Annotated in this window: 106 protein-coding genes, 4 tRNA genes and 1 pseudogene (2 of these 111 cut by a window edge); 42 read left to right on the forward strand and 69 right to left on the reverse strand. The window is 37.7% G+C overall.

Going from position 1 to position 115,343, the window contains the following annotated elements; translation table 11 throughout:
- Both IQ31_RS10670 and IQ31_RS10675 read right to left on the reverse strand, forming a co-directional pair.
- Window positions 1-477, reverse strand: the 5' end (the start) of a protein-coding gene (locus IQ31_RS10670; RefSeq protein ID WP_145327958.1) for an LptF/LptG family permease. The gene continues 1,008 nt to the left of window position 1, outside the view; 477 of the gene's 1,485 nt are visible here — the first part of the coding sequence; the start codon lies at window positions 475-477; its stop codon lies beyond the left edge, outside the window.
- Between the two features lie 102 nt (window positions 478-579).
- On the reverse strand, window positions 580-957 hold the full coding sequence (locus IQ31_RS10675; RefSeq protein WP_046671984.1) for an START-like domain-containing protein: 378 nt from the start codon (window positions 955-957) through the stop codon (window positions 580-582).
- 65 nt (window positions 958-1,022) lie between these two features.
- On the opposite strand from IQ31_RS10675, the gene IQ31_RS10680 reads away from it, so the two are divergent.
- The 3 genes from IQ31_RS10680 to IQ31_RS10690 all read left to right on the forward strand — a co-directional run bounded on the left by IQ31_RS10680 (window position 1,023) and on the right by IQ31_RS10690 (window position 3,513).
- A tRNA-Met gene (locus IQ31_RS10680) sits at window positions 1,023-1,096 on the forward strand.
- Between the two features lie 293 nt (window positions 1,097-1,389).
- Window positions 1,390-1,466, forward strand: a tRNA-Met gene (locus tag IQ31_RS10685).
- A 130-nt stretch (window positions 1,467-1,596) separates the two neighbouring features.
- On the forward strand, window positions 1,597-3,513 hold the full coding sequence (locus IQ31_RS10690; protein ID WP_145327959.1) for a peptide-N-glycosidase F-related protein: 1,917 nt from the start codon (window positions 1,597-1,599) through the stop codon (window positions 3,511-3,513).
- Window positions 3,514-3,608: 95 nt separating this feature from the next.
- On the opposite strand, the gene IQ31_RS10695 is transcribed toward IQ31_RS10690, so the two are convergent.
- The 3 genes from IQ31_RS10695 to IQ31_RS10705 form a co-directional block, all read right to left on the reverse strand.
- On the reverse strand, window positions 3,609-5,288 hold the full coding sequence (locus IQ31_RS10695) for a hypothetical protein (RefSeq protein ID WP_145327960.1): 1,680 nt from the start codon (window positions 5,286-5,288) through the stop codon (window positions 3,609-3,611).
- Window position 5,289: 1 nt separating this feature from the next.
- Window positions 5,290-6,066 carry an ABC transporter ATP-binding protein gene (locus IQ31_RS10700; protein ID WP_088162924.1) on the reverse strand — a complete coding sequence of 259 codons (777 nt, stop codon included), beginning with the start codon at window positions 6,064-6,066 and terminating at the stop codon, window positions 5,290-5,292.
- A 157-nt stretch (window positions 6,067-6,223) separates the two neighbouring features.
- Complete coding sequence (locus IQ31_RS10705; RefSeq protein ID WP_232475617.1) at window positions 6,224-6,619, reverse strand: hypothetical protein; 396 nt, start codon at window positions 6,617-6,619, stop codon at window positions 6,224-6,226.
- Window positions 6,620-6,801: 182 nt separating this feature from the next.
- On the opposite strand from IQ31_RS10705, the gene IQ31_RS10710 reads away from it, so the two are divergent.
- Window positions 6,802-7,062 (forward strand): hypothetical protein, encoded by a 261-nt coding sequence (locus IQ31_RS10710; protein WP_075994153.1) that lies wholly within the window; start codon window positions 6,802-6,804, stop codon window positions 7,060-7,062.
- Here the strand turns inward: IQ31_RS10710 and IQ31_RS10715 are convergent.
- The 6 genes from IQ31_RS10715 to rplM all read right to left on the reverse strand — a co-directional run bounded on the left by IQ31_RS10715 (window position 7,059) and on the right by rplM (window position 11,763).
- Window positions 7,059-7,880, reverse strand: a complete 822-nt coding sequence (locus tag IQ31_RS10715) for a helix-turn-helix domain-containing protein (protein ID WP_145327961.1) — start codon at window positions 7,878-7,880, stop codon at window positions 7,059-7,061. The two genes, IQ31_RS10710 and IQ31_RS10715, sit on opposite strands and share 4 nt — an antisense overlap.
- Window positions 7,881-8,023: 143 nt before the next feature.
- A complete protein-coding gene (locus IQ31_RS10720) occupies window positions 8,024-8,887 on the reverse strand; it encodes an SDR family oxidoreductase (protein ID WP_145328036.1) in 864 nt (287 codons plus the stop codon).
- A gap of 186 nt (window positions 8,888-9,073) precedes the next feature.
- Window positions 9,074-9,910, reverse strand: coding sequence for a translation elongation factor Ts (gene tsf / locus IQ31_RS10725; RefSeq protein WP_075994150.1), 837 nt, complete (start codon window positions 9,908-9,910; stop codon window positions 9,074-9,076).
- A 195-nt stretch (window positions 9,911-10,105) separates the two neighbouring features.
- The gene (gene rpsB, locus IQ31_RS10730) at window positions 10,106-10,903 is read right to left on the reverse strand and encodes a 30S ribosomal protein S2 (RefSeq protein WP_075994149.1); all 798 of its coding nucleotides are present in this window, start codon (window positions 10,901-10,903) and stop codon (window positions 10,106-10,108) included.
- A gap of 18 nt (window positions 10,904-10,921) precedes the next feature.
- Entirely contained in the window at window positions 10,922-11,308 is a 387-nt protein-coding gene (gene rpsI, locus IQ31_RS10735; protein WP_070563091.1) for a 30S ribosomal protein S9, read from the reverse strand.
- An 11-nt stretch (window positions 11,309-11,319) separates the two neighbouring features.
- Window positions 11,320-11,763 carry a 50S ribosomal protein L13 gene (rplM, locus tag IQ31_RS10740; protein ID WP_046671993.1) on the reverse strand — a complete coding sequence of 148 codons (444 nt, stop codon included), beginning with the start codon at window positions 11,761-11,763 and terminating at the stop codon, window positions 11,320-11,322.
- A 235-nt stretch (window positions 11,764-11,998) separates the two neighbouring features.
- On the opposite strand from rplM, the gene IQ31_RS10745 reads away from it, so the two are divergent.
- The 5 genes from IQ31_RS10745 to IQ31_RS10765 all read left to right on the forward strand — a co-directional run bounded on the left by IQ31_RS10745 (window position 11,999) and on the right by IQ31_RS10765 (window position 17,877).
- Window positions 11,999-13,720 carry a tetratricopeptide repeat protein gene (locus IQ31_RS10745; protein WP_145327962.1) on the forward strand — a complete coding sequence of 574 codons (1,722 nt, stop codon included), beginning with the start codon at window positions 11,999-12,001 and terminating at the stop codon, window positions 13,718-13,720.
- Window positions 13,710-14,513: a lipoprotein insertase outer membrane protein LolB1 gene (gene lolB1 / locus IQ31_RS10750; RefSeq protein WP_088162919.1), complete on the forward strand. Its 804-nt coding sequence runs from the start codon at window positions 13,710-13,712 to the stop codon at window positions 14,511-14,513. The genes IQ31_RS10745 and lolB1 overlap by 11 nt, the downstream gene beginning before the upstream one ends.
- A 108-nt stretch (window positions 14,514-14,621) precedes the next feature.
- Window positions 14,622-15,935, forward strand: a complete 1,314-nt coding sequence (locus IQ31_RS10755; protein WP_088162918.1) for a murein hydrolase activator EnvC family protein — start codon at window positions 14,622-14,624, stop codon at window positions 15,933-15,935.
- Between the two features lie 93 nt (window positions 15,936-16,028).
- Window positions 16,029-16,226 carry a twin-arginine translocase TatA/TatE family subunit gene (gene tatA, locus IQ31_RS10760; RefSeq protein WP_088162917.1) on the forward strand — a complete coding sequence of 66 codons (198 nt, stop codon included), beginning with the start codon at window positions 16,029-16,031 and terminating at the stop codon, window positions 16,224-16,226.
- A 184-nt stretch (window positions 16,227-16,410) separates the two neighbouring features.
- The gene (locus IQ31_RS10765; RefSeq protein WP_088162916.1) at window positions 16,411-17,877 is read left to right on the forward strand and encodes a LysM peptidoglycan-binding domain-containing protein; all 1,467 of its coding nucleotides are present in this window, start codon (window positions 16,411-16,413) and stop codon (window positions 17,875-17,877) included.
- 9 nt (window positions 17,878-17,886) lie between these two features.
- On the opposite strand, the gene IQ31_RS10770 is transcribed toward IQ31_RS10765, so the two are convergent.
- Both IQ31_RS10770 and IQ31_RS10775 read right to left on the reverse strand, forming a co-directional pair.
- Window positions 17,887-18,399, reverse strand: coding sequence for a phosphoribosyltransferase family protein (locus IQ31_RS10770; protein WP_070563077.1), 513 nt, complete (start codon window positions 18,397-18,399; stop codon window positions 17,887-17,889).
- Window positions 18,400-18,504: 105 nt separating this feature from the next.
- Complete coding sequence (locus IQ31_RS10775) at window positions 18,505-19,086, reverse strand: C40 family peptidase (protein ID WP_046671999.1); 582 nt, start codon at window positions 19,084-19,086, stop codon at window positions 18,505-18,507.
- A 536-nt stretch (window positions 19,087-19,622) separates the two neighbouring features.
- Between IQ31_RS10775 and thrA the strand changes: the two genes are divergently transcribed.
- The 5 genes from thrA (at window position 19,623) to IQ31_RS10800 (ending at window position 27,171) form a co-directional block, all read left to right on the forward strand.
- Entirely contained in the window at window positions 19,623-22,070 is a 2,448-nt protein-coding gene (thrA, locus tag IQ31_RS10780) for a bifunctional aspartate kinase/homoserine dehydrogenase I (RefSeq protein WP_088162915.1), read from the forward strand.
- Window positions 22,071-22,157: 87 nt separating this feature from the next.
- Window positions 22,158-23,096: a homoserine kinase gene (locus tag IQ31_RS10785; protein ID WP_088163765.1), complete on the forward strand. Its 939-nt coding sequence runs from the start codon at window positions 22,158-22,160 to the stop codon at window positions 23,094-23,096.
- Window positions 23,097-23,251: 155 nt separating this feature from the next.
- Entirely contained in the window at window positions 23,252-24,559 is a 1,308-nt protein-coding gene (thrC, locus tag IQ31_RS10790; protein WP_088163763.1) for a threonine synthase, read from the forward strand.
- Window positions 24,560-24,721: 162 nt separating this feature from the next.
- Window positions 24,722-25,909, forward strand: a complete 1,188-nt coding sequence (locus IQ31_RS10795) for a class I SAM-dependent rRNA methyltransferase (protein ID WP_075994142.1) — start codon at window positions 24,722-24,724, stop codon at window positions 25,907-25,909.
- 65 nt (window positions 25,910-25,974) lie between these two features.
- Window positions 25,975-27,171 carry an MFS transporter gene (locus IQ31_RS10800; protein WP_088162914.1) on the forward strand — a complete coding sequence of 399 codons (1,197 nt, stop codon included), beginning with the start codon at window positions 25,975-25,977 and terminating at the stop codon, window positions 27,169-27,171.
- A 69-nt stretch (window positions 27,172-27,240) separates the two neighbouring features.
- Here the strand turns inward: IQ31_RS10800 and IQ31_RS10805 are convergent, their stop codons facing one another.
- The 7 genes from IQ31_RS10805 to IQ31_RS10835 form a co-directional block, all read right to left on the reverse strand.
- A complete protein-coding gene (locus IQ31_RS10805) occupies window positions 27,241-28,002 on the reverse strand; it encodes an SGNH/GDSL hydrolase family protein (RefSeq protein WP_075994140.1) in 762 nt (253 codons plus the stop codon).
- Window positions 28,003-28,036: 34 nt separating this feature from the next.
- On the reverse strand, window positions 28,037-29,224 hold the full coding sequence (locus IQ31_RS10810; protein ID WP_088162912.1) for an aspartate aminotransferase family protein: 1,188 nt from the start codon (window positions 29,222-29,224) through the stop codon (window positions 28,037-28,039).
- 61 nt (window positions 29,225-29,285) lie between these two features.
- A complete protein-coding gene (locus IQ31_RS10815) occupies window positions 29,286-29,705 on the reverse strand; it encodes a hypothetical protein (protein WP_232475616.1) in 420 nt (139 codons plus the stop codon).
- Complete coding sequence (locus IQ31_RS10820; RefSeq protein WP_145327963.1) at window positions 29,705-30,661, reverse strand: hypothetical protein; 957 nt, start codon at window positions 30,659-30,661, stop codon at window positions 29,705-29,707. Before IQ31_RS10820 ends, IQ31_RS10815 begins: the two co-directional genes overlap by 1 nt.
- A 33-nt stretch (window positions 30,662-30,694) precedes the next feature.
- A complete protein-coding gene (locus tag IQ31_RS10825; protein WP_145327964.1) occupies window positions 30,695-31,240 on the reverse strand; it encodes an RNA polymerase sigma factor in 546 nt (181 codons plus the stop codon).
- A 21-nt stretch (window positions 31,241-31,261) separates the two neighbouring features.
- Window positions 31,262-32,215: a transketolase family protein gene (locus IQ31_RS10830; RefSeq protein ID WP_075994135.1), complete on the reverse strand. Its 954-nt coding sequence runs from the start codon at window positions 32,213-32,215 to the stop codon at window positions 31,262-31,264.
- A gap of 1 nt (window position 32,216) precedes the next feature.
- The gene (locus IQ31_RS10835) at window positions 32,217-33,065 is read right to left on the reverse strand and encodes a transketolase (protein WP_075994134.1); all 849 of its coding nucleotides are present in this window, start codon (window positions 33,063-33,065) and stop codon (window positions 32,217-32,219) included.
- Between the two features lie 170 nt (window positions 33,066-33,235).
- Here IQ31_RS10835 and IQ31_RS10840 point away from each other — a divergent pair, with 170 nt between their 5' ends.
- Window positions 33,236-35,653 carry a glycoside hydrolase family 3 N-terminal domain-containing protein gene (locus IQ31_RS10840; protein WP_088162910.1) on the forward strand — a complete coding sequence of 806 codons (2,418 nt, stop codon included), beginning with the start codon at window positions 33,236-33,238 and terminating at the stop codon, window positions 35,651-35,653.
- Window positions 35,654-35,778: 125 nt separating this feature from the next.
- Here IQ31_RS10840 and IQ31_RS10845 read toward each other — a convergent pair whose 3' ends face one another.
- From IQ31_RS10845 to IQ31_RS10860, 4 genes are all read right to left on the reverse strand, one after another.
- Entirely contained in the window at window positions 35,779-36,333 is a 555-nt protein-coding gene (locus IQ31_RS10845) for a NifU family protein (protein WP_088162909.1), read from the reverse strand.
- A 72-nt stretch (window positions 36,334-36,405) separates the two neighbouring features.
- Window positions 36,406-37,755 (reverse strand): adenylosuccinate lyase, encoded by a 1,350-nt coding sequence (gene purB / locus IQ31_RS10850; RefSeq protein WP_145327965.1) that lies wholly within the window; start codon window positions 37,753-37,755, stop codon window positions 36,406-36,408.
- Window positions 37,756-37,881: 126 nt separating this feature from the next.
- Window positions 37,882-38,085, reverse strand: coding sequence for a PG1828 family lipoprotein (locus IQ31_RS10855; protein ID WP_088162907.1), 204 nt, complete (start codon window positions 38,083-38,085; stop codon window positions 37,882-37,884).
- Window positions 38,086-38,230: 145 nt separating this feature from the next.
- A complete protein-coding gene (locus IQ31_RS10860; protein ID WP_075994129.1) occupies window positions 38,231-38,452 on the reverse strand; it encodes a PG1828 family lipoprotein in 222 nt (73 codons plus the stop codon).
- 327 nt (window positions 38,453-38,779) lie between these two features.
- Here IQ31_RS10860 and IQ31_RS10865 point away from each other — a divergent pair, with 327 nt between their 5' ends.
- Window positions 38,780-40,129: an acyl-CoA dehydrogenase family protein gene (locus IQ31_RS10865; RefSeq protein WP_198385988.1), complete on the forward strand. Its 1,350-nt coding sequence runs from the start codon at window positions 38,780-38,782 to the stop codon at window positions 40,127-40,129.
- 115 nt (window positions 40,130-40,244) lie between these two features.
- Here the strand turns inward: IQ31_RS10865 and IQ31_RS10870 are convergent, their stop codons facing one another.
- The 5 genes from IQ31_RS10870 to rplS form a co-directional block, all read right to left on the reverse strand.
- Window positions 40,245-41,030: an META domain-containing protein gene (locus IQ31_RS10870; protein WP_145327966.1), complete on the reverse strand. Its 786-nt coding sequence runs from the start codon at window positions 41,028-41,030 to the stop codon at window positions 40,245-40,247.
- A 118-nt stretch (window positions 41,031-41,148) separates the two neighbouring features.
- Complete coding sequence (yidC, locus tag IQ31_RS10875; protein WP_120333254.1) at window positions 41,149-42,975, reverse strand: membrane protein insertase YidC; 1,827 nt, start codon at window positions 42,973-42,975, stop codon at window positions 41,149-41,151.
- A gap of 39 nt (window positions 42,976-43,014) precedes the next feature.
- Complete coding sequence (locus tag IQ31_RS10880; protein WP_088162903.1) at window positions 43,015-44,625, reverse strand: CTP synthase; 1,611 nt, start codon at window positions 44,623-44,625, stop codon at window positions 43,015-43,017.
- Between the two features lie 123 nt (window positions 44,626-44,748).
- Entirely contained in the window at window positions 44,749-45,834 is a 1,086-nt protein-coding gene (locus IQ31_RS10885) for a carbohydrate-binding family 9-like protein (RefSeq protein WP_088162902.1), read from the reverse strand.
- Between the two features lie 297 nt (window positions 45,835-46,131).
- The gene (gene rplS, locus IQ31_RS10890) at window positions 46,132-46,479 is read right to left on the reverse strand and encodes a 50S ribosomal protein L19 (protein WP_075994123.1); all 348 of its coding nucleotides are present in this window, start codon (window positions 46,477-46,479) and stop codon (window positions 46,132-46,134) included.
- Window positions 46,480-46,821: 342 nt separating this feature from the next.
- Here rplS and IQ31_RS10895 point away from each other — a divergent pair.
- Window positions 46,822-46,895, forward strand: a tRNA-Pro gene (locus IQ31_RS10895).
- Between the two features lie 46 nt (window positions 46,896-46,941).
- On the opposite strand, the gene IQ31_RS10900 is transcribed toward IQ31_RS10895, so the two are convergent.
- Window positions 46,942-49,317 carry an ABC transporter permease gene (locus IQ31_RS10900; RefSeq protein WP_145327967.1) on the reverse strand — a complete coding sequence of 792 codons (2,376 nt, stop codon included), beginning with the start codon at window positions 49,315-49,317 and terminating at the stop codon, window positions 46,942-46,944.
- Window positions 49,318-49,752: 435 nt separating this feature from the next.
- On the opposite strand from IQ31_RS10900, the gene IQ31_RS10905 reads away from it, so the two are divergent.
- Window positions 49,753-49,826 (forward strand) — tRNA-Pro (locus tag IQ31_RS10905).
- Window positions 49,827-50,352: 526 nt separating this feature from the next.
- Here the strand turns inward: IQ31_RS10905 and IQ31_RS27875 are convergent.
- The 3 genes and pseudogenes from IQ31_RS27875 to IQ31_RS27330 all read right to left on the reverse strand — a co-directional run.
- Window positions 50,353-51,342, reverse strand: a pseudogene (locus IQ31_RS27875) (recombinase family protein); the annotation flags it as partial.
- 303 nt (window positions 51,343-51,645) lie between these two features.
- The gene (locus IQ31_RS10915; protein ID WP_145327968.1) at window positions 51,646-53,124 is read right to left on the reverse strand and encodes a recombinase family protein; all 1,479 of its coding nucleotides are present in this window, start codon (window positions 53,122-53,124) and stop codon (window positions 51,646-51,648) included.
- Window positions 53,121-53,279 (reverse strand): hypothetical protein, encoded by a 159-nt coding sequence (locus IQ31_RS27330; RefSeq protein WP_158638857.1) that lies wholly within the window; start codon window positions 53,277-53,279, stop codon window positions 53,121-53,123. The genes IQ31_RS10915 and IQ31_RS27330 overlap by 4 nt, the downstream gene beginning before the upstream one ends.
- Before the next feature lie 249 nt (window positions 53,280-53,528).
- Here IQ31_RS27330 and IQ31_RS10920 point away from each other — a divergent pair, with 249 nt between their 5' ends.
- The 10 genes from IQ31_RS10920 (at window position 53,529) to IQ31_RS10970 (ending at window position 61,176) form a co-directional block, all read left to right on the forward strand.
- Window positions 53,529-54,629 (forward strand): hypothetical protein, encoded by a 1,101-nt coding sequence (locus IQ31_RS10920; protein ID WP_145327969.1) that lies wholly within the window; start codon window positions 53,529-53,531, stop codon window positions 54,627-54,629.
- A 624-nt stretch (window positions 54,630-55,253) separates the two neighbouring features.
- Window positions 55,254-55,640, forward strand: a complete 387-nt coding sequence (locus IQ31_RS10930; RefSeq protein WP_145327970.1) for a single-stranded DNA-binding protein — start codon at window positions 55,254-55,256, stop codon at window positions 55,638-55,640.
- 45 nt (window positions 55,641-55,685) lie between these two features.
- On the forward strand, window positions 55,686-56,759 hold the full coding sequence (locus IQ31_RS10935; protein ID WP_145327971.1) for a DUF932 domain-containing protein: 1,074 nt from the start codon (window positions 55,686-55,688) through the stop codon (window positions 56,757-56,759).
- 49 nt (window positions 56,760-56,808) lie between these two features.
- A complete protein-coding gene (locus IQ31_RS10940) occupies window positions 56,809-57,009 on the forward strand; it encodes a hypothetical protein (RefSeq protein ID WP_145327972.1) in 201 nt (66 codons plus the stop codon).
- Window positions 57,006-57,665: a hypothetical protein gene (locus IQ31_RS10945; protein ID WP_145327973.1), complete on the forward strand. Its 660-nt coding sequence runs from the start codon at window positions 57,006-57,008 to the stop codon at window positions 57,663-57,665. The genes IQ31_RS10940 and IQ31_RS10945 overlap by 4 nt, the downstream gene beginning before the upstream one ends.
- Window positions 57,666-57,706: 41 nt before the next feature.
- A complete protein-coding gene (locus IQ31_RS10950) occupies window positions 57,707-58,240 on the forward strand; it encodes a PRTRC system protein E (RefSeq protein WP_145327974.1) in 534 nt (177 codons plus the stop codon).
- An 18-nt stretch (window positions 58,241-58,258) separates the two neighbouring features.
- Window positions 58,259-58,477: a PRTRC system protein C gene (locus IQ31_RS10955; RefSeq protein WP_145327975.1), complete on the forward strand. Its 219-nt coding sequence runs from the start codon at window positions 58,259-58,261 to the stop codon at window positions 58,475-58,477.
- A 17-nt stretch (window positions 58,478-58,494) separates the two neighbouring features.
- The gene (locus IQ31_RS10960; RefSeq protein ID WP_145327976.1) at window positions 58,495-59,649 is read left to right on the forward strand and encodes a hypothetical protein; all 1,155 of its coding nucleotides are present in this window, start codon (window positions 58,495-58,497) and stop codon (window positions 59,647-59,649) included.
- A 7-nt stretch (window positions 59,650-59,656) separates the two neighbouring features.
- Complete coding sequence (locus IQ31_RS10965) at window positions 59,657-60,367, forward strand: PRTRC system protein B (RefSeq protein WP_145327977.1); 711 nt, start codon at window positions 59,657-59,659, stop codon at window positions 60,365-60,367.
- The gene (locus IQ31_RS10970) at window positions 60,367-61,176 is read left to right on the forward strand and encodes a PRTRC system ThiF family protein (RefSeq protein WP_145327978.1); all 810 of its coding nucleotides are present in this window, start codon (window positions 60,367-60,369) and stop codon (window positions 61,174-61,176) included. Before IQ31_RS10965 ends, IQ31_RS10970 begins: the two co-directional genes overlap by 1 nt.
- Before the next feature lie 284 nt (window positions 61,177-61,460).
- Here the strand turns inward: IQ31_RS10970 and IQ31_RS10975 are convergent, their stop codons facing one another.
- From IQ31_RS10975 to IQ31_RS11035, 12 genes are all read right to left on the reverse strand, one after another.
- Window positions 61,461-61,910 (reverse strand): response regulator, encoded by a 450-nt coding sequence (locus IQ31_RS10975; protein ID WP_145327979.1) that lies wholly within the window; start codon window positions 61,908-61,910, stop codon window positions 61,461-61,463.
- A 1,032-nt stretch (window positions 61,911-62,942) separates the two neighbouring features.
- Complete coding sequence (locus tag IQ31_RS10985; protein ID WP_145327981.1) at window positions 62,943-63,389, reverse strand: DUF3872 domain-containing protein; 447 nt, start codon at window positions 63,387-63,389, stop codon at window positions 62,943-62,945.
- Between the two features lie 11 nt (window positions 63,390-63,400).
- Window positions 63,401-63,961, reverse strand: a complete 561-nt coding sequence (locus tag IQ31_RS10990; protein ID WP_145327982.1) for a conjugal transfer protein TraO — start codon at window positions 63,959-63,961, stop codon at window positions 63,401-63,403.
- Window positions 63,962-63,979: 18 nt separating this feature from the next.
- Entirely contained in the window at window positions 63,980-64,879 is a 900-nt protein-coding gene (gene traN, locus IQ31_RS10995; RefSeq protein ID WP_145327983.1) for a conjugative transposon protein TraN, read from the reverse strand.
- Window positions 64,880-64,914: 35 nt separating this feature from the next.
- Window positions 64,915-66,270 carry a conjugative transposon protein TraM gene (traM, locus tag IQ31_RS11000; RefSeq protein ID WP_145327984.1) on the reverse strand — a complete coding sequence of 452 codons (1,356 nt, stop codon included), beginning with the start codon at window positions 66,268-66,270 and terminating at the stop codon, window positions 64,915-64,917.
- Entirely contained in the window at window positions 66,257-66,550 is a 294-nt protein-coding gene (locus IQ31_RS11005; RefSeq protein WP_145327985.1) for a nitrogen regulatory IIA protein, read from the reverse strand. The genes traM and IQ31_RS11005 overlap by 14 nt, the downstream gene beginning before the upstream one ends.
- Before the next feature lie 10 nt (window positions 66,551-66,560).
- Entirely contained in the window at window positions 66,561-67,184 is a 624-nt protein-coding gene (traK, locus tag IQ31_RS11010) for a conjugative transposon protein TraK (RefSeq protein WP_145327986.1), read from the reverse strand.
- Window positions 67,185-67,213: 29 nt separating this feature from the next.
- Window positions 67,214-68,209, reverse strand: a complete 996-nt coding sequence (gene traJ, locus IQ31_RS11015) for a conjugative transposon protein TraJ (protein WP_145327987.1) — start codon at window positions 68,207-68,209, stop codon at window positions 67,214-67,216.
- A 2-nt stretch (window positions 68,210-68,211) separates the two neighbouring features.
- Window positions 68,212-68,844: a DUF4141 domain-containing protein gene (locus IQ31_RS11020; protein ID WP_145327988.1), complete on the reverse strand. Its 633-nt coding sequence runs from the start codon at window positions 68,842-68,844 to the stop codon at window positions 68,212-68,214.
- Between the two features lie 22 nt (window positions 68,845-68,866).
- Window positions 68,867-71,374, reverse strand: coding sequence for a TraG family conjugative transposon ATPase (locus tag IQ31_RS11025; RefSeq protein WP_145327989.1), 2,508 nt, complete (start codon window positions 71,372-71,374; stop codon window positions 68,867-68,869).
- Window positions 71,371-71,703: a DUF4133 domain-containing protein gene (locus tag IQ31_RS11030; protein ID WP_145327990.1), complete on the reverse strand. Its 333-nt coding sequence runs from the start codon at window positions 71,701-71,703 to the stop codon at window positions 71,371-71,373. Before IQ31_RS11030 ends, IQ31_RS11025 begins: the two co-directional genes overlap by 4 nt.
- A gap of 11 nt (window positions 71,704-71,714) precedes the next feature.
- Entirely contained in the window at window positions 71,715-72,020 is a 306-nt protein-coding gene (locus tag IQ31_RS11035; protein WP_145327991.1) for a DUF4134 domain-containing protein, read from the reverse strand.
- A 233-nt stretch (window positions 72,021-72,253) separates the two neighbouring features.
- Between IQ31_RS11035 and IQ31_RS11040 the strand changes: the two genes are divergently transcribed.
- A complete protein-coding gene (locus IQ31_RS11040; protein ID WP_145327992.1) occupies window positions 72,254-73,057 on the forward strand; it encodes a phospholipase D-like domain-containing protein in 804 nt (267 codons plus the stop codon).
- Here the strand turns inward: IQ31_RS11040 and IQ31_RS11045 are convergent, their stop codons facing one another.
- The 5 genes from IQ31_RS11045 to IQ31_RS11065 form a co-directional block, all read right to left on the reverse strand.
- Window positions 73,058-73,882 carry a hypothetical protein gene (locus IQ31_RS11045; protein ID WP_145327993.1) on the reverse strand — a complete coding sequence of 275 codons (825 nt, stop codon included), beginning with the start codon at window positions 73,880-73,882 and terminating at the stop codon, window positions 73,058-73,060. It lies immediately after the preceding gene.
- Window positions 73,883-74,105: 223 nt separating this feature from the next.
- The gene (locus tag IQ31_RS11050; protein ID WP_145327994.1) at window positions 74,106-74,891 is read right to left on the reverse strand and encodes an AraC family transcriptional regulator; all 786 of its coding nucleotides are present in this window, start codon (window positions 74,889-74,891) and stop codon (window positions 74,106-74,108) included.
- A 170-nt stretch (window positions 74,892-75,061) separates the two neighbouring features.
- Window positions 75,062-76,549 carry a CoA transferase gene (locus IQ31_RS11055; protein WP_145327995.1) on the reverse strand — a complete coding sequence of 496 codons (1,488 nt, stop codon included), beginning with the start codon at window positions 76,547-76,549 and terminating at the stop codon, window positions 75,062-75,064.
- A gap of 13 nt (window positions 76,550-76,562) precedes the next feature.
- On the reverse strand, window positions 76,563-77,477 hold the full coding sequence (locus IQ31_RS11060) for a 3-hydroxyacyl-CoA dehydrogenase NAD-binding domain-containing protein (RefSeq protein ID WP_145327996.1): 915 nt from the start codon (window positions 77,475-77,477) through the stop codon (window positions 76,563-76,565).
- 12 nt (window positions 77,478-77,489) lie between these two features.
- On the reverse strand, window positions 77,490-77,948 hold the full coding sequence (locus IQ31_RS11065) for a lipocalin-like domain-containing protein (protein WP_145327997.1): 459 nt from the start codon (window positions 77,946-77,948) through the stop codon (window positions 77,490-77,492).
- A 420-nt stretch (window positions 77,949-78,368) separates the two neighbouring features.
- Here IQ31_RS11065 and IQ31_RS11070 point away from each other — a divergent pair, with 420 nt between their 5' ends.
- Together IQ31_RS11070 and IQ31_RS11075 are read left to right on the forward strand one after the other, a co-directional pair.
- Window positions 78,369-79,280 carry a Hachiman antiphage defense system protein HamA gene (locus IQ31_RS11070; protein ID WP_145327998.1) on the forward strand — a complete coding sequence of 304 codons (912 nt, stop codon included), beginning with the start codon at window positions 78,369-78,371 and terminating at the stop codon, window positions 79,278-79,280.
- Window positions 79,247-81,592 (forward strand): helicase, encoded by a 2,346-nt coding sequence (locus IQ31_RS11075; protein ID WP_145327999.1) that lies wholly within the window; start codon window positions 79,247-79,249, stop codon window positions 81,590-81,592. The genes IQ31_RS11070 and IQ31_RS11075 overlap by 34 nt, the downstream gene beginning before the upstream one ends.
- A 24-nt stretch (window positions 81,593-81,616) precedes the next feature.
- Here IQ31_RS11075 and IQ31_RS11080 read toward each other — a convergent pair whose 3' ends face one another.
- The 4 genes from IQ31_RS11080 to IQ31_RS11095 are packed head-to-tail and all read right to left on the reverse strand — an operon-like array spanning window position 81,617 to window position 83,725.
- Window positions 81,617-82,249 (reverse strand): conjugal transfer protein TraD, encoded by a 633-nt coding sequence (locus IQ31_RS11080; protein WP_145328000.1) that lies wholly within the window; start codon window positions 82,247-82,249, stop codon window positions 81,617-81,619.
- A gap of 2 nt (window positions 82,250-82,251) precedes the next feature.
- Window positions 82,252-82,521, reverse strand: a complete 270-nt coding sequence (locus tag IQ31_RS11085; protein WP_145328001.1) for a DUF3408 domain-containing protein — start codon at window positions 82,519-82,521, stop codon at window positions 82,252-82,254.
- 20 nt (window positions 82,522-82,541) lie between these two features.
- Window positions 82,542-82,946, reverse strand: a complete 405-nt coding sequence (locus IQ31_RS11090; RefSeq protein ID WP_145328002.1) for a DUF3408 domain-containing protein — start codon at window positions 82,944-82,946, stop codon at window positions 82,542-82,544.
- An 11-nt stretch (window positions 82,947-82,957) separates the two neighbouring features.
- Entirely contained in the window at window positions 82,958-83,725 is a 768-nt protein-coding gene (locus tag IQ31_RS11095; protein WP_145328003.1) for a ParA family protein, read from the reverse strand.
- 717 nt (window positions 83,726-84,442) lie between these two features.
- Between IQ31_RS11095 and mobA the strand changes: the two genes are divergently transcribed.
- Together mobA and mobB are read left to right on the forward strand one after the other, a co-directional pair.
- The gene (mobA, locus tag IQ31_RS11100) at window positions 84,443-84,871 is read left to right on the forward strand and encodes a conjugal transfer protein MobA (RefSeq protein WP_145328004.1); all 429 of its coding nucleotides are present in this window, start codon (window positions 84,443-84,445) and stop codon (window positions 84,869-84,871) included.
- Window positions 84,872-84,881: 10 nt separating this feature from the next.
- Window positions 84,882-86,177 carry a conjugal transfer protein MobB gene (gene mobB / locus IQ31_RS11105; RefSeq protein WP_145328005.1) on the forward strand — a complete coding sequence of 432 codons (1,296 nt, stop codon included), beginning with the start codon at window positions 84,882-84,884 and terminating at the stop codon, window positions 86,175-86,177.
- 40 nt (window positions 86,178-86,217) lie between these two features.
- Here the strand turns inward: mobB and IQ31_RS11110 are convergent, their stop codons facing one another.
- A complete protein-coding gene (locus tag IQ31_RS11110) occupies window positions 86,218-86,817 on the reverse strand; it encodes a TetR/AcrR family transcriptional regulator (RefSeq protein WP_145328006.1) in 600 nt (199 codons plus the stop codon).
- Window positions 86,818-86,911: 94 nt separating this feature from the next.
- On the reverse strand, window positions 86,912-87,490 hold the full coding sequence (locus tag IQ31_RS11115; RefSeq protein WP_145328007.1) for a TetR/AcrR family transcriptional regulator: 579 nt from the start codon (window positions 87,488-87,490) through the stop codon (window positions 86,912-86,914).
- Between the two features lie 192 nt (window positions 87,491-87,682).
- Here IQ31_RS11115 and mobC point away from each other — a divergent pair, with 192 nt between their 5' ends.
- Both mobC and IQ31_RS11125 read left to right on the forward strand, forming a co-directional pair.
- Window positions 87,683-89,683, forward strand: a complete 2,001-nt coding sequence (gene mobC, locus IQ31_RS11120; protein ID WP_145328008.1) for a conjugal transfer protein MobC — start codon at window positions 87,683-87,685, stop codon at window positions 89,681-89,683.
- Between the two features lie 143 nt (window positions 89,684-89,826).
- Entirely contained in the window at window positions 89,827-91,131 is a 1,305-nt protein-coding gene (locus IQ31_RS11125) for a restriction endonuclease (protein WP_145328009.1), read from the forward strand.
- Window positions 91,132-91,237: 106 nt separating this feature from the next.
- Here IQ31_RS11125 and IQ31_RS11130 read toward each other — a convergent pair whose 3' ends face one another.
- The 5 genes from IQ31_RS11130 to IQ31_RS11150 all read right to left on the reverse strand — a co-directional run bounded on the left by IQ31_RS11130 (window position 91,238) and on the right by IQ31_RS11150 (window position 94,279).
- Window positions 91,238-92,524, reverse strand: a complete 1,287-nt coding sequence (locus IQ31_RS11130; protein WP_145328010.1) for a type II toxin-antitoxin system HipA family toxin — start codon at window positions 92,522-92,524, stop codon at window positions 91,238-91,240.
- On the reverse strand, window positions 92,518-92,862 hold the full coding sequence (locus IQ31_RS11135; RefSeq protein ID WP_145328011.1) for a helix-turn-helix domain-containing protein: 345 nt from the start codon (window positions 92,860-92,862) through the stop codon (window positions 92,518-92,520). Before IQ31_RS11135 ends, IQ31_RS11130 begins: the two co-directional genes overlap by 7 nt.
- Before the next feature lie 232 nt (window positions 92,863-93,094).
- Entirely contained in the window at window positions 93,095-93,457 is a 363-nt protein-coding gene (locus IQ31_RS11140) for a helix-turn-helix domain-containing protein (RefSeq protein WP_145328012.1), read from the reverse strand.
- 16 nt (window positions 93,458-93,473) lie between these two features.
- Window positions 93,474-93,881, reverse strand: a complete 408-nt coding sequence (locus tag IQ31_RS11145; RefSeq protein ID WP_145328013.1) for a helix-turn-helix domain-containing protein — start codon at window positions 93,879-93,881, stop codon at window positions 93,474-93,476.
- Window positions 93,882-93,895: 14 nt separating this feature from the next.
- Window positions 93,896-94,279: a helix-turn-helix domain-containing protein gene (locus tag IQ31_RS11150; RefSeq protein WP_145328014.1), complete on the reverse strand. Its 384-nt coding sequence runs from the start codon at window positions 94,277-94,279 to the stop codon at window positions 93,896-93,898.
- 276 nt (window positions 94,280-94,555) lie between these two features.
- On the opposite strand from IQ31_RS11150, the gene IQ31_RS11155 reads away from it, so the two are divergent.
- Genes IQ31_RS11155 through IQ31_RS11165 form a run of 3 tightly spaced genes read left to right on the forward strand, consistent with a single transcriptional unit; the run spans window position 94,556 to window position 100,582 of the window.
- Window positions 94,556-95,962 carry a TlpA family protein disulfide reductase gene (locus tag IQ31_RS11155; protein WP_145328015.1) on the forward strand — a complete coding sequence of 469 codons (1,407 nt, stop codon included), beginning with the start codon at window positions 94,556-94,558 and terminating at the stop codon, window positions 95,960-95,962.
- A gap of 37 nt (window positions 95,963-95,999) precedes the next feature.
- Window positions 96,000-99,200 carry a SusC/RagA family TonB-linked outer membrane protein gene (locus tag IQ31_RS11160; RefSeq protein WP_145328016.1) on the forward strand — a complete coding sequence of 1,067 codons (3,201 nt, stop codon included), beginning with the start codon at window positions 96,000-96,002 and terminating at the stop codon, window positions 99,198-99,200.
- 11 nt (window positions 99,201-99,211) lie between these two features.
- Window positions 99,212-100,582: a RagB/SusD family nutrient uptake outer membrane protein gene (locus tag IQ31_RS11165; protein WP_145328017.1), complete on the forward strand. Its 1,371-nt coding sequence runs from the start codon at window positions 99,212-99,214 to the stop codon at window positions 100,580-100,582.
- Window positions 100,583-100,646: 64 nt separating this feature from the next.
- Here IQ31_RS11165 and IQ31_RS11170 read toward each other — a convergent pair whose 3' ends face one another.
- On the reverse strand, window positions 100,647-100,928 hold the full coding sequence (locus IQ31_RS11170) for a hypothetical protein (protein ID WP_145328018.1): 282 nt from the start codon (window positions 100,926-100,928) through the stop codon (window positions 100,647-100,649).
- Between the two features lie 19 nt (window positions 100,929-100,947).
- A complete protein-coding gene (locus IQ31_RS11175; protein WP_145328019.1) occupies window positions 100,948-101,478 on the reverse strand; it encodes a MauE/DoxX family redox-associated membrane protein in 531 nt (176 codons plus the stop codon).
- A 717-nt stretch (window positions 101,479-102,195) separates the two neighbouring features.
- On the opposite strand from IQ31_RS11175, the gene IQ31_RS11180 reads away from it, so the two are divergent.
- Window positions 102,196-102,489 carry a hypothetical protein gene (locus tag IQ31_RS11180; RefSeq protein WP_145328020.1) on the forward strand — a complete coding sequence of 98 codons (294 nt, stop codon included), beginning with the start codon at window positions 102,196-102,198 and terminating at the stop codon, window positions 102,487-102,489.
- 167 nt (window positions 102,490-102,656) lie between these two features.
- Here the strand turns inward: IQ31_RS11180 and IQ31_RS11185 are convergent, their stop codons facing one another.
- The 4 genes from IQ31_RS11185 to IQ31_RS11200 form a co-directional block, all read right to left on the reverse strand.
- A complete protein-coding gene (locus IQ31_RS11185) occupies window positions 102,657-103,601 on the reverse strand; it encodes a helix-turn-helix transcriptional regulator (RefSeq protein WP_145328021.1) in 945 nt (314 codons plus the stop codon).
- A gap of 772 nt (window positions 103,602-104,373) precedes the next feature.
- Complete coding sequence (locus tag IQ31_RS11190) at window positions 104,374-104,976, reverse strand: TetR/AcrR family transcriptional regulator (RefSeq protein ID WP_208734222.1); 603 nt, start codon at window positions 104,974-104,976, stop codon at window positions 104,374-104,376.
- Window positions 104,977-105,370: 394 nt separating this feature from the next.
- Window positions 105,371-110,791 carry an N-6 DNA methylase gene (locus IQ31_RS11195; protein WP_145328022.1) on the reverse strand — a complete coding sequence of 1,807 codons (5,421 nt, stop codon included), beginning with the start codon at window positions 110,789-110,791 and terminating at the stop codon, window positions 105,371-105,373.
- The gene (locus tag IQ31_RS11200; protein ID WP_145328023.1) at window positions 110,778-111,215 is read right to left on the reverse strand and encodes a DUF1896 domain-containing protein; all 438 of its coding nucleotides are present in this window, start codon (window positions 111,213-111,215) and stop codon (window positions 110,778-110,780) included. Before IQ31_RS11200 ends, IQ31_RS11195 begins: the two co-directional genes overlap by 14 nt.
- A gap of 220 nt (window positions 111,216-111,435) precedes the next feature.
- Between IQ31_RS11200 and IQ31_RS11205 the strand changes: the two genes are divergently transcribed.
- The 3 genes from IQ31_RS11205 (at window position 111,436) to IQ31_RS11215 (ending at window position 112,693) form a co-directional block, all read left to right on the forward strand.
- A complete protein-coding gene (locus IQ31_RS11205; RefSeq protein ID WP_145328024.1) occupies window positions 111,436-111,630 on the forward strand; it encodes a hypothetical protein in 195 nt (64 codons plus the stop codon).
- Window positions 111,630-112,451 carry a hypothetical protein gene (locus tag IQ31_RS11210; RefSeq protein WP_145328025.1) on the forward strand — a complete coding sequence of 274 codons (822 nt, stop codon included), beginning with the start codon at window positions 111,630-111,632 and terminating at the stop codon, window positions 112,449-112,451. Before IQ31_RS11205 ends, IQ31_RS11210 begins: the two co-directional genes overlap by 1 nt.
- Before the next feature lie 65 nt (window positions 112,452-112,516).
- A complete protein-coding gene (locus IQ31_RS11215; protein WP_145328026.1) occupies window positions 112,517-112,693 on the forward strand; it encodes a histone H1 in 177 nt (58 codons plus the stop codon).
- A 47-nt stretch (window positions 112,694-112,740) separates the two neighbouring features.
- On the opposite strand, the gene IQ31_RS11220 is transcribed toward IQ31_RS11215, so the two are convergent.
- Window positions 112,741-114,840, reverse strand: coding sequence for a type IA DNA topoisomerase (locus tag IQ31_RS11220; RefSeq protein WP_145328027.1), 2,100 nt, complete (start codon window positions 114,838-114,840; stop codon window positions 112,741-112,743).
- 18 nt (window positions 114,841-114,858) lie between these two features.
- On the reverse strand, window positions 114,859-115,343 hold the end of the coding sequence (locus IQ31_RS11225; protein ID WP_145328028.1) for a DUF3945 domain-containing protein. Its footprint extends 988 nt past the window's final position; the window shows 485 of its 1,473 coding nt (coding positions 989-1,473); its start codon lies off the right edge, out of view — the gene reads right to left on this strand; the stop codon is at window positions 114,859-114,861.

Consider the following 115,343-nt stretch of genomic DNA (forward strand, 5'->3'; position numbering starts at 1 on the left):
GATCGAGTAACCTGGGATGGTGTTGTTAAAGATTCCGGGTTTGATGAGGAAATCTGCCTTTTTATTACGTACATCAGTAAGTAGCGTACCCATTTTTAGATTCACTACGGGGAGAATATAGTCGGAGAACAGAAAAGAACTTGTTGCGAAAATTGCAACGAGTATAAATAGTGGGGTCATCGCTTTACGTAAAGATACGCCCGCAGCTTTGATCGCAACTAATTCATAGCTTTCACCCAGATTTCCGAAAGTCATAATGGAGGAAAGGAGCATGGATAAAGGCATTGCCATTTGGATTTGAACAACGCATTGATATCCAATTAGCTCCATGATCGTATACCATTCAAATCCTTTTCCAATCAAATCATCAATGTACTTGAATAGGAAAAGCATCAATAAGACAAACATCACAATAAAGAATGTGACAATAAATGGTTTTATGAAAGCTTGAAGAATAAGTAAATGAACCTTTTTCATCCGTGACGCAAAGCAAATTGATGCCTTTACATTAAGGCATCTTCCAACTAAGGAGCTCCAGCTGGAGCTCTTAGTGGAAATATATTGCAAAGATAGGCTTTTTTATGCACCTATAACACTTTGAAGATAGACTATTGAATTTTTCCAAATTAACTTTCTATTTTCAAGGTCTTCTTCTTTAGCGTAATCTGTTATTTTAAGAGCAACATCATTTGTTAGCTCGTCTTGATCGATCTCCAGATCGAAATAATAGGGATCATCATCGAGCCATTTAAAGCGTACAGATTTATTTTCTCTCGATGCTACAATTTTTGCTCGGTGAGGTTCATCATCCCAAATGAAAGTATAAACGGTGTCTTTATAGTTTACATCATCTGCAAACCATTGTGCCAATTCGTTTGGTTCTTGCAAATACGGAAATAAAATTCTAGGTGAAGAGTTGATGATATATTCTAGTTGGAATTTTATTTTATCTGCCATAAAAATGTTTTTTTAAATTTTAGTTTGTTTAAATCAAAAATAAGCTATATTTGCATTCCCAAAATGGCGGGGTAGCTCAGATGGTTAGAGCGTTGGATTCATAACCCAAAGGTCGGCAGTTCGATTCTGCTCCCCGCTACAAATCTCTTCCAAAATTGCTTTTTACTGCATCAACTTATTATTTGTAATAATACATATTTATTTTGTTATTGCAAGTTTTTTTGTAAAAAGTTGCCCCTGTTTTTTGATAAACATGTTGTTTTTAGGACTATCAATTTTTTCAACTACTGTTTCTATTTTTTAATGATAAATTTATTGAGTTAAAAATGAGTTTGTTGCGTTTAATGCGAGTTTTAAATAGGTCAGAATTGGTAAAAAAATAAAAAAATCTTTTGAATTGACATACGAAGTGGTATATTTGCATACCGAAACGGCGGGGTAGCTCAGATGGTTAGAGCGTTGGATTCATAACCCAAAGGTCGGCAGTTCGATTCTGCTCCCCGCTACCAAAAGCATCAGTCTGTTAAGATTGATGCTTTTTTTATGATTGTATGTATTTCCTTTTTATCGCATTACCTTTTTTTACCGCCGACAAGAGTACATCTATCTTTGTATTGTTTCATGGATAATATTTAAATAATGAATATAAGACCTATACTAACCCTATTCTACTTTTTTATCTGCTATCACGTTTTTGCACAAGAAGGCACAATAGGCCATGTCGTTACACATCAACGGAAAACCATTCTATGTGATGCACAGAAAGGCGAGAATTCCTATCCAGCTTGGGGGGTATTTCCGAAAGAAAACGATCCTGTAAGAAAGGTTACTATGTTTGTTACCCTTGGGAGCCCAGATAGTTTGCGCACAGCGCATTGGGATTATTTGGATCACATCGTATTACGTCGTAAAGGAGGAAAAAATGGAGCTGTGCTAAATTATGAATTAGGAAGAATGCTTACGCCATATGGTAGTATCTATAATAAAGGATGGAGTTGGAAATGGCAGGTCGATGTAACTGATTTTGCTCCTTTCTTAAGGGATAGCGTGGAAATTGTCTATACTCATTCTGGTTTTGAGGACAAGACTGTAGGGTGGGCACTTACTGTAGATTTTGAAATTTTATCAGGTCCACCAGTCGTTACCCCATTGGGAATAACAGTGCTGTGGAATAAAGCATATAAATATGGGGATGTCAACGAAAAGATAGCAGAAAATCTACGACCAATAACATATACCTCGAGTCCGGGATCTGCATTGAGCCGAATACGTATTCAGCATACAGGGCATGGTATGGATAAACCGCGTGGCTGTAGTGAATTCTGTAGCCGATGGCGCGAACTCACCTTCGATGGAAAGACTGTAGACAGACGTGATATGTGGAAGAAATGTGGAGGTAATCCACTTTATCCACAAGGCGGTACCTGGGTACATGACCGCGCATATTGGTGTCCTGGAGATTTACAGCAGCCTGATTTTATTGATGTATTTACCAAAGTTGGCACTCATCAAGTTGCCTTACAGATGGAACCCTATACAGCGACAGACAATGTACAGGCTGTCGAAAATATATCGGCTTACTTGTTTCAATATTCAGTCCCTAAACAAAAGGTAGATGTTGCAGTCGAGTCAATAATGGTTCCAAGTGATGAACAGCGTTTCTCTAGATTAAATCCGGCGAGTGCTGGCCCAAGGATCTCTTTCAGAAATTTAGGTGCTGACCCGATTCGATCCCTAGAAATTGTTTATGGCACGAAAGGATTTCCTGTCAAAACTTTCCATTGGAAAGGTAATCTTTCTTTTAATCAAGTTGCAGAAGTTATACTACCCGGAGAAATACAGGAAAAAGATCGGGAGAATGTATTCACGGTGTCACTTCTTAAGCCTAATGGAAAGCCGGATGCATGGCCCACAGACAATGAGGCGGAAAGCGTCTTTACAGCTCTGCAGAAATTTCCAACTGATTTTATTTTGGAGTTTACGACCAATAATAAACCAGCGGATAATCGTATATTTCTAATGAATGCAAGGCAGGATACGGTCTTTTGTAAGACAGGCTCTCAACTGGCTGCGGCAACGATGTATAGAGATACTTTACATCTTAATGAGGGAAATCACTCACTCTCTTTGGTTGATACAGCAGGTAACGGACTGCAGTTTTGGGCACAACCTGAAAATGGTGATGGTCATTTACGGATTTTCGATCTGAAAGGAAACCTTATTCATGCTTTTGAAAGCGATTGTGGAAATGGCGAAATGTTTAGTTTCAATGCCAAACGTGGATTTGAGATGAACACAATTTCAACGCAATATGCCTTCTCACTTTATCCAAGGTCGGTTGTGGATAAGACGCAACTGAGCGTATTGTCCAATAAACAGAGTGAGATGACAGTGCTTTTTATGGTTGATGGCGTTTTGTGGCAAAAACATGAATACAAATCCATTCAACAAGCTGTCCTGAGCTATGATCTGAGCCATCTACCTCCAGGAAGAATAATCGTTGAAGTTCTGATGGATGGTATGAGCCGATTTAAAGGACGGATAAATAAAAGATAACCGAATAAAAGAAAAGCACAAAGATATTTTGTGCTTAGATTTTGACGAATTAGATAAAAAAAGCTCCTTTAATGAAGCTTTTTTTATCTGTTTAATCAATTGTCGTCGTAAGCTAAGCCTTTCCAGTCTTCTCTCTGTAGGTACTTCAGCATAAAAAAGAATACGACCCATGCAAGTCCGGCTAAGATCCAAATTAGAGTTTCATAGTGGAAAATTGTTTTATGTAAGTATCCCAAAATTCCCAATAGACCTAATATCAGTAGATTAGTTATAGCTTTTGAATTGGATTGACTAGCCTTAGAAAACGGATAGTTTTTGACAATAAAAAGCATAATCAGAATACTTTCGATACCGCCGACTGCGGAAGATAATAGCAGATCATTAATAGAACTGAGACCAAATAGCGGTACACAGATAGAAAGAAACAGTATGTTGAACGGTAAAACATATTTAATAAGACATGCTTTGAGAACTCCAGTCATCAGTTGTCCCGGTTTTTGTATCGGCGTCACATGGTAGACCCAGGCCGCTTTATATTTATTACTTTGCGTGATAAGCTGGAAAACGGTTAATATGGTCAATAACGAAAGATAAAACATAATGATATACAAGCCTGAATCCCGAAGTTTCGCGATTTTGCCAGCTATTGGGAGATCATCTCCTGTACGTAGAAATAAAAAGACAAAATAAATAGGTAGATAAGCCAACGAAGGGTATAGCTGTTGCTTAAATTCTCTCGTTTTAGAACTTATCAGCCATACAATGCCAAATCCAGCCTCTTCAACAGGGGATGAGCAAACGCTCGAAGAGATCCTTTTATATAGCGGTAATTTGGAGGGATTATCTCGGGTTAATTGTGAAGTTTCACTAGGGAGGTTGTCGGCACTTGCTAGTGCCGCTATTTTTGCATTAAATCCACGTGAAAACAGCTTAGTACAAGCGTAGATACCAGCAAAGGGAGTTAGTATTCCCAGTGTTGATAAGATGACTAAATGTACATTGTGGTTACCAAAGAGTAATGGTTGGAATGATGCAATCCAGGTACTTGGGAATATCCAAAGAAATCTGAGCTGTTCCATCGTTAAATGAGATTCCACAATAGATTGGATCAAATTTGGGCCAACATAATAGGATAGAAAAAGAACCAGTGAGAGACCGATCTGTATATAAGTAATTACATCTTTAAACTTTTGGATGGGGAGATATTTGATGCTAATCAGATAAAATCCATTGACAAATATCAGCGCGATTAAAGTGCTTAGTATAAGCTGCAGGCATAAAAGAAAGACGGAGACGATATCCCAATTGAATAATACATAAATAAGCACAGGTAAGGTCAACGCAATTACTTGATTAAAAAGCTTGATTGCAATAAAAGTTATTCGGGAAATAGCTAAAGTCTTGTCATTAACTGGTCTAGGCATAATGATATACTGATCCCGGGTATCTAATAATATGGGTGAAAAATCGGATATTAACGTAATGCTTAACATGCTAATGAAACTGAGTAGCATAATCGAAACGGCTAAGTACCTATCTGGAATCGAAAAAATAATTACCATGAATATCAGGCCAAAGATGAGATACAATAAGAATTGTAAAATCGATGACGAAGAAGAGGATTTCCCTGAGCTACGTTTCCTAAAGCTAATCGGCTTTCTGTTCTCTAAGATTACTTTGGTTTCTAAGATGATCTTAAACTGTTCATAATTGATGCCCAAGCCTTTCCAAACCCCACGAAAAAGAAGGATAAATTTTAAGATAAATTTTTCCATGTTATTGAATTGCTGTAATGATATTGGAAGCGTCTAATGCACTGTTGCCTGTATTGGTTAATTTAGCAAATATATGCTCCAATGATTCGTTAGGATCTGTTTTTAGTTCCTCAATCGTACCATCCGCAATGATGCTGCCCTGATTTATCAGTAAAATCCGATCAGATACTTTTTCAACAACGTCCATCATATGTGAACAATAGAAAATTGTTTTCCCTTCTTTTGCAAGTAATGAGATAAGTTCTTTGACAAAGATAACAGCATTGGCATCGAGTCCAGACAATGGTTCATCCAGTACGATGATTTGTGGGTTATGAATAATTCCTGAAATTAAAAGTACTTTTTGACGCATTCCTTTGGAGAAGGTATCCATCCTATTATTTGCATTAGATTCAAGACCGAAGGCTGTTAGCAGTTTTAAGGAACGTTCTAAAATCAAATTATCTTCCATTCCATAGAGTTTACCTATAAAATCCAAGTATTCCATGGGAGTCAGGACGTCATATAATTCTGCGTTCTCAGGAACATATCCCAATAGTGCTTTTACTGCAAGTGGATCTTCTTGAATATTGATGCCATTAACTTCTACAGTGCCTGTGAAATCTTCGATTAGTCCTGTTAATATTTTAACGGTAGTGGATTTGCCAGCACCATTTGGGCCAATATACCCGATAACTTGACCTGGGAATATGTCAAGGTTGATTCCTTTCAATATTTCTTTTACTCCGTATGATTTTTTTAGGTCAACAATACGGATGAGAGGTAATATACTTTCCATATGATTATAATCTTCAAAGTAAACTTACATAAAAAATTGGAGTTATAGTTTCCAATTGAAAAGTATATATTTAATACTCTTGAGAAGAATATCTCTATTTTAATCAATAGAAAAGGGACCTTTTGGTCCCTTCAAAACTATGTTATTTTCGGAAAAACTACCTGTTGTTTTTGGGATATCCCTCTTCATCAAGATCATCTCTCAGATCTTCTTCGTTCTCGGCTAATTTCTTGTCCAAAGGGGATAGCCGTTCATGTTTAAAAGTCTCAATTCGCATGTTAGCTTTATCTAGATCTTCTTCTTCGAGCTCATCTTGTGTTGCATATTCATCTCCGACAAATGGATTAGAATCATCGTATGTTGAATCATCATCAATTGAGCCCTCAGCTACTGTATCATAGTCGGCGGGGTGGTCATAATCTGGGTCATTATCATCGACATCCATTTCATAACTGTCAAGCTCTTCATTGAAAGCAAGATCCTGATCCATATCGGAATAGTCTTCTTCGACTTTCCCATTTTTATGCTCTTTTTTTGACATAATCCTACTCATGTTATTCATTTGTAAAACAGTTCTCAAAAAAAAAAGTTTTGAATTTATTCGGCAAAACTATTATTCCAAAAGTATTAAGAGATTCTGGGTTCGAATATCCTTCTAAAAGATAAAAACACAAAAAATGATTAAAGCATTAAAACAATGTAATTATATGTTTGTTCTATCTTAAAATAGGGACTATGATCTTCAAGCGTTTAAATTATCAGACTTTACAGAGTTTACGCCTACAAGGCTACAATATTTTATTGACCATTGGTCGAGCTGAAGACGAGAACCCAATTTATTTCCCGATGAAATTGGATTCTTTTAATTCCAGTACCTCAAATTTTGAAAGTGATGATGCAGCTACCTTTCAAGGAAAAAAGATTCTTATTTTGGATGAGGCCATTCAACGCTCCTTAAATCATGATCTTAATGGTATAATCCAGCTTGACAATTAAGCACTATTTTTAGCTCTTTTATAAGAGCTAGGTGTAATGTTTCTTTTCTTCTTATAGAAATTGGTCAGGTGACTTTCATCATTAAATCCTAATTCTTCTACAATTTGTTTCATTGTGTATCTGTTGGATGCTAATCTCTCTTCAACTAGTTTAATACGAATATCATCTATATATACTTTGTAGCTTTTTGAATATCTTTTTTTAAAAAATGCCCCAAAGTAATTTGCTGAAATTTGGAACTGATCTGCGATAGACCTGATTTGTAATTTATCGGGGAAATAAATATTTTGCTGTATGTATTGCTCGATCTCTTGAGACATTTCATATGACTCGTTAATAGGTAGCTCCAGATCCTTCAAAATATTTTCGACTAAAGCGAAGAGGGACATTGTCTGATGGAATATAAAAATTGATTCCGCTGTATCTTCACGCTCATATTGTTGAATCAGAGATATTACCCGCTCGATTAGTTTTTTATTTTCCTTTTTAAGCGATAGGCTTTTATTGAATAAAGTCTTCGAGTTGAAGATATCAACCGGATTGTGAGAAAGTCTGAAATTTTGTTGTATAAGGTGCAGGTCTTTAAAATAGGAGTTTGAGAAATAGAGTACAAATGCGATTGTATCCTTTTTTGTCTCAAGTGTTTCGAAATCTTTATTCAAAAAAAGTAAATTCTCTTTTGAAAATTTTAAGTTATTTCCTTTCGATACGAGTGTGCCTTCGGATATATAAACTAACGCAAAATCAAAACCTGTTTTGTTTAGTTCTAATTTTTGTTTGTGTTTGATTTTTTGAGATTCGAAAGATAAATTCATCATATGTACAGACCCTATTGGAAAATAATCGCTACAAACCTAAGAAAAATGAATTAAAGACTTTACTTTTTCCTCGCTTAAATCTACATGGATTACAGTTATGTATTCACAATAAAATATAAATCATTCGTTGTTTTAAACGGTTATCAAGTGCTTTTTGCATTTCTGGTCATTTTTTCAATAGTATCCCATTGATCTTCAGGAATAATATCTAATCCATTGAACTCTCCAGCCCCCTTAAGCCATTCGCCACCATCTATCGTGATAACATCTCCGTTGATATAACTCGCATAATCGGATACTAGATAGGCCGCGAGGTTAGCTAATTCCTCCAGTTTGCCCAAGCGGCCTAAGGGGATACGTTTGGTAGGTGAGAGGAGTTCGCCTAACTCGCCCGGGAGTAACCGTTCCATGGCACCCGAAGTTTGGAATGGACCAGGAGCTATAGCGTTGAGTCTTATTCCTTTTTTTCCCCATTCTACAGCTAGAGATCTGGTTAGCGCAAGAACTCCGGCTTTAGCAGTTGCAGAAGGAACAACATATCCCGAACCCGTCCAAGCATAAGTTGTTACGATACTGAGTATAGCTTTATTCTGTTCATTTGCCTCAATCCATCGTTTGCCCAGCGCTAGGGTATAGTTTATACTCCCTTGGAGCACGATACCAATAACAGATTCGAAAGCTCGGTGGCTTAAACGTTCGGTAGGCGAGATAAAATTTCCAGCAGCATTGTTTATGAGGATATCTATCCCCCCAAAATGTTCATATCCATAGGAAACGACGCGTTCGACATTTTCATAATTTCGCACGTCTCCAGCTACTGCAAGACATTTTGCCTGATGTTTTTCCGATAATTCGTTTGCTGTATGTTGTATAACATCATCTTTACGGCTTGTGATCAGGCAAGAGGCGCCAAGCTCGAGAAAGTAATCTGTCATGGCTTTCCCTAGACCTGTACCACCACCCGTAATCAAAATTCGTTTTCCTTTTAACGCGTTTTCCTTTAACATGCCCATATACTGTCCAGTTTTTATGTATCCTTAAGTTACACAAATTTGGGATAAAATAAAAGCCACGGTGGAGCGGATAAAAATAGTTCAGGAATAAATGGAGGTAGAGATATAAACAAAAGCAGGAGCTATTCATCGAATAGCTCCTGCTTTAAAATTTCCATTCTGAATGGAATGGAAGTATGCTTATGCGCCTAATTGTACGCGTTTGAAAGCAGTTACAGTCAATCCTTTAGAAACAGAATCTAAGAATTGAGCGATGTTTTTAGAAGAATCTTTTACGAATTCTTGATTTAACAAAGTTGTATCTTTGAAGAATTTGTTCAATTTACCTTGCGCAATTTTCTCAGCCATTTCAGCTGGTTTTCCTTCAGCGATGATTTGTTCTTTAGCAATGGCAATTTCACGCTCGATTGTGTTTTGATCAACACCATCTTTGTCAATTGCAATTGGGTTCATTGCAGCAATTTGCATTGCTACATCTTTACCAGCTTCTTCAGCGCCAGCTGCATCAGCAGAAAGACCTACTAATACACCTAGACGGTAGTTCCCGTGGATATAAGCAATAACTTTTTCAGCAGTGATAGTTTCGTATTTAGAAACGTCAATTTTCTCACCAATTACACCAGTTTGCTCGATTAAAGAATCAGCGATGTTTTTGCCATCAAGTTCCAAACCTTTTAATTCTTCCAAAGAAGCAGGTTTATTGTTTAATGCAAGATCTGCAATTTTTTCAGCGAAAGCTACGAAGTCTGCGTTTTTAGCTACGAAGTCAGTTTCACAGTTAACTTCAACTACGATACCTGATTTACCATCAGCAGTCGCTTTAGCGATGATAACACCTTCGTTAGAGTCGCGATCTTGACGGCTAGCAGCTACTTTAGCGCCTTTTTTACGCAAGTAATCTACAGCAGCTTCAAAGTCACCATTAGACTCAACCAAAGCTTTTTTACAATCCATCATACCAGCGCCAGTTTGTTGACGCAATTTGTTTACATCTGATGCAGAAATTTGTACTGACATGTTTATTTCTTTTTATTATTATTTACGACTGAAATTTGTACAATATTAACTTAAAACATGTTAAGCTAATATGAAGTTTAACATTCCTTGATAAACAAGTGTTGTTAAACCAAAAAACCGGACAGAGAGGCTAGTTCAAGAAAAGTAAACTTTTCCAGAAACTAACGCTACGCCATCCGGTTTGGAATAAAAATATTATTCTCCGTCTTTCGCTTTGCGAGGACGTTTAGCTTCTGAAGCTTCACCATTATCAGCTTTTGCTTTAGCAGCAGCAGCATCTTTTTCAGCTTCTTCTTCTTTGTCGCGTTTGCGCTCGTCCAAACCTTCTTGGATTGCTTGACCAATGATACCGGCGATTAAGCTAATAGATTTACTAGCGTCATCATTTGCTGGGATTGGGAAATCAATATTTGAAGGATCAGAGTTTGTATCTACCATTGCAAAAGTAGGGATGTTCAATTTCATTGCTTCAGAAACAGCGATGTGTTCTTTTTTCACATCGATGATGAATAAAGCAGCTGGTAAACGGTTCAAATCAGCGATACCTCCTAAAAGGTTTTCTAATTTGATACGCTCACGTTGAATCATCAACTTCTCTTTTTTAGACAATACATCGTATGTACCATCTTTTTGCATTTTGTCAATGTTAGACATTTTTTTGATAGACTTACGAACTGTAGCGAAGTTTGTAAGCATACCACCTAACCAACGCTCAGTTACAAAAGGCATATTAACCTCTTTTGCTTGTTGTGCGATGATCTCTTTTGCTTGTTTTTTCGTTGCAACGAATAAAACTTTGCGACCTGATTTTACGATTTGTTTGATAGCTGAAGCAGCTTCTTCTAATTTCGTAAGAGTTTTGTTCAAGTCAATGATGTGGATACCGTTACGTTCCATGAAAATGTACTTAGCCATTTTCGGATCCCATTTACGTGTAAGGTGACCAAAGTGCACACCTGCATCCAATAAATCTTGATAAGTAGTTCTTGCCATTTTTTGATCCTCCTTTGATTAACGTTTACTGAATTGGAATCTTCTACGAGCTTTACGACGTCCTGGTTTCTTACGTTCAACCATACGGTCATCACGTGTTACTAAACCTTTAGCGCGTAATGCAGGTTTAACTTCTGGGTTAAGTTCAACCAAAGCTTTTGCGATCGCTAAGCGAACAGCTTCTGCTTGACCTTTAACACCACCTCCGTTAACGTTTACTTTTACATCAAAGTTTGCTAATTCACCAGCTACGTTCAATGACTGTGTAGCGATGTATTGCAAAGGTAATGTTGGGAAATACTCTTTGTAGTCTTTACCGTTTATGATAATGTTTCCGCTACCAGCAGTTAAGTAAATGCGGGCAACAGCAGTTTTTCTTCTTCCTGAAGTGTTAGTTGTTGACATGACGATTCTCCTTAAAATTTAACTGGTTTTGGATTTTGTGCTTCATGCTTGTGCTCAGTACCAGCATAAACGTAAAGGTTTTTAAACAATTGACGACCTAAACGGTTTTTAGGAAGCATACCACGAACAGCTTTTTCAATGATGCGTTCAGGGAATTTAGCCATTAACTCTTTTGGAGAAACAAAGCGTTGACCACCTGGGTATCCAGTGTAGCGAACGTAAACTTTGTCGCCTAATTTGTTTCCTGTCAATTTGATTTTGTCCGCATTGATAACGATCACGTTATCTCCGCAGTCTACGTGAGGGGTGAATGTAGGCTTATGCTTACCACGAATTACTTTCGCGATGTTGCTCGCCAAGCGCCCCAAAATCTCTCCTTCAGCGTCAACAACGATCCACTCTTTGTTAACGGTGTTCTTGTTGGCAGAGACAGTTTTGTAACTTAACGTATTCACTTGCTTTTGTTTAAATAATTTATTAAAATATTTTTCCTTCCCTTATCTCAAGGGTCTGCAAAGGTACATCTATTATTCTATATTTTAAAATCTATTTTGCTTATTTTGTTGAAAACGAGTTGAATTTCAAACGAGCCCCACTAATCTCAATATTTTTACAACTTCCTCGAATGAATATTGTTACATTAGTTAGTATATTGCAGGAAGAATTTTTAAATTATTATAGCGGAAGTAGATGAGATTGAATTTTTTAGATAAACGATTTTTTTTAAGTTTTATTGGTGTATTTCTAATAGCACTGGGTTCATTAAAGGCACAATCTTCGGATAAAAAACCTAAACCTTACGATGCACGATTCAAAAACGTACAGGAAATATTGAAGCAAGGGAAAATTGGTCCAGGGATGGATTCTTTGGACGCCATACTCGCGGATTACCCACAAGCAGATGATATCTATTTTACAAAGGCAATCCTTCTTGCACAGATGAGAAATCAAGATGGAGCAATCGAAGCCATAAAAGAAGCGTTGAATATTCAGTCTAAGCCTGAATATCTAAGTTTTGCCGTAGATGCGTTTAAAAGTAAAAACGAGGCGGATAGTGCTTTAATCTATCTCGATAAGTTGATAGATCAAGATGACAATAATACAGCCTCACTAAAACGGGAGCGTATCATGCTCCTTTTCAATGGCGGATACAAGGATGTGGCTTTGGAGTATTTCTATAAAACCAAAGAGATTGCAGTCGCTTCTGATACATTGGACATGGTTGGTAGTGTCTTGTTAAATGATGCTGGTAATTATAAAGCGGTCATTGATCTTTTGAAACCCTGGGCAGACAAAGGAACTTCGCTGGCTCAAGTATATGGTCAATTAGCACAAGCTTATAATCTTTCCAAAAACTCGAAGCTTGCATTGGACTATATTAATAAAGGAATTCAGACAACAAAAGAGGATTTTCTTTATTTCGATTTGGCTGATCTCTATCGATTTGATAAAAAGATGAAATTATCTTTCGATGCACTTAAACAAGGATTTCAATCTAAGAAAGTTGACTTTGCAGATAAGAATCGGATTATAATGACCTTGTTGAATCCGAAGGGCCCCTATTCAAAAGACCAACTTTTGGAACTGGTCAATATCTTGGTTGAAGTTCATCCACGTATTGCCGAAAGCCATATGGCAAAGGGACAAGTGTTATGGTTGAGAGACGATAAGTCAGCCGCTCAAAGTTCGCTAGCAGTTGCAGTGAGTATGAACCCTTATCAAATTGATGCTTGGCGGATGCTGATGAGTTTGGATATGGACAAAGGCGAATTTGATCAAGCCATTGCACATGGTGGGGAAGCGCTACACTATGTGACCAATAATGCAACCATACTCTATTTTACAAGCATGGCCTATTTGATGAAGAAAGACATGGAGAATAGCCGGAAGTTTATGGAAGCCGCACTTAATAATGCACAGGATGAATCACCTTTTCTACAGGCAAATATTTATGGCGGATTAGGTGATATTTATAATTCACTTAAGATGTATAAAGCCTCTGATGCGGCTTATATCGAAGCTATTCGATTGGATAGTACAAATGTGACGGCCATGAACAATTTAGCATACTATTTGTCGTTAAGAAAAGAACGACTTGATGATGCTACAAAGTATGCAGCAATGGCGACGAAATTGCAGCCCAATAATGGAACTTTTGAAGATACCTATGCTTGGGTACTTTTCGCAAACGGAAAATATGATGATGCGCTGGTGTGGATTCAAAAAGCGTTAAAAAATACAAATCCGCAAACGTCTGTATTGCTGGAGCATTACGGCGACATTCTTAGTAAGTTAGGGAAAACAACAGATGCCGTTAAGCAGTGGAACCTGGCTTTAGAAAAGGGGACTGATACGGAGGAGAGTAAGCTGAAATTGAAAAAGAAGATTGAGACTAAAAGCTATGTGGAATAAAATTGTTTGGGTTAGTGCTGTTGTGTTGCTGCTTTCTTCTTGTAGTTCTAAGAAGAAGCTACTAAAAGGTGCTGATCTGAAAGCTGAAAATGAGTTGACGATAAAAGATAATACAAGGGAAGCAAAGAAAAATAGCTTACGTAATCTTTTTTTGACTAATTTGAATTATTCTACTTTTTCTGGAAAAGCAAAAATGCGTCTCGATCTTGGGAAGGATAATTATGATGTCACTTCCACTATTAGAATAGAGAAAGATAAAAGGATTTGGATTTCCATTTCTGCCACACTGGGTATAGAAGTTGCCCGGGTATTGATAACTCCAGACAGTGTACAAATCTTAAATAAATTTCAGAGCGAATATATGGTTAAGCCATTTGACTATCTATATCGTTTTGCCAGCCCGGATTTAACTTTCGGGAACCTACAAGATTTGTTGCTTGCAAATCTTTCGGTGAATCTATTGTCCGATATTGATCAGGTTAATTTTAAGCAGGATTCGATGTCTGTCCAGTTAGATGGCAAACTGAATGAACTAGATTTTTTATATAAATTAAATAATAACAATAGGCCTTATCAATTTAGATTAGCGCAACTTTCAAAGAAACAGTTGTTGGAAGCCAATTACGGCGAATATGCCATGGCTTCTGGGCAGGAATTTCCGATGCTTTTAAAAATGATCATTTCTGATGGTCGTCAAGAGATAAAAACAGAGATAAATTTTAACAAAGTGACTTTTAATGAACCGGTCGAAATGCCTTTTTCAGTATCGTCACGTTATAAAGTAATCCGATGAGAAGCTGTCTATTTCCTTTAGATTTATTACTTTCGCAATTAGTTTGCTAAAGTATAGGGTGAATTGATAGGATAGAAAGATGGCAAACACAAAAAAATAGTACTGTAAATGAACTTTAAAAAGACAATACTTGGTATAGCTGCTTTCCTATTCATGATTGGGATTTCATCGGCGCAGACTAGGGCTGAACTTGAAAAACAGCGTGAGAAACTCAACCGCGAAATTGCTGAATTACAAAATACGGTCAAAGAGATTGCAAAGGAAAAATCACTGACCCAACAACAAGTGACAGCATTGAGTAAGCAGATTAATTTGCGCGAGCAGAAGATAAATACCATTACTTCGGAAGTCGCTGTAATCAACAAACATATCAATGCCAATACCGCTGCCGTAAATAAGTTGAAAGCTGAATTGGAGAAGATGAAACGTGACTATGAAAAGATGGTGATGTTTGCGTTCAGAAACCGAAATGCCTATAATAAATTGATGTTTATTTTTGCATCAAAGGATTTTAATCAGGGGTTCCGACGGGTTAAGTACTTACAACAGTTTAATGATTCTAGAAAGCTGAAAGCTGCTGATATCGAAAATACCAAGAAACAGATTGAACAAAAAATAGCTCAATTGCAGGCGGACCGAAACAAACAGGTTGCCTTGATGAAAGAGCAGGAAAATGAGAAAAGAACAATATCTCAACAGCGATCTGTTTATTCTGGACAATTGAGTGAATTGATTGTTACAGAGCGCGGTGTCAAGAAAGATATTACCCAAAAGCAAAAAGAGGAGCGTCGTATTAATGCGGCCATTAAGGAGATCATTAGAAGAGAAATTGAGGCTGAACGTCGACGGGCTGAGGCGGCACGTCGTGCGGCAGAAGCGGCTGCTGAGCGTAACCGCAAAGCGAATGAGTCTACATCAACTACAAAAGGTAAGAACAATACAAGTTCGAAAGGCAGTAATACTACTCGAAAATCAGATTCTGAAGTCTTACGTAGCACACCGGAAGCAGTCAAACTTTCAAATGACTTCAGATCTAATCGCGGTAGTTTACCTTGGCCTGTTTCTAATGCGAAGATTATGCAAGAGTTTGGTTCGGAAAGTGTCGGTAGAAATGTCAATTGGGATCACGAAACTGTTAAAATACAAACATCAAGCGGTTCGGCTGTGAAAGCAGTATTTAATGGAGAAGTTTTGAGTATAGTATCGATGATGGGGCAGCGTATTGTCATGATTAAACACGGTGAATACTTTACTGTGTATATGAATTTGGCTGGTGTAAGTGTTTCAAAAGGGCAAAAAGTAAGCACGGGCCAAACTATAGGAACGGCTGATGTGGACTCGGATACGGGAGTTCCGATGGTAGAATTTTCTGTGCTACAAGGAACAACACCGCTGAATCCGATGTCATGGTTGGCGAGATAAGAAATAATTACTATATTTAATAATTATCATTACATTTGTAAAGAGAGAGAAAAGTTTTAGTTTAAAAGAATTGAAAAACAAGAAATTATAGTTATGTCAACATCATTATTAATCATGGGAATCGGGGGGCAAGAGTTAATTGTCATTGTAGTAATATTGTTACTATTATTTGGTGGCAAGAAGATTCCTGAATTGATGCGCGGATTGGGTAAAGGAGTTAAGGAATTTAAAGAAGGCCAAAAAGATGAGTCTTCACCTGAAAAAAAATCTGAAATAGAAGATAACAAATAAGGGAGGTTTTGATCCCATATAGCATGGATACGATTTTGTGAGGAACAAAATCGTATTTTGTTTTATACTCGACCTACAGCTAAATAGGGCGAAAACCATTTTTATACTAAAATCCATTTCTAAACGTTTAGATTATTGTTGATTTTTCAGCAGATGAATCAAACTCGGATTTAACAGTAAATTTATGATCGGAAAACAGACGTTAATTTCAATACTAGGAGGGGTATGCTATGTACTACCACTCATGGCCCAAGAAAGCGCTGTAGAAGGCATGAAAGAAGCCGCCCATACCTTCTTTCAAAAAAGTATCGAAAAAGAAAAACAAGAGATTTACCAATACCTTGACAGTATAAAATCTTCCGGAAATAACGGGAAGCATGATGCTGAAATTACAGATGAAGATATACAGCTCGTGCGGAAACTGAAAGCAATAGAACGTGAGGTTCCATTGGACTACTCACCGCGAGTGAAAGATCTGGTTGCTAAATATACGTCGGATAATTATAACCCTTATATGTGTAGGATGATGGGACTAGGGCAATACTATTTCCCATTGTTTGATAAAATCATGGATGAAGTTGGAGTGCCACGGGAACTCAAATATCTAAGTGTAGTCGAATCATCATTAAATCCACGCGATATCTCCAGTGCCGGAGCAACAGGCTTATGGCAATTGATGTATTATGAAGCCAAAACTTATCATCTTACAGTGGACAGTTATACCGACCAACGTATGGATCCGATTGCTTCTAGTTATGCCATCGCAAAAATCTTAAAAGAAGCTTACGATGAATATGGCGATTGGCTATTAGCGATAGCATCCTATAATGGTGGTAAAGGAGCGGTTAGCCGTGCGATCCAACGTTCCGGAAAAGAGAATGCTACTTTTTGGGATATCGCACCATATCTAACACAACAGACCCAAAACTATATCCCTAAGTTCATCGCAATGACATATGCGATGAAATACGCGGACGAAAATGATATCAATGCTGCGGATACTGAACTTTCACTAAGAACTCAAGCATTAGATATCAATAAACGGATTTCATTGAACCAAATAGCGGATGCTTTACATGTCTCAAAAGAGACATTACGTGCATTGAATCCTAGTTTTAAAAGAAATGTATTAAATGGTACCGAAGAGTCTCCATTGCGATTGGTGTTACCTGTTTTGGATAAAAAGATTGCCTCAGAAGAATTGTATGCAGCTCTCAACACACCAATATCTTCCGCAACTCTTAGTCAGACGGAAAATTTGAGTGAACCTTTACAAAATGGCAAATATAAAGTGAAAGTTGGTGAGACATTCGCTTCCATTGCTGACAAGTTTGAAGTAACAGTACAGGATATAAAATCGTGGAATAACCTGCGCGGCAATCAAATTGTCCCTGGACAAAACTTACTGATAAAAAAGGAGGATGATTTCGTAAACGCGAAATTAGCTCGTAATACAGAAAGATCTTCAAAGAAGAATCAACAGCATGCCGCTAGCGCTACACGTACAGCTTACTATGTCGTGAAGAAAGGCGATACTTTATCTGATATCGCAGATAAAAATGGTACATCAGTCGGTCGACTTAAAAGTGAAAATGATTTAAACGGAAGCCGGATAAAACCGGGGATGAAATTGAAAGTCTCAAAGAAATAACAGCATGGTTTAAATTAACCATGCTGCATCTTCTTCTTTATCAAATTCTTCAAGAGTAACGGTAACATGTTCTCTTAATATCGTTGAAAGCTTCGTGCCATAGTAGTCACTAAATATAGGGAACTTATGGTGGCTTCTATCAATTAATACAGCCGTTCTCATTTTCTTCAGTGGAACGTTCAAAAATACACCCAGTCCATAAGCTAAGGCTCTACCACTATTCAACACATCATCAACCAAGATGATGGTCTTGTCTTTTGCAATATCAACAGGTATGTCTGTGCTTGCACTCAGTGATCTACTCGTTTTCTTCATGGTAACTTTAATCAGCAGAATTTCTTTCGTTGAAATCTCCTGTAAAATTGCTTGAAGGCGTTGCGCAAATACATAACCCCGGTCGGCAATTCCTACTAATACAAGTGTTTCATCTTCAAAATTGTCTTCCAAAATTTGATAGGCAATCCGAATAGATTTTTGTTTTATTTGTTCTTTATTTAAGATGAGCGTTTTCTTTGAAGACATAATAGTATTCCAATGATTATAGGGTAAAAATAGGATATTATATTGTATAAAAAAAGTCCAAAACGAGTTAAACGCTTTGGACTTTCCTAGATCGAACCGATCTTATTAATTCAATTTATTATCTTTTTCTGCTTTTAATATTTCTGCAGTAAGCGATCTATTATCTTCTGGTAAGCGACCGCCATTGTAATAATAACGTCTCCAGTATGGTTCATCTAAATTGCTGATCATAACTCCTTTGCTAGATGAGGCATGTGCAAATTTATTGTCGCCAATATAAACACCAACATGGGTGATACTTTTACTTCTAATTTTAAAGAATACCAAATCACCTGCTTTTAGCTCATTTTTTTCGACAGTTTTGACTTGAGAATATTGATTTCTGCTATTATATCCTAACGAAGTATTAAATACTTTGTCGTATAATTCATAAGAAAATTTAGAACAATCAATGCCTCTTTTTGAATCTCCTCCTAGACGGTATGGAGTACCCAACCATTCGTAAACAAATTGATAAAGTTTGGTATTTGTTGTTGCTGAGACTGCAACTCCCATAATTTGTGAAAAGTATTCTTTCGCTAGGTTATCAGGATCTGATTCTGGTTTGGAGTTTCTGTTGGTTTGTGCCTGCGACACTAGACATAAGCCGATAAATAGCATTGACGCTATAAATTTCTTTGTTTTCATTAAATCGCTTTTTTGTACAACATTTAACTTTTAAAAATTCAACACTGTCATCTATTTTGGACAGCACTGTTGCGAATATAATACAATATCAGTTTAAGGTCAAATTTATTTTAAGGTATTTAACGAAATTTTAACAATTTTAACATCTTTATCGGACCCACCTAGACTTATTGAAAATTAATGGTTCTGTCAATCGTCGGCTACATAAAGTAGATTGTTTGCTACACTTAAAAAAAATGTCTATCTGATAGAATGCCACTCTATTTGGGCTCTCATTGTGAATCTAAAAAAAAATATTAATTTTCTTTGGTAAAGTGATAATATTTGTTCTATATTTACAAAACATAAGCAATAGCAATGAACACAAATACAATTATTACATCGATTATTATTACCACCGGTATAAAACTCAGGAGGAAGTAGTTTCGTTGTATATAATTGTAGACACAATATTTAGAAGCGCTTTCCTCGACAAAGGAAAGCGCTTCTTTTTTTAGCACAAAAATCATCAATCTAAACAAACAGTATAAAACAGTATGAAAGTTTTAAAATTTGGAGGCACATCGGTCGGTACGGTAGAAAGTCTAAAGGCGGTCTTAAGTATTGTAAAAAAATCTTATGATGCAAAGGAAAAGCCATTGGTTGTGTTATCAGCTATGTCTGGTGTAACGAACTTGCTTACCCAGTTGGCTGAGGACGCTGCAGAAGGAAAGTCCTTTTCAGATGGCCTAAAGTCCCTGGAAGATAAGCATTTTACGGTTGTTAAAGAGCTTCTGGCTGTGAAATATCAAAATCCTGTATTTACAAAGCTAAAGTTGTTTTTTAATGAGATAGAAGATCTCCTCCAAGGAATTTTTGCGCTAAAGGAGCTGAGCAATCAAAGTAAAGATTTGATCCTTAGTTACGGTGAGCGTTGCTCAAATTATATGGTATCTAAGGTGATGGAACAATATATTCCTGAATCTCTATTTGTAGATGCATCCCATTATGTGAAAACAGATTCAAATTTCGGTAATGCTCATTTAAATGAAATGCTAACCGAGCAATTGGTCAAATCCTTGTACATAACGCATCGTGATAAGCTGCTGTTTGTTACAGGTTTTATCGGAAGTAATGAAAATGGGCGTATTACCACCTTGGGAAGAGGTGGATCAGATTATACTGCAGCGATCTTCGGCTCAATACTGGACGCAACAGCCATTGAAATTTGGACAGATGTGAATGGGATGTTAACCGCCGACCCACGTATTGTGAAGAAAGCTTTTTCCCTGCCTGTATTATCATATACAGAGGCAATGGAATTATCTTACTTCGGTGCTAAGGTGATTTATCCTCCTACGATGATTCCGGCTTTTTTAAAGAAAATACCGATTGTTATTCGAAATACTTTTGAACCTGATTTCTCAGGGACTGTGATTCAGTTTGATAGTGGAAAAACCGCTCTGCCAATCAAGGGAATTTCTTCGATCTCCGATATTTCTGTCATCAATCTGAGTGGATCAGGGATGATCGGTAAGTCGGGCTTTAGCGGACGGCTTTTTACGCTATTGGCTAGAGAGCAGATCAATGTTGTGCTAATCACTCAGTCTTCTTCCGAACATAGCATTACATTTGCTGTCAATCCATCAGATGCCAAACGTGCTATACAATTGATCGAAGTGGAGTTTGAGCTTGAAATCCAGGCGAATAAACTGGTCGTTCCTGCGATTGAAGAAAACCTGTCTGTATTAGCCATCGTTGGTGAAAATATGAAAAAAACTCCCGGTATGTCCGGTCGGTTATTTGCAGCGCTAGGACGGAACGGTATTAACGTCCGGGCTATTGCGCAGGGCTCATCTGAATACAATATATCTGTAATTATTGGTAAGGAAGATTTAGCAAAGGCACTTAATGCGGTACATGACGCGTTTTTCGCAGAGCTGAAGAAAACTTTGCATGTATTTAATATCGGTACCGGTAACATTGGTGCAACTTTATTTAAACAATTGGAAAATCAGCATGAATTCCTTTTGGATAAAAATGATATTGAAATTAAGGTTGTTGGAATCTCCAATAGCCGTAAAATGCTTTTTAATACCGAAGGTGTTGATTTAAATAATTGGTCCGATGAACTTGCTAAAAATGGAACTGAATCAGACCTGGCATTGTTTATTGATCGAATGAAGGCACTGAATTTACCGAACTGTGTATTTATCGATAATACTGCAAGCAAATTACCGGCGACCTACTACGAAGATATCTTTAAATCCAATATTTCGATCGTCACTTGCAATAAAATTGCGAATTCAGGTAAATACGAGCAATATAAAACACTCCGTGATACTGCTCATCGACACGGTGTAGATTTCTTTTATGAAACAAATGTAGGTGCTGGATTGCCTATCGTCAGGGTGCTTAAAGACTTGATGTTGAGTGGTGACCGTATCGTGAAGATAGAGGCTATTCTTTCAGGGACAATCTCCTATATTTTTAACAATTTTAAAGCAGATGCTTCTTTCTATGATGTCGTCAAACAGGCTCAGGAGCTTGGATATACCGAGCCAGATCCAAGAGATGATTTAGGTGGTATAGATTTTATGCGTAAAATGCTCATCTTGGCAAGAGATGCCGGGTATGCTGTTGAGGCCGAAGACGTAGACCTCGGCGCAATATTACCTCCAGCATGTTTGAAAGCAGATACTGTAGATTCTTTTTATACAGAATTGCAGCAAGAAAACGAATATTTCGAAGCAATGAAGAAGAAAGCTGCTAATGAAAATAAAGTAATCCGTTATATCGGGAAATTGGAAAATGGAAAAGTATCCATTGCGATTCAGTTTGTTGATGAAAACCATCCTTTTTATGCTTTATCAGGCAGCGATAACATTATATCGTTTACAACAGAGCGCTATAAAGAACGTCCCCTCGTAGTAAAAGGTCCTGGTGCGGGGGCTGAGGTGACAGCTGCCGGTGTATTTGCAGATTTGGTAAATGTTGGAGCATAAAAACTAGTCAAGGAAAATAAAAATTACGTGATGGCCAATAATTTAAATGTGGAGTATCTCAAGGATAAGGTGATAAATTTAGACAGCATGCTGTCCGAAGTTCGTGTTTTTGCGCCTGCAACTGTCGCAAATATGATCTGTGGTTTTGATATATTGGGGTTTGCTGTCGAGGAACCCGGTGATGAGGTGGTTATGCGGCGCACGCAACAACCTGGAGTAACGATTCGGGAAATAACTGGCGACGATGGAAGACTACCACTCGATCCCGGTAAGAATACGGTATCTGCCTGTGTTCAATATCTATTACAAGCCTTGAATATCTCTTCAAAGGTAGGTGTCGAAATTGAATTGCATAAACATATGCCAATTGGATCGGGACTTGGCTCCAGTGCAGCAAGTACCGTGGCTGGGCTTTTTGCCATCAATACCATGCTTGGAAACCCTTTGACAAAAGAAGAATTACTGCCATTTTGTGTTGAAGGTGAGCGTTTGGCTTGCGGTACAGGCCATGCCGATAATGTTGCCCCGGCGCTTTATGGAGGCATAACATTAATTCGGGGAAATGAACCTTTGGATGTTATTTCCATTCCTTCACCAAAAGAACTCGTAGCAGCGGTCGTTTTTCCACAGGTCGATGTTCCCACACGTGACGCAAGACAACTTATAAAAGATAAAGTGCTGTTAAAAGACGCCGTCACACAATGGGGAAATATCGCGGGATTGGTTGCCGCGTTGTTCAAGGAAGATTATGATCTCATTGCGCGAAGCATGAAAGATATTCTTATTGAACCAACCCGTGCAATTTTAATTCCTCAGTTTTATGAAATGAAAGAGATTGCCTTGAAAAATGGCGCCTTGAGTTTTGGTATTTCTGGCTCAGGACCTTCCGTCGTTGCAATAACACGGGATGAAAAAATAGCAAAGGATATTGCCGACAAAATACAAACTCATCTCAAAGAAAATGAAATTGATAGTTTTGGCTATGTTTCCCGTGTCAATGTGGAAGGACCCAGAATATTAGATTAAAAATTATTTAAGGACAGAAACGAGGTTTATAAAATCTTAGGTTAATTGATCATTGCCTCAGAAAAGATAATAAAATGAAATATCCACATTCTAAAGTCAACACGAATGAAAATAACAGGATGTTTTATCGGCCTCTACAAAAAGATTATTTACATATGAAATTTTATAGTACAAATAATAAAACATTAGAAGTCTCCTTCAAAGATGCGGTCTTCAATTCTCTCCCTGCAGACAAAGGATTGTATATGCCTGAAGAGATACCACAATTGGATCCGCTGTTTATTAAGAATATTCAACAGTATTCCTTGCAGGAGATTGCTTTTGAAGTAGCTTCTACACTATTGGGAAATGATATTCCCAAAGACGATTTAAAACAGATTGTGAACGATGCCATCAATTTTGATGCTCCTGTAAAATTCTTGACCGACAGCACCGCTGTGCTTGAACTATTTCATGGGCCATCTTATGCCTTTAAGGATTTTGGGGCTCGCTTTATGAGTAGGGTCATGGGCTATTTTTCAAAGACTGACGATAAATTACTGGACGTACTTGTCGCGACATCAGGCGATACCGGTGGAGCTGTTGCCTTGGGCTTTTTGGGAGTAGAAGGAACACGTGTGACGATACTATATCCTAAAGGTAAAGTCTCGGAGGTTCAGGAATTACAACTGACCACTAATGGACAAAATATTCGTGCTATTGAGGTAGAAGGAACCTTTGACGATTGTCAGGCATTGGTAAAACAAGCCTTTAGTGATGCCGAACTTAATGCTATATTGCGTTTGACTTCCGCTAATTCAATCAATATAGCACGGTTGATCCCACAGACATTTTATTATTTTTATGCGTATGCACAATTGAAGTCACAAGGAGTCAATGAGGTCGTATTTACAGTGCCGAGTGGTAATTTTGGTAATATTGGAGCTGGTTTATTGGCTTATAAAATGGGACTTCCAGTGAAACATTTTGTAGCAGCAACAAACGTCAATGATACCGTTCCTAGATTCCTTTCTTCAGGTAAATATGAGCCACTGCCTTCTGTTCAAACCCTAAGCAATGCCATGGATGTGGGAAATCCAAGCAACTGGGTACGTATACAGGATCTCTTTGGCGGAAATGTGGCTGAATTAAAAAATATGCTTTCTTCTTATACATTTACAGATGAAGAAACAAAAGAAGGAATGCAGAAATTACTTGAAGAATCGGATTATATCGCCTGTCCGCATACAGCAATTGCCTGGCTTGGCGCTCGTGCTTATGCAAATGAGTACCCCGGTCCGTATGCTTCAGTTTTCTTATCGACAGCACATCCCTGCAAATTCCCGGATGCAATAGCCGCAGATGTATTCGAAAAAATAGTTTTGCCTGTCGGCGCAGAAACATTGCAAGGAAAAGAGAAATTAGCAGAATCTTTGAAAGTTGATTTTGAAGCCTTCAAAAAATATTTAATCAACCATAACTAAACGTTGAGGGCTCCTTAGGAGCCCTTTTATTTTTATTCAGAAATAGTTGAGTTTTTTGGATTAAAAGGATTTTTGGGAAATATATAATGTATTGAGGATGTTAGATTGTTTTATCCGGAAAGTTTCATCAGGATGTCGAATTAATAAGTTAATTTTGCAACAATGAAATCAGTTTATTTGAATAAGGGTAAGGATAAAGCTGCCTGGCAATTGCATCCTTGGGTATTTTCTGGAGCAATTAAATCATTGTCCGATAAAATTGAAGATGGCGAAGTTGTTGGCGTTTACAATGCTGAACGTGAATTTATTGCCTATGGTCTATTTCACAATAGCTCGCGTGTAGCCATTCGTTTATTGGAGTGGAACCCTCAAGCACAGATTGATGCAGATTGGTGGCGTGCCCGAGTTCAGAAGGCTGTTGCAGCAAGACAGCATCTGTTGCAAGAAGGCGTTACCAATACAGTTCGTTTAATCTTTGCTGAAGCAGATTTTCTTCCTGGACTTATTGCAGATAAATACGCAGATTTTATATCCATTCAGATTCATTCAGTTGGGGTGGAAAAAGTCAAATCCATTATTATAGATGAATTGAATGCTTTGCTGCAACCCAAAGGAATTTATGAGCGCAGTGATCTGAAATCCCGCGAACATGAAGGATTACCCGATACCAATGGACTTTTGTTTGGAGAACTTCCATCTGAATTTGTCGACGTTATCGAAAATGGCATTCATTATAAGGTTAACATTATTGATGGGCAAAAATCGGGATTTTATTGCGACCAACGTGAAAATCGCCAGCTAACGGCCAACTACGTTTTGAATAAACGAGTCCTAGATTGTTTCTGCTATTCCGGTGGTTTTACGTTAAATAGTTTGAAAAGTGGCGCTGCAGAAGTCATATCTGTAGATAGTTCTGCACTGGCTATTGAAACCCTGGAAAAGAATATTGTTGAAAATGGTTTTGAACCTAGTCGACATAAAGCAATATTGTCTGATGTAAACAAGCAATTGCGTAAATTCATTGATGAAGGGGAAAAATTTGATCTGATTGTCCTGGATCCACCGAAATATGCACCCTCTCGATCTGCATTGGAAAGAGCATCAAGGGCGTATAAAGACCTGAATCGCCGCGGATTGATGTTGTTAAATAGCGGTGGTTTATTAGCGACATTTTCTTGTTCAGGTGCGATGGATATGGATACGTTCAAACAAGTGCTCGCTTGGGCTGCACTGGATGCCGGTAAGGAAATTCAGTTTATCAGACAATTTCATCAACCTGAAGACCATCCTGTCCGGGCCTCGTTCCCCGAAGGTGAATATCTGAAAGGATTGTTGGTACGCGTATTGTAATTATTATATGAAGGTAGTTTAGGTTGGTTTGTTAAAATCAACCTTTTTAATTTTTGAAAGACGTCATGATACAAGAGAAGGCGGGTAGACCTATTTTTTCTATTTTGTTTGCCGTGAGTATGGTGCATCTTCTGAACGATATGATTCAGGGAGTGATACCGGCAACCTATCCCTTGCTCAAAGAAGAGCATCATCTAAGCTTTTCTCAGGTTGGGATGATTACAATGGTTTATCAGATAGCAGCTTCAATATTCCAGCCTGTTGTAGGCTCATTTACGGATAAACATCCTGTACCGTACTCCCAGATTATAGGGATGTCTTTTTCACTTCTCGGTATGTTTTTGTTTTCGAAAGCACATAGTTATGAATGGATCTTATTTTCTGTTTTTCTGGTCGGGATTGGATCTTCAATCTTTCACCCTGAATCTTCTCGTGTAGCTTATATGGCGTCGGGAGGAAGAAGAAGTATGGCACAATCTATTTTTCAGATCGGAGGCAATGCAGGGACCGCAATGGCTCCAATCATTGTCGCTTTTTTGGTTTTACCGAGAGGGCAACAGGCGATCGCTTGGATGTGCTTATTTACCATTCTCGGCCAATTTATATCTTATTATATCGGTAGTTGGTATAAAAAGAGGCTTCAAAGCTCCGCTAAATCAACGAAGAGAACAATACGCGTACCTGATCTACCCAATAGCAGAATCGTCGTGACGGTTATTATACTCCTATTACTGATTGTTTCAAAATACTTCTATATAGCAAGTATCACAAACTACTTCCAGTTTTATACAATCAAGAAATTCGGAATCAATGAAGTGGAAGCACAAGTCTATCTATTTTATTTTCTGATAGCCGTTGCGGTGGGAACCCTACTTGGAGGAGCATTCGGCGATCGATTTGGTCGCAAATATGTCATCTGGTTCTCCGTCTTGGGCGTTGCGCCATTTGCATTGGCATTACCCTATGTTGGACTTACGATGACGGGGATATTAATCGTGATTATTGGGTTGATTTTATCATCAGCTTTTCCAGCAATTATTGTTTATGCACAAGAACTATTGCCTAAAAAGTTGGGTATGGTTTCAGGTTTATTTTACGGCTTTGCATTTGGAATGGGGGGGATTGGATCCGCTGTACTTGGCTGGCAGGCAGATCATACTTCCATCGAGTTTATTTATCACTTATGTTCCTATCTGCCATTGATCGGTATTGTGGCTTATTTTCTTCCCAATCTACAAAAAACACCTTATAAAGAAATTTAGATTTAACATATAGGCATATGTTAAAAAAGAAAGAGCGGATTTCAATAAAGTATCCGCTCTTTTCTTTTATTACTTGATGCAGTCCATCCAGGCTGAGGCCATCATTTGTGCCCCAGCAAGCGTGGGATGTACGCCGTCCGCAGCCCAATAGGCACCAGGGGCATTCTTTTGAGCATTGTCGAATATTTTTTGATAGGGGATAAGAATTGCTCCAAATTCTTTGGCGATCTCACGAGCGGATTCTTGATAAGCCAAAAATTTTGGATACCAAGCTTCAGTAATGTGACCTACACCCTTTACTGCAAAAGGCTCTCCAATGATCAATTTGACATTTGGAAGCTTTTGTAATGTCTCCTGCAATAGCTGTTTGTACTGGGATTTATACTCTTCAACCGTAGTCTGTGCTCCTCGATCGATTGTCCGCCAGAAATCGTTCACACCAATCAAAATACTCAATACAGTAGGGTTAATTGCCAGAGTATCCTCCTGCCAGCGCTTTTGAAGATCGGGTACACGATTTCCGCTAATACCTGTATTATATACCTTTAGTCTCTTTGCTGGATATTTATTTAAGAGTTGGCTGGCAGCCAATAAAGCATAACCATGCCCCAGCGCTGCGGTGTCATTGGCATTTTTGTTATTTCTATCTCGGCCCACATCCGTAATGGAATCGCCCTGAAATAAAATGATGTCGTCGTTATTTAAAGTGATTTTTGAGGAACCGACTGTTGATTCGTGTGCGAATACATCGTTTCTCAGTAAATCGGCGCCAGTCAATAGACCGGTGCCAATAATGCTTTTTTTGATAAATGATCTGCGGTTTGTGTTCATTATTAGGTTTTTGTTATGTTTAAAGTTACATACTTTAGGCATACTTTTCCAAACCTTTTATAATGATGTTACAAGCTTTTTCAATTTCTAGATTTGTAATAGTCAATGGTGGGGCGACACGGAGTGCCGTTTCACAATGCAGATACCAATCGATCATAACCCCTTTTTCAGCACAATACTTACTCACATTGTAAACTTGATCAAAAGAAGCCAGTTGCAGACACATCATAAGGCCTAGTCCTCGAATTTCTTTAATTGCAGGATGCCTGAGTTTTTCTTTAAATAAAAGCGATTTTCGCTCAACCTGTTCGACTAATTTTTCTTCCTTGATAACAGCTAGTGAAGCCCGCGCTGCGGCACAACTCACAGGATGCCCCCCGAAAGTTGTGATGTGCCCAAGCATGGGATTATCCTTAATAACGTCCATCACTTCTTTGGCTGCAACAAATGCACCCAAGGGCATACCGCCTCCGATGCCTTTGGCAAGCATCAGGATATCTGGAACAATAGCAAAATGTTCGAAGGCGAAAAGACGGCCTGTTCGACCGAAACCTGTTTGAATTTCATCAAAGATCAGTAAAGTACCTGTTTCATTACAGCGTTTTCTAACAGCTTGCATGTAAGCGATATCCGGGACTCGGACACCAGCTTCTCCCTGAATAGCTTCGAGGATGACAGCAGCAGTTTGTTCCGTAATCTTTGTGAGATCTTCCATGTCATTAAACCCGATAAAATCTATTTCGGGAAGGAGGGGGGCATACGCTTTGCGATACTCATCGTTTCCGATCAGACTGAGCGCGCCTTGTGTGCTGCCGTGGTACGCTTTTTTTGCAGCGATAATCTGCCTGCGACCAGTATATTTCTTTGCTATTTTCATAGATCCCTCTACGGCTTCCGTTCCACTGTTGGTGAGGTAGACTGATTGAAAATTAGCGGGAAGTTCTGCTAGTAATTCTGTAGCAAATTGCACCTGTGGCGCCTGCACAAATTCACCATAAACGGTGACATGTAAGTACTGCTCCAATTGTGATTTTATAGCCTCTAAAACCTTCGGATGACGATGGCCTATATTGCTGACATTGAAGCCGGAGACCAAATCCATATATTCTTCTCCATTGGGGCCATAAAGGTAGACACCTTCAGCCTTAACTACTTCAACCAATCTAGGTGAGCTAGATGTTTGAGCAGTATTCATTAAAAATAATTCTCTGTTGCTTAACATGATCTTACAAATGTCCGAAAATAAAAAAGAAGTCTTCAAGACTTCTTTTTTATTTTCGAGATTATTTTCTTCTATTCTGCAGGGATTTGTATAGATGTTCTCTGAATTCCTGTTCTACTTCAAAAAATTGCGATGCCCGCGCATTGCCAATAACTTTGGCAAATTTGACCCGGTATTCTTTTTTGATCTCCACTTCTTTAACATCATACTGTAAGACATCTCTGGAACCACCTCTAAAACTATTTTTGGGAGCACCATTCAATTTTTCTTTTCTGATATCCCAAAGTGTTTGGCTATACTCATTATAGAGCGGAAAGAATTGCTGAGCCTCTCTTGGCGTTAAATCTAGTTCTTTAGTAATGTAAGCTATTTTTTCATTTTCTATAGCTTGAAATCGATTTTTGTCTTGTGCAAAGCCCAAGGCAATAGAAAATATACTAAAGAACAATGTTATCCATATGTATTTTTTATCGAACATCATTATAAGGTATAGTTTAGATAATCTTCTATTTCTTGTTTAGATATATTACTCCCAAATCCCTTGGTAGGGAGATTCGCTTCATCGGTATACTGGGACATATAGATCATATCATCACCAGAAGCTGAAGCCGCAAGGTAATTAATAATTTCCTGCTTAGGAATTTCTGACAAATGTTGGCTCAACTGCTCTTCTGCAACTGTTTCTACGGGAGCTGCATTTTGTTGTTGATACTGATACCCCCAATATCCTCCTATGCTCAACATGGCGGCAAAAGATGCTGCAACAGCATAGCGTGCATACCATTTTTTCGGTCTTCCTATTTGATGGATAGGTGTATGATCTTTTTCAGGCTCCTGCACAGCATTAATAATACTGTCGGAAAGAGTCTCAAAATAATGTTGTGGTACATCAAAGCCTGCAGTCACAACCGTTTCTTTGAGTTTTTCTTCAGCGATACGAGCAAAAATAGTCGATTCAACTGTTTCTTCATAGCCAGCCGGAACAGAGAAACCATCTGTAGGAACTGTTTTCTTCAATTCCTGCTCAGCTAAACGGGCGAAGATGGAATCTTCAAGCGTTTGATTATAAGCAGAAGGCATTGTAAAGCCATCAGATACAATCGTTTCTTTTAATTTGTCTTCTAAAATTCGGTTGAGGATAGTTGAAGATAGTTCGGAAGCATAATTTTCAGGAATTTCAAAGCCGTCAGTAGCAACTTGATTTTTTAAATTGTCTTCTGCTACTTTACACATAATGGCCTCAGATAGGCTATCAAAATATCCTTCTGGAACCTCAAAGATGGATTCTTCCTTGCATTCAATCAATTTGACTTGCGTAATTATTTTTGATTCTAAATCACTGAAATAATTTTCAGGTAAGCCAAATGGATTTTCACGCAACGATGCTGGAAGATTTGTAGGCTCCAGCCCATCATGATATGTGCCATTTTCCTTCATAGTATTTGTTAGAACCTAATTTCGCTAAAAGGTTTAATCGTTGTTGTTAAAAAATGCCTCTATTTTTTTGACGGCCAAATGATAAGAGGCTTTAAGCGCTCCAACACTTGTTCCGAGAACTTCTGAAATCTCTTCATATTTCATGTCTTCAAAATATTTCATATTGAAGACCAATTTTTGCTTCTCTGGCAAGGTCAACAAAGCCTGTTGTAATTTCATTTGAGCTCTATCACCATTGAAATAATTGCCATCAGCAAGCGTTTCTGCCAGATAAGCAGTCGTGTCGTCATCCAACGACACGTTCTGCTTTTGCTTTTTCTTATTTAAGAAGGTAATACATTCATTTGTTGCAATACGATAAAGCCACGTGTATAACTGTGAGTCTTCCTGGAAGTTCCCAAGGTTCTTCCATACTTTCACAAAAATATCTTGTACAACATCGTCCGCATCGTCATGATCGATGACCATTCTTCGCACATGCCAATAAATCTTCTGTTGATATTTCTTCAACAATAAACGGAAAGCTTCTTCTCGCGTACTCTCTTCGGCGAATTTTGCTATAATTAAAGCGTCATCCATATATTGACTTGCGTAGTTTTGTTATTTTCTTTTGATTACTTTTTGAGCCGCTGCAACAATAGCCGCTGCATTCAGACCGTATTTTTCCATCAATTGAGCAGGAGTACCTGATTCTCCAAAACTATCATTTACAGCAACGTATTCTTGTGGAGTAGGCAACTCTCTTGTTAATACCTGAGCAACGCTATCACCTAAACCGCCAAGACGATTATGCTCTTCCGCCGTTACGACACATTTGGTTTTAGCAACAGATTTTAAAATAGCTTCTTCATCCAAAGGTTTGATTGTATGGATATTGATAATCTCAGCGTTGATGCCCAACTCAGCTAATTGCTCACCAGCTTGGATAGCTTCCCATACCAGATGACCTGTAGCAATGATCGTAACATCCGTTCCTTCATTTAATAATACCGCCTTACCAATCACAAATTCCTGATCAGCAGGAGTGAAGTTAGGAACTACAGGACGGCCAAAACGCAAATAAACCGGTCCATCATATTTGGCTGCAGCAATCGTAGCGGCTTTTGTTTGATTGAAATCACAAGGATTGATCACTGTCATTCCAGGCAACATTTTCATCAAACCGATATCTTCTAAGATTTGGTGAGTTGCACCATCTTCACCTAAGGTTAGACCAGCATGTGACGCCGCAATTTTTACATTTTTGTCCGAGTATGCGATCGATTGGCGAATCTGATCATAAACACGGCCTGTTGAGAAATTTGCGAATGTACCTGTGAATGGTATTTTACCACCGATCGTAAGTCCGGCAGCAATACCCATCATGTTTGCTTCCGCAATACCGATTTGGAAAAAGCGCTCAGGAAATTCTTTGATAAAATCGTTCATTTTTAACGAACCGATTAAATCAGCACATAATGCAACTACATTCTCATCTTGCTTTCCTGCTTCTAGTAAGCCCGCACCAAATCCTGAGCGTGTATCTTTTGACTCTGTATAAGTATATTTTTTCATGCTAGTAATCTCCTAAAGTTTCTGTAAGCTGATTCAACGCCGACGCCAATTGTTCGTCATTTGGAGCAACACCATGCCATTTATGAGAACCCATCATAAAATCAACACCGCTACCCATTTCAGTATGCATCAGAATAATAACCGGTTTACCTTTTCCTGTGCGTGATTTAGCTTCTGCTAAACCTGCAACAACAGCATTCATGTCATTGCCTTTAGCAATTTCCATCACATCCCAGCCAAATGCTTCCCATTTTGCACGAAGATCACCAAGAGATAATACTTGATCTGTAGATCCGTCAATTTGTGCTTTGTTATAGTCAACAGTAGCAATTAAATTGTCGATTTTGTTGTGTGGTGCGTACATTGCAGCTTCCCAAACTTGGCCCTCCTGCAATTCGCCATCACCCATTAAAACATAAACTAGATTATTGTCTTTATTCAATTTTTTTGCCTGTGCGGCTCCAATTGCAACAGATAATCCTTGGCCCAATGATCCCGAAGCAATACGAATACCCGGAAGGCCTTCGTGTGTTGTTGGGTGACCTTGAAGTCTGGAATTGATTTTTCTGAACGTTGCTAATTCGCTCACTTCAAAATATCCCGCATGCGCCAATGTACTGTAAAATACAGGAGAGATGTGTCCATTTGACAGGAAGAATAAATCTTCTCCTTTTCCATCCATGTCAAAGGAAGGATTGCGTTTCATTGCATTGAAATAAAGCGCCACAAAGTAATCTGTACAACCTAACGAACCACCTGGGTGTCCTGATTGACAAGCGTGTACCATACGTACGATATCACGTCTTACCTGTGATGCAATTTGTTCTAGTTTGTTAATATCTGCACTCATTTTTTTTGTTGGTTTCACAATTGGTCGTAAAGTTAACTATTTTTAAGCTAGATGCTTGTTAAAAAATGAATTTATATTGACTTATCCCAGATCGACGATGTGTTTGATCTGCGGATTTTTATTTTTTTTGTACCTTGCTTCACTTTATAAAACCAACAATTTTCAGCATAATGCCTAATCAACTCAAAAGCAGCCTTATTATTTCAGCGCTCTCAGCCCTTTATTTGCATTCTTCTGCCCAGCACATCAACATTTACCATAAGGATTGGATCGATTTTAACAAAAATGGGAAAAAGGATATTTATGAAGACCCCAAACAGAAAATAGCCAGTCGCGTGGAGGATCTGTTGCGTCAAATGACTGTTCAAGAAAAGGCCAATCAGACGGTTACACTCTACGGTTATGGGCGGGTTTTGAAAGATGAGCAGCCCACTGCCGCTTGGGACAAAGAGATTTGGAAACACGGCTTGGCCAATATCGACGAAATGTTGAATAGCTTGGCTTATAATAAGTCGGCAAAAAGTTCATTTTCGTATCCCTTCAGCCGCCATGCTCAAGCCTTAAATAATGTTCAAAAATGGTTTGTGGAAAACACACGACTTGGTATTCCCGTTGATTTTACCAATGAGGGGATTCATGGACTCAACCATGATCGCGCTACTTCCCTGCCGGCACCAATCAATATTGGAAGTACATGGAATACTTCACTGGTACGTAAAGCTGGCGATATAATTGGTAGGGAAGCCAAATATCTGGGCTATACCAATGTCTATACGCCTATTCTTGATGTTTCTAGAGATCCGCGCTGGGGAAGAGTGGTTGAAACCTATGGCGAAGATCCGTTTCATATTGCTGAAATGGGGAAACAAGTTGTTTTAGGGATTCAACAAAATGGAGTCGCATCCACATTGAAACATTATGCGGTCTATTCTGTGCCCAAAGGGGGAAGAGATGGCAATGCACGTACGGATCCTCATGTTGGCTTTCGTGAGATGCATTCGCTTCACCTCTATCCATTTAAAAGGGTCATAAAGGAAGCCAAACCCTTGGGAGTCATGAGTAGTTATAATGATTATGATGGCGTGCCTGTATCTGCCAGCAGCTATTTTTTACAGGACTTACTCCGAAAAGAGTATGGTTTTGAAGGGTATGTGGTGTCCGACAGTGAGGCTCTAGAGTTTATTTACAACAAACACCATGTTGCTGCAAACTATAAAGATGCTATTAAACAGGCATTAGAGGCGGGTTTGAATGTGCGGACAAATTTTGATCCACCGAGTACATATCTAACGCCACTAATGGAACTAATAGAAGAAGGAGGGCTGGATATCAAAATATTGGATCAGCGGGTTCGCGAAGTCCTGACCGTGAAATTTAAACTGGGTTTATTTGATCATCCATTGAGAGAAGATATAGCGATAGCCGATAAAAAGGTGCATACCCCCGCAGATGAAGAAGTATCACTTCAAATGAATAAGGAGTCTATTGTTCTGTTGAAAAATGAACAGAATCTTCTCCCAATAGACGTGAATAAATACAAACGAATTTTGGTTACGGGACCAATGGCAGAAGCAACAAATTATACGACAAGTCGCTATGGACCTTCCAATAATCCGATCACCACCATCAAAGATGGGATTATAAACTATGGAAAAACAAAGGCACTTCGGGTTGATTATGCAAAAGGGGTAGATGTCGTGGATAAAAACTGGCCTGAGAGTGAGATTATTCCAACAGACTTGTCCGGCGAGGAGCTGGAAAAGATGGCCGAAGGTGTTCGTCTCGGTAAAGAATCTGACCTAATCATAGCGGTAATGGGCGAGTCGGAACGGGAAGTCGGTGAAAGTCGATCGCGATCAGATCTAAATTTGCCAGGCAAGCAACGCGACTATTTAATGAAATTGAAGGAAACAGGTAAACCTATTGTGCTGGTACTTGTCAATGGTCGTCCACTTACTGTCAATTGGGAAAACAAGTATCTACCTGCAATTGTGGAGAGTTGGTTTCTTAGCAATCAGTCGGGAAATGTTCTTGCCGAAATGCTGTTTGGAGGGTATAGCCCTAGTGGAAAATTGCCTATTTCATTTCCGAAGTCCGTCGGACAGGTTGAAATGAATTTTCCGACCAAGCCCGCTGCACAGGCGGGGCAACCTGGGGTCGGACCCAATGGGTGGGGCAATAGTCGGGTTGTTGGATTCTTATACCCTTTTGGATATGGATTAAGCTACACAGATTTTAGTTTTTCAAATTTACAACTCGCGAAGAAACAGATCAGACCAACGGATTCCCTTACAGTTACGGTTGATATTGAAAACATAGGGAAGAGGAAAGGCGCCGAAGTTGTTCAGCTTTATATCAAAGACGTGCTGTCTTCGGTAACGACATATGAGATGGATTTGCGTGGATTCGAAAAAGTTGAGCTTAATCCAGGGGAAAAGAAGACGTTACAGTTTACGATCTTACCTGCCCACCTGGAACTTTTGGATCAGCATAATAACTGGACAGTTGAACCCGGCAAATTTGAACTATTTATCGGTAATTCTTCTGTTAATCTTCCGCTTAAAGATTCATTTGAAGTAGTCAATTAGGTTAAAAAATGCTATACCAAGCAGATGGTGGATAGCGATTATTTCTTCTTAAGACTAGTGAATAAAAAAAGGATTCAGCAAAATTAATTACTGAATCCTTTTTTTATTGTATCGAATAGCTGTGATTACATGGCCTCAGCGACAACTTCAGTCACTTCTGGAACCATGCGTTTCAACAATCCCTCAATTCCTGCTTTTAATGTGATTGTCGAAGATGGACAACCACTGCAAGAACCTTTTAGTTCAACTGTCACAATACCTTCGTTGAAGGATTTATAATGGATTGCTCCACCATCTTGTTCAACAGCAGGTCTTACATAATCATGTAATACTTGTTGTATCTTCACTTCAGTTTCAGTACCTTCAAAATTAACCTCTGTATCGTGGTGTACCGTTTTTACAGCAAGTTCAGACTCTACAGCACCTTTTACAAAGTCTTTTAGCAAGGCTTCAATGTCTTCCCATTCCGCATCTTCAGTTTTGGTAATGGTCACGAAGTTACTTGCAAAAAATACCCCATTTACAAAGTTAAATTTGAATAATTCAAGTGCAAACGGTGAATCTTGTGCTGCTTCTTTATTTGGAAAATCCACACTACCGTTGATCAACAATTTATTGACCAAGAACTTCATTGTAGAAGGGTTGGGTGTAGACTCTGTATATACGTTAATCGTAGCCATGTAGTATCTATTTTTATTCCAAGCAAATATAGGTCAAATGAAGCTTTGTTAAGGTCATCTATAAGTAAAAGCTTATAAAGTGACACCTGTGTAGTTAGAAGGACTGATCGCTTTCAGTTCCTCTTTAACTTCCGCTGATACATTTAGATTATCAACAAATGTTGCTATCGTTTCTTTTGTAACATGTGTGTTGGTACGTGTTAGGTCTTTTAAAGCTTCATACGGCTTTGGATAGCCTTCCCTTCTCAATATAGTTTGTAGTGCCTCCGCAACAACAGCCCAATTATTTTCAAGATCATTGGCCAACGCCTGTTCGTTTAAAATCAATTTGCGTAACCCTCTCAAAGTCGATTTAATAGCAATTAGGGTATGTGCAAACGGAACACCAATATTACGTAATACCGTAGAATCTGTTAAATCTCGTTGAAGGCGGGAAACTGGTAACTTAGCCGCAAGGTGCTCAAAAATGGCATTTGCAATACCTAAATTTCCTTCTGCATTTTCAAAGTCAATCGGGTTGACTTTATGTGGCATAGCCGAAGAACCGATTTGACCAGCAGTAATTTTTTGTTTAAAATATTCCATCGAAATATATGTCCAAATGTCACGGCATAAATCGATGACAATATTGTTTATCCGTTTTAAGGCATCACAGCTTGCAGCAAAGTTATCGTAATGCTCAATCTGTGTGGTCGTTTGTGAACGGTCTAACCCCAAGATATTGTTTACAAAATTATTCCCAAAATTGATCCAATTTGTCGCTGGATATGCAACGTGATGCGCATTAAAATTACCAGTTGCGCCACCAAATTTAGCGGAATACGGTACTTGATGTAATAGTTGCAATTGACGTTCTATGCGTTCGATAAAAACATACAACTCTTTACCCAAACGAGTTGGAGATGCCGGTTGTCCATGGGTACGTGCCAACATCGGGATGTCTGACCATGACGTTGCTAATGATTTTAACTCATGAAGCAACTCTTCTATTGCCGGTGTATAACTTTCTTTAATGGCTTCTTTCCAGGAAAGTGGAATCGCTGTGTTATTGATATCTTGTGAAGTCAAACCAAAATGGATGAATTCAAGGTAGTCCTGTAATCCTAATTTTTCAAATTGATCTTTTAGAAAATATTCAACTGCTTTAACATCATGGTTCGTAACTTTTTCTGTGTTTTTGATCCAAATGGCATCTTCTTCAGAAAAATTCCTGTAGATATCCCGCAATTTTTCATTGAGTGTTTTGTCAAACTGTTGTAATTGAGCAATACCGGATTCACTTAATGCAATAAAATATTCGACCTCTACGCGTACACGATATTTTATTAAAGCAAATTCGGAAAAAAATGCTGAAAGTTCATTAGTATTATTGTAATAGCGTCCGTCAATAGGCGTAACTGCTGTTAAAGATGATAAAGCCATAGATTGAATGATTTTTGGCAAAGGTAAAAAAATGCTTGGAGCTTAGCAATTTAATTGGTGTAGATATAAAAAAAGCCTCCTTGTTGAAGGAAGCTTTTTATACGGTGTAAATTCTTTTTCAGAGAATTAGTGAGCAGCTTTAGTTGAATCAACTTTAGCAGCAGCTGAATCTACAGCAGTTTTTGCTGAATCCAATTGCGTGTTAGCTGAATCTAAAGCAACGTTAGCTGAATCAGTAGCAGCATCAGTTTTTTTAGCTGTTTCACCACATGATGCGAAAGCCAATGTTAAAGCTAAACCTAAGAAACCGAATTTGAATGCGTTTTTCATTTTATTAAAATTAAAATATTTTTAAATCTTGTTATTTAGGAGTTAATACCATTAAACCAAAAAGGTAACCCCTGTATTTATTTTTTTTAAAAAAAGAAAGGCCTTTCGTAAAAAAGGCCTTCCAAAAGCTTTATTCAGTCCTGAATTATTTAGTAGCAGCTGAATCAACTTTAGCAGCAGCTGAATCAACTTTAGCAGCAGCTGAATCAACTTTAGTAGCAGCTGAATCTAATGTGTTAGCAGCTGAATCAACTAAAGCAGAAGCTGAATCTGCAGCACCTTCAGCTTTTTTCTCTGAATTGTTACAAGATGCGAAAGCTACAGTTAAAGCTAAACCTAAGAAACCGAATTTTAATGCGTTTTTCATTTTCTAATTTTCTAATTTAAATTGAAATAATTTTCTTTTTCATCTCTTAATACACGTAACCAAAAAAGGTAACCCAAAAAATGATTTTTTTTTAAAAATATTTTTAACACATTGTTTTTCATTTATTTATAATTCTATGTTTTATTCAAAACATTCCTGATTCCACTATTTTATTGATAGGGGATTGGGCGATATAAGGTAAGATATTGTCCATTCGTTTGTTTACCGGATAATTCGATCTTGTCAATTTGTATCATGTCATTTCCAAACAATTTTGGATTATTTTTCTTATTTTAAGAAGTAAACACTTAAAAAGAAATTGCAGTTATGTTTGATAAAGTAAAGAATATAATGGATTTGGCAAAATCAATAGACTTTGGCAAATTGGAAGAAATATCGAAGAAAGTGGATTTGGGAGCAGTCATGGATGCCGTATCAAAAATGGATGATAAGCAGCTTCATGGTTTAATGAAAATGCTAAGTGCAGGAAAAGAAAAAAAGGAATTACCGCCTATTAATGGTGATTTCTATGCTATGGATAGCAAATTAAACGATTCAGATCGTGCATTACAATTGAAGGTAAGGGAGTTTATGGAGACCGAAGTTAAGCCAATCGTCAATAAATATTGGTTAAGAGATGAGTTCCCTTTTGAAATAGTACCGAAACTAGCAGCTTTAAATATTTGTGGCTATACCTACGATGGGTATGGTTGTATGGGGGGAAGTTCATTAATGGAAGGGATCATAGCGGCGGAGATAGCACGGGTAGATGCTTCTGTAGCGACTTTCTTTGGCGTACAGAGTGGTTTAGCCATGGGATCAATTTATATTTGCGGATCCGAAGAGCAAAAACAAGAGTGGCTGCCCAAAATGCAGCAGATGCAAGTGATTGGTGCTTTTGGTTTAACAGAGCCCGAAGTAGGGTCGGGAGCAGCAGGCGGATTGACAACGACCTGTAGGAAGACAGCTGAAGGTTGGGTCTTAAATGGTCAAAAAAAATGGATCGGGAATTCCACCTTTTCCGATATCACAATCGTATGGGCAAGGGATCTTGATGATGGCGAAGTTAAGGGGTTTATTGTACGAAAGGATAATCCAGGTTTTTCAGTTGAAAAAATTAAAGATAAGATGGCTTTGCGCATTGTGCAGAATGGCCTTATTACTTTAGCGAATTGTATCGTTCCAGAAAGTGATCGCCTGCAAAATGCGAATTCCTTTAAAGATACAGGAAAGGTTCTTCAGATGACGCGAGCAGGTGTCGCTTGGATGGCCGTAGGATGTGCGCGGGGTGCTTATGAAAATGCCTTGGATTATACGCGTAAAAGGAAGCAATTTGGTAAACCAATCGCTTCTTTTCAACTTATTCAAAATCACCTGGTTGAAATGTTGTCCAATTTGACAGCTATGCAAACGCTTGTCTTCAGATTATCTGAATTACAGGATAAAGGTGAACTAAAAGATGAACATGCCTCGCTGGCTAAAGTCTTCTGTTCTTTACGTACGAGAGATATTGTTTCCAAGGCTCGAGAGGTCATGGGTGGAAACGGTATTCTGTTGGAGTATAATGTCGCACGGTTTTTGGCCGATGCCGAAGCAATTTATTCCTATGAGGGGACAAAAGAAATCAATTCACTCATAGTTGGTAGAAGTATAACTGGATTTAGTGCCTTTGTTTAGGCGAGATCCGGCTGGTTTTTGACTTCCTGTTGCCAAATATCGCTTAATACATAAAAAGGGCGTTGTTTTTTAAACAATGCCCTTTTTACTTCAGTTGGAGCAAAAAAGCAATTTTCTATTTCCGTTTAAATCGCATAATAGCAATATCTCCCATGATAAATGTCAAGGTATTCTCGCTTACACTATAGGTGTTTACCTTTTCCAATGTCGAAAAGAAAGTTGCTTCACCATTACCTTCGCAGGCCATTTTCGTTGACATAATCGGGCCAAAATTAATGGTATTTCCATTGGTTTTAAAAGTCGTATTGTAGTTATTACAGCTACTATTCCCGTTTACTTTACCACTGGCAGCATCAAATGTCATTGTTGGTTTACGATTGGGATATAGGCCATCAAAAGCGATCCGTGGGCCGGATATATAATCAAGTTCCCAAGTTCCACTAAGTTCTTGTTTATTGTTCTGAATTAACTTAAATTTTGCCAGGGGAGCCATCTTAGCTTTGTTCAGGCTAAGAATGCCATCCTTAACCGTATAATTATCTGCAGCAATCAGGTTTTTGGATAAAGCTTGTTCAATAGACATATCCGGACAGGCCATCATCGTAGACATGCCCTGAGCAAATTTAACCTTTCCATTTTTTGATAATGTCAATTCTCCACCGATGCCATTACATCCGCCACTTGCACTGTAACTTTTTTCGTCCAGCTGGAGGTAAGGCATTTTGCCGTTGATCTGATCCGCTACAGGCTGTCCATTGATTTCAATCAATTGCCATTTTTTTTCAATTACTGACGACATGCTACTGTCTGTGTTCTGCTCATTCGCGTTCTTCTTGATCACAGAGCAACTTCCAAGACTAACGATTAAGATGGCCAATATGGCGATGTTTTTAAAGTTCATATTCTAAATTTTAACCTATTAACACCCTTTTTAACGTTTGGTTTGACGAAATGCTACAAAAGTTCACAAACAAAGAAGGCTTCCAATTTGGAAGCCTTCTTTATCAGTATGATAAATCTTACGATTTGTTTTTATTTTGTTGTGCTTGTTGTTGTGCACGCATCATCTCTTCCATTTTCGTTTGGAAGCTCGATTTTTTATCTGCTTTTGGATTCTTTTTATTTTCCTCCAATTTAGCTAAGATTTTCTCATCATTCACCATGGTGCGAATAACCAACTGAGTCAAGAACGTAAATAATGCACTTAAGAAATAGTAGTAGTTCAAACCTGCTGGGAAGCTATTCAAAACAAAGAAGAAAATCAAAGGCATGATATAGCCCATGTATTTCATTTGTCCTGTAGCACCAGATGTAGCGTTGTTATACCAAGTCGTCAACAATGTTGTCAATGTCATCAAGATACACATCAAAGAGATGTGGTTGAATGATCCAAAAATAGGTGCAAATGTAAACAGTGTATCATAGGTTGACATATCCTTCATAAACAAGAAGCTTTGTCCTCTCAATTCAAATAAATTTGGAAAGAAGTAGAAGAACGCAATTGTAAATGGCATTTGTAGGACAAGCGGAAGACATCCACCAAGTGGATTTACACCAACCTGTTTGTACAATTTCATTTGCTCCTGCTGCATCAACATTTGATTATCTTCACCCACTTTTGCTTTGATCTCATCCAGCTGCGGTTTTAATACACGCATTTTTGCCATAGAGACATAAGACTTGTAGGTCATTGGTGAAAGAATCAGCTTCAACATCAATGTCAATAAAAGGATAACGATACCGTAGCTCATATGGAAACCATCCAGGAAGTTAAATACAGGTACTGTAATCCATTGGTTGATCCAACGCATAGGGCCCCAACCCATATTGATGATCGATTGGTAGTCATTACCCTCGGCCTTCAATACATTGTATTGATTTGGTCCAAAGAAGAAGTTTAAGGAATAGTTATTGTCCTTATGATTATCAAATGCCAATTCTGCGTTTGTATTATAGAATTTGACGATGTCGGTTTCTGAAGCATGTTTTACATCCACTTTTGCATTGACAAAGCCATCTTTAGTGCTGAGGATATTAGAAAAGTAATGCTGCTTGAATGCAATCCATTGTACTTTTTTCTCCAATGCTTCATCCGCATCTTTTGATTCTGAAAGATGATCTACTTTATTATCTTCTTTATAATAAAGTGTAGATTTCTGTCTTTCAGATTCTATGTTTTGCTCTTTTTGTCTCAACGCGGTGTTCCAGTTAAGGGTCAACGTTTTTTGACTCTGCGGAATTAAATTCTGTATCCCTTTTGTGTTAATATCCAGTCCAACATTATAGCCTTTACCAGCAATCGAGTACACATATTCAATATACTGTTCGGCACTGTAATTTAGTCGGAATTTTACAGATTGTTTACCTTCACCAGAAACTTGGATATCCGAAGATTCTGTATTGAAGTATAAATCATTTGTTGATACGTTTTGACCAGCTGCGTTAAATTGAAAACCAAACTTATTGTCCTCACCATCAAAAAGCATCAAAGGTTTTCCATTGAAATTCTTTTCGCCTTTTAGTTCTACGGATTTAACCTTACCACCTTTTGTACTGATTTTGGCAATGATTTTCTCGTTTTCAATCGTAATGACTTTCTCCGTTCCAAATTTTGTCGCACCAAAAGGCTTTTTCAATTCCGCCGAATCAGCAATCACTGCTGTTTGTGCTGCTTTGGCTTTAGCGGTAGAGTCACTTTCGGCAGGCAGTCCTTTTTCTGTGCGCGCTTTAGCCTCTTGTCTCGCTTGTTCTTGTTTGATTTCCGATTCTGAAGGCTTCATCAGGTAAAATGAACCAGTGATGATAGCAAACATCAGGACCAAACCAATTAGGGTATTTCTATCCATTTTTAATAATTAAACTTAATTAATTGTATCCTTCTATTACTACTTTGATTTTTTGTTGGCCAAAGCAGCGGCTACAAAGCTAACAAAAAGTGGGTGAGGATTTGCAACAGTTGACTTTAATTCTGGATGAAATTGTCCGGCAACGAAAAATGGATGGTTTTTCAATTCGACAATTTCAACTAATCCAGTCTCCGGATTGAATCCTGAAGCAATCATTCCAGCTGCTTCATATTGTTTTAAATAGTCATTGTTAAACTCATAACGGTGACGGTGTCTTTCAGAAATTTTTGTTTTACCATAGATGGCAAAGGCCTTAGTTCCTTTTTTAATTTCACAGTCGTAAGCACCTAAACGCATTGTACCGCCCATATTGGTAATATTTTTTTGCTCTTCCATCAAATTGATGACCGGATTGCTGGTGTTGGCATCCATTTCAAAACTGTTGGCATCTTTTAATCCCAATACGTTTCTTCCGAATTCGATAACCGAACATTGCATACCTAAGCAGATACCAAAGAACGGAATATTATTTTCACGAACATACTGAATAGCATTTAGCTTACCATCCAAGCCGCGTTCACCGAAACCCGGAGCAACCAAAACTCCATCCATACCTTTCAGCTTTTCAGCAACATTTTCTTTTGTAACACTTTCAGCAGCAATATAGCTCACTTTTACTTTACATTCGTTTGTTGCGCCCGCATGAATAAATCCTTCGATAATGGACTTGTAAGCATCTGGAAGCTCAACATATTTTCCGACCAAAGCAATATTAACTTCACTTGTCGGGTTTTTGAGCTTACCTAAAAAGTTTTTCCAGTTTTCTAGATCAGGCTCATTTTTGTTGGAAAGTTTTAGTTTTGTTAATGCTGTTTTATCAAGATTCTCCTTCAACATCAATAATGGGACATCATAAATCGTCGACGCATCGATAGATTCTACGACGGCGTTGATGTTGACATTACAGAATTGCGCTAATTTTTTACGGATTTCTTGCGATAATTTATGTTCAGTACGACATACTAGAATATCAGGTTGTACACCATATTCCAATAATGTTTTTACGGAATGCTGGGTAGGTTTTGTTTTAAGCTCACCAGCAGCAGCCAAATAAGGGACTAAAGTCAAATGGATAACCAGCGAATTATTGGCTCCTAATTCCCAACGAAGCTGTCTTACGGCCTCCACAAACGGTAAGGACTCAATATCGCCTACAGTTCCGCCCAATTCAGTGATGATAATGTCATATTTGCCGGACTCACCCAACAGTTGCATTCTGCGTTTTATCTCATCGGTGATATGGGGAATCACTTGAACGGTTTTTCCTAAATATGCACCTTCACGTTCTTGTTGGATAACGTGTTGATAGATGCGGCCTGTCGTGACGTTATTTGCTTGTGAGGTAGGGACATTCAGGAAGCGCTCGTAATGACCTAAGTCAAGGTCTGTTTCAGCGCCATCTTCTGTAACATAACATTCTCCATGTTCATATGGATTTAATGTTCCTGGATCGATGTTAATGTAAGGGTCGAATTTTTGAATGGTAACTTTATAGCCACGCGCTTGGAGAAGTTTAGCAAGGGAGGCAGCAATAATACCTTTCCCCAACGACGAAGTAACGCCGCCCGTAACAAAAATATATTTAGTCATAACAATTAAAGGATTTTCAATTTTATGTGGTCAAAATGACCAATAATAGTTGCTCTATGTACGGGATACAAAGATAGCAATTTTTATTCAAAATCAGAATTGAAGATGGCTCGATTAATTAAATTAAAAATAGATATTACCTTGGCTATCTATTGTTGTCTTTAATGTAGGCTGTGCTTTTGACTTGATTTCAATGCGATAGAAATTATTACTGTTTGAAAATACAATCTCATAATTTTTGTGCTCATTTATAATTTCAGGATATAATTTGCTTAGCTCCTGAATTGACGTTGCATAGCGTTTTTTATCCTTTCTATAGATCTGTTGCAGGTAAAAGATATTCCAGGTAACTTTTTCGAGTGCGAGGAATTGCTCATCGATAGGTTGATGGTCTGTGTCGTTAACAAATTTTATATGTCCCCATCGCTCAGGGTAATGCATATTAACGAGGCCGATTGGAGACCATACCCAGTTCTCTTCAGCGAGCGTCTTACCCGTGTTGTCTTTTCTCTTGCTGTAGGTTGTTTCGGTGTTGTCATAATGCCACTGAACACGTGAGAAGTTTATCTTCCAGGTTTCATTTGCTTTAATCTGATTTCCTTCGCCAAAGTATTTTAGACTTTTTACAGGTATTTTCATTTCCACAGTCCAAAATTCATCCTTGTCTTGAGGATCGTTGATGGACCCAGCATGATAGACTGCACTTTCCATATCTTTTGTGTCCCAATTTAGATTAGCTCTGCCGCCAAAGCGATAAGGTTTAGTCATCAAAAGATCCATTACGGTATTTAATGCGTTTATTTCAATCTCTATATATTCTGGAGATAATAGATTTGGCTTGAGAAAGATCTCAAAATCATTGTCATGATAGATGATTGTATCTTTTTGTCTTAAATATCCTTTGATATGAGGTTCTTGAAGCTTAGCAAAAATGTAAAGATTTTCTTTGTCCCAAAGCATCTTGACTTGTGTCTTAAAAGTAGGGGCAGGTTTATTTGATCCCTCAATATCCTTAAAAGAATCTGTCCATATCGCTTTTGACCAGGAAGCTTCACTGTCCTTTCCGTCAATCGTGATCGCATCTGTTACTGGAAGTACATAATACGTTTGAGGGCGCGACTGTAGCTGAAGAAATTCATTCAGATTTCGTTGTGCAAAAATAAAGGTCGGATAGATGATAAAAGTAAGGATAAAAGCTATAGTTCTCATCAAGATACAGTTTGATTTTTAGCGGTAGCCAAGTTGGGATGAAACAATACCAGTTTGTTTTCCGCTATTGTAATCATCTACGATTCTACCTTTCAGATACGGTGCTAAAAGTAAGTAAAATGTTTTAGCGCGGCAAAAAGAGGGTTGGAATTTTGAAGGACATTATCTAATTGTCCTAAATTTATTACAGAAGGAAGTTGGTTGTGCTGTCTGCGTTTGAGAAGCCAGGGCAATATAGTCAATAAAAAAAGGCTTTGAATATATTCAAAGCCTTTTTTTATGCTGTAATAGTCGTAATTAGATTCTTTTCGATTTAATACGAGCAGCTTTACCAGTAAGGCCGCGTAAATAGAATAATTTCGCGCGACGAACTTTACCGTAGCTGTTTACTTCAATTTTTTCAATGTTTGGTGAGTTTACAGGGAAAATACGTTCAACACCTACACCGTTTGAGATTTTACGAACGGTAAAAGTAGCGTTAGCACCTTCGCTGTTTAATTGAATTACTACACCTTGGTACACCTGTACACGCTCTTTATTTCCTTCGCGAATTTTATAATGAACGCTGACGGTATCTCCAGCTTTGAAAGCGGGAATTTCATTCTTTACTACCGCTTGTTCTTCTACAAATTTTACTAAATCCATGATTTCGAGTAATTATTAACGATTTATATCCTGTAAAAATCGGAATGCAATATTACGACTTATTTTCTGAATATAAAAATACTTTTTTAAAAAACTATTGACTGATATTCAAATCGGATGCAAAGATATGAAAATGAAATGGATAATCTAAAGATATTTTGAATATTCCTTTGTAGGCTATATGGAGAGGGTTTTTAATTACTAAATTCAATAGAATATGTGCTTTGTGTAAAAATATTGTGCAATCAATCAGCTATTTAGTGATTAATTTTCTGCAGGGTGTTGACAAAGTCAAAAAATGATTCGATATTTGTGCCACACAAAACAAAGGTGATACCTTTTCGGGGTGTAGCGTAGCCCGGTATCGCGCCACATTTGGGATGTGGAGGTCGTAGGTTCGAATCCTGCCACCCCGACTTAAAAGCTCTAACGAACGTTAGAGCTTTTTTTGTTTCCTTCCTTTTATTCGTCCCGCAAGCTGTTTACAGGATTAGCTACGGCTGCTCGAATGGCCTGCCAGCTTACCGTAATCAATGCGATACCTATTGTTACCAGTCCTGCGAGCACAAACATCCACCATTGGATTTGGATGCGGTAGGCAAAGTCTTCCAACCATTTGTTCATCACTAGCCAGGCAATCGGCGAGGCAATTATCAAGGCAACTAATACGGGTTTTATAAAATCTCTGGACAATAAAGTAGTAACGCCCGATACCGAAGCGCCCAGCACTTTTCGGATTCCAATCTCTTTGTTTCGTTTGGCGGCCGTAAAAGAGGCTAAACCATATAGGCCCAGGCAAGCGATAAATATAGCTAATCCGGAAAAAAGACTGAGTATACGTTGTTGCCTAAGATCGGTTTTGTATAGCGTGTCGAATTTCTGGTCCAAAAAGCTGTATTCAAAAGGGTATAAAGGAGCTACTTTCCCAAATGCAGTTTTAATAGTTTTTAGCGCTACAGGGAAATCTTTTGTGTTTAAGCGAATGAGGGCTACCCTTAGATCATCAGAAGGGGCAATAACTAATGCATCCATGTTTTCTTTTAGAGATAGGAAGTTAAAATCATCTATTACACCAATGATTTTTCTGGGGGATTGATCGCGGATCGTATTTTTTATCCATTTTCCAATGGCCTGTTCGGGGGTAAATCCGAGCATCGATGTTGCAGTACGGTTAACTAATACAGCGCTAGTGGAGTCGGTGGGGTATTGCGCTGAAAAGTTTCGGCCTGCAATTATTTTGAGGTTTAGCGTGCTTACATAGTCGAAATCGGTGAATTCCGTCCTTGATCTCCACTTCTCCCCATTTTTACTCTCCACTTCAAACGTATGGCTATCGAAGAAGCCTCCTGGTTCACCCGACATAAAGGAGACCGATGCAATATCACTGCTCACAGATAATTCGTTTTTGAATGTACGAAGGTTGTTGTACAGTTCTTCATTGTCTATTGGAATAACCACAGTCTGTTGGTTGTCGTAGCCGAGTCCTAGTTCTTTCACATATTTCATCTGCTTGGAGATAATCAGTGTACCGATGATAAGTAAAATGGATATGCTGAATTGGAACACAACCAGCGTATGTCGGAACAGTGTGCCGCCCTTGCCCAAGCGCAATTTACCTTTTAATGCCTGTATAGGGGAGAAGGTTGAAAGGTATAAGGCAGGGTAACTTCCGGCTAACAGCCCTACTATGACAATAATTGCAATCAAAAAAATATAGATTGGCCATGAATTCCATGGGACCGTTAGGGTGTATCCCAATAGTTGATTATATACAGGCATGAGTAGTTGCAGTAGACATATGGCGAGTATGCAGGATATGGTGGTTAATAAAATGGATTCTCCGATAAACTGCCCCATTAATTGAAGACGTTGTGCTCCAAGTACCTTTCTTAAACCAACTTCTTTTGATCGGTCAACTGCACGTATTGTCGAGAGATTCATGAAATTGATGCAGGCGATAATCAATATAAGGATGGCGATGGAGAGAAAAATGTAAATAACTTTCTTGTCACCATGTTTTGCGCTGTCAAATGCGCTGTGGGATTCAAGATAGACATCTTTTAGCGGTGTAAGGGCAAGATCAAAATGGATACCCATATTGGTAGAAACTGCTTTCATATGCCTATTCATGAAATCGGGAAATTGCTTTTCCAGTTGCCTAACATCTTTATGTTCGTCAAGTAGGATGTAAGTGAATAAATTGTTGTTTTGCCAAGCTTTGAACGGTTCGGTATTGATATAATTGGATAATGGAATGATAAGATCAAATTCCAGATGCGAATTGACCGGAAGATCTTTTGCAATCCCGGTAACGGTTAATTGTTTCGTTTTATCAAGCTGTAGTATTTTACCGATGGGATTCTCATCTCCAAAATATTTTTTCGCAGTTTTTTCCGTTAATACAACACTTGTTGGATTTTTTAAAACAGTCATTGGATTTCCCTTGATGAGCGGAAAACTAAATAGTTCAAAGAAATCGTCATCTGCAATAAAGAGTTTCTTTTCATTGAATGCGATATTGCCAAAAGAGAATAACCCATTGGCAGGCATTACCCGTACAGCTTTTTTGATATCATCCGGATAATCGGTTATTAAGGCGGTGGCATAGGGTGCAGATAAATAAGGAGCGCGGTCTTTGGTGTTGTCAAAGCCACGCATGACCCGATAGATCCGGTCACCTTGGCTGTGAAACTTGTCAAAGCTAAACTGATTGGCGATAAACAGGAATATCATTGCGCAGACGGTGATGCCTATTGTTAAGCCAAGGATATTGATAAAGGAAAAAACCTTGTTCTTAATAAGGTTTCTCCAGGCGATTTGGAAATAGGTCTTTATCATACTTTTTGTTATAAGTGTTCATTCTGAACTTATGGTAATCAATCCCGTTGAAGGATAGGTTGATTTCTATTTTTGAAAAAATGTGCAATGAGTCAATTTCAAAAAAGCGGCCAAAGGGATAAAGTGTTTTTAGTCAATAGATTGTATTCTTTCTTTTTGTGGTTAAAGTGTTTGGATTCGAACACTTCATGTTCATATTCGAACAGGCTACAGTTGAGAGGTCAAAAAGATTATGATTGACAGGTAGGCGTTTTATCGAAGTAACAGCTATTCGAAATAGCATTGGATTTGATGTATAAAGGAGAGCTATGTATCGTCAGGGCAAAGAGTATGTCGCAATGTAACAACTTGTTAGTTTTATTTTATGTTTTTCATTTGCAAATAATTTGTAAGAAGCGTATATTTGTGCCACACAAAACAAAGGTGATACCTTTTCGGGGTGTAGCGTAGCCCGGTATCGCGCCACATTTGGGATGTGGAGGTCGTAGGTTCGAATCCTGCCACCCCGACTTCACGGGACAAAGTAGAAAATTCTACTTTTGTCCCGTTTTTTTTTAGCCGTAACTTTCTGTTAATCAAGTTTATGTGCTCTATAAATTCATTGCGTCTTGTGGTTCGAACTTCGCTTTCACAAAAAACGATATTTTCGGGATAAATTGAACCAAAATCTTTTCTTATATCCCCTAAACATTCATCTCTTATCGCAGAATTGATCTCTGTTATTCTGTCAATAGCCTGTTTTATAAGGTTTTGTACATCATCAACGTCATGGTTAACCCTAGTTAATTGTGCCTCAAGATTGGAAATTTTGTTTGTATACTGCGATTTCATTTCTCTATAATCATCAGCATCAATTTGTCGTGTTGCCAAAAGATCTCTTGAATGGGAAAGACGCTCTTCATAATCCTTAATGTCTACTAAAATTTGCTTTTTCTCAGATTGAACCTCACCAGACTGTTCTAAATAATTTTGAGAAATAATCTCGTTATAATATACTGGGTCTCCAATTTGAGGTATAAAATTCTTCAAATCCTCTAAAATTACATTGTTGACTTTTTCTGCATTTACACGATGTGAGCAGCCTCCTACACAATGATAGTACGCATAGTATTTATTTCTCCCTTTAGATTTACTTCCAGTCAATAATTTTTCACATTCAGGGCATACCAAAAAACCTCTCATAGGAAATTCATCGTGTGTTTTTATCTTCGGCCTATAGTTTCTACTACGTCCATCCAAGATATTTTGTACCTCATAATAAAGCGATTCAGTGATTATCGCTTTATGCTGGCCTGGTACAAACTTGCTCTCTTCGTCTTTAAATTGTGGAACAAATATTTTACCGCAATAAAGAGGATTTCTAATCACTTGCCAAAACGCATTTTTACTGCATGTCAGGCCTTTTACTTTTGCCATTTTCCAGATTTGTTCAGTGTTAAACACCGACTTAGAAATCTCCTGAAATGCCCATTTTAAAATTGAAGCTTCAGGTTCTTTTGGAGAAATGTATTTTTTCCCATTCTCTTCTGTCTTATTTTCATAAGCTACTGGAGCCAGTCCCATATATCGGCCCTCTTTCTTTGCCCTCCTCATGCCATAAAAGACATTCAACGCTCTTCTATCGTTTTCTACCTCTGGCGCAGCAAGGTAGAAAGCCAGCATCATCTTATTTTCCGGTATAGAAAGATCTAATGGCTGTTCAATAGCCTGGGGCTCCACTCCAAGCTTACGTAAGACGTTGATCATTTGATAAGCGTCTCCAGCATTACGACTAAAGCGATCCCACTTAGTAAACAAGATCAAATTGACTGTGTTCTTTTTCTTTTTTAAGCTTTGGATAAGACTTTTCCATTCTGGCCTATTGAATGACTTCGCAGAATGATCTTCGTAAATTACATTTCGGACTGTTATAGACTGATTGTTGCAATATTTACGTAACATCTCTTCCTGATGTCTTTGCGAATATCCTTTATCTGCCTGTTCATCGGTACTTACCCGAATATATAAGTCTGCTATATATCCCATTTTTCAAAAATTATATCTTAAAAATTATCGTTTAATTTGCTCCACTTGCCTTCCTGCGTAACCACTTTGTATAAGCCGAAAGAATATTGTCTTCTTATGGCTTCAGTTGGCTTTATGTGGCACTAAATTTACAGCTTTTTACGGATATAATCACTTACTATTCAGTGTTTTTGGATATTTTGTTATAAAATAATGCAAAAAAAAACACCTAGCTTGTAGGTGTTTAATCTCTTACAATCCTGTCAGAGATTTGCGAATTTTATTACTCGAAAACAGGCTGTTTTTTTGATGGTTAATCAAACATTAAAGACTTATATTATATTGGTAACTTAACTTTAGTAGATCATTTGGCTTTGTCAAAGCAAAACCATTATCCCCAAAGGTTAACTTCTCTGGAAACAGCAAGTTTATTATGGCACGTGAATCTTTGCTATCGGCGTTCGCCAAGACCCTGTCGATGAGTAATAAACTTTTTATGTCTTGCTGCATCAATCCATCCATTTCTGGCACTTTATTACTTAACAACACCAGCTTGTCATTCAGTTGTTCTATAGCCCCCACATATTGGCCTTTAATTTCATGGTAGTCTGATGCCTCTATCTTTTCTGTCGCCAATAAATTCCTAATATGCGACATTCTATTTTCATAGTCCTGCAGTTGAGAAAGAGTCTGCTTTTTTGCGAGCTGTATATCCTTTGTCAATTCAAGATAAGTATCCTCCAATATTTTTCTATAAATTTCAACAGTTTCTTTTTTTGGAACATACCGCTGTAGCTCAGCTTGAAAGAAACCAAATAACTTATCAGTATTGATGCGATAAGAGCACCCTTTAAAACAATGGTAATAGGTATAGTATCTGTTACGCCCTTTAGATTTACTACCCGTTAATAGCCTACCGCATTTAGGGCATATAACAAATCCTCTCAGAGGAAATTCATCACGTGTTTCCATTTTAGTTCGGTACTTTCTTCCACGGCCATCTAAAATATCCTGAACCCTGTAAAACAGATCGTCACTTATAATACCTTCATGCTGTCCTTCTACAAAATAGCTTTCCTCATCTTTAAAGGCAGGAATAAAAATTTTACCACAATAAACCGGGTTTCTAATCACTTGCCAGAATGTATTTTTACAGCATTTAAGACCTTTTTCTTTTGATTTTTTCCAAATCTGCTCCGTATTGTAAACACCTTCTGAAAGTTGCTGAAAAGCCCACTGTAAAATGGATGTGTCCGGTTCTTTAGGTGTGATATATTTATTTCCACCATCATCTATCTTATTTTTATAACCTAGAGGTGCCAGCCCCATATATCTTCCTTCCTTTTTTGCCCTTCTCATTCCGTAGAACACATTCAGTGCCCTACGATCATTTTCTACTTCGGGAGCTGCCAGATAAAAGGCCAACATCATCTTATTTTCAGGAATCGACAGATCTAGCGGTTGCTCGATCGCTTGCGGTTCAACATTTAAATCACGCAACTGATTTATCATCTGGTAGGCATCTCCCGCATTTCTACTAAATCTATCCCATTTTGTAAATAGAATAAGGTCCACACTCTTTCTATGTTTCTTTAGATTTTGAAGTAATTTTTTCCATTCCGGTCTATTAAAAGATTTTGCCGAATGGTCCTCATATATGATATTTCGAACCTCAATAGAATGATTCATACAATATTTTTGCAACATCTCCTCCTGGTTACGTTGCGAGTATCCCTTATCTGCCTGCTCATCCGTACTCACACGCACATACAGATCTGCTATAGCATCTGCTCTCATATTCATTTCTCTAAATATTTATTCACCACTATTCTTGCCAGTCGTTTAAGAAATAGCAAAACCTCATAGCTTTCTTTGTCATTAATGCCTTTTATCTTATCTTTTACCAGTTTTTGAAACTTCTCTGAAACTATTCCAATAGGTTTTGGTTTCTCTTCCATACACATCAATAGTTTGTTTAGAAATCTAAACTATGAAGCTCCCGTATTAATCCTGATGCTAGGGTGTATTTTGTCTTTGAGAGGCACAATTTGGCTATCAAATGGTCTATTTATTACAATCGCATTTTGTTGCTTTCTTACTCCTAAATTATCGTCCAATAGGTATTAATTTATTATTTTTACTTAGGTGAATCACAATAATTACCTTATTGAGTGCCATCGAGAATAAATTAAATTATTAACTAAAATATGGCTAAAAGAAATCCTGAATTAACAGCAAGAAATAGAATTATTAACCAGCTTACCGAAGAAATGAACACTCTTTTGCCGGCAGTACTAAAGAAAACAGGTTTTACCAATGTACATTCTCTGCACGGTAAAATTGGTGGTAAATTTGATGAGTATATTGACATACAAAACGACGTTATAACTTCGTCCGAACATTTTATCAGTTTGTGGTTACAGGGTTATAAACAGACCTTACTAGACCGTCACATCACTGCTGAGGGCGGTTCAATGATTTACGAAACCTACAGTCTATTACAGACACATAAAGTATTCAAAGAATATCTCATGTTGTTCCTACGCCGGACATATCTTAGAAATTATGAAGCTCTTTCAAAGAAAAGGCCCTCGATTGAGGATGCTGAGATCTATATTGGACAGAACAATGCAAATTATGGCATCTTAATTACTCCAAGATTCGTAAATGGATTCTGGGAAAATGATAAAAGTGAAATTCGCCATTTCAAGAAACCATATTGGTCAATTGGACATATTATGGAAACTGGCTTTGTAATCCCTGGGAAAAATGACAAGATTACCTTTAGGGATATTCCGGAGTATCTCAATTTTTTTGTCAATGTAATTGTACGAAATTCTGGTTCTACTTATGAAATGCAACTAGGAGAACTTTACAGAGATTACGTGCTTAATCATGCAAGACCTGAAAACATACCGTTGCTCATTCCTGAGTTTAGATATGAAGGTATAGATGTTGCCCATAAATACAGATTGGACTTTACCATAATTGAACCTAATGACCTGAACAAAATTGGTTTTGAACTTTCTCCATGGTCTACTCACGGGCAGCTAACAGGAACCAAAGGAATGACCCAGAAGGCTATTAACGAAAAAGCTCAGGCTAATTTTGAAAAAGAAATGGCTAAGCACAAAAACTACTTCAAAAAACACGGGATATTTTCTATGATTTATACTGATGAGGATCTCAAAGATATTCCAGCAATTTTCGAGGATATGAAAAAATATCTTGAACCTAAAACGTCAAGCCAACAATTGCAGTTACATATCCTTGATGATTTTTTTACTGTTGATGTTACCAAAAAATGATACAACTACAATAACAGATAAATACACAGCGGGGATTCCCCGCTTTTTTTATGCCTTGAATTTTTGGCTTTTCTTCTTAACTGCTTATTGGTACCGACCAATTTTATAGGTTTTCTCTGACGGACTCTGCTACAACATTCCCTTTCAAGTTTCTATTGCCTTTCAGGCAATAGAACTTAACTGTATTGGTACTGTGATTGGCATCAGTTTTTTACACGCTGTTACCATTTCCTCAATGCCTTTTCCATTGGCTTCCACATTATTTTTTATTCAAGAACCGGTATGCTGGTTTTGTCCCATTTCAAGAGCAAAGGTATGATCGTGTCCTTAACGCAACAGCAAGGTCAAGCCCTCCGGGTTTGCAAAATAATCTCCACCCAGGGGTAGTATTTTTTTGACAAAACCTTGCTGCTGCTAAACACTAACCTTTTATGCTCGTGAAACGAAACAAAGCATACTCCGGCTCTTTAGACGAATAAAAAAAATGTCAGAAATGAAAAAATATAGCATTGGAAATGGAAACAGAGTGAAACGAAAACAGCACCTCCTCTCATTGCCGAATAAATCAAAAAAAATAAAAATCAAATAAGAACAATAATTCAATAACGCAAAAAAGTAGAAATTATGAACATCACAGGAAGACTGACAAGGGATGCGGAAGTACGCACAACGTCACAGGAAAAACAAGTAGTAAACTTTTCAATCGCTACAAATGACAGCTATCGCAACAAGCAGGGAGAACGCATAGAGCAGACAACCTATTTCGACTGCTCATACTGGATAGGCTCAAACGTAGCAAAGATACTCACAAAGGGTACACTGGTGGAGCTCACAGGCAGGGTAAGCGCAAGAGCGTGGACAGGTAATGACGGAGAAGCACACGCAGGACTGAATTTCCATACCTCAAATATCAAACTGCACGGAGGTGGCAAGAGAAGCGAAGAACAAACCCCAAAATCTATAAAAAGCAAGATAGTCGCACAGGAAGCCGAAGACGACCTACCATTTTAACAACGAGTATTCAATCATTTTTTAAACTTTTTAAATATCAAAATCATGGCACATAATCTAAATTTCAACGATAGAACAGGACGTTATTCATTCTTTAGCGTAAAAGAAAAAGCATGGCACGGTTTAGGGCAAATCGTGGAGCAGTACCCAACAAGCGAAGAAGCTATCAAACACGCAGGATTAGATTACGAAGTCGTAAAATCCCCACTGTTTACCAAAGGTTCGGGCATTATCGAAACGGCAAACGGTATTGAAATCGGTAATAGTGAACTGCACGTTCCGAACTATTTCGCCAACATACGCACGGACAATAATGCGGTTATGGGTGTTGTGGGCAAAGATTACCATATTGTACAGAATCGTGATGCATTCAACTTTTTCGATGCTATTGTAGGTGGTGGTGATGGTATCTTGTACGAGACCGCAGGGGCATTGGGACAAGGGGAACGTATATTTATCACCGCTAAACTACCGGATTATATCCGTGTGGGCAATGGTGACGATGTAACGGAAAAGTATATCTTTCTGACAACCTCACACGATGGTAGCGGTAGTATCACAGCCGCTTTTACACCTATCCGTATCGTTTGCCAAAATACCCTTAATGCCTCCCTCCGCAACATGAGCAATGTGGTGCGTATCAAACATACTTCAGGAGCAAAACAAAGGTTGGAAAGCGCTCATAAAGTAATGGGGTTAGCAAATACACTTAGCAATCAGTTAGAGGATATTTTCAATAACTGGGTAAAGGTAAAAGTATCAGACAACGAAGTAAAAAAACTTATTCAGCTTGCTCTTTGCCCTAACAAAGAAACCTTTGACTTGCTTAAAAAAGGTGCAGACGATGAAGTTTCTACTGTTTTCAAAAACACGGTGGAAGATGCTTTTGCCTATGCAATGTTGAGTGACACTCAACAGATGGAGACAACAAAAGGAACTTTGTTTGGCGCATACAATGCCGTAACGGGTTACTATCAGAATGTAAGAAATTATAAGGATGGAGAAGCCAAACTGCAATCTATTGTAATGGGCGGTACTGCACAGTTGAAAACACAAAAAGCATTTGAATTATGTACCTCATTTCAAAAAATTGGTGCAGATGTATTTGAATTGAATTAATAATCATAGGGCAATCGATCCCTAATCGGTTGCCCTAACTTTTCCAACAATGAAAATAACAGACTTAAACGGTTGCCCTATTCAGATTGACAATCTTAACCAAGCAATACAAATCACAAGGCAGTACAAGGAGTACAAACACGTAGATAGTAGTTTTTCTGATTTTGATACAAGACAGAGAGCGTATTGGAAAGATATGTACGAAAAACTTACAGCGGTAAAGGAACAGCAAAAAAAAGAAAAAAGATGAAAAATATTAACATCACACTATACAAGTTCACCGAAATCAAAACAGAAGCACGTCAAAAAGCACTGGAACAATTCAGAGGGATTAATACCGACCATAACTGGTGGGAAAACGAGTATGATTTTTTTGTAGGTATCTGCTCAACAATGGGCATCCGTACAAGCCCGCAGGAGATTTTCTTTAGAGGATTTTATTCACAAGGTGACGGAAGTTGCTTTTCATCACGTATTAATGTGGTTGCCATGCTAAAAGCAGTAGAACGGCAGGAATGGAAAAACCACATACCCAATTTGGAACTGGATTTAATACCATGCGATATTGACCGCCGTGTGCTTGCCCTTATAGAAAATGCAACAATCGAAGTGCCGACCTGTACAAAAACTTCACATAGATATTACTGCATTCAGCTTGATTTAGAGTGGCGTTATTACGGAAATGACAACAGGAATTTTTCACGTATTGATAGCGAACTGCTAAAACTGGAAACATGGGTAATGATTACACTTAAAAAGCTCAACGGGTATCTATACGAAAGCTTACGGGACACATACGAACACCTGACAGGAGATACAGCCGTACAGGAAGCTATTGAAGCCAATGAATACCATTTTACCACAGAGGGTATATATGCTGACTGGATTTTCGATAAGGCTCAATAGTACAACAGAACAATATTAAGAACATTTAAAAAGGAAGACCAATGAACGCCAATTTTTTTAATCAGATAGCACAAATGGATATTACAGGCGATTTACACCTGACCATAGCAAAGGGAGCAGAAAACAGTCTGATTGTTTCCCTAATACTTCAAAATGAAGCGTGTGGAGACAACGCAAAGAACCTGATTCCTCCGCTTAATCTCAGAGGGACAGCAGAGGAACTCGATGAGGGATTTTTTTTAAAGATTACAGAACCTATTCAAGCCGTTTCGGGACTTATGGTGGATATGGAAGCTTTTATGAAGCAAATGGAGGAAGTCAAAAAGCAATCAGCTATGGAAAAGGAAAATGCGGACAGAGAGAAGAAAGAGAAAGAAAGCAAGGATAAAAAATTCCGTGAAGCCATGCAAAAAGCTGATGAATTGGATAAAGAGGGCAAATTCCGTGAAGCATGGATGAAAGTGCCAAACCCTACAGATTTTCCCGAACATTCCGAAACTATCCGAAAACGCAAAACCGAACTTTCAGACAAGTTTTCTACACCGAGCCTTTTTGGCACAGAACAAAGTGTTTAACCACAAAAATCAAGAACGATGTTATTAGCAACTCAATTAGAAAGGATATTTATATTAAATGATAAGGGGCAGGAAATCAAACTTACTGACCCCGAACCAAAATGGAGCGTACAGGCGGTATTGAACTTCTATTCAACAACCTACCCAATATTGACCACCGCAAAAATTTCCGCCCCAGTAATCAGGGACGATATGGTACAGTACCGTTTTGATAGTGTAATGGGAACTAAAGGTTAAACTAAAATTTTAATAACATGACTTATGCAACAACATATCGTATCGGGTATAATCAAATTACCCCAAGAGCCCAAACAAAAGCAATTGCACCGCCAGTTAAACGACTTCGCCAACTGGATGCAGAGAACCAAAGATGCAAGCGAAGTCAAAAAAGACAAGCAACAGAGCGTACCGACAGCAATGTTGCCAATGGTTTTCTGAAAACACTGTTCCTGCCTAAACTCAAAGAAACAGAAACTGTACAGGCCTGTAATGAAACGGGAGAAATAGAAAAAGATTTTTATCAGTCTCTTTATAGGCTTGCAGAACATTATGGATTAAATCCAATGCAGACTAAAAGTTTTGAGTTCCCTTATAATATGGCTCTTTCACTTTGGGACACTGAGGAACAGCTTAAAAACAGGGTGAAAGAATGGGAAGCAATAGAATTAATACAGGATAGAAAGAGAACTTATTTCACAAGCGAAGAGCGATACAGCACAGGGGCAACGCTTTATTATATACCTGTTTTACCCCTATACCGATTGCTTAGAAACCCCAACCGCAAGCAGGCTTCGCTTTTACTCTTATCGGTTTGCAGTTATCTATATCATATCGCTGACATCCCTTATTACAGACAGGAAAGCAGCTATCTATACTGGATGTATGATATGGTTGCTGACTGGGTGCTATCTGATGATGAAAATGAAGATACCGCCCAATTTATGAACGAATACAAGCAATCTGAATGGGTTGGAGAATTTATGGAAAAAAAGATTTTCAACCACCATAATCTAAGTTTATTTTCCCAACGTCTCCAACACTTTGAAAGTAGAGATAAGTTTGACCAAGATTGTTATTGTCTGGCTAAAGAAGCTTTTGAACTGTCTTCAAAATTTCCAAACCAAAGTGTATTTGGAAATGCCAAACCAAACGGAGAAGCCGAGGAAGATGATATGGAAAACATTATTGGTATGGAAAAATATGTCTCTTTCTGTGCCAATACCAAAGGGTATTTATTTGACACCCTGTTTGATTCTGTAAATAACGAATTGCAGGAATACGGACAGATGGAAGAACCAATAATTATAAAGCGTTTTGACGGAAGCAATGTAACGGATAAAACGCTTGAATTTGAGAAGCGGTTATTTGCCCTTATAGAGGAACTTACCTACCTATTGAACAATTATTAAAAATGCTATGAACAACATAAAAGAGAATTTAGGAAAATTGTACCACCCCCAATCAGCATTAGTATTCTATCAGACAAAAGGGAGCGCTAAAGATACGTATGTAGAATATTTTGATATGGACAGAAATGGTGCGCCCATTAATGCACATCCTTTGACTGTCAGAGAAGCCAGCCAATTGGCTAAAGCATTGAAAATGGCTAAGCAAGAAAAAGAACCAACGTTAAAACCCACTGGAATAATTTCTAACAATATGCTTCACCTTGATGCAATAAAAGGAAAAGCAATTTGGTTTACAAAAGGGATGAAAAGGGAAATGTTTTTTTCGCAGAGCCTTGAAATACCTAAGGGAATAGCAAATGTACCACCCTTGCTATGGGTTGCCAACAGACAAAGCCTTTATGTTTTTGCTCTCAAGACTGATAGAAGACCCACAGAAAAAACCAAACTGTATAACGCGCCCTTTTTTAATGTTTACGAAAATGGAAATGTATGTATGGGCAACGTTGACATTAGGATAAAAAAGACAGCATCATTGGAAGAATTTACAAAGGCTTGGGAAGACTATTTCTTCAATAGCTATTTCAGCCACTTGATGAACAGTTATAACCCTATAAAGGGAAATTGTGTGATGCTATGGGAAGAATTGATAAATAATAGAGGTGCATTCCCGAAAGAAGTTTTAAAAAAGAACAAAGTAACCTTAACAGAATTGATGTGATGAACATAGAAAAAGCAACGGTACATTTTACCGACAATTATCTGATAAACCCGACTAATCCAATTTCGGTAAACCTCATCGGTGCAGGCGGAACAGGCTCAAAGGTTTTGACTGCTTTAATGGAAATGCATCATAGCTTGGTAGCCTTAGGTCATACGGGTCTGCATTTACGTTTATGGGACGATGATATTATTACCGATGCCAATATCGGAAGACAACGTTTTGCACCATGTGAAACGGGGCTTTATAAATCCGTTGCATTGATAAACCGTGTAAACCGTTTTATGGGAACAAACTGGAAAGCAGAAACCCGAAAATTTGAAAGGGACTGCTTAGGAAAACAGCCTGAAAACGCAGGAGCCAGTATTTTTATTACCTGCGTGGATAGTGTAAATGCTCGCTTTGAAATAGCCGATATGCTAAAAGGACTGAACGGTAATAATGCACATATCAATCGGGGGCGTTATTGGTTGGATTTTGGTAATAGTCAGTACACTGGTCAGGTGTTACTCTCTACCATTGGAACAATAAGACAGCCAAATTCCCAAAAATATGCAACGGTCGAGAATCTCCCTTTTGTTACAGAAGAATTTGGTGAATTATTAAAACAGTCCGAAGCACAAGATAACACACCGAGTTGTTCATTGGCTGAAGCTTTGGAAAAACAGGATCTGTTTATCAATTCCACATTGGCTCAAATGGGATGTTCCCTGCTGTGGAATCTTTTCCGTAATGGATTTACCGAAAATAGGGGTTTTTTTCTAAATCTGAAAGATTTTAGGTCACAGCCAATACCAGTCGCCCAATAGTAAAAATTGGGCGGCAAAAAGACACTCCCTCCGTTGTCGGGGCAGTCTTTTTGCATTAAAAAAGGTGCAACACTTTGCTAAAATGCAATCAGCGCACAACGGCCAGCTATTACATTTTACCAATATAGTTGCGGTCTGAATTTAGAGGGATATTTGTTATCCCTTTTTGATCTGGCTGACTTCTTTTCTTTTCACATAGCGACCAAAGAAAAGAAGCAAAAGAACGTCGCGGCATTACCGATGGTTTGAATACTACTGTTCCCTGAAGCTAATTTATTATCTTATCAGCCTTTTTTATGTTGTTTTCTAAATTTCTCTACTATAGCTTTAATAGCTACACTATAATATTCTCCGCCTGCATAAATAACATGCACGGCTCGTTCCAGTTCTTCAGGATCGGCACCTTTGAGGATATATCCGTCCACGCCTCTTTTTAGCATTTCTAATACATCTTTTTCAGCATCGTTTACACTGAATGCCAAAATTTTCACCCCTGGATAAAGCTGTTTTAATTTCTCAGCCGTTTCAAAGCCGTTCATTACAGGCATATTTACATCCACGACGCATATATCAGGGAGAATTTTGCATGTTTTCATTTTATCAAGGGCTTCTTTTCCATTCGCTGCTTCGAATGTGTACTGAAAACCAAAATCTCCTAAAAAGCCGAAAATACCCTTTCTTAGCAGGTCGCGATCATCTATTAGTGCTATCCTAATTGTGTTATTCTTGTTCATTTTTCCATTTATTTATATGATTTGACAATCGTTTTTTAGATGGTAAGACGATGGGAATAACTGTCTTTTGATCACTTTCTGTAAACGACTAGAAAGAAAAGATAAAGGCAACAATTCTCCATTTTTAATTATGTTATTTAATATGCAAGTGCAAAAAATAATCGCTGACAATCCAAGCGTTATATAATTGAGAGAGTTGTAGATGTTTCCTGCAGTAACCATATCTTCAGTTCTTTAATCTATGATAGTCTGCACAAAAAAAAGCGCAGGCCACCACACTTACCGATACTGAGGCACTGGTATACCCGACAACGAATAAGCGAGCGCCCACGCCAATAACGTGAGCGTTCCTACCTATTTGTCCTGTTGTCTTAAAAATTACCAGTTTTCAGTACCAAGACTTAAAGTAAAAACACTTTAAGAGTTTCTATATTTTATGCTGCAAATATAGTAAAAGCCCAGCTGACTGCTAAGATTTTCTCTACTATAATGGCATTTGAATAATTGTTAGAGCCCATTTATAGAATAAATGTCCGCTTGTTCTACGGGTATCTGCTGAGTATGTTTGAGATACAGAAATAATACCGATGACCAAAGCTTAGGGCATCAAAAAAAAGGGTGATATTGATTTGGATATTATAAAAAAAGAAGGATTCAATATTTGGGTTGCCAAGTTCTCTCAGTACCTAGTAGGTTACTGTGTTTGAGATTTACTGATTCGTTCTTTCGATTTATTTTGCCTGTAATTGCTGTAAAAGAACAATAACCCGAAAATTATCAATAGATATGCTATCCACTTTCCTGTACGTTCCAAAAAAGTGATGATAACAGATTTTTCATAGCTTGAAAAAGCCTCCGATCCCATAGGACTTCTTCGGTAGAATTTTCTTCTATTAATCCAATATCGAAGGGCGATACCGGATACTGTAGTTATTATACCTAATATTAAAGCAGGAGTCATAAATCAAGTGAATAATTATGGGTTTAATTTACGAAAAAAAATAGTCCCACAGTAATGTGGGACCTATTTTTTTAATCACTGGTATTAAATTTGAAACTTACCTGTTTCTCGTTTCCAAAGTTATCCGATATCCATACATCAAAGGATTGCGATACCGAAGATGTGGATGTATAATAGAGGCGAAACTGCGTTTGCGGTATCGTGTAGTAATCATTGGGGAGGTAGGGTGAGTTATTGTAATAACGCAGTGTACCTGTTCCATCAAACTGAAAATACCTTAGGTAATATGCCGCATCTTGGTAGTTTCCTGAACGCTGGATTGTAACACGTATCTCAACCGTTTGGCCATTGGCCACAGAACCAGGAACAGGCATCACGTTGACTTCAAAGGGAAATTCCTGTTGTATTTCCAACTCGTCTTTCTCACAGGATATAAAAGTTATCGAGGAGAATAGCATCATCAAAATCATCAAAAATTTGCGATGTTCAAGCTTATCTATTGTGAATATTGTTTTCATTTTACAAGTATTTAAAAGTTAAACCTCAAACCTAAACCCGCTGAAGGACGGAACTCGTCTCTGGAAGTTCCCCACAATACTTTAGCCCTTCCTTGCAGGATCAATACAAAATGATCTGAGAGATAGGTCTCCAATGAAAGTCGCCCGCCGGTTCCATATACGAAACCATTCTCATTCTTGATCATAGAACCATCATAAAGCAGCTTTTCATTTCGGTTGAAGGTTTCATATCCCAATACACCGGTAAGCGTTACATTGAGATTGATTATCTTACGGGCATCTCCCAGCAATTGTAGACTATATCCGGCCTCACCCAGATAGGTTTCCAATGGGATATCCAATGTACCGTATGTAGCATATTCGTGGTTGTATTCAGCTGCAAACAACCAATAGTTTCCGTTCTTCCCGTAAACATTTAGTGCCAGGTTCAGAAAATAATCATTGCCTAACTTGTCGTCTGACAATACTCCCACATTTATTTCCAAACCTTTTTGTTTGGGCACCATGCGCTGGGCCTGTACACCTGATAATGCAAACACAAACAGCGCCATTGTAATTATATACTTTTTCATTGTCTCTAAATTGAATGATTAATTAATTTTTAGATGTATATCCTTGATGAGCCTGGCGTTTACAAGGTCTATATTTTCAATTTGAAGGGTTTGATGCCTTCCTCCATTTTTTTCATAAAACTCGATCATCAGCATCTTGTCGTCGCTTATCGTAAATTGGTCTAGCAGAAATACATTTTTCTCGGTTGAGTTTCCTGCTATTTCATCCAAAGGTTTGTAGATACGTAAGGGCGTCAAAGGCTTTTCCTGAATGACTGTTCTTTTGGCAATCTTCTTGTCAACGATTTTAAAGCTTATGAAATCGATCTGGAACGGTACGTTACTGCGGTTGCGTAGTTCAGTATGGAAATAATATTTCCCATTGTGGATGTAGATACCTTTGAGTAGGAGCTGTATACCGTAACTTTTCGATGCGATATGTTTGATTATCCTCTTGTCCTTATTATAGATAGTTTCCAAAAGAATTCCCGCTAATGATGGTGAATTGCGGCCAAGTTCCTCAAAAAGTACATCATTGCCGTTTTCTCTGTTTTCGATTTTTTGCATCGTCAGCAAGTCATAGTTCAAGGTTGAGGGATAGGTGTTGTAAAGAACATTGAAATTGTAAAATCGCCCATCCTCAGTAATTACCGAGAAATTGGTCTCTTCTTCGAAATCACGAACTGTTGCCTTTATTCGAAGAACATTTTCTGCGTCTTCCGATTTTCCTGCGATCAGAAAATCACTGCCCAGATCAACGTAACGTATTGCCGCCGGAAAAATCAAATGGGATGTTTTGTTATAGGTGACCTCCATTTGGTAAGGTTCAACTTTTCCCATATTCAACTTGTCGATTTTACCTGCCACTTGTGCATTTGAGAGTGTATACTGGCCGATTAATAAGACCATAATTATCATTTTCTTGATTAATGTTTTCATATCTGTTTTGATTATGTATTAATATTTTTGAACAATTAATTCTTGGAAAGAAGGAATACCTGATGTCCTGCCTTCAGGGTAACTTTTGGTGTCCTTATTTTTTTTGAGAAGTAGCCTGATACACCTTGAACCACACCTCTTGTTAAATCTCCTGCAATCTGTTGACCTGCAGAGCTGGTCATCATGATACTTGTTGCTGAAGCCTGGCTCATATTTGCAGCTATTTCGGAAAGGGCATTCATTTCGGGTGAGTATGGTACATAGAGCCCTTTCTGACCATCTATATCATAGATAGAAATGGAGACAGGAATGATGTTTCCTTCCAATTCAACCGAGGTGATTTCCAATTGCAAGCGTCCCTGCTGGAATTTTGCAGTTGCGGACAAAACCGTTCCCTGAGGAATTGTACGATTTGAGGTTTTGGCAGCTTCCAGTAAACGGATACGAACCCCGCTTTCTCCCGTTACCTCTTGTGTTTCCTGGATCACAGCACGTATACTGTTTTTAGGTTGTACAACTTGTTCTGATACTCCAGCCGTGTAAAAGCCACGATTGCGGTTTTCGTTCATGCTTGCCAAAAACACACTGTCTGATGGCTCCCTGTATAGAGCCGAAACAGCGTTCTTGCGTGCTGGTGTGAAAGAAACAAAACTTTCTTTCTGTCCGCTTCTGGCAGTTGGAGCAGGTTTTGTGCTGGATACCTCCACATCGATGTCCTTTGTTCCCGGAGGCCCCGAAGTTGTGCTGCCCGTAGGAAGATATTTTGCAGCCATTTGATAGGATTTCTCCATCAAGGCTAGTTGATCATCTACAGTTGGAGCTGGTGCAGTTCGCTGATCGGTTAGCTGCTTTCTGAGTTCATCCACCTGCTTACGTAAGTCATTGGTCTCAGAATTGTCATCGTGATAAAATGAACCTAAGGTACTTTGCGCACTTTTGTAACTGGTTAAAGCAGGATTGTTATATGCTTTAGTTCCCCCAGTGGCTCCGTATCCCTGTTCTTCATTTCTATTGGATGGTTCTTCATTGGGATTCGCTGCACTTTCATTGTTCCAATAATCTGATAAGGATGTTAGACTATTTTTCTTTTCTTCAGTTTTCTGATCCAGAATAGCCTGCTCATAGGCTTTCTGTTTATCGGATTGCAAACCAGCATCCGTAGCCTGAGGAACTGCATCATTGAGCCCGATTTCTTCTGTTTTCTTCTTGTCTTCAGCAGGTTTGAAAATAAGGTATAGGCATCCTGCAAAAACGATTCCCATTAAGCCAAATATCAATGGCTTTTTTAATTTCTCGATCTTGTTCTGATTGTTATCTTTCAGTACATCCGAGACTTCGTTCAAGGTACCATCAGTAACCCGAACGGACTTTTTGTTTTCATTCTCTTTCATACAATTTATTTTTTAAAACTGTTGTTATTGAATCCTGTAATTGCAATTGCTTGGAAGGTTCTCTGGTTTTAATTACAGGATTTTTGATATGTTCGATTTTCAACCCATTATCTGAACTTTCGGTGTCATATAGTATTTTTACTATCACTCCCGAGGTAAGCAGCAGATATCCTAAAAAGAAGTACAGGGTATATCGATGCTGTTTCTTGATCGGAAGTTCACGCCAACGGAAATCCAGGTCGTTCATCCAATTGTCTATTGAGTTTCTGATTTTTTTCATTTCCATTTTTTTAACGTTCAATAACTTCGATGTCGCGGTTTTCCAGTATACTGAACTTCTCGATGTTGAAACCTTGCGGATTGCTATCCGAGCGGACAGAATTCACCAAGTAACAGGAGGTAACCAGATTTCTTCTGGTGACGTTACTTGAGCGGATGATAAACTGTTTAGCATAGGTCTTTACCCCATAAGGATAGCTATCAAAATTGCATACCACACTATCCACTTCGATGCGTTGTTGCACATTGCCCGAAATGATGCGATTGTAGTATCCTTTCTCAGAAAGGTCCTTATAGTAATCAAATGCAGATTTATCTGCTAGATTGAAAGCCCGTTTCATGTTGCTTTCAATAGCATTTTTGTCTGGAGCCAAGGTGAAGAACAATTCGTGGAAACGGCGTACGTGCTCCCGGGCTTCTACAGGTCTATTAATACTGGCATCTTGTGAGAGAGCAAGCATTAGCGATTTTCCATTATCCAACACATAAATCTTTTGACGCTGTTCTTCTGCAAAACGATAGGAGTACCAAAGCGCATAGCCCGCAATCCCCGCACAAAGTAGTGCAAACACGATGGCATACAGTCTGATCTGCCTAAAGCTGTTTTCGATATTTCTCAATGTTTTAAATTCCATTTTATCTTTATTGATTAGTTAATCACTACTTATTTGCCCATCAGTCTGCCACTGATATTTCCTGATACAGAACCTACTCCGGCACCCGCAACATTTCCAGATTTGCTTGCTGTCTGGTTAACATTACGCATATAGTTTCCTGCACCTCCAGCTTGGATTATCCAGCCAGTGACCGTTGGAATTGTGAAGTAACCCACAATGCCGATGATCATAAATATGATATACACAGTATTCGAAGTGTCGGGAATAAAATTTGGATCGGACAGGCTCTGAATATCTTTCTCTATGATCAATGACTGTATTTTTGCGAGCATAGAACTAAATAAATCAGCTACCGGGAGCCAGAGGTAAACACTTACATAACGTGTTATCCATTGGGTAAGCGTAGACTGAAATCCATCCCATACCGATATCGCAAAAGCAATGGGACCTAAGATTGATAATACAATGAGAAAGAAGGTTCTTAAAGTGTCAATTACCAGTGCTGCAGACTGAAAGAGTATTTCCAGAAATTCTCTGAATCCATCCCTTATAGCTTTTTTCATCTCGTACATTTCTCTCTCGATGTACATTCCAGTCATTGTGACCAGATCGGATGGTGACCAACCGAGTTCTTCCAGCTTTTTATCAAACTCCTCATCGGAAACCAGATAGGCCGTCTCTGGGCTTCGAAGCATCGCTTCTCGTTCCAATTGGTCTTTCTTTTGCTGTAATGCACCCAGATCTAAAACCTGATTCTCAAGTATACTGTGTGTTCCCTGTACTACTGGACTTAGCACAGAATTAATTGTTCCAAGTACTATCGTTGGGAAAAACATAATGCATATTCCAAGGGCAAACGGTCGGAGCAATGGAAATACATCTATCGGTTCTGCCCGGCTTAATGCCTGCCATACCTTTAGGGCTACATAAAATAAAGCACCCAGACCAGCCAGACCTTTGGCCACTGCCGCCATATCGGCGGACAGAGGCATCATCTCATCATAGAGTGATCTTAATACTTCATGAAGATTATTGAATTCCATAATTACCAGTATTTTTGATTAGCAGTACCATAGAGTTCGAGTACTCTTTTGCTGTTATTTTGCTTTTTAGCTCTCAGGAAGCTTACCGAAATATTTTTGTTCGTATAGTAACGAACCAGACTGTGGTAATCTTTAACCTCTTTATACAGGTTGTCCACCAAATCCATGCGTTCCTTATCATTTAGCGAAAGGGATGTCGCACTGATCATCTGTTTTAACTCCTTCAGCAGTTCCGTACTTTCATTTAAGAGTGCCGAATAGCCATTTGCAATTGCAATAAGTTCCTGTGGGGAAAAATTAGGGTCATTTAACATCTTTCCAAAGTTGGTGACGTACATTTCTGATATATCGCCCACAAGTAATACGGTCTGCTGTACCTTTCTGGCATCCTTGACCAGATTGTTTACCGCTTTGAGTTTGTCATAATACTCTTTGCCCTGGCTGTAGACCTTTTGAACTTCCTTGAAGTTGTTGATCATATTGGTGGCGGTTGAGGAAGTCTGTATAATCTGCTTGGTCGTATTGACTATACCTTGTGCCAAGTTGGTTGGATCGGTCACAACCCATTGGGCTTTTGCTGAAGGTGCAGCAGCAAACAATAGTACTGCATACACCATGAAAATGATTTTTTTCATTGTAAATCGATTTTAAAATGGTTTAATAATTATTCTGCTTTTCTTTTCTTTCGAGAGCAATCCGCTTAATAGCGTGCTCTACGTTTCCATCCAATTGCTCTGCAAGGCGCATAACTTCCATCTTCTCAGTCTCTTCTGTTGTGTAGGCCATATATTCCTCGACCGAGACCTCTGTGGCATAAACCGCAGAATGAGTTCCACCCAGACCAATCCAAACTTCTTTGTAAAGCCGTTTTGGGTCGTTGTTCATATTGATGGATAGAATCTGTGATTTTTCCTTTTCGGTCAGACCGAGCATCGCTTGGATATCATCAAACTTGTTCATATATTTTCGCTGGTCAAGCAAAATCTTACAGTCACTATTGTTGATGATACTTTCTTTTACAATCGGAGACTGGATGATGTCGTCAACCTCCTGGGTAACCACGATAGCCTCACCAAAGAACTTCCTAACAGTCTTAAATAAATACTTAATATATTCGGCCATGCCTTCCTTGGCAATTGCCTTCCAGGCTTCCTCGATCAATATGAGCTTACGAATACCTTTCAGTCTTCGCATCTTATTGATAAAGACCTCCATGATGATGATTGTCACGATAGGAAATAGAATTTTATGATCCTTGATCGCATCGATTTCGAATACAATAAAGCGCTTTGATAGAAGGTCAACCTGTTTGGTGGAGTTCAGCAAGTAATCGTATTCACCGCCCTTGTAATATGGTTCAAGTACATTGAGGAAACCTGCTACATCAAAATCTTTTTCTCTTACCTGTTTTCCCTCCAGAACACTTCTGTAATCTCCGCGAACATATTCATAGAAACCATTAAATGAAGGATAGGTATCCTCAGTTCTGATCCTCTCAATATATCCACTTACAGCATTTGACAACGCGACTTCTTCCGAACGTGTTGGAGGTTCATCATCCCTTTTCCATAAGGTCAATATCAATGTTTTGATACTTTCTCTTTTTTCGATATCGAATACATCGTCATCAGTGTAAAAGGGATTAAAAGCAATCGGGTTATCCTCGGTGTATGTAAAATATACCCCGTCTTCCCCTTTGGTCTTTCCCTTGATCAGTTCACAGAGTCCTTGGTAGGAGTTACCGGTATCGACTAAAAGGACATGCGCTCCCTGCTCGTAGTATTGACGTACCATATGGTTGGTAAAAAAGGATTTTCCTGATCCCGAAGGGCCCAGTATAAATTTGTTCCGGTTGGTGATGATTCCACGTTTCATCGGTAGGTCGGAAATATCCAAATGAATAGGTTTGCCAGTAAGCCTGTCAGCCATTTTAATACCGAAGGGTGAAGCTGAACTTTTGTAATTTGTCTCTTCTGTGAAGAAGCACAATGCAGGTTCGATAAAAGTGTAAAAGCTTTCCTCACTTGGAAAATCACCTGCATTGCCAGGCATACCTGCCCAGTACAGTGTAGCGACATCCGTTGTGTTATGCCTTGGTTTGCACTCCATAAGGGCAAGTGCACTACCTGTATCATTCCTTAACTGCTTGAGTTCGGCAGCATCATCCGACCATGCCATTACATTGAAATGTGCCCTTATTGAGGATAATCCAAAAGAATGGGCTTCGTTCAGGTACTTTTCTATCCATTCCTTATTGATTTGATTGGCTCTGCTGTAGCGTGCCAGGGAATGCATATTTCTGGCCGATTTTTCAAACTTTTGCAAGTTGGCTTCACTGTTGTCCAAAAACAGATATTGGTTGTAGATGTGATTACAACTCAAGAGTAAACCAACAGGAGCGGCAAAAGAAAGCAGACAGTCACTTCTGTCTGTTGACAGTTTTTCATATCGGGTATTTGCCGATACAGTTCCAGGTAGATCATCAGTATCGGAAAGCGTATGTAAACATATACGGTTATTGCCGATTCGTACTTCCTCAGCTCCCAAACCAATATCCTGCATCGGGGTGCCAGCTTCTCTGGACAGTGTAAGGTACTGCTCCAGCAATCCCTGTTTTTCTCCGGTTCCAATAATATCATCTTCCGTCAGGCGCTCCAGCTTCACAAAGCCCGAATCATTTACGATTCGCTCAAACTGTGCAATAGCTTCCATAAAACGCTGGATATTTTCCTTATCTCTGATTTCTTTAGGAATGAGCGTACCTCTGCATAAAGAAGAAAAATTGCTCTGCATGCGCATCCTTTCTTTAGTGGTCTTGGTCAGGAAGAGGTAGCAGTAATGATTCAGAAATGGACGTTCGTTGAAATGTTGCTGATAGGATTTTGCCAGAAAGCTCAACCCGTCCTGTGCAATATCGGGCGCATAGTTCTCCTTGATATACCAGTCCTGTTTATGCACAATAGTAAAATCTGGCAGGGTCTTTATCGCCTTGTGCCAAGTCGAGTGTATGGCTTCATACTCTGCAGAGGCTACCGTAAATAGCTCTGGCAGATGTACCATAAAGCAAGCGGTAATGTCTGCATCCTTTGAAATGATGCAATGGTTTTCTACTGCCAACAATGGAAACTTACTTTCCAGTGTTGCCGCTTTTGACATGTTTCTCATGAGCGAATTGATTTTGGATTGTACTTGAAATAACTGGATACAGGCTTGCGGCAAATAATGTATCTAGGATGCCTTTTTTTGGATCCTACTTTCATCAGACCATGCTCGCCATACTTTGTGTTGAGTGAGAATGTCTGCCAAATAATAAGTGAACCGCCACCAACACCTATGAACAGGCAGGCGTAAGAATTTACCCCTGCCATGTACATCACCATTACCAGGACAAGCACGCCCAAAAGCCCCCCTGCAAAAATGAAAAGGTACTGTGCCTTCAGCCCCTTAAACTCTACGGTTCTTCCTATCCCTTTGTTTATGTTGTAATTATTCATAGGACGGTTGATTAAAGGAAGAATGAACGAAGAATGGTGGCAGCCACGATCAAGAAGATACAGGCACCGAACCAGCTTGCCGCGGTCTTGCTAGTGTCGGGATCTCCGCTACTGAATTTGTTGTACACCTTTACACCTCCAATAAGCCCGACTACGGCACCAATGGCATAGATGAGCTGCGTGGCCGGATCAAAATAAGAAGTTACCATCTGTGTTGCCTCGTTGATCCCTGCAGAACCGTTTCCTTGGGCGAACACTCCATACCCTGACAAGATGGCCAAAGCCGTCAGCAGTAGTTTTTTTCTTTGTTTTTCCATAATTTGAATGAATTAATTTGTTACACATTTACCCGCTCTTGTGGGCTCTGGGAACAAATTTGTCACGGAAATCAAAGCACTCTAACAAACTGTCTTTCAGAGGTATTATTTGTCTTTCAAAGGCTGTTTACTCGCTGTTTTGAACGGGGGAATTTGTACTATTTCAATAGACTATAGCTGAAACTTATCTTAAAAGGTGGTATTTTAGCTAGATATAAACCGTTACTGAAAAAATGAAACTATCAGATCTTGCAATTGACACTTTAAAAGAATTTATTTCAGGGGATAATGAGCTTACTCCGAGATTAACTGGTGCTAATATTTTGAAGCTTTTTAACAAGGTCGGTTTTAAAGACGTTTATAAATTTGGTGACGGGGGTATGCCTGAGGGATTAAGCCGAAATGCCTATGTTTTAAAAAGGTTAAATGAAATAAACGGTAAGACCGAAATGGTGGAGCTTTTGGAAATTGTTTTCAACGCTGAGCATTTTGCTCAGGATAAATCGCTTACTATCGAAAAAGCAGTTGAAGAAATCAACAAAACGTTACAGCAAGAAAAGTATAGACTGCATGGAGCCAGTGGAAAGTACAATGTTATTGGTGCCAAAGTACCAGATAAGATTAAAGTTGAAGTACATTTTGAGGATATACAAGCCAAAATTCTCCAACAGGTAAATGCTGCGCAGTTTTCTATTTGGATAGCCGTCGCCTGGTTTACCGATCCGGTTTTGATGCGGGCAATCTATGACAAAAAACAAGCGGGCTTAAATGTTCGCCTAATTGTTCTTGATGATGATATCAACAGGAAAAATGGATTTAAATATGAAGATTTCGTTGAGGCAAAGCGGATGCCTAAGGAGGGGCCATTCGAAAATATCATGCACCATAAATTTTGTGTTATTGACCTAAAAACAGTTGTACACGGATCGTATAACTGGACCAAAAAGGCAGCATGGAATAAAGAAACAGTAAGTGTTGAGCACAGTAGGGAACTAGCAGAACAATATGCAAGCCAGTTTATCAAGTTGATGAAGTAATTACATCTTTCTGCCCTTGGTGTTTTTTTGTTTGGCTTCCACAGATTTAATATCAGGCTTGTTATTTTGTACCTTACGTTCCCTTTCCAGATTTTCTTTGATCACCAAAGGGACAGAGATATCGTCCCAGGTTGCGGTTTTAGCTTTGGAATGAGATTTTAAGCCAGTCTCTTTCAGGCCGTCCAAAGCATCAAAGCCATGATGTCTGTTCCAGCCAATGGGATCAAGGGTTTTTGCTGTTGGAAAGCTAACCACAATAAGGTCTTTGGGGATTTCCTTGATTGTTTCATAATCAATTTCCCTGTACTCATGTTTTTTTGGGTCGTAAGGTATAAAGTAGGCATTTCTGATTTCATCGTAAAAATTGTCGATTTCTGAGAACCGTATACCCGATGAAAGGAAGTCGTCTTTGGGTCTGAGCATATCCATACGGATATCGACATAGAAAGAATGTCCTGCAATATTAATTGTTGGTAGTAAGCCGTTGTTCACCCGCAGGTCCACTGCCTTTTGGTCTACCATAAGATCAAAATCGGTTTTCCCTGCTAATTCATCAGGTTTTAATTTGTACTTCTCAGCCATACCTGCCGGATCGAGTACCACAAATTCAGGTATCTTCACGGTGATACTCTCCAGCCTACCTCGAAAAGAAGGAAGGTTCTTGCTCTCCTGGCTAAATAAAAATGTATAGCCATCGCCTAAGTCACGCATGTCCTCCAGGCCAATAAAATTCTTTGGGTTTCCTTTCTCTCTAAGCTCAAACTTCTTTACATCCACAAGGAAATCTGTCCCTTCTATATTCAGTATAGGCAATTCTCTTTTCATATTTCTTCAATTCATGCTAAGTATAATGACAATAAATATACTTGTACTCCCTTTAGGGGGCTCCAAAGTAACCTTCAGAGGCATAATTTGGCTGAGAATGACACAATCGTATTTATTATCTTTGTAAGACTAAATGGGATAACATAGAAAGAAGAATAGGCTTTATAAAGATGAGGACCTTTACTAGGTCCTTAAGTTTCGATCAGAATAAAATATATTTGAATTAGTTTGTCAGTTGTTTTGCAAACTCTGAGGGTCTGATTTTTACAATCTGATAGAATGTATTGCTGAATGCCGAAATACTGCCGTAGCCTAGTGAGTAGGCAATTTCACTTAAGGAAATATCTGTCTCAATCATCATTTCTATTGCCTTGGTCATTTTTAGCAATTTAAAATATTGCAGAAAAGAAATCTTCATTGTACGCTGAAACAGGCGAGAAAGTGTTCTTTCACTAAATCCTGTATCATGACTTAGGATTTTCAAGGTAAGATTATCATATATGTGATCATTAACATATTTGAGTACCGGAGCTATTCGCTGATTGTCTGTAACTGGAACAGAAATCGGAAGTGATTTTTTACTTATTTTAGGTAATATTTCTTTAATGCCCATGAGGAAAAAATACCCGTCATCTCCTGGAAGGATGTGTCCTGACCATTTTTCAGTATATGTTAGCATTTGCATTAACAGGGGATTCATCGGATAAATACCGTCCTTTTGAAAAAAAGGATCCTTGTCCACATCATAAAAATAAATCGTTCGGATAATCACCGATTTACTCATCTCTACCCGATGTGGGCTGTTTTTAGGAATCCAAACATAATGTCGTGAGGGGATAATAAGTGTTTTATCTACCATTTGAATATAAGCAGCCCCTCCATCGATATAAATCAGTTGACCTTTACAGTGCGAGTGTGTAGGCAATTTATATTCGTTAGTTTCATGTACTACATAGATAGAATTTGGAATTCTATCTATTTCTGCTATAAATTCTAATAAATCAAACATGTTTACAAATTTATATAAAAAGAACTCTTTAAAAGCAGTATCCCTTTTGTTGAGTATATTATTGATATCGAGATTGATTCTTTTTTTTAAAATTGTAAATAGCCACAGGCTATAGATATAAATAAAAAGCAGCCTTATCGTTTACAATAGAGAAGGCTGCTAATTTTTAACTATCTGTCTAACCATTCAGGTTTCCCTGAACCTCTCGGTACCAGAACAGTTTTATAAAAACCCGGAGTTTCACTCATATAAACCTGCTCAGTAACACCCTGATAAGTTCCACAAGGTGTTTCGGCTACAAATGTTTCGGGATCGGTATAGTAATGATCCGGTGAAGAGCCTGCGGTAGCATGGGCGTATTCTTTATCAAAAATACCTAATGAGAAAAGCCACATGCTTGCTCGGACAAGCGAAACGTGAACTTTGTAACTGCCGCCTTCTTTTGCTCTTCTTGCTAAGGCAACATTGATTCCAATAGTTGTAAGCCATGACATAATGTAGTCATTGACTACAAATATCTCTGAAAGTTTTGGTTGGTCCGCAGTACCTTCTAAGGCAAAAACTCCTGTTGCTGCACCTGCATTTTGATCAAATCCAATTCTATCTGTCCAAGGTCCTTTGCTACCCCATAATGATATTCCAGCATGAATAATTCCTGGGCGGATCTTTGCTGCTTCTTCAGCGTTCAATCCCAGGTTATCCATGTAGCCAGGTCTTCTGTTATGGAAAAAAACATCGGTATCTTTTAGGAGGCTTTTCATCTTATTTAATCCTTCTTCTTTTTTAAGATTTAAAGTAGCAGAACGTTGTCCAACAGCCGTTGTGTAATAAATAAGATCGATTTCAAAATCATGGGAAGGCCAAATATTTAAAACATCGGCACCATGAAGTGCTAATGCTCTTCCGGCACCTGCACCAGCGATAACATGTCCCATTCCCAAAGCACGAATTCCATCTAAAGGATTTTCACCTCCCTGTGGCAAAGGCTCAGGTTCACTATCTCCAATTTTTGTAATTTCAATTAGAGGCATTTCCAATAAGTCAAGGTATTGCTGTTCAGATAAAAATTCCTGTGGAGTTCTAACAATGGTCAGCTGTAAACCTTTTTCATTCATTGCTTTTTCCAAATCCAATGCATTCCATTTCTTGATCGCTGCCGCAACAGCCTCTTGACTGTCTGCACAATCTAAAAACCGTAAAGCAGCAGTTTTTAATCTAGGGTAAAGATTGCAGCAAAGTACATGCTTATTGTCGGCCGTTTCATAAATAAAGTTAGGCATGAAAGGATTGGTGGGATCATTTGGCATTTCTGGGTTAAAACCGTTTAAGAACTCCCATTTTTTATCATAAAATGGAGATAACCTGTGTAAAGCCTGTCCTAAGTTGATTTTAATATTTTGGCCGTTTCCGCTTCTTTGTTTCCAAAGCATTGCTATGCTTACTGCTTTTGCTGCCAAAACAATGGCAGAGGCACTAGCAAGGCGAAATACGCTTTTAACAATTGGATCTTTTCCTGTGAATTCGATATTGCCCCCAGAATCTTTCTGTGTAAGACCAATTTCATTGAGTAATTTTTCAAGCTCATCATTCAGATCAAAACCTTCTGTTGTTTTTAAGGGATTGTCCAGCGCATTTTTTATTTTATCGTTAAGTGTCATAATTCTATTTGTTTTAAGGTAGTTCTACTGCTTTGGATTTCATATCCATCAGATCTAATAATACTTTATTTCTATCGTCAATAATCTTCTGCAAGTCTTTGCCTTTGAGTACATTTGATAGTTCTGTTGATATTAGTTCTATCAAATTTTGATCAATCTCTATCGTTCCCAGATCTTTCATCCATGACTCCATAGGTGGACCTAAGTGTTCTAAAACATGTTTAATTCCTCCATTTCCGCCTGAAAGGTGAAGATTAAGAAATGGTCCTAATAAGGCCCATCTCAATCCTGGTCCCTGAGAAATAGCCAAATCAATATCTTCTATTGAAGCAACGCCTTCTTTAACCAGGTAAAATGCTTCTTGCCAAAGAGCAGCCTGCAAACGGTTAGCCACATGCCCCTTTTTTTCTTTTAGCAAACGGATAGGCTTTTTGCCAATAGATTTATAGAATTCGATTGTCTGCAAAACGGCTTCCTCAGATGTAGCCTTTCCTCCGCATACCTCAACTAAAGGAATCAGGTGCGGTGGGTTAAAGGGATGACCTAATAATATTCTCTCCGGATGCTTCGCTGACATTTGGAATTCCGATGCCTGAATCCCGCTTGAACTGCTTACTATCAGTACTGAGGGATCAGTGGCTGCATCAAGTTTTGCAAAAAGTTCTTGTTTTATTTCAAGCCTTTCGGGGCCATTTTCTTGTACAAATTGCACACCTTTAACCGCCTTAACAGGATCTACTTCAAAATGAAGAAGTTCCAGTGATATATCGGGATTGTTTAAAGTAATGCCTTTTCTTAGCCTCTCCTCGGCATCAGGAGCAGGGTCACTTGCTGTAACCTCTAATCCTTTGCTCAAAAAATAAGTTACCCAGCTAATTCCAATTACCCCGGTACCAATAACTGCTACGTGTTTTATTTTATTTGACATAATTTATGATATTTAGTTATTAAAGGGTTTTCTTTCCCAAATCAGAAATGTATTCTGCATTTTTCCATTAATTAAAATAGGACCTTCGGTACCTAGATGCAGTTTATCGCCATGAATTTCCACTAGCCTTATTTGAACTTGATTTAACCAATTGGGAAAAAGACTTATGGTCATTTCATGTCGTAAAGTTTGGGTGTCTTCATCTACATAGAATGGACCTGAATAGGCTAAATAACTTGAAGCGGCAGCCGCAAACTCCTCATTTGTTGCATAGCTTAAATCGTTTATTTTGAATGCAGGTCGTCCTGGAATCATCATTTGTGCTGACATATATCCATCGGCTGTATACATAATGATCCCTTGGCAATTATTCTTCATAGGATAGGAAATATTACCGCTTTCATCTTTTGCTTCATAGGATACTAATGACCATGCACCAAGCAACTTATCTCGTAATTTTATATTTTCCATAATGTGATAACCAAAATGTTGTTTGATTGAAAATCATTTGGTTATACGAATTTATGAAGGAAAAAAAACGCTTTATTTTAAAAGTGAGCCAAATATTATCTCATTCCAGCCACTTTTATTGAATTGCCTTAGAATACTAAAGAACAGCTTCATACATCAAACCGGAAAAGCAGTATGTGGGAAACAGAATTTTTATAAAATCTGGACAAGTTTGAGGTTTCTTTCATACCTAAGAATGTAAACGAGATATTGTCCATAATTAATCTGACACGAAAACTAAGATTTGTGATACAACAAATCATAAATATTTAACCTTTCGTAATAATATTTGCTTAAAAACCAATAACAAACCAAAAAAAACATTAAATTAGTTTTATTTATAGCGATTTATGAACCACCAATACCTAGATAATATTATTAATGAAGCCCTCTCTTATAGATCTAATCAAGAAAACTGTATTATTAGAGTATAATTTACCACATGATACGCTCCCAATAGAAAAATCCTGTGTAACTCATATAGATTATTTTGACGATTGTTACAAAGCAGATAATGCAGAAGATCTGTCCCGAATTATCTATGAAAGTATTCTATACTATGCCTTTGATGAATTTCAACTGCTTGATGGTGATCACCAAAAGATGTTTTTAAAGGCATTTAATACCAAATTCAAATACAACTATTCGGCAAGCGATCTGGCTAAATTGAAGCTAGGTATATATGGTGAAGCGCTCTTGTATGCAATATTGAAGGTCTACTACGGAAACGAAACACTGGTTTCCCGTGGTTACTTTTACGACATCCAAAAGAAATCTGAGGTTACCGGTTATGACTGTTTTCACCTGATCCAATCTGAAGATGAAATTCAACTATGGTTTGGTGAAACCAAGTTTTACCAGGATGTAAAATCTGCGATTAATAAAGTCTTCGACAATATCCAGAAAGCTATTTCCGATGATTACCTGGTAAATACGAATTTTACGACTATTGTACAGTTTAAAGGAAATATCGCCGATAAAGATTCTAAACTTTATAAAATTCTGGATAAATGGGATAAATGCATCATTGACAATCTGGAAAAGGAACTCTTAGATAATAACATAAAACTTATTTACCCAATATTGATAACCTATGATTTAGTAAATGGGGATTATCAACAGTCTGTAGAGACTGCTATCAAACATATAAATGACAACTATGCTGATCTGGAATTTAAAAATATCACTATAGACTTCTCTATATTCTTTATCCTAGTTCCGATTGAAAGTGCCAAAACCTGTAAAGAAACAATTATCAAATGGATAGACAGCAAAGAACCCTTAACGTTGTAACTACCTTAAACTCCTTTCATGAAGGAGTGACACCACGACATGTTCTATTAAACGAGGTCTGTGACTATTTTGATTTTATTAAAAATGAAGATATCGACGATTCTGACCGTAGGTTCTTACTCCATCTTTCTTCCAAAGTTGGGGTGCCTCATTATTATGACATCCTTTATAAATTTGTTGAAGATCGTTCCTTGGTAGTTGAGGAAGATAATATATGTCTAAGTACGATCTCATCTTTATTATACGAATCTTCTTTGTATACTGATGAACATTCTAAGTTACACCAGTATCAAAAGGAAATACTTGATCTTTTCAGCAAGGAGAAAATAAACCGCTATTTTCTTTCGGCATCCACTTCTTTTGGAAAAACACATCTGGTCTATGAGATCATAAAGAAAATGAGTTACAGGAATATTGTACTTATATTTCCTAGTATTGCCCTACTTACCGAAAACCTCACTAGGATAAAAAATAAGACAATCAGATTTCCAAGGGAATATCAGGTGCATACATTGAGCGATTCTCCAATTGGTTTTGAGGAAAACAATATCTTCATCTTTACACCGGAACGCTTTCTTTCCTTTTTGGATAAAAATCATAATATCGACCTTGATTTTATATTCATAGATGAAGTATATAAGATTGATAACGGTTATATCATTGATAACGAGGCAAAGGAGAATGAACGGGATGTTGCCTATAGGATGTCACTGTTTTACGGATTCTCAAAATATACTGATATTGATATTTTTCTGGCAGGCCCCTATATCGAAGTTTTTGAACAAAATCGGGAGGGTTATAATCCATCTTTCGACCTTTTCCTTAAAGACTTTGGAATTGAAAAGTTATTAAGAAATGAATATGAGATAGTCAAGGTTATAAAAAAGAGTGTAGAAAAAGAAAAGGGAAAAATAATTCTTGATGGCCTTGAACTTGATTTCAAAGGGAAATCAACTAAAAAAGATAAAATTCAAGAGATACTGGATCGCATTCTGTTGAGGGATGAAAATGCCATTGTTTACTGCAATACGCAAGGAAACGCGGAAAAAGTAGCCACAGATTTTGAACGGGCTCAGTTAAATACGCAATTCTATAGTGCTTTTATTGACCATCTTAGGTCTAATTTCGATGAGAAATGGATTGTTGTCCAGGCCCTATTAAAAGGGGTTGGCGTACATCACGGCATGGTTCCTAAATATATTCAAAAGGAAATAATCTCCTTATTTAATAGCCCTCAATCAGGTGTAAAGGTGCTGACTTCCACAACTACAATAACCGAAGGCGTAAATACTACGGCAAAAAATATGCTCGTTTATAAAAGTGAGAAAGGCGGTGGCAGATTTGGTAAGCCACTGCTAACTTTTGATGCCAAGAATATCGCCGGCAGAGCGGGACGTTTTATGGAACATTATAAAGGTCGTTTAATTACCCTTGATAATGAATTTATGGAGGTCATTGATGGTACAGGTGAACAGATTACACATAAAAACTATGATCCGCTTGTAGAAAAGAAAGAAATTGATGATGAAATGACTCCTGAAAAATACCTTGATGATCGTAGTCGTCAACGATTACTCGAAATAAAAGCCATGCAGGAAGCCAGGGGGATTCCGGATCATATATTGTCACAATTTAAGGTCATCAGTAAAAGGGATAAAATGAAAATCTATGATAATATTGTAGCTCTTGACCCACTTTCCCATTTACGAATTAGACGGTTTATAGCAAGGTTGAATGCTCCGCGAATGGCTTTGGAAAAAGATGGCTTCCAGACCATACTAGAGGTGATTTTTGAAGTGGTGGAAAATGAAAATCTAAAGGCAATGATTGAAAACACCTTTAAAGATAAATTCAGCCCCAATTATTACTCCATTCTGGTTGCTTCACTCAATAGTTACCTTACCAATGGATTTAGAGGTGTATACAGTTATCATCTTGGGAAAGAGAATGACCCTAATTCGTCCAGGGCTGTAAATAGTGCTATGAGAAAAGCTTCTTCTCTTATTTATAATACCTTTAAATATCAGCTGGTCAAGTATATTGGTGTTTTTAACCTCATGTACAGGTTTTATGTTTCTCAAAGAGATCGGATACCTTATGATGATGCATCTGGCATAGATGTTTTATTGATAAAATTGGAGTATAATGCTTTTAGTGAAGAAGCAAGAATTGCCAGTGACTATGGTGTACCGCAGAAGATTGTGGAGTATTACGATTCAATGAGTCAAAATGATGCAAATCGTATAGCGGCATCTTTTGATAATTATGAAAGAGTAATATTTGACAGAATAAATAATATTATTAAAGATTAAAATAAAATTTGTGTGACTTATCAGTCACACAAATTCTCCAATGTCAAAGTCATCCAAATTGTTGTCCCGCATAGTGGAAGAACCAGAATCCGTTTCAGAATTTATACTCCGATCCAATAGCCTTGCTATCTTCTGAGAAGCATTTTCAATAGAGTCTTCCAATAGGCTGTAAAGCTCGGTCCCCTGTATTCTTTGAACGATATCTACCGCTTGTATCTGCAAGGCCGGCTCCAGTACTTCTTCCTGAAGCAGTGACCCCACGGTATTCAGTTCTTCAAAGGTAACCCCTCTGGCCAGTCCGTCTTCGCCATTTGGCTCTCCATATCCCATCCATTCATTTTCTTCCTCGTCTAGGTCGGGAGATATTCCAAAAACATCATCCAGTTCTTCCTGCGGAATCTCTATGGCAAAATCCCTTTCGTTGACTTCTGTTTCAAAATTATTAACTTCACTGCTTGCTTTTGCTTTTTGTCCTTCAGAGGCGACATTTGGCTGTGAAAGTCTAATATTCGGCTTTGGAACGCCCATTATTTCAGGTAATTTCAAAGGTTTCACAGGAGATTTATCCTGCTTTTTTTCTACTTTGTTGATAATGATTTTGTCTTTTGCTAAAAGAATAATGACCAGAATCAAACAGATAACGATTACTACTTCCATATTCAAAAAGGTTTACGTCTTCTACTGTACATTGTTTTGATTTCCTTGCCATATTCCTCAAAGTGTTTTCTCAATATGCTGTGGAGATAATCTGAGATATTGAGTTTACCATTGCCGAACATAAATGCGGCAGTTGCCAGTTTTTCATGAAAATCAGGACTGATATAAACAGATTTTCCTGATTTGGCCTTAAATTCAGTTGGTTGAAGAAAAACGCTGGTATATTCCTTGATGCGTAATTCTTCATTTTTCTTTTTTACTGGAGTTTCCATAGTAGTTTCCTTTTAATGTTTTATAAAATGGGTTTGTTCCGTTGGTTATAGAATTCGGTGATGTCATTTCCGAATTCTCTGAAATGGTATTCAAGTATATTGTCGATGTATGAATAAAGGGTTGTTTTCTCCTCCCTGGTCAATTGGACTATACGCAGTAGCCTCTCATGGAATTCTGGCCGTATATATACAACTTTACCACTGCGTCCTGAGGGAAATCGGTTAACCAAGAACGTATCTTCAAAATCTACTTTTTTGGAAGAGCTATTTCTAGTCTTTTCTCTAGGTTTATTTTCCTTTTCTTCATGCGTTTTTTGAGCAGCTTGTGGTTCTGAGGCAGTCTCATCTCCACTCATGATACTCATCAGGTACTGCTCATCGACAATGGGTTTTTCAAAATCCTTGCGTGTTTTGTCATTAGCCATAAAGCATTGTTTTAGAGATTTGTTATTCTTAAAAATTCCTCTATGAAGGTGTCCATTCGTGTCGTTTTCATCAATAGAGGATCTGCAGGTAACAGACTTGAACGGAAAACATAATTTCCGGTATCATCTGTTTCCTTACGGAATCTTTTACTGTCCATGATCCTGGTATCCATAACAGAGAGCTTGAGTTCATCAATAACGGCTTGGTAAGCATCGTAAAGTCCTGTTTTTTCTCTTCCGTCTACTTGGTTCCAAAATAACCAAATGGACTGATCCTTTTTATTCTTGCCTATTTCGGGCAATTGGAGAAAAGCTTTGGTGAATCCTAGCGTGCTTTCCACCACGAGCCGGTCTGCCGTAATTGGGGAAAATATAAAGTCCATAGCTTTTAGTGTAGTAAGCACGCCTTTCGTATTTGCAGTTCCCGGTAAATCAAATAAAGTAACCTCAGGGAGTATACCTGTTCTATCGATATGTTCCAGTGCTTTCTCCAGTGCATTTTCTGCATTGCATTTAATAATAGTGTAAGCTTTCTTATTAATGGTTTGAAATTGCTTCATGGCCGCCTTTTTATGATAGTCACTCTGCATGATAGTTTTCTTGTCACGTTCCCTCATATTGGTAAGACTGTGCTGTGGGAAATCGCAGTCCATTACCAAAACGTTAAAGCCTAGTCGGTAGTGCAGTACACTTGCCAGAAGGGTTGTAATTGTAGATTTTCCTACACCACCCTTTTGGGTGTAAAAACTGATTTTTAAAGTTTGTTTTACTGTTTCCATTATTTAAGTATTTATTGATGTATTCTTTTACATTTTTCCTGCTTCCTGCATTGCTGTAATCCCTTATAGTTTATAAAATTCTTTACCTGCCGTATTCCTATATTTTTTTACAGTTATATGCTTTTGTATATAGTAGTCTTTATATAAAACCAGTTGCATTATTGCCTGTATGCTTTTTAGCTTTGTAATTTTTATGCTTTTATGCTTTTACAGTTTTATAATTTTAAAACCTTATTCTTTTATAGTTTACATATGATAAAGCTGTTTTTCCTGCCTGTTTTCCGCACCGTTTAAAACACTGCTTTAAAACTTTAAAACAAAGAAAACCAAGAGTTCCTTTGCTTATTTTAAGCTGGCATACTATGGCGTTCTGAGGCGTCCTTTGGCTGGGTTCACCAGCACAATAGTTCCATTTCAAGGACTTTACTTTGTAAAGATTTCAATCTGATGAACAAATGGGAATAGTTATTACAAGTCTGTCTTACTCTGAAAAAAGGATCATATCATTTTTCCCTGCTATTTGGAATCCGTCCCGAAGGGCGGATTATCTGAACACATGTTCAGAGCAAGTTATGTTTTGAGGCACTCGAAATGAATTTCGTGCCCCAAAACGACTTGCCCTTGCAGGGGGCTGACAAATACCCTCCGAAGTCGGGATTTGGTAAGATTGAGATTGATAACTGGCTCACACGAGGCTCGATTTTTAAAAGAATTATTATGGAAGAAAATAGAAAGCAGAAACAGAAAAATGTGGGACGTAAACCAAAGATTAACCCAAGTACCCACCGCCATGTTTTTCGTCTTACAAATGAAGAAAATGCTAAGCTATTGTCCCTTTTTGAAGCTTCAGGGATGAACAATAAGGCGAAGTTTATAATAACACTGATTTTTAACCGTGAACTCAAGATGGTAAAGATTGACAAAGATGCGCTGGATTACCATTCAAAGTTGAGTGCACTCTTTAGTCAGTTTAGAGCAGTAGGGGTCAATTATAACCAGATTGTAAAGGTACTTTACAGGAATTTTTCAGAAAAAAAAGCGGCTGCCTATCTCTTTAAACTGGAAAAGCAAACTGCTGAAATGGCCCTTTTATGTCAGCAAGTAATAAAATTGACACAGGAATTTGAAGCAAAATATTTAAAATAACCTTGAAATTATGATTGCGAAAATCGGAAAAGGAGAGAATTTTTACGGTGCACTTTCCTATAATATGCTAAAAGTTGATGCAGAAAACGGACAGGTTTTATTACTCAATAAGATCTCCGAAACACTGGATGGTAAATATTCCGCACCGTATTTTCTGCGTTATTTTGAACCGTATTTGTTGGCAAATAATAAAACCGAGAAGCCTGTACGCCATATATCCTTGAATCCAGATCCTTCGGATAAAGTTACAGATGAGAATTTTCGAGATATTGCAACCGATTATATGCAACAAATGGGATACGGCAATCAGCCATATGTTGTCTTTAAACATACAGATATAGACCGCACCCATATCCATATTGTTAGTACCTGTCTTGAATTGGACGGTAAAAAGATTTCTGACTCCTATGATCATCCTCAGTCTATGGCCATATGTCGAAGTCTTGAAGAGAAATATGGTTTAAAACCGGCATTAAAGAAAGAATCGGCACGTGAAGAACTCGCATTCAGACCAGTGGATCCTCTTAAAGGAAATATCAAAAGCCAGATTGCTTCTGTTGTCAGATACTTACCTAAATACTATAGCTTCCAAACACTGGGCAGCTATAATGCGTTACTTTCCCTTTTCAATATCACTGCCGAAGAAGTTAAGGGAGAAGTTCAGGGACAGGTAAAAGAAGGAATGGTTTATTTCGCATTGGATTCCAAAGGAGAAAAAGCCAGTAATCCTTTTAAAGCTTCTTTGTTTGGGAAGCATGCAGGATTGGAACATCTAAATAAACATTTTGAACACTCAAAACAACAATTGAAAAATAACAAAGCAGGATCTATTTTAAAAGCTACAGTTGAGGTTGCTATAAGCAGTTCCACCAGTGAAAGCAGTTTTGTACATCAGTTACGGGAACAAGGAATAAATACTGTTATCAGGAAAAATGCCCAGGGGCGTATCTATGGTATAACTTTTATTGACCATGAATCCCGCTCGGTATGGAATGGATCACAATTAGGAAAGAACCTTTCTGCCAATGTATTTAATGAACTATGGAAAGAAATTCCCATCCAGTTAAATCAAGACAACACTTCTGTCTTTTTTCCTCCTTCAGAAAAAGGGAGGGCTCTTGTTGACCAGGAGCCAATACATCAGCTTTTTGATTTTCTGGATAAAGAAACTCCTCTTGTTTTACAAGACGAGACAGGCCTGGTCGATGCATTAGGTGGCCTGCTTCCCGACACACAAAGCGAAGACTATGAGGAATTGGATTTTGCTCATCGAATGAGAAAAAAAAGAAAACGAGGAAGGCAGTAAAGTATAACAGCAGATTAACCTTAAAGCGTTATCGAATATCTTAGATAAGCTCTTTTAAGAGAACCGGAATCAAAACGTTCTGAAGATTTGCAACTCTATCAAATTCTTTTGCCATATCATCCGGTGGAATATCACCAACGTAATTTACCACAACCGATAGGTAGAGTACTTCAATACATTCAATAAATGTTAGTAGTATACCTTTGTTTTTTTCAGAGAGAACACCCAGTCTGTCCGTTATTATTTTAATGAATAATGATCGTTCTCTTACTTTGCTCTTATCCCACAGTGGGTATGAAAGCTTTCTAAGACCTTGGTATTTTATCAAAGGGGGGTACTGGAGGAACTTATGATACTTTTGAGCGAAAGCATATTTTCTGTGAATGGCCAATTTTAAAGCAGTCTGAGCTTCAGGAATATCCTTTAACTCACCTTCAAGATCAGTAAAAAAGGTATTTGTCAAATCCTGTATCACTGCAAGATACAATGAATTTTTATCGGGAAAATAGTAATATAAAAGCCCTTTTGAAATTGAAATGTCATGGGCTATTTCTTCCAATTTTGTTTTTGAGTAGCCGTAAAAGGAAAACCTTCTGGTGGCTGAATTCAAAATCAATTTTCTTTTTTCTTCTAAATCCATTTATAACTTTCTTTTATCCATGCATCAATATTGATATGTTTTTTACTCAAATAGGTTTTGAACCGATTGGTTCAAAATGATTTAAAAAAAAACTTTATTTCTTTATCATTTCTATTAAAAGATCCACCATTTCATTTACCTCTTTTTTATTTTCAGAAATAATGTAATGGCTCCAAAGACTACTAAATCCCGAGAAGATAAATCTTGCTACTATTTTGGGATCTGTGGTCATCTTTATAGCACCTTCTTCTTGTGATGATTTGACCAAATCAGCTAAGATGGATTGTAGAGTGCTGGTAATTTTTACCAAGAGCATCTGTACCTCCTTGTCCGTTTCAGCAACTTCAAATATCGTTTTTACAATAAGACATGTTTTTTTGTCTATTATCGCCTGCTCGACAACATCCCTAATCGTTTTCTCTAAAATTATGATCGGGGAAGTACCATTTTTTAAAGCTTTTCTATATTGCTGCTCCTTTAAATCTGAATAGTCTTTCAATGATTCAATAAATAGCGTATGCTTGTTGCCAAAGGAATCATAAATACTGCTTTTGTTTAGCTGCATCGTATTTACGATATCTCGAAGTGATGTTGTATGGTATCCCTTTTTCCAAAATAGATCGCGAACTTTCTGTAGTTTTTGGGAATAGTCAAACTCCTTGTTTCTCGGCATAGCGTAAATATAAAAATTTAATGCGAGCTTCCTTGTAGCCCTTGTCATAATGCCCTTTCTTCTAAGCCAAAGATTACTTTTTTATGAGTATTAATTAGCCAAATAGTTCCTATAGAGGCCAAGTAACGACAGTTTCAGATACCAGCATTTGGATGCCATTAAATTAACGGGCATAATTTAATTCATTCTATTATGCAAGGAGAAGACGACTTAAGAGGGCTTGCCAAAATTATGGCTTTTATGCGTGCAGTGAGCATCTTACTGGTGTTAATGCACTTTTACTGGTATTGCTATGGCTTCTTTGTGGAGTTTGGCTGGACACTGGAGATAATCAATAAAGTATTAACCAATTTCAATAATACAGCAGGATTATTTTCATACGCAATCTATACCAAAATTTTTTCTATCGTACTACTGGCTTTAAGTTGCCTGGGGAGCAAAGGAGTTAAAAATGAAAAAATAACCTGGACAAAAATCTATACTGCTCTAGGAATCGGTTTCGTGTTATTTTTTCTAAACGGACCATTGTTAAATCTATCTGTCAAAATTGCAACAGGTCTTTACCTGCTTACCATGAGTCTTGGTTATATCGCTTTAATGATGGCCGGGGTTTGGATGACCCGATTGCTGCGTACCAATTTGATGGATGATGTATTCAATAATGAAAATGAAAGTTTCCTACAAGAAACCAAGTTGATGAAAAATGAATATTCGGTCAATCTTCCAACCAAATTCTACTATAAAGGGAAATGGAATGATGGCTGGATAAACGTAGTAAATCCCTTTAGAGCCAGCATTGTACTGGGTACACCTGGATCCGGAAAATCATATGCCATCGTTAATAATTTTATTAAACAACATATCGAGAAAGGCTTCTCTATGTATATCTACGATTTTAAATTTGACGATCTTTCTACGATAGCTTACAATCATTTACTGAAGCATGCCGATAAGTATAAGGTAAAACCAACGTTTTATGTCATCAATTTTGATGATCCACGTAAAAGCCATCGTTGCAATCCATTGAATCCGGATTTTATGACCGATATCTCTGATGCTTACGAAGCTGCCTACACCATTATGCTGAATTTAAATCGTAGCTGGATTCAGAAGCAGGGTGATTTCTTCGTAGAAAGCCCAATCATTCTATTAGCCGCTATAATTTGGTTTTTGAAGATATACGATAATGGAAAGTTCTGTACTTTTCCACATGCCATCGAATTGCTCAATAAAAAGTATGCAGATGTATTTACTGTTCTTACCTCTTATTCTGAATTAGAAAACTACCTTTCTCCATTCATGGATGCATGGCAAGGAGGGGCTCAGGATCAGCTACAGGGACAAATTGCTTCGGCCAAGATTCCATTGTCAAGAATGATTTCCCCACAATTGTATTGGGTAATGACCGGAGATGATTTTAGTCTGGACATCAATAACCCCAATGAACCTAAAATACTTTGCGTAGGCAATAATCCCGATAGACAAAATATTTATTCAGCTGCTTTGGGTTTGTACAATTCAAGAATTGTGAAGCTTATAAATAAGAAAGGACAGTTAAAAAGCTCGGTCATCATAGATGAATTACCAACCATCTATTTCAGAGGTTTGGATAATCTTATTGCCACAGCCAGAAGTAACAAAGTTGCTGTTTGTCTTGGTTTTCAGGATTACTCTCAATTAATACGAGATTATGGCGATAAAGAAGCTAAAGTGATTCAAAACACTGTTGGTAACATATTTTCTGGACAGGTTGTTGGCGAAACAGCTAAAAACCTATCTGAACGTTTTGGAAAAGTACTGCAAAAGCGCCAAAGCATGACCATCAACCGTAACGATAAATCAACCTCCATATCTACCCAAATGGACAGTCTCATACCTACTTCCAAAATTTCTACTCTTACCCAGGGGATGTTTGTGGGGTCTGTGTCGGATAATTTTGATGAAAGGATCGATCAGAAAATATTCCATGCGGAAATAGTGGTCGATAATGAAAGAGTTGCTGCCGAAACAAAAGCCTATCAGAAATTACCGCAAATCGCATCCTTCTTAGATGAAAATGGGGACGATTTGATGAAACAAGATATCGAAGCTAATTATAAACAGATTAAACTAGATGTTATCCATATCATTGAGAGTGAATTGGAGCGCATTAAAAATGACCCCGATTTGCAACATTTGGTACAACAGGATTAGAATTTTTCTGGTTCTTAAAATTAGTATTAAAATGCAAGCCATTTACTTGCCACTTGTTGCGGTCATCATAATTAGGGGTGAAAGACCATTGTAAAAGCTGCCTTAGAATTTATTAACTTAGACGCTAAATGAATTAATGTATAATGGCAAAAGACAAAATTTTAGATTTTGACGAACTCAAGGATTTGTATCGCAATGCTAAAAGCCTAGAAACACCAACAAAAGCAGAAAGTAGACAAAGAGGTTACGATCTTGAACGTATTGTTGAGTTTTTATTGATAGACTTAGAAGTTAAAGCTGCCTATAATACTGCGGGAGAACAAATTGATGGATCCTTTTTCTTATTTGGGCAGACCTTTTTATTAGAAGCTAAATGGCATGCAAAATCACTTCCTGCCAGCGATATCTATGCGTTTAAAGGAAAGGTAGATGGAAAATTTCATACAAGTTCTGGTATTTTTATATCCTATTCGGGCTATAGTTCCCAAGCTATTGAAGCGCTTCGCTCTGGAAAAAGTATTAATATCCTGCTTTTTGATAAAACTGATCTTGATTCAATAATAGAAGAAGAGGTGCCGTTTATAGATGTACTCAAATTTAAACTTCGTGAGGCTGGAGATACAGGTCTGCCTTACGTTCCTTATTCATTAGCTAAAGTTGCAAAGCGCAAGGTCCAGGCAGATGAAATTGTAATGGTGCCATCTAAATATGGTAAATTGGTAGATGATGATCTGGGAGGGCCCGTTTCTCCCATGTTCTTAGTTTTATCAAATCTTTCGTTTTCTGAACAGCAAATCTCAACTATAATAAAAGACCTTCAACTTTATCAATCGGTTTCTTTTCAATTCAAAAGAATACGTACAGATCAGTTTCTCGTAAGTACCATTTCTACGTTTTCGTCATTACTGGCAGCAGATGCAGATAATAATTTTATGGGGGTTTTGCTTCTGGTTGAAAATAACCAGTTTGATGACGATGACGAAGATTATCTGTTAGAGGTGCTTCATAAAAATGCCATAGCAGTAGATATTTCAGTAGTCAGGATTCAAGAGTCGAACAAAGTTCAGAACAAGATTGTTCTATCCAAAAGTAATATCCAGGGAATTAAAAAATTTATGCGTGATTTACTGGAAGTAGATAGTTGTTTCTATAATAAAATAGGTGCTAGAAATGCCTTACGCAACGAACTGAATGAAGCTGATTGGGATTATGAAGAAAAGTCGATCACTTTTATTGACGGTGAACATGGAATGCCTTTCAGTATAGATAGTTTCCAAAATTTGTTAAGCCATTTGAGTGATGTAGCAAATAATATTGCTACTGAAGAAACGCCATTGGATATTTTAAATGATGCCGAATATGATCAGGATTTTGACGATCTTGCCTATGAGGTATTATCAGAATATAAAAAACGGTTGTCAAAGCTAGGATGGGGTGACGAAATATAAAATTACTCCCCTTAAGCATTTTTTGACAGTTTAATAGCAAGTTTTATACAAGGGTTTGATCTAATAAACCATATTCATTTTGTATTCATGAACATGGTTTATTAGATTATATGACTCTTATAAGTGTAGCATCAATTGCAGTTGCCAGTTTTTCCTCCACACTATATTTTTTGGCATATTCAGGCCATTGATTTACAGTCTCTAGTACTTCATCTATAATCCCTTCTGGATTGCGGATAGAATTCTGTTTGGCAATGATCAGCAGATCGTCTTTAACAAAGTCTTTTCTTTTTCCATTGATGCTCAGGTTATGCTGGCTCACCCAGTCACTGTCAGGACGGTAGGCATGGCATACATCATAGGCGGGAGCCAGTTTCCATTTACCATCTTTTTCCATCAGGAACGCAAAATTCTTGGTGTGGTCGTCACAGTTACGGGCAAATACATTGAACACCATTCGGCGGTACATCTGTTCCGCTTCGCCATAGCTAAGGCCTAACTGGCGCATGGTTTGGAATAATTGCTCATAACTATAGCTGGAAATCTTGTTAAAGTCGTAATGCTGTATGGCACAAAAGGTTTGTACATGTAGTTTTTGGTTGCCGTTTTTACGATCAAAACGCTTGGTCATAAAATGTGCCCGGCCTTCTTCCTCAATCAGGCGGCTCTCCATCATATTAATACCCGCATCGGTAGCCATTTTATAATAGGCCATTTCCACACGGCCATAACCATAGGTTACTCCAAACTGTGTATCTTTTACTCCATCAAATTTAATAAGCCAATGCTCATAACCGGGTTCCTGTAATGTTTGTCCGGAACGGATCATACCTGTAGCCTCATTGTAGGCAATAATGGCTTTCGGTCGGGCACCGCCTGCAGAAGTACCCATTTTTAGTACGTCGAGTAATACGTCCTGCATATCGTGGTCGGTATGGGCTTCAAAATTCTCCCTGCTTTCCAATAATTTCATAGTCGTATCTATCAGGCTAGAAAGCTCTATAGATTGAGAATTACCCGTTACAGGTAAGGTTGTTGGCTCAAATTCCAATGCGCCCATTCCTCTGTTACCAATAAAACATAACAGTTCTACCGGATTCATTGAATTCTCGGGACGCCCATTTCTGGCAAGCCATATATTAATTAATTCATTCCCGTATTTGTCCGGAAGACTGTCTGCTAAAAGTCCAGGAAGACCTTTAAATGTTGCGGTGTTCCGTAGTTCCGGAAAAGAATATATTCTTGTAGATAAAGGCATCTTAACCAAGGCAACTTCGAGTTTGTCAGAAATGAAATTTGGTATATATTCAAAAAATCCAAGCTCCTGTTCTTCATTCCAAGCTACGGCACCAATTCGCTTACCCCATAGTTTTACAAAAGCTGTCTTTACCATCCTGAATTGTCTTTATTTCGATGGTTATTATTCCGGTAGGCTCTCTTACGTTTCTTTTCATCCTCTTTTGCCAATTGCAATGGGCTAATTTGTGGTGTTGACCTAAACTGTTCCAATACGTAAAACGCATCCAGTACACGTAAAATTTTTAGCAAATTGGTCAATGCAATGTTTTCACCACGTTCTGCCAGACTGAGTGTAGAACGGCTTATTGCCGCTCTTTCTGCTACCTCATCCTGTGTAAGGTTCTGATCTATCCGTTTAGATTTAATGAACTCGCCAATCTCATGGAGAATGGCTGTGTCACTGTAGGCTGAATTGTATGATATATCATTCATAAGTCGCAATTTTTATATTCAATGCGTAAAATATCATTCAAATTTACAAAAATTATCTCAATTAAGCAAGTAGGTGTGTTTTGTATGATATATCATTCGTTATTTAGTATAAATGATTTTAATGAATGAAATATCATTCATTAAAATCAAATTGAGTTATTTGTACTAGGTCTAGAAAATAAAAAAGAAGCCATGCAGCTTCTTTTTTAAACATTAACAGAATGGTATTCAGTTAGTTTTCTCTTGTCTTTGCTTGCAAACGACTCGTTTCTTTTTTACTTTTTATTATCTGCTCTTCAATATTCTTAATCTGTTCAGAGGAGCAACCTTGATACATAATGTTTACTCCTTGGTTACCTTCGTAATTATTGAAATGGTTTGTGAAGGATGATTTCTCCTGGTAGTTCAGAATATACTCAGGGGCGACGCCAAATATTTCCGCCAACTCATACAATCTTGAAACCGAAACATCAGCAACATTGTTTTCTATGTTACTGTACGCCTTAGGTGTTATACCCAATGCCTTTGCTACATTCTCTTTCGAGAGTTTCTTTTCTTTTTCGCGTATATCACGAATATTGTCTCCTACTTTCATATCCAAAAATAATTATTTAAAAATCAATATTATTCAGTTTTAGTAATGCTTCCAATAAAACAATTCTTTTTCGCTCACTTTCTAAAAGCTCCCGCTGTAAATCGTATATCCTCTCCTTATTATTCAAAAGATCACTTACACTTGTATCTCCATTTTGGTGCATAATGTTGATACCCTTATTTCCTTTATTATTATGGAAGTAATTGTAAAACTCCTTTTTTGAATTTTTATAGTTAAGAAGGTATTGTGGACTACATTCAAATATATTAGCAATATCCTCTAATCTATTTATTGAAATGTCAGTGACATTGTTTTCAATATTAGCGTAAGCCCGAGTAGAAATACCGAGTCTTTCGGCAACATAACTTCTCTTGAAGTTTTTTTCACCTTCTCTGATTTCTCGTATGTTATCGCCAAGTTTCATAAATGAAAATGATTTTAAAAACCAAACTCAATTTCATTCTGTCTCAAAAGCTTCTCAAGCTTAGGGATTCTATTTAATTCTTCAGCATACAATTCTTTATACGCTTTTCTTATTTTTTCTTGATCTACACCTTGAACATGAATATTAACACCTGAGTTTCCATTGTGATTGAAAAAATAATTTCTAATTCCTGAAAATGGTTTATCCAGTTTAATCAGATCAGAAGGCTCTAAAGATAACAGGTTCGCAATTGTTGCCAGTGTAGAGAGTGTTATATCACGCTCATCATTCTCAATAGCTTCATATTCTTCTAGGCTAATTTTTAATTCCTGCGCCATGTAGCTCTTTTCAATCCTTTGTGCAATTCGTATCTGACTAATGTTGTTTCCGATTTTCATAAAATATTATATTTTTCTTAATTCAAAGATAGTTAAACTTCCGATACGGAACAAATTCTTCATACTCGGGAATTTCTGATCAGTATGAAAATCTTAGTATGTTCAATATTTGTACTAACAGACTAAGATAGAATATTAACCAGCAAGTATAAGTAATTACTGCATTTCTCTAAGCAGAAAAGGAAAATTTATCACATTATTTTTCTCTGAAATATTTTTTACATGTTCTTATCGAATGTCTGAATTTACATACAAAACCTTATTTACAAATTAGTTATGAATAAATTATTGCATAAACGAAAAGCTATTCCTTACACTTGCCACGGTTTAGCACTGGAAACCTGTAGCGGGTTCATGAATATTACTCAAAAGTATATTCTACTAGCATTTTTGCTCATGTATGTAGCCGTATTTCAGCAGGTTCATGCCCAAGTGACACCTGCAAAGGCTGCTAACAGTTTCAAACCCACTCCACTTTCTATCGGTGATCAAATACCAGATGAATTGTGGGACATACCTTTACAGGTTGTTAATCACCCTGAGGGAAAGAAGACGATCACACTTGCCGATTATAAAGGCAAGCTGATTATTCTTGATTTTTGGGCTACTTATTGCTCGCCCTGTATCAAGAATTTTCCAAAACTACACACTTTACAAAATGAATTTGGAGACAGATTAAAGGTATTAGCTGTAACTAAAGAGGACACGGATAAAATAACTAGGTTCTTTAAAACAGGAGCAGGTAAAGAACATACCAATGTCCATTCAGTGATTAACGATAGTGTTCTTTCTAAATACTTTCCTCATAAAACTGTACCACATATTGTTTGGGTTGCTCCCAATGGTAAAGTGCTAAACACCTCCCAAGCAGAAGATATAACAAAAGCCAATATACAGGCAGTTTTGGATAATCGCAAAACACAAATCCTTTCAAAAGTAGATATTGACCGTAATAGGCCACTGTTTCTTAGTGAGCATTTTACCGACAACTTAAAAATAAAATCCTATTCCATTTTTGCTAAGGGTTATTATCCGGGGCTACCGTCAGGAAATAATTTTAAGAAAACGAAAGAGGGTAAAATTTACGGCAGACAAATGACCAATGCGACAATAATGAGTATATATAATCCTATACTCTATGAATTGTTTAGTAAGAAAGGCGAACAATTTAATTCAAATCGGATAATAACAGAGGTTACGGAACCTGCATTGCTACATCTAATAAAAAAAGATGAGAAGTCCGATAAGTCCAATTTTTACAACTACGAATTGATTATTCCTGAAGAAAAAGCGGATAGCCTTTATTATTATATGCTGGCTGACCTTAACCGTTATTCGGAATACACAGGTACTATTGAAAAACGGATGGTTGATTGCCTTGTGTTGGTAAGAACTTCTAAACAGGATAAACTTAAAAGTAAGGGAGGACAGCAAAAAAACACCTTTCCTGCATCACCATCCATTCTTATTAATCAAAAAATTGAGGCAATGCTTAACCTGATAAGTGATGAAAATTTCATCACATTGCCAATCGTAGATGAAACTGGCTATAATGATAACGTCGATATTGAAGTATCCGACATTAAGAACTTAGCCAATTTTAAAAAGGAATTGAACAGATACGACCTTGACCTAATACCCGCAAAAAGAAGCCTCAATATGTTCGTCATAAAGGACAAATAGCTACTTCCATTTTTTTTTAATTTAACTCAATTGATTAATGAAATTTTTTATACTTCTTATTACAACGTCTATTATATCAGGCTCGTTATATGCCCAACAGCAAATTACGGGTAAGGTGATTAGCCCTAATGATAACACACCTATTGAAGGAGCTAGTATATCGTTACAGGGAACAAACACAATAGTCGCTACTAACAGCAAGGGCTATTTTACTATACGTACAGCAAGCGGGAGTATCGCTGTTCTAACAATTGACCATGTAGGCTACGAGCCGTCTATAGTAACAGTAAATCTACCGCAAATAGATACTCTAAAAATCCTTTTAAACCCTTCAGCCCATTTGTTGGATGAAGTCGAAGTAGTATCAACTGGATATCAGAAAATACCTAAAGAGCGGGTGACAGGCTCGTTTGCTACGGTAAGCAATGAACTGTTTAACCAGCAGGTTGGTACAGACATCCTTTCAAGGCTGCCAGCCATCGCCAATAGTATGGTAATGGATAATGGAAAGCAAGGTACACCACAAATGATGATACGGGGGTTAAGCACAATAAGTGGACAGAAAGACCCTCTTATAATCTTAGACAATTTTCCGTATGACGGTGATTTAACCAATATCAATCCCAATATTGTAGAAAACATAACCATACTGAAAGACGCATCGGCTTCCAGCATTTGGGGAGCAAGGGCGGCAAATGGTGTTATTGTTATTACAACTAAGAGCGGACGTTTTAACCAACCAATTACAGTGTCGTTTAATTCCAACCTTACAATCGGTGCAAAGCCCGATTTAGGATATATCCGTCAAATGTCGTCCAGTGATTATATTGATGTTGAGCAAGAATTGTTTAACAGAGGTTACTACAATAGCGATATTAATTCAACAAGCCACCCAATAATCAGTCCGGTAGTTGACCTTTTGGAAAAGGCTCGCACTGGAGCATTAACACAGGAGCAGGCACAGCAGCAAATAGCTGCTTTGAAAACCGTGGATGCAAGAAAACAATTCAATCAATATATGTACAAGCCTTTGGTGAACCAGCAATACTTTTTAAGTGCGCAAGGCGGAGCAGACAAATTTTCGTGGACATCATCGGTAGGTTACGACCACAATAAAAGCAACTTAGGAGCTACTTATCAGCGTATTAATATCCGCTTCCAAAATACGTATCGTCCTATCAAATATCTTTCTCTTAGTACAGGACTGTATTATACTCAAAACCAAAATAAATCGGGTCGATTGGGATACAATGATGTGTACATGAAAGGTAGTGTTTTACCTTATATGCAGATGGCTGATGTTAACGGTAATGCCGTCCCTGTTGCAAAGAACTACAATCAAAGCTATATTCAAGATTTCGGTAATGGAAAATTGCTCGACTGGAATTATTACCCGCTTACAGATTGGCAACACCAAACATCCAGTGGCACTGTTTCGGATATACTTGCTACTGCTACTCTCGATTATCAAATCATAAAGGGTTTGAATGCAACCTTAAATTACCAGTACGAAAGACAAGTTGGTACAAACACTAACCTTGCTGATGAAAAGAGTTATATGGCAAGGGACTATATCAATCGTTTCTCTCAACTCGTGAATGGGAATGTAGTTTACATTGTACCCAATGGCGGTATATTGGATAAGTCTAATAATGCTCTAAACGCAAATAATGTACGGGGTCAACTGAACTTTGATAACACCTATGGTAAGCAGAACATAACAGCCTTAATTGGTGGTGAAGCACGTTCCGCTCATACGCAATCAAATCAGGCACGCTTTTACGGTTACGACCCTAACACTTTAACGACGGGCAATGTGGATTTTACAAAAACATACCCAACGATTATTAGTGGGAACGCAGATTTAATTCAAAAAGGTCAATATCTCCGTGAAACGAGTACGAGGTTTATATCTTACTTCGCCAATGCTGCTTACACGTTTGACAATAGGTATGTCGTATCGGCAAGCGCCCGCCGGGATGCAAGTAATCTTTTCGGGTTAAAAACCAACGACCAATGGAACCCTTTTTGGTCGGCAGGTCTTGCATGGAAACTTTCAAACGAAAAATTTTATAAAGTTGATTTTTTGCCTTACCTCAATCTTCGGGCGACTTATGGTCTTAGTGGCAGTATTGATCCCGCAATGGTTGCAGTCAATACAATTTGGTATCCTAACAATGTAAACATTTTTACAGGTGCAGCATACGCACAGTTTAATAATTACTACAATCCCTTATTAAAATGGGAAACCTCGAAAATGCTCAATCTTGCGGTAGATTTTCGTTTGAGAAATGACCGTTTGACAGGTTCAATAGAGTATTATCACAAAAAAGGTATTAATCTTTTTGGGATGGCTCCAATGGATTACACCACAGGAGTTGACCCATATATGTTACGGAATGTAGCCAGTATGAAAGGAGACGGGTGGGATCTTCAACTTAAAAGTGTAAACATAGACCGTGCATTTAAGTGGAGTACAATATTGAATTTTAGTTTATACAAGGATAAAATTGTTAGTTATCAAATAGAAAGAACATTGGCACAGGAATATGTAAATGTTTCATCGCCGCCTATCTCCGGAATTGAGGGAAATCCCGTGTACGCAATTTATGCTTATAAATGGGCTGGACTTGACCCCAATACAGGTGAAGCGCAAGGATACCTTAATGGTGAAGTAAGTAAAGATTATAGTAGTATTGTAGGCACTGGCACTAAAGTAGAAGACCTCGAATACTTTGGTTCTTCTATTCCGACTAAATTCGGCTCTTTAATCAATGCCGTATCGTACAAAAATATCAGCTTGCAAGTTGGCGTATCGTTCAAATTTGGGTATTGGTTCAGACGGAACTCTATTAACTATACCAATCTATTTTATAGCTGGCAGGGACATTCCGACTACGCACTACGTTGGCAAAAACCGGGCGATGAAACTCATACCAATGTACCTGTAAATCTATATACAACAGACCTTAATCGGGACGCCTTTTATGATGGTTCCAGCGTTTTGGTGGAAAAAGGCGACCATATCAGGCTCCAATATATCAATCTTGTTTACGACTTTTTAATGCCAGCAAACAAAATAAAAGGCATCAAAGGATTGCAGGTATTTTTCAATGCAACTAATCTTGGGGTATTATGGAAAGCTAATAAAGCAGGCATTGACCCCGACTTTAGCTTAGGTTATTTCAACCTTAAAACCCCTGCAAATTATTCACTTGGTCTTAAAGCCAAACTATAAAAGATATTACAATGAAAAAGAATACTCAAATAATAACATTTCTATTGTTGCTAACAATGCTTTTTTCAGGATGCGAAAAGTTTCTTGAAGAAAAATCGGATAAGAGTTTAGCCATACCAACAACTCTACGTGACCTGCAATCTCTACTGAATAATGCCTATGACGTTAATCACCTTTTTTGCTCAATGGGGGAAGCAAGCTGTGATGACCATTTTTTAAAGGATGCAGATTATAACGGGTTATATTATGAAAGTGACAAACGACAGTACACATGGCAGCCTGATTATGTAACCCGTCCTATGTCCTCGGCAGGTGATGAATGGTATAATTGTTACAAGATAATTTACATCTGCAATTCCGTTTTGCTAGGACTTGAAGAAAACAAGTTGACCGGACAAGAGGCAGATTATGTTAAAGGACAGGCTTTGACTTTCAGGGCAGCACGCTACTTAGATGGTGTGCAAATATGGTCGCCTATTTATAATAAAGCGACAGCAAATGCCGACTTAGGCATGGTGCTACGGTTAGACCCTGATATAAATATTCCGTCTGTAAGGTCGTCCGTACAGGAAACCTATGACTTGATATTAAAAGACCTTAATGATGCACTTCCATTGTTACCAGCAACAAATATTTCACCTACATTGCCTACCAAAGCAGCAGTTTATGGATTGTTGGCAAGGGCACATTTAATAATGGGTAATTATGCAAATTCTTTGGAGAATGCCGAAAAAGCATTTGAAATCAGTAATGAATTGATTGACTTTAACGGTTTAAATCCAAATGCAAACTACCCAATTCCAGCAGTAAATCAAATAAGTAAGGAAATCGTATTTCAAACACGGATGTTTTCATCTGCCATTAACAACTTCAATATTGCGAGAATATCGTTATCACTGTATAACCTTTATAATGACGGTGATTTAAGAAAGACGATATACTTCCGTAAAGTCGCTGATGGGGAGTATAGATTTAAAGGTACTCATACAAGTGGAACTGCACTTATTACAGGAATTACAACAAGTGAATTGCTTCTCATTATTGCGGAATGTAATGCCCGTTTGGAGAAACTTGCCGATGCTGCAAATGCGCTGAATAAATTACTAATAAAGCGATGGAGTGTTAATCAATTTGTACCTTACTCGTTTACCAATGAAGACGTTGCACTGAACACGATTTTAGTTGAAAGAAGAAAAGAATTAGTATATCGTGGGCTTAGATGGTCGGATATTAAGAGGTTGAACCGGGACGGATTTAATATAAAATTGACACGGACAGTTAACGGTCAAACCATAACAATGCCGCCCAATGATTTACGCTATGCCATTGCCATTCCTGAAACGGTAATAGAAATTGGCGGAATACAGCAAAATCCAAGATAAATTATAAAAGTAAAAAAGGGGCGAAATGTATTGCCCCTTTTCATTTTGAAATGCTCTTGTAAAATTATTCCCGTTTACTATCAACAATAGCCAAAACTTGTGGATTGGTTTTTCCATTCAGCTTGCTTTGTAAGTCCATCGCATTTTCTGCCGTTATCTGGCAGGGTTTATCTTCACCTGTACCACAAGGCTCTGATGAAGTACCGGGTTGCCAATTGCCAACAGTGGCGAATGCACCGGCAGCTGTACTTTCACTATCATAGTGATAGACAGTTGATGTGCTTGCCATTTTAAACGACATCGTCACTCCTGCAATTACTACTGCAGCTAGCATAAATAAGTTCATTTTTAAATTTTTCATTTTGTTAAATTTTTAGATTAAAATAAATGCTTTTTTCATATTGTCTTTTGGCCGACCCGCCCTCGGTAGTTTCGCCTCCCGCTTTACTGCCTCGTGATTTGTACCATAAGTAGAGTCCCCAACCACTTGATCCTAAAAAGAATAGGTTGAAGAAAAAGTGCTGTAGCCAGCTCATTCCGCTGATTACGGATCCACATCCGCAGGGAAGTTTTTCCCATGCACCAAGTAAGGCTGTACCAATGTATCCCGTAAACGCTAACATAAGAGCGGTAGAAAGTAGTAATCCGAATCCCCTTGATTTTTTAAACAAAAGGGATATTACTAAGGTGCATTCTAAGGTTGGCAGCGTGTAGATTAAGATGTTGCCAATAGTATTTGAAAACGGTTGGTTGAGTATTCCGGATTTAAACGCCGAAAAATCTATAAGTTTATCGATACTTACCGGAATCCACAAAAACATTAACACCAACACCATAACATCTAGTGATCTGTTTTTCCATTTTGGGTTAGCTATATGTTTTGCTTTCGTTTCCATTGCCTAAAGGTTTTATAAGCTTAATCTTATGAAACAAATTTCAATGAATAAATTTATACTGGAAACAGAAAAACGGTAAAAATAAACGCACAAATTGATGTTAATGTTTCCGTATTTTCCTAAAAGGGATAAAATCCTTAGTCATTAACAGGTTGTAGTTCCTGTTTAATTATTCTTCAAAAGTTTGTCGTAGATCCAATAAGGGGACTTTTATCTTAATAACCAACTTTCTTATAAACACCTCTCACAGTAGTACTCCATTGTTCTATTATAAAGGATGTTTATACTATGTATTATAGCAAAAGAGGGATGAATAATCCAGTTGAAATTAATTCGATATTAAAAGACAACAAGATCTCCAATATCTTAGAAATAATTATTATTGCACACGCTTTTCACTTGCTTTTGTCAATATGCCTGTTGACAATAATTTTTATTAAGGTATTTAAATTACAGGATAGTGTTAATTTTTACATTTATTTTGTTGATGGAAATAAAAAGAATTTCTTTGATCGTGTACTTAAATTTTGGGAATACCTCACCATTTTATGGACTGCTTTTTATATCTCGATTATATACAGTTCAATTTAAGTATAATACACAGTTTCGTTTTATATGTGGCTTTAATGATGGAATGGTTCCATTTTGCTTAAATATTCTATGAAATTAAACCGATCTAATGCTATAGGGGTTTATATATTTGTTAAAACAATACTTATGACATTAGAAAAGTTTAAAATTGCAATTAAAGACAAGACCTTTAGGTCTTCAGTAGGAGACTTTATCTATCGCTTTATACCAGAAAATACATTACAGGTAAATGGTAATATGGCAAATTCTGTCCATTATTCTATAGGTGGAAACGATGATGAGTTTATTTTTAATCACAACAATTTATTTGGCAGCGAACCCTATATTATTGAGGTAAATACCACAAACACCGGTCTTTTTCAACTTACTTTAAAAACTCAGTTTACTAATGTATTGAAAGATATCTGGACGCAGGTATAAGTGCTTCTTTTCTAAGGTTTGTTAAGCACCCTATTACTTAGCAAACCTTAATAGGTAGAAAATGAAAATGTTACTTTTAAGATCTTCTGTGATAACGTTTGTGCCAAATGCCTTTAACAACAGTTGATAATTAAAAAAAGCATTAGCCTTTTCAAATGCGCATCTTTTTAATTCTTCTTCAAGAATTTCGTATAGGCGTACCGGAATGAGCTTTCATCTTTATAACCAACCTCATAAAAGACATCTTTCATTAGCATTTTCTGAGTTTCAATCAGATATTTTGCTTTTTCCAAACGTAGCTTAGTATAATAACCATGGATTGTAACATGGAATTCGCATTTGAATTGATTTCTTAAAGTTCTTTCTGTAAAACAAAATAGCTCGGCAAGATTTCCGCAACTTAGTTTCTGGTCAGTAAAGTTTTCATCTAAATATTTTTTAACGCAGTAAACTCTCATGCGCTCTCTATCTTTTAGTGAGGTATGGTAGTACTCAAGTGCCAACGAAATATATAATCTTAATAGACCATCTATAGCAGCTTTGTTGCCTTTGGTAAAACTGTAAATCTCCTGAAGCCAGGTATGTACTTTTTTATCCATCCTGCAATGAGGCAATACCTTAAAAAATTGGGGTAGCTCTTCAAATTCCTGGATAAATCTTTTTAGAATATGAAAATCATCTGCAAATTGCTTTATCCATGCAAGTTCAATAGAAATTACCAGACCTATATGCTGTCCTTTTCCAGCATTGGCTGTTATAGTACAGGGTAAATTATAGGACATATAAAAATTATTTGCTTTCACTTGTGTGATTTGTTCTCCATTATGGATCCGAAATGTGACATTTCCAGCCAATAAGAAATAAAAGAAAATTTGTCTTCTGTTAATTTTAAGCTTAATAGAGAATGCGGTGTCTGATATATATTCAATTAGATCAAATTGAAATGGTTTTAGACTTAATTTCTGCGATAGCATTCTGCCTCTCCGAAACTCATATAGCACAGCTTCATCTGCAACCAATAAAGGATATTGGATCCAGTCGGGAATATCATTCAGAACATTGCTCGTTTTTTTAACTTTATTCTGAAACAAATAAGTGTATGCTTCTTCCATAAATCAAGCCTTCAATCCAGAAATTGCTATTTTGAAGGATTAAATACTTGGGGGCAGTTTAATAGCCTTTAAGTTTTGTACTTCACTTGCTTAATAGCTGATTTAGATATTTTCAATATGTTAATTTTCAGTTAGTTAATACTATAAAGCAAAGTTTAGATATTCTAACGAATTAAAAACCCAAGTTACCCCCAACTTGGGGAATATTTTTTATGTATTCACTGAATTACATAGATTTGGATGAATGAGCTATCGGTATGTATTTTTTTTAATTACTAATGAACCGAATTTTAGTATTGTTAGCTGTATTTGCTTCTATGTAAGAAAATATTCGGATTTTGAACTCATTTATGTCAATGAAATTGTATCGTCTCCTTTTAATTATAAGCCAAGAAGATGTTAGGATACGTTACATTGAGGATGGAAAATAGTATGGAACCTTAATAGAAAAAACCCAAGTTATGAGATTTAAATTCTTGTCAGTTGTTCCTTACTCCATGAAGTTTAATTTCACAAAATCTTGTAAAGTGTGATAGTATTTAACTTTTATTTCTTGTACAGATACGCCTGTTTAGCTCATTTTGTAACGTGGCTACTGTGCGCTCATATTCTAAAATCCTACACGCTACAAAATACTTCCAAGAATTATTAATGGTGAAAGTAAATATACGTGGATTACCCATCCTGATCGATGTATGCCAATGGCGCAATCTTATTTTTCTACCTAATAAAGTATTCTTTATCCAAATAATCTAGAGAGTTCGGAGTATAATTAGGCTTTTAGCTCTTTGATGATTTTTTTTAAAAATCGCATCGCCATATTTAACTCAGTTAATTGTTTTGTTACTTGAGCCAGCATAATTGCTCCTTCCATCATTGATATCATAATGACAGCAACCTCGGCAGAATTAACGTCACTTTTAATCTCCTTTCTGTCTACGCCACGTTTAATTTCCCCCTTAATTTTCTCTCTACAGAATGTCAAAGCATTTCTCACTCGTTCTCTTAATAAGGGATGAGTGTCATCTACTTCTGTTGCCATATTTAAGATAGGGCAACCAGCCTGGAGAAAAGTGAATTTCAAGTAACTGGCATATACATTTGGAAAAACTAATAATCGCTCAATTGAATCATCAATGCTAGAAATTTTTGTGCAATAATAATCGCTTATAGATTTAAAATTGTAGTCAAATGCAGCCAGCGCGACTTCATCTTTAGTTAAAAAATTGGCATAAATACTACCTCTTGAAAGACCTGTTGCCCTTTGAATATCATTGATCGATGTTCCAGAATAGCCCTTGGTGTTGAATATAGGTGCTGATCTTTCGATGATCAATTGTTTGGTACGCCCTGCTTTAGTCATTTTAGTTTCCATATCTTCCAGGTATTTTAATCAATACAAATTTAGATAAAATACCAATTGGTTTTAATTAGACCAAACTTAACTTTTCAGCATTTTAATCGAAAATAAAAGTTTTTAAAATAGAATAGGCTGTCTCAAATTTAATGAGACAGCCTATGAAATTCTTAGCCTTAAACCGAAATAGGTTTATACTTCCTTTTTAAGAGTTTTGTTTATTCTTCTTTCTAAATCCTGAAGATGGTATTTGTCTAAGTCTGTAGTCACTTTGGGAAGAGCAGATTTAATTTCTTTTTGAAGCTTGATCAAATCTGCATTCACTACTGAAAATACATCTGTATCTAAGGTTCCTTCTTCTTGTGAGTTTAAAATATCTAGAATTGCCCCTAAATTGACTCTTGTAAAATAATTACATTATCCTTTTAAACGGCATCACAGTGTTTTTTACTGTTGTTTCTTCTATAGTTTGTGTTTCTTTATTGTCAACCTTTTCGTGAGATGTGATACTCAATTGAATTTTTCTATCTATCGCGGCAAGTTCGGTTTTAAGTTCCGTCAACCGATTTTCTTTTGTCCAAACGCCATTAACAATTTCCTGAAGTACCGGGATATCTTTTTGGGCATTGTATACTTTTTTTTGTTCCTGTTCCATAAGGCCAGGTATTTTATTCAGGGCATTCATAAAATTGGTAGCAGCCAATTTATGGTCAGATGCTATCTGCCCATTGTTAAATGTGTATTTAATATTTCCTTCTCCTTGTACAAAAAATCTATTATCTCTTTCCAATTTGGTCGTGTCTTCTGTTAATTCGGTTTTTACCAATAATCTAAAGCCGTAAAGACTGCCTATTTCTTCATATTCTCCAGCAGTTCGGGCTTTTTCAGATAATTCGTTCAGTTTTGTTCCAATCTGTTTTATATCAGCATTGGAAGTAAGCCCAATGAGTTGAACCGGGTTGAGTATATTCCCTTCTGCTGTTTTCTGTAAACGTTTTTGCAAATTTTCCCAGTCTACTGTCATGCGGTCCAAACGTGATTGACTGGTTTCCATAATTTGCTGGGCATCTTCCAATTTATATTTTGAGCTGAACTTGGAACGGTTAAATGCTTGTTTTTCACTTTCCAGTCCTGCAACCTGTTTTTCCAGTTTTGCTTTGTCAAGCAGATCTGTGTTACCCGATAAAATAGCGACATATTCGGAGAAGTTCATGCCCGATTTTTCATCCATACTACCTTCATCTATAGTTCGTTTTCCTAGATTATTGTTCTTTAACTGATCGATAAATAACTGTTTGTTGTAAAGAAGATTGAACTTATAGCTGTCCAAAGATTTCTCAACGGCATAGATGATAACGTCAACCTTGTTTTCTGCAAAGAATTTAGCAATCTCATTGCCTTTACGGATGGCACGGCCATCTCGTTGCGCCAGATCACTAGGTCGCCACGGTGTATCAAGATGATGAACCGCCACGGCTCTTTTCTGTGCATTTACACCAGTGCCAAGCATATCGGTAGAACCAAAAAGGATACGAATACTACCATCATTCATTCCATTGATAAGATCCTTACGTTGCTTGTCATTTTTAGCTTCCTGTATAAAACGGACCTCCTTTGCTGGAATGCCATGGTCTTCAACTAGCTTGCGTTTAATTTCAGAGTATACATTCCAGTCACCTGGTTTATATGTTCCCAAATCTGAAAACACGAATTGTGTTCCATTTTGCGCATCGAAGCGGGTATAATATTCGGCTAGCTTAGAGGCGCATTGTGAAGCTTTGTTATTGGGATGATCCTCGTAGTGTGGACTAATCATCCGCATATCCAACGACATCTTGCGGGCATAATCTGTTGCAATAAGCATTTTAGCTTTTTCTTCACTGTCGCTTAAAGGTGCACGTCCAAGAAGTTCGGCATTTCCTGTCTTGGCAAATTCCATCAATTTACCGATAAAGATTTCTTGTTCCGGTGAAGGGGGGATGTTGTGAAGAATTTCCTTTTTCTCCGGACGGTCTATTCCAATATCTTTGGCAGTACGATAGTCAGTAATTTCAGAATAGAACTGGGCCAGCTCAGGAACCTTAATGAAATAACGGAAACGCTCTTTGGAAACAATATTGTTTGCCACCGAAAATTCGTAATCGGTAGTCTTTCTCGCAAAAATAGCCGACCAGGCATCAAAGCAATTAATACCTTGTTTTTCCATGGCCTGTGGGCGCAGGTATTTAAATAGCAAATAAAGTTCGGTGAGCGAATTGCTGATTGTTGTACCGGAGAGGAAGGTCGCACCTAGATCTTTTTCAGTACGTTCCTGAATGGTGCGGATAGCAAAAAGCAAGTTCATTGCCTTTTGGCTTCCTGCCATATTGCCAAGTCCGGCAACTCGCTCATGTCGGGTATTAAACATAAGGTTTTTAAACCGATGACTTTCGTCAACCAATAAATGATCGATTCCCATCATCTTAAAATCTACCATATCATCTTTACGGTTCTCAATATCGTGTTCGAGCGTTTTAAGTTTTACTTCAAGGTTTTGTTTACGGATGATAACTCCTTTAAGCATTCCTCTTGATATCTCATTGCCCTGTGCTTCTAAAGCAGAAAGGTTATCTTCTACATTGTCCAGTTCTTTTTGAAGGATTTCCTTTTGTAATTCGGGTGATTGGGGAATCATTCCAAACTGATCGTGTGTTAGTATTACACAGTCCCAATCATTGTTTTTAATATCCCCAAAAATCCTTTGTCTTTTCTGTGGTGTAAAATCCTCCTTACCCGGATAAAGGATTTTTGCATGGGGATAAGCCTTACGGTAGGTTTCAGCAATTTCGTGTACGTTGGCTTTAAGTCCGATAATCATCGGTTTGTGTGCCATGCCCAATCTTTTCATCTCCTGTGCTGCGGTACACATTATCAACGTTTTTCCGGCACCCACTTCATGGTCGCAAATGGCACCACCATTTAATTTAATCATCCAAACGGCATCCTTTTGACTTGCATATAGGTCTTCAATACCAAGTGCTTTTCTATCCAGTCCGGGAAACTCTTGATGGCTACCATTGTATACGGGACGTACAAAACAATTGAACGTATCGTTGTATTTATTGGTCAAACGCGTTTTGAATTCATCATTTTGACTGTGTAGCCATTCGGTAAAGGCTGTACGTATTTCATCAATCTTCGTGTTTGCCATTTGTATGGCTTCCATATCTCTTACCTTTACTTCATTATCTCCAATGGTTACTTTTTTTGTTATATCAGGGGTTGTATTAACTAGCGCATGTTTCAGTAATGCGATTCCATCATAAGTTCTACTTTGGGATTTAATAGCATATTTGTCCCAGATATGTACATTTTTACTACTACAACTAATATTGAAATCGTCTGAACTCTCCGAATAATGAATGCGAACTTCTGTATCGAACAGATGTGAAGCAAAACGCGCGTAGATACCCGTCGGTATCCAGCGTTCACCGAGATTAAAATCCAGTTCTTCAAACTCTATTCGCCTTGGCCGGGCTTCTTCCAGAGCTGTTAAACTTAATTTTGCTTCTGCGTCATTGGGGTTTCTTTCCAGGTAAGTTTTTACTTGTTCGGCTTTTTCTACTACATTACCGGAAACCCATCTTTCGGTAATTTCATACTCGTTTTCCAGTGGATTAAAGAAAATACGTCCATCGAGTGCTGATTTCAGTTCGTCTTTCAGCATCCCACTTATTTCCGACATATAGGACAGGTCTATATTGCCATATTTATTGAGAGAAGAAGCCAATGCCTCATCTGGATTATCAGTAGCAAGTACCGCAGTTGAAAATGTTACTGGACGGCTAAATATATCAGCTTTATGAATCACACCACCCACTACTCGTTCCAGGTAAGGAACTTCCTTTCCGGCACTATCTGTCTTGATTAATTTAATGTTTTCTGCTGCATTTAGGTTCCCATATTTTCTGATATAGGTATCATATAGCCTGTTCAGCGTTTCACGATTATCTTTATTTTCTATTTTATACTTTGCTTCATGGTTGTACAAGTGATGGTAAACATCACGAAGTTCAACATAAGCAATTGCCCTAGCTTTCTGTAATTGCGGAAGCTCCAGTGGATAGAATGTAGCTTTCCCCGCTTTTGTATCTACTTTTTGCAGATGCCCAACAAAACCGCCATCTACCGCCAGACTATCATTGCGATGGAAAGAAAATATTTCTCCTGTATAAGGACCTGGGGCTGGAGGTAATACGGTAAGTACTGCAGTTGCACTAGTGGCAAAGCCTTCTTTTTCCACCTGTGGTTGAGAAAAAAGGTCGGCATAGACCACATTTGAAGAACGATTGGTTTCATTATTTTGAGCTGATTTTGTCTTACTTGTCTTATTCGTACTAGTAATTGGTACGCTATCGAATAGACCAGGCTGTTTTCGGGTAACGATACGCTTGGCACCGGAAGCTTTCTTTTTTGCTTTAGCCGGCGTAGCAGCAATAACTGCTGAAGGAGCCTGTCCAAAAAGATCAAATAGGCTTAGTTGAACTTCTTGTTCTATTTCTGTTGATTGTTCAATATCGCTTTTTAAAGGAACAACTTGTAAAGGCGGTGTCGGAGATAATCCTGAAATCTGAAGTGAAGTCTCTGATGCAGGAGGTAAAAAAGGTTGCTTGAATTCCAGGTATTCAGATTGCTTCCCATAATAGAGGTTTCTATCTAGTTTTAGTGAAATATCCTCATTAAGCATTCTTTTTAAGTCTCTTGCTATGCCTTCAATACCTTCAGCATGCATTTGTACGATGCCAGGTTTCCCATACATATCTGTAGACTCGAACAGATCCGTGTATACCACCCGCTCATTTGTTGCAAAAAGAGCATTATTATCTCTTTGACCATATTGCGTAACGATGGAGCGACAGAAGTCCTTTTCTGTTTCCGTAAGTTCTTGTTTGGCTGTGTTCTTTTGAAGAATAATTAAATCGCTTCCAACTTCGGTACCTGCATGATCGGTAAAAACGTTATTAGGCAAACGTATAGTTGAAACAAGATTATGATCTTTCATCAATGCCTCACGGATAGCACGATTATTTGAACTGTTCAGTACTCCTTGTGAAGTAATATATGCCAGGACACCTCCATCGCGAAGCATGTCAGATCCCTTTAAAAAGAAATAATTATGAATGCTTCGTGCGGCCTGAATCCGTGCTGGATCTTTCCCCCGCGAATAGCTAAGATCAAATATAGATGTGTCACCAAATGGAATATTGCTAACCACCAGATCGTAACTGTTTTTTTCTCCTTCTGGGATTTCCTCAAATCCTTGTATATATGTATTAACTTCCGGATAGATTTGTTCTAAAATTTTTCCCGTGAGCAGGTCCTTTTCGTAAGCTGATATATCAGGGATGGTCCCAAATGTATTATTGAAAGACTCAATAAAAGCGCCTGATCCAGCAGAGGGTTCCAGCATTCTGTCTACTTCAATACCTTTTTCTTTCAGAACTTCAGCCAAAACATCTATTATCTGTGGCGGAGTATAAAATGCGGTAAGAACAGAATTGCGCATACTTTCTACGTAGCGACGATATTGCTTATCATCCGTAGAATTTTCCTTTAGTACCTCGTGTAGTTCCTGAGTAATTGTAAATAATGAATGATCTGATTTGCGCCAACGATTGATATCAATCGCGTTTTCCGTGGGATTAAGCACAAACTTGAGACCGCCAAATCCGCTGTATTGCATCATTAGCAGTCTTTCCCCAGTTGTAGCTTTGCGTTTCTCCTTTTCAAGTTTAAAAGCAATCTTAAGGGCATCGATATTCAGTAGGAGATGTTGCCGTTTACTGAAGCCCATTTTCCTCAATATAGATGGCTATGGTTCCAGTAAGCTCCGTATAAAGCAGATCAAATTCATTGCTATCCGAAAAATCGTCCGTGATGTTGTATTTGTCAAATACAAATTGGCAGAGAGGCAGCATATTCAGTGCAAAAGGACGCAATGCTTCATCAGCCATAATGGTATCAAATTCATTGCAGATGACTTTGAATACCGTATCAAATCGTGAAAAATACAAGCCTTCAAAAAGGATATAATTAGCAATGTTGTCGCATTGTTCAACTGTATTTCCACTTCGAAAGGCTCCTTCATAAGCACTTGCGGCCCATTTAGATCTTTGATTGATGAATTTTGAATCCCATGCTTTTTCTGGAAAGCTGGCTGTGATTAACTCCTGTAGTTTTAATGAAAAATAAGAGAGGTCTTTTTGTGTCGTATCCATATAATAAACGTTTTATAATGTTTCTTAATGGATAAAAATAATTGACAATGGATTACGTTAGCGATTGTGGCTTTTAGTGGAATTATTTGGCTTTTATTGGCTAATTTTCAATAATAATTTGATCGGTTTTTTGAAAAAAAATGATAAATTGTAGGGATAAGATTTACATTCGAACGCATCTTTTGTAAGTCATTTATTATTAATCTAATAGGATTGTTTTATGAAAATTGAAGAATTATCATTAGCCGATTTAAAAGCGGCACACGACTTTGTTTTACAGGATTTAAAAGAATTAGAAGAAAAGGCCCAGGAAAAAGGGATATTGCCAGAAAAAATAGGTTGCTACTCAGAAGTGAAAAGTGTTGAAAATAAACTCTATCATCAATTGTTAAATCTAACACGAGCACTTAAATAATGCATCCAGCCGAACAATTTAACAAAGCAAAGGCCCAGGTTTTTAGTATATATAACAGAGACGGCGATGTTCCAGCTTATAAATTATTGGAAGCTTACAGAGGCAGTCTTCCGATTACAGCTTGGTATGGACTTAAAGCAGAATTAGATTTCTACACCAAGAACAAGGATGTCTTTACACTTGATCCTGTTTTCGATTATGGGATTAAATGTGATTTTACAGGAAATATCGACGGGGTAAACAATTGTAGAATTGATATCACCACAAATCTAAATTTCAAGAAATTAAAGGATTATGATAGTATTCAACGAAAAGACAATCGAAAATATAAAATTGTTGTAATGGACAAAGATACCGGCAAGATAGCCGATATCTTTGATTTGAATTTTCCTTACGATAATTCTGGGGAAGGGAGGATGTTTGATATTGCGCTTTTCATGCCGTCTTCTAGTGGAAATGATGGACTTAGATACGACTTCCATCAAGAGATTATAACGGTTGGAACTTCTGATCCGGAGTCTGATAATAAGTTTATAACAAGCTGTACAGACTGGTACATACCTGATTTTGAGTATATGGTCTCTGAATTACCCGAAGGAATTAACATAGAGGATGAAATTTTGAAACACGCTGTATTTAGTTCGACCTCAATTGAGAAATCTACCAGTAGTCGAATTATGGCTTGTGCCCAGCCATATTTTAATATTTTTAATCCTCATACAGGAGAAGGAGAATGGATAACTAAAATCTATTGGAAGCATCCTGTTGTTGCAGACTATTTAGGAGATTATATCGAGACCGACCTAAGTGATATATTCTGAGGCTTTTAATGGATATGATTATTTTTATATATTTACCAAAGAAATTTAAAGTATAGTTTAGAAATATGAAAGAACTTATCGAAAAGATCAACGCTGAATTTGAAGCGTTCAAAGCAGACGCTGATCTGCAAATAGAAAAGGCAAATAAAGCGGCTGGAACAAGAGCCCGTAAATCGACCTTAGTGTTAGAAAAACTTCTAAAAGAATTCCGTAAGGTATCTGTGGAAGAATCCAAAAAATAGTAAAAGCTCCAATTGGAGCTTTCTTTTTTTTAAGGGATATGCAAAAATTAGTGTCGCTTTTTTTTGTCTGGCTTAAAATTGTCCTTCGGAAATTCAAAACTACTTGCTCCTTCAGCGTTCAATACAATATAAGCATCGAACTTTTTCCCAGCTTTACTTTTCATCCCTTTAATAAGGCTGGTCTTTCTTTTAGTGACCAGTAATTGAATATCTGTAATTGCCAATTGTACACCACATATATTTCGAAATTGTGTCCAGTTACAACCATCACCAGGACATTTTACTAAGCGGTCCCTTATCACGAGTTTATGATTTTTACATTTTGGGCAATCTATTGGAGGATGATCGTCATTGGTAATCGATGAACTCAATATTTCTTTCGTAATTTCGCCTGCATAATCTTCCATCTGCTTCAAAAAGAAAGCAACATCTGATTCTTTATTTTCGACTTTCTGAAGCGTTTGTTCCCATTCGGCAGTCATAGCGACGTCAGCAATCTTTTTGTCTTTAACAAGATCGTAAACCTGCAAGCCTTTGAGAGTTGGTATTACAGTTTTATTTTCTCGTTTTATGTAATCTCTTTTAAACAACGTTTCGATGATCGCAGCGCGTGTAGCAGGAGTACCAATACCTATGCCCTGAAGCGCTTTTCTACCTTCTGCGTCTTCTATTTGTTTACCTGCAGTTTCCATTGCTGCCAGAAGTCCGGCTTCGGTATAAAGTACTGGCGGTTTGGTTTTCTTTTCCAGAGCGACCGCTTCTTTAATTTTTAACTCGTCTCCAACTTTTAATTCAGGAAGTTCTTGTACAGGCTCGCTATCCTCATCTGAAAAATTTCCCCGAATTGCCCGCCAGCCCGGTTCTAAAACCTTACACCCTTTAAGTGTAAATTCATAGTGTAGGGCTTTCAGGTTAATGTCTCTTATCAACTTGTTACAAGTCTGAGATATTGATTCGAGTAACCGAAAGGCGATCATCTCATAAATTGCATTTTCTTTAGCTGATAGTGCAGATGGAATCCGATCAGTTACCAACAAACCATGATGATCAGTTACCTTAACATCATTTACAATTCTTTTGTTAAATCGTCCCCATCTGATTTTTGAGACGGCATCTTTAAATCGCTCAGTGCCATCAAGTGTGCGGATCAAATTTGGAATCTCTGCCCACATATCTTCGGGAATATACTTACTGCCGGTACGTGGATAGGTAATAAATTTATTTTCATAAAGGCTCTGGGCAATATTCAAAGTATCTTCGGCTGAAAACCCTAGTTTTTTATTAGCTTCTTTTTGGAGTCCTGTCAGGTCAAAAAGTAAAGGTGGTTGCTCCGAAACGTTCTTTGATTCTGCATTGCTTACTGTTACGATACCGTGACGTATAATAGCTTTAAGTGCATCCTCAGCAATCTGTTTGTCATTCCACTTTGTTACCGATAGACTCTTAAAGTCCACAAATTCTTTTTTGTGTTCCAGTTCTATTTGCCAGTATTTTTGTATTTTGAATCCCTTGTTCTCCATATACCGTTTACAAATAAGAGCCAAGGTTGGTGTTTGAACCCTTCCTAATGAATATACACCTCGCGATGCGGAAATGGTCAATGCCTGTGAAGCATTGATGCCGACTAACCAGTCGGCACGACTTCTTCCAACAGCAGCCAAATGTAAACTATCAAATTCATCTCCTGGCTTAAGGTTTTCTAATCCCTGCCGAATAGCTTTCTCCGTAAGTGAACTGATCCATAACCTCTCAAAAGGCTTGTCACATTTCAAGTATTCATATATGTAGCGGAATATAAGTTCTCCTTCACGACCTGCATCAGTGGCAACAATAATGCTTTGACATTTCCCAATTAGGTTTCCAATAATCTTTAGTTGTTTTGCTGCTCCGGGATCGGTAACGTACGCATTGTTTTTTCTAACTTTGCGAATCGTTAAGTTAAAAGGATTCGGCAAAATTGGTAACGATTCCTTTTGAAATCCCACAATACCGTATTCTTCTGGCATAGCCAGTCCTACAAGATGTCCCAATGCCCAGGTTACTAAATAATCCTTACCAACAAGATACCCATCTTTTTTTTCTTCAGCTCCAAGTAATAATGCTATTTCTCTAGCAACACTGGGCTTCTCTGCTATAACTAATTTCATACAATCAATTCATTAAGGTTACATTTTTCTGCCTTTTGACTTAGCTGGAGGATTCTGTTTCTGCTGTTCCTTTTGCTCTTTACTATCGGGATCTTTCTGTGCGGTTTTCAAAGGCTCCTTTATGTTTTTTGTAGATTCATTGGTTTTACCTTCAGAATTTACAGCAACCTGTGTTTTGTTTTCTTCTTTTGGCTGAACCTTTTCTTTAAGCTTATTGGGATTATCAAATGAAAATCCGGTTTTCCCGGTCTCCTTATCAAAGGTTATATAACCTTGGTATTTTTGTCCTTTTTTGTCGGTCAATCCATCCACGTAAACTGTTTGGCCTTCTTTGAACTTTTCGTACTGTTTGTCATCAAGTTCTTTACCACGAAATACTCTTGGTGCCAAATCGTTTACTTCTGATTGCTGCTGTTGCGTTTTATCTTGTTTTTGCTGTTGTGTATTACTTCTGTCAAACATAAATTCGACGTAACGTTTATCAGCATTAAACTGTACCGTGG

The organism is Sphingobacterium siyangense (assembly GCF_007830445.1).
GTDB lineage: Bacteria > Bacteroidota > Bacteroidia > Sphingobacteriales > Sphingobacteriaceae > Sphingobacterium > Sphingobacterium siyangense.

Coding starts and splice junctions, on each gene's coding strand:
- IQ31_RS10675 (WP_046671984.1), bottom strand. CDS start 957: ATGGCAGATAAAATAAAATTCCAACTAGAATATATCATCAACTCTTCA.
- IQ31_RS10690 (WP_145327959.1), top strand. CDS start 1,597: ATGAATATAAGACCTATACTAACCCTATTCTACTTTTTTATCTGCTAT.
- IQ31_RS10695 (WP_145327960.1), bottom strand. CDS start 5,288: ATGGAAAAATTTATCTTAAAATTTATCCTTCTTTTTCGTGGGGTTTGG.
- IQ31_RS10700 (WP_088162924.1), bottom strand. CDS start 6,066: ATGGAAAGTATATTACCTCTCATCCGTATTGTTGACCTAAAAAAATCA.
- IQ31_RS10705 (WP_232475617.1), bottom strand. CDS start 6,619: ATGAGTAGGATTATGTCAAAAAAAGAGCATAAAAATGGGAAAGTCGAA.
- IQ31_RS10710 (WP_075994153.1), top strand. CDS start 6,802: ATGATCTTCAAGCGTTTAAATTATCAGACTTTACAGAGTTTACGCCTA.
- IQ31_RS10715 (WP_145327961.1), bottom strand. CDS start 7,880: ATGATGAATTTATCTTTCGAATCTCAAAAAATCAAACACAAACAAAAA.
- IQ31_RS10720 (WP_145328036.1), bottom strand. CDS start 8,887: ATGTTAAAGGAAAACGCGTTAAAAGGAAAACGAATTTTGATTACGGGT.
- tsf (WP_075994150.1), bottom strand. CDS start 9,910: ATGTCAGTACAAATTTCTGCATCAGATGTAAACAAATTGCGTCAACAA.
- rpsB (WP_075994149.1), bottom strand. CDS start 10,903: ATGGCAAGAACTACTTATCAAGATTTATTGGATGCAGGTGTGCACTTT.
- rpsI (WP_070563091.1), bottom strand. CDS start 11,308: ATGTCAACAACTAACACTTCAGGAAGAAGAAAAACTGCTGTTGCCCGC.
- IQ31_RS10745 (WP_145327962.1), top strand. CDS start 11,999: ATGAGATTGAATTTTTTAGATAAACGATTTTTTTTAAGTTTTATTGGT.
- lolB1 (WP_088162919.1), top strand. CDS start 13,710: ATGTGGAATAAAATTGTTTGGGTTAGTGCTGTTGTGTTGCTGCTTTCT.
- IQ31_RS10755 (WP_088162918.1), top strand. CDS start 14,622: ATGAACTTTAAAAAGACAATACTTGGTATAGCTGCTTTCCTATTCATG.
- tatA (WP_088162917.1), top strand. CDS start 16,029: ATGTCAACATCATTATTAATCATGGGAATCGGGGGGCAAGAGTTAATT.
- IQ31_RS10765 (WP_088162916.1), top strand. CDS start 16,411: ATGATCGGAAAACAGACGTTAATTTCAATACTAGGAGGGGTATGCTAT.
- IQ31_RS10770 (WP_070563077.1), bottom strand. CDS start 18,399: ATGTCTTCAAAGAAAACGCTCATCTTAAATAAAGAACAAATAAAACAA.
- IQ31_RS10775 (WP_046671999.1), bottom strand. CDS start 19,086: ATGAAAACAAAGAAATTTATAGCGTCAATGCTATTTATCGGCTTATGT.
- thrA (WP_088162915.1), top strand. CDS start 19,623: ATGAAAGTTTTAAAATTTGGAGGCACATCGGTCGGTACGGTAGAAAGT.
- IQ31_RS10785 (WP_088163765.1), top strand. CDS start 22,158: ATGCTGTCCGAAGTTCGTGTTTTTGCGCCTGCAACTGTCGCAAATATG.
- thrC (WP_088163763.1), top strand. CDS start 23,252: ATGAAATTTTATAGTACAAATAATAAAACATTAGAAGTCTCCTTCAAA.
- IQ31_RS10795 (WP_075994142.1), top strand. CDS start 24,722: ATGAAATCAGTTTATTTGAATAAGGGTAAGGATAAAGCTGCCTGGCAA.
- IQ31_RS10800 (WP_088162914.1), top strand. CDS start 25,975: ATGATACAAGAGAAGGCGGGTAGACCTATTTTTTCTATTTTGTTTGCC.
- IQ31_RS10805 (WP_075994140.1), bottom strand. CDS start 28,002: ATGAACACAAACCGCAGATCATTTATCAAAAAAAGCATTATTGGCACC.
- IQ31_RS10810 (WP_088162912.1), bottom strand. CDS start 29,224: ATGTTAAGCAACAGAGAATTATTTTTAATGAATACTGCTCAAACATCT.
- IQ31_RS10815 (WP_232475616.1), bottom strand. CDS start 29,705: ATGATGTTCGATAAAAAATACATATGGATAACATTGTTCTTTAGTATA.
- IQ31_RS10820 (WP_145327963.1), bottom strand. CDS start 30,661: ATGAAGGAAAATGGCACATATCATGATGGGCTGGAGCCTACAAATCTT.
- IQ31_RS10825 (WP_145327964.1), bottom strand. CDS start 31,240: ATGGATGACGCTTTAATTATAGCAAAATTCGCCGAAGAGAGTACGCGA.
- IQ31_RS10830 (WP_075994135.1), bottom strand. CDS start 32,215: ATGAAAAAATATACTTATACAGAGTCAAAAGATACACGCTCAGGATTT.
- IQ31_RS10835 (WP_075994134.1), bottom strand. CDS start 33,065: ATGAGTGCAGATATTAACAAACTAGAACAAATTGCATCACAGGTAAGA.
- IQ31_RS10840 (WP_088162910.1), top strand. CDS start 33,236: ATGCCTAATCAACTCAAAAGCAGCCTTATTATTTCAGCGCTCTCAGCC.
- IQ31_RS10845 (WP_088162909.1), bottom strand. CDS start 36,333: ATGGCTACGATTAACGTATATACAGAGTCTACACCCAACCCTTCTACA.
- purB (WP_145327965.1), bottom strand. CDS start 37,755: ATGGCTTTATCATCTTTAACAGCAGTTACGCCTATTGACGGACGCTAT.
- IQ31_RS10855 (WP_088162907.1), bottom strand. CDS start 38,085: ATGAAAAACGCATTCAAATTCGGTTTCTTAGGTTTAGCTTTAACATTG.
- IQ31_RS10860 (WP_075994129.1), bottom strand. CDS start 38,452: ATGAAAAACGCATTAAAATTCGGTTTCTTAGGTTTAGCTTTAACTGTA.
- IQ31_RS10865 (WP_198385988.1), top strand. CDS start 38,780: ATGTTTGATAAAGTAAAGAATATAATGGATTTGGCAAAATCAATAGAC.
- IQ31_RS10870 (WP_145327966.1), bottom strand. CDS start 41,030: ATGAACTTTAAAAACATCGCCATATTGGCCATCTTAATCGTTAGTCTT.
- yidC (WP_120333254.1), bottom strand. CDS start 42,975: ATGGATAGAAATACCCTAATTGGTTTGGTCCTGATGTTTGCTATCATC.
- IQ31_RS10880 (WP_088162903.1), bottom strand. CDS start 44,625: ATGACTAAATATATTTTTGTTACGGGCGGCGTTACTTCGTCGTTGGGG.
- IQ31_RS10885 (WP_088162902.1), bottom strand. CDS start 45,834: ATGAGAACTATAGCTTTTATCCTTACTTTTATCATCTATCCGACCTTT.
- rplS (WP_075994123.1), bottom strand. CDS start 46,479: ATGGATTTAGTAAAATTTGTAGAAGAACAAGCGGTAGTAAAGAATGAA.
- IQ31_RS10900 (WP_145327967.1), bottom strand. CDS start 49,317: ATGATAAAGACCTATTTCCAAATCGCCTGGAGAAACCTTATTAAGAAC.
- IQ31_RS10915 (WP_145327968.1), bottom strand. CDS start 53,124: ATGAATATGAGAGCAGATGCTATAGCAGATCTGTATGTGCGTGTGAGT.
- IQ31_RS27330 (WP_158638857.1), bottom strand. CDS start 53,279: ATGGAAGAGAAACCAAAACCTATTGGAATAGTTTCAGAGAAGTTTCAA.
- IQ31_RS10920 (WP_145327969.1), top strand. CDS start 53,529: ATGGCTAAAAGAAATCCTGAATTAACAGCAAGAAATAGAATTATTAAC.
- IQ31_RS10930 (WP_145327970.1), top strand. CDS start 55,254: ATGAACATCACAGGAAGACTGACAAGGGATGCGGAAGTACGCACAACG.
- IQ31_RS10935 (WP_145327971.1), top strand. CDS start 55,686: ATGGCACATAATCTAAATTTCAACGATAGAACAGGACGTTATTCATTC.
- IQ31_RS10940 (WP_145327972.1), top strand. CDS start 56,809: ATGAAAATAACAGACTTAAACGGTTGCCCTATTCAGATTGACAATCTT.
- IQ31_RS10945 (WP_145327973.1), top strand. CDS start 57,006: ATGAAAAATATTAACATCACACTATACAAGTTCACCGAAATCAAAACA.
- IQ31_RS10950 (WP_145327974.1), top strand. CDS start 57,707: ATGAACGCCAATTTTTTTAATCAGATAGCACAAATGGATATTACAGGC.
- IQ31_RS10955 (WP_145327975.1), top strand. CDS start 58,259: ATGTTATTAGCAACTCAATTAGAAAGGATATTTATATTAAATGATAAG.
- IQ31_RS10960 (WP_145327976.1), top strand. CDS start 58,495: ATGACTTATGCAACAACATATCGTATCGGGTATAATCAAATTACCCCA.
- IQ31_RS10965 (WP_145327977.1), top strand. CDS start 59,657: ATGAACAACATAAAAGAGAATTTAGGAAAATTGTACCACCCCCAATCA.
- IQ31_RS10970 (WP_145327978.1), top strand. CDS start 60,367: ATGAACATAGAAAAAGCAACGGTACATTTTACCGACAATTATCTGATA.
- IQ31_RS10975 (WP_145327979.1), bottom strand. CDS start 61,910: ATGAACAAGAATAACACAATTAGGATAGCACTAATAGATGATCGCGAC.
- IQ31_RS10985 (WP_145327981.1), bottom strand. CDS start 63,389: ATGAAAACAATATTCACAATAGATAAGCTTGAACATCGCAAATTTTTG.
- IQ31_RS10990 (WP_145327982.1), bottom strand. CDS start 63,961: ATGAAAAAGTATATAATTACAATGGCGCTGTTTGTGTTTGCATTATCA.
- traN (WP_145327983.1), bottom strand. CDS start 64,879: ATGAAAACATTAATCAAGAAAATGATAATTATGGTCTTATTAATCGGC.
- traM (WP_145327984.1), bottom strand. CDS start 66,270: ATGAAAGAGAATGAAAACAAAAAGTCCGTTCGGGTTACTGATGGTACC.
- IQ31_RS11005 (WP_145327985.1), bottom strand. CDS start 66,550: ATGAAAAAAATCAGAAACTCAATAGACAATTGGATGAACGACCTGGAT.
- traK (WP_145327986.1), bottom strand. CDS start 67,184: ATGGAATTTAAAACATTGAGAAATATCGAAAACAGCTTTAGGCAGATC.
- traJ (WP_145327987.1), bottom strand. CDS start 68,209: ATGGAATTCAATAATCTTCATGAAGTATTAAGATCACTCTATGATGAG.
- IQ31_RS11020 (WP_145327988.1), bottom strand. CDS start 68,844: ATGAAAAAAATCATTTTCATGGTGTATGCAGTACTATTGTTTGCTGCT.
- IQ31_RS11025 (WP_145327989.1), bottom strand. CDS start 71,374: ATGAGAAACATGTCAAAAGCGGCAACACTGGAAAGTAAGTTTCCATTG.
- IQ31_RS11030 (WP_145327990.1), bottom strand. CDS start 71,703: ATGAATAATTACAACATAAACAAAGGGATAGGAAGAACCGTAGAGTTT.
- IQ31_RS11035 (WP_145327991.1), bottom strand. CDS start 72,020: ATGGAAAAACAAAGAAAAAAACTACTGCTGACGGCTTTGGCCATCTTG.
- IQ31_RS11040 (WP_145327992.1), top strand. CDS start 72,254: ATGAAACTATCAGATCTTGCAATTGACACTTTAAAAGAATTTATTTCA.
- IQ31_RS11045 (WP_145327993.1), bottom strand. CDS start 73,882: ATGAAAAGAGAATTGCCTATACTGAATATAGAAGGGACAGATTTCCTT.
- IQ31_RS11050 (WP_145327994.1), bottom strand. CDS start 74,891: ATGTTTGATTTATTAGAATTTATAGCAGAAATAGATAGAATTCCAAAT.
- IQ31_RS11055 (WP_145327995.1), bottom strand. CDS start 76,549: ATGACACTTAACGATAAAATAAAAAATGCGCTGGACAATCCCTTAAAA.
- IQ31_RS11060 (WP_145327996.1), bottom strand. CDS start 77,477: ATGTCAAATAAAATAAAACACGTAGCAGTTATTGGTACCGGGGTAATT.
- IQ31_RS11065 (WP_145327997.1), bottom strand. CDS start 77,948: ATGGAAAATATAAAATTACGAGATAAGTTGCTTGGTGCATGGTCATTA.
- IQ31_RS11070 (WP_145327998.1), top strand. CDS start 78,369: ATGAAGCCCTCTCTTATAGATCTAATCAAGAAAACTGTATTATTAGAG.
- IQ31_RS11075 (WP_145327999.1), top strand. CDS start 79,247: ATGGATAGACAGCAAAGAACCCTTAACGTTGTAACTACCTTAAACTCC.
- IQ31_RS11080 (WP_145328000.1), bottom strand. CDS start 82,249: ATGGAAGTAGTAATCGTTATCTGTTTGATTCTGGTCATTATTCTTTTA.
- IQ31_RS11085 (WP_145328001.1), bottom strand. CDS start 82,521: ATGGAAACTCCAGTAAAAAAGAAAAATGAAGAATTACGCATCAAGGAA.
- IQ31_RS11090 (WP_145328002.1), bottom strand. CDS start 82,946: ATGGCTAATGACAAAACACGCAAGGATTTTGAAAAACCCATTGTCGAT.
- IQ31_RS11095 (WP_145328003.1), bottom strand. CDS start 83,725: ATGGAAACAGTAAAACAAACTTTAAAAATCAGTTTTTACACCCAAAAG.
- mobA (WP_145328004.1), top strand. CDS start 84,443: ATGGAAGAAAATAGAAAGCAGAAACAGAAAAATGTGGGACGTAAACCA.
- mobB (WP_145328005.1), top strand. CDS start 84,882: ATGATTGCGAAAATCGGAAAAGGAGAGAATTTTTACGGTGCACTTTCC.
- IQ31_RS11110 (WP_145328006.1), bottom strand. CDS start 86,817: ATGGATTTAGAAGAAAAAAGAAAATTGATTTTGAATTCAGCCACCAGA.
- IQ31_RS11115 (WP_145328007.1), bottom strand. CDS start 87,490: ATGCCGAGAAACAAGGAGTTTGACTATTCCCAAAAACTACAGAAAGTT.
- mobC (WP_145328008.1), top strand. CDS start 87,683: ATGCAAGGAGAAGACGACTTAAGAGGGCTTGCCAAAATTATGGCTTTT.
- IQ31_RS11125 (WP_145328009.1), top strand. CDS start 89,827: ATGGCAAAAGACAAAATTTTAGATTTTGACGAACTCAAGGATTTGTAT.
- IQ31_RS11130 (WP_145328010.1), bottom strand. CDS start 92,524: ATGGTAAAGACAGCTTTTGTAAAACTATGGGGTAAGCGAATTGGTGCC.
- IQ31_RS11135 (WP_145328011.1), bottom strand. CDS start 92,862: ATGAATGATATATCATACAATTCAGCCTACAGTGACACAGCCATTCTC.
- IQ31_RS11140 (WP_145328012.1), bottom strand. CDS start 93,457: ATGAAAGTAGGAGACAATATTCGTGATATACGCGAAAAAGAAAAGAAA.
- IQ31_RS11145 (WP_145328013.1), bottom strand. CDS start 93,881: ATGAAACTTGGCGATAACATACGAGAAATCAGAGAAGGTGAAAAAAAC.
- IQ31_RS11150 (WP_145328014.1), bottom strand. CDS start 94,279: ATGAAAATCGGAAACAACATTAGTCAGATACGAATTGCACAAAGGATT.
- IQ31_RS11155 (WP_145328015.1), top strand. CDS start 94,556: ATGAATAAATTATTGCATAAACGAAAAGCTATTCCTTACACTTGCCAC.
- IQ31_RS11160 (WP_145328016.1), top strand. CDS start 96,000: ATGAAATTTTTTATACTTCTTATTACAACGTCTATTATATCAGGCTCG.
- IQ31_RS11165 (WP_145328017.1), top strand. CDS start 99,212: ATGAAAAAGAATACTCAAATAATAACATTTCTATTGTTGCTAACAATG.
- IQ31_RS11170 (WP_145328018.1), bottom strand. CDS start 100,928: ATGAACTTATTTATGCTAGCTGCAGTAGTAATTGCAGGAGTGACGATG.
- IQ31_RS11175 (WP_145328019.1), bottom strand. CDS start 101,478: ATGGAAACGAAAGCAAAACATATAGCTAACCCAAAATGGAAAAACAGA.
- IQ31_RS11180 (WP_145328020.1), top strand. CDS start 102,196: ATGACATTAGAAAAGTTTAAAATTGCAATTAAAGACAAGACCTTTAGG.
- IQ31_RS11185 (WP_145328021.1), bottom strand. CDS start 103,601: ATGGAAGAAGCATACACTTATTTGTTTCAGAATAAAGTTAAAAAAACG.
- IQ31_RS11190 (WP_208734222.1), bottom strand. CDS start 104,976: ATGGAAACTAAAATGACTAAAGCAGGGCGTACCAAACAATTGATCATC.
- IQ31_RS11195 (WP_145328022.1), bottom strand. CDS start 110,791: ATGGGCTTCAGTAAACGGCAACATCTCCTACTGAATATCGATGCCCTT.
- IQ31_RS11200 (WP_145328023.1), bottom strand. CDS start 111,215: ATGGATACGACACAAAAAGACCTCTCTTATTTTTCATTAAAACTACAG.
- IQ31_RS11205 (WP_145328024.1), top strand. CDS start 111,436: ATGAAAATTGAAGAATTATCATTAGCCGATTTAAAAGCGGCACACGAC.
- IQ31_RS11210 (WP_145328025.1), top strand. CDS start 111,630: ATGCATCCAGCCGAACAATTTAACAAAGCAAAGGCCCAGGTTTTTAGT.
- IQ31_RS11215 (WP_145328026.1), top strand. CDS start 112,517: ATGAAAGAACTTATCGAAAAGATCAACGCTGAATTTGAAGCGTTCAAA.
- IQ31_RS11220 (WP_145328027.1), bottom strand. CDS start 114,840: ATGAAATTAGTTATAGCAGAGAAGCCCAGTGTTGCTAGAGAAATAGCA.